81 protein-coding genes (1 of these 81 running past the window's edge) are annotated in these 87,554 nt (G+C 65.8%); 19 read left to right on the top strand and 62 right to left on the bottom strand.

From position 1 onward, the window contains the following. Positions 1 to 195 (top strand): hypothetical protein (locus ACFOHJ_RS24270; RefSeq protein ID WP_378225629.1); only part of this gene is annotated, 195 nt, incomplete at its 5' end. Between the two features lie 255 nt (positions 196 to 450). Here the strand turns inward: ACFOHJ_RS24270 and ACFOHJ_RS24265 are convergent. Beyond that, positions 451 to 891: an Lrp/AsnC family transcriptional regulator gene (locus ACFOHJ_RS24265; RefSeq protein WP_378225627.1), complete on the bottom strand. Its 441-nt coding sequence runs from the start codon at positions 889 to 891 to the stop codon at positions 451 to 453. Between the two features lie 275 nt (positions 892 to 1,166). On the opposite strand from ACFOHJ_RS24265, the gene ACFOHJ_RS24260 reads away from it, so the two are divergent. After that, positions 1,167 to 2,375: an aminotransferase-like domain-containing protein gene (locus tag ACFOHJ_RS24260; RefSeq protein WP_378225625.1), complete on the top strand. Its 1,209-nt coding sequence runs from the start codon at positions 1,167 to 1,169 to the stop codon at positions 2,373 to 2,375. A 131-nt stretch (positions 2,376 to 2,506) separates the two neighbouring features. Here ACFOHJ_RS24260 and ACFOHJ_RS24255 read toward each other — a convergent pair whose 3' ends face one another. The 10 genes from ACFOHJ_RS24255 to ACFOHJ_RS24210 all read right to left on the bottom strand — a co-directional run bounded on the left by ACFOHJ_RS24255 (position 2,507) and on the right by ACFOHJ_RS24210 (position 12,359). Then, positions 2,507 to 3,241, bottom strand: a complete 735-nt coding sequence (locus ACFOHJ_RS24255) for an SDR family oxidoreductase (protein WP_378225624.1) — start codon at positions 3,239 to 3,241, stop codon at positions 2,507 to 2,509. A gap of 44 nt (positions 3,242 to 3,285) precedes the next feature. Next, on the bottom strand, positions 3,286 to 4,056 hold the full coding sequence (locus ACFOHJ_RS24250) for a 2-keto-4-pentenoate hydratase (RefSeq protein ID WP_378225622.1): 771 nt from the start codon (positions 4,054 to 4,056) through the stop codon (positions 3,286 to 3,288). A gap of 74 nt (positions 4,057 to 4,130) precedes the next feature. Next, complete coding sequence (locus ACFOHJ_RS24245) at positions 4,131 to 5,324, bottom strand: aminotransferase-like domain-containing protein (RefSeq protein ID WP_378225620.1); 1,194 nt, start codon at positions 5,322 to 5,324, stop codon at positions 4,131 to 4,133. Positions 5,325 to 5,431: 107 nt separating this feature from the next. After that, a complete protein-coding gene (locus tag ACFOHJ_RS24240) occupies positions 5,432 to 6,625 on the bottom strand; it encodes an ABC transporter substrate-binding protein (protein WP_378225619.1) in 1,194 nt (397 codons plus the stop codon). A 58-nt stretch (positions 6,626 to 6,683) separates the two neighbouring features. Further along, entirely contained in the window at positions 6,684 to 7,685 is a 1,002-nt protein-coding gene (locus tag ACFOHJ_RS24235; RefSeq protein WP_378225617.1) for a branched-chain amino acid ABC transporter permease, read from the bottom strand. Between the two features lie 13 nt (positions 7,686 to 7,698). Beyond that, a complete protein-coding gene (locus ACFOHJ_RS24230) occupies positions 7,699 to 8,571 on the bottom strand; it encodes a branched-chain amino acid ABC transporter permease (RefSeq protein WP_378225615.1) in 873 nt (290 codons plus the stop codon). Between the two features lie 12 nt (positions 8,572 to 8,583). Further along, positions 8,584 to 9,291, bottom strand: a complete 708-nt coding sequence (locus ACFOHJ_RS24225; RefSeq protein WP_378225613.1) for an ABC transporter ATP-binding protein — start codon at positions 9,289 to 9,291, stop codon at positions 8,584 to 8,586. Next, positions 9,288 to 10,034 carry an ABC transporter ATP-binding protein gene (locus tag ACFOHJ_RS24220; protein WP_378225642.1) on the bottom strand — a complete coding sequence of 249 codons (747 nt, stop codon included), beginning with the start codon at positions 10,032 to 10,034 and terminating at the stop codon, positions 9,288 to 9,290. Before ACFOHJ_RS24220 ends, ACFOHJ_RS24225 begins: the two co-directional genes overlap by 4 nt. Positions 10,035 to 10,409: 375 nt before the next feature. After that, on the bottom strand, positions 10,410 to 11,423 hold the full coding sequence (gene dmpG / locus ACFOHJ_RS24215; protein ID WP_378225611.1) for a 4-hydroxy-2-oxovalerate aldolase: 1,014 nt from the start codon (positions 11,421 to 11,423) through the stop codon (positions 10,410 to 10,412). Positions 11,424 to 11,426: 3 nt separating this feature from the next. Then, on the bottom strand, positions 11,427 to 12,359 hold the full coding sequence (locus ACFOHJ_RS24210) for an acetaldehyde dehydrogenase (acetylating) (RefSeq protein WP_378225609.1): 933 nt from the start codon (positions 12,357 to 12,359) through the stop codon (positions 11,427 to 11,429). Positions 12,360 to 12,613: 254 nt separating this feature from the next. On the opposite strand from ACFOHJ_RS24210, the gene ACFOHJ_RS24205 reads away from it, so the two are divergent. Both ACFOHJ_RS24205 and ACFOHJ_RS24200 read left to right on the top strand, forming a co-directional pair. Further along, entirely contained in the window at positions 12,614 to 13,540 is a 927-nt protein-coding gene (locus tag ACFOHJ_RS24205) for an AraC family transcriptional regulator (RefSeq protein WP_378225607.1), read from the top strand. 134 nt (positions 13,541 to 13,674) lie between these two features. Then, the gene (locus ACFOHJ_RS24200) at positions 13,675 to 14,379 is read left to right on the top strand and encodes a GntR family transcriptional regulator (RefSeq protein WP_378225605.1); all 705 of its coding nucleotides are present in this window, start codon (positions 13,675 to 13,677) and stop codon (positions 14,377 to 14,379) included. A gap of 118 nt (positions 14,380 to 14,497) precedes the next feature. On the opposite strand, the gene ACFOHJ_RS24195 is transcribed toward ACFOHJ_RS24200, so the two are convergent. The 5 genes from ACFOHJ_RS24195 to minC form a co-directional block, all read right to left on the bottom strand. Then, positions 14,498 to 15,913: an NAD(P)-dependent oxidoreductase gene (locus ACFOHJ_RS24195; protein ID WP_378225603.1), complete on the bottom strand. Its 1,416-nt coding sequence runs from the start codon at positions 15,911 to 15,913 to the stop codon at positions 14,498 to 14,500. Positions 15,914 to 16,082: 169 nt separating this feature from the next. Beyond that, positions 16,083 to 16,259: a hypothetical protein gene (locus ACFOHJ_RS24190; protein ID WP_378225601.1), complete on the bottom strand. Its 177-nt coding sequence runs from the start codon at positions 16,257 to 16,259 to the stop codon at positions 16,083 to 16,085. 92 nt (positions 16,260 to 16,351) lie between these two features. Beyond that, positions 16,352 to 16,630: a cell division topological specificity factor MinE gene (minE, locus tag ACFOHJ_RS24185; RefSeq protein ID WP_378225599.1), complete on the bottom strand. Its 279-nt coding sequence runs from the start codon at positions 16,628 to 16,630 to the stop codon at positions 16,352 to 16,354. Next, positions 16,627 to 17,442 carry a septum site-determining protein MinD gene (gene minD, locus ACFOHJ_RS24180; protein WP_378225597.1) on the bottom strand — a complete coding sequence of 272 codons (816 nt, stop codon included), beginning with the start codon at positions 17,440 to 17,442 and terminating at the stop codon, positions 16,627 to 16,629. The genes minE and minD overlap by 4 nt, the downstream gene beginning before the upstream one ends. 31 nt (positions 17,443 to 17,473) lie before the next feature. Then, positions 17,474 to 18,208 carry a septum site-determining protein MinC gene (gene minC / locus ACFOHJ_RS24175; RefSeq protein WP_378225640.1) on the bottom strand — a complete coding sequence of 245 codons (735 nt, stop codon included), beginning with the start codon at positions 18,206 to 18,208 and terminating at the stop codon, positions 17,474 to 17,476. Between the two features lie 495 nt (positions 18,209 to 18,703). Between minC and ACFOHJ_RS24170 the strand changes: the two genes are divergently transcribed. The 4 genes from ACFOHJ_RS24170 to ACFOHJ_RS24155 are packed head-to-tail and all read left to right on the top strand — an operon-like array spanning position 18,704 to position 22,405. Then, positions 18,704 to 19,402, top strand: a complete 699-nt coding sequence (locus ACFOHJ_RS24170; protein WP_378225595.1) for a CerR family C-terminal domain-containing protein — start codon at positions 18,704 to 18,706, stop codon at positions 19,400 to 19,402. After that, positions 19,399 to 20,349 carry an HlyD family secretion protein gene (locus ACFOHJ_RS24165; RefSeq protein ID WP_378225593.1) on the top strand — a complete coding sequence of 317 codons (951 nt, stop codon included), beginning with the start codon at positions 19,399 to 19,401 and terminating at the stop codon, positions 20,347 to 20,349. The genes ACFOHJ_RS24170 and ACFOHJ_RS24165 overlap by 4 nt, the downstream gene beginning before the upstream one ends. Then, positions 20,346 to 21,266, top strand: coding sequence for an ABC transporter ATP-binding protein (locus ACFOHJ_RS24160; RefSeq protein WP_378225592.1), 921 nt, complete (start codon positions 20,346 to 20,348; stop codon positions 21,264 to 21,266). Before ACFOHJ_RS24165 ends, ACFOHJ_RS24160 begins: the two co-directional genes overlap by 4 nt. Continuing rightward, positions 21,263 to 22,405 carry an ABC transporter permease gene (locus tag ACFOHJ_RS24155; protein ID WP_378225591.1) on the top strand — a complete coding sequence of 381 codons (1,143 nt, stop codon included), beginning with the start codon at positions 21,263 to 21,265 and terminating at the stop codon, positions 22,403 to 22,405. Before ACFOHJ_RS24160 ends, ACFOHJ_RS24155 begins: the two co-directional genes overlap by 4 nt. A gap of 21 nt (positions 22,406 to 22,426) precedes the next feature. On the opposite strand, the gene ACFOHJ_RS24150 is transcribed toward ACFOHJ_RS24155, so the two are convergent. Next, positions 22,427 to 23,323 (bottom strand): LysR family transcriptional regulator, encoded by an 897-nt coding sequence (locus tag ACFOHJ_RS24150; RefSeq protein WP_378225589.1) that lies wholly within the window; start codon positions 23,321 to 23,323, stop codon positions 22,427 to 22,429. A gap of 105 nt (positions 23,324 to 23,428) precedes the next feature. Here ACFOHJ_RS24150 and ACFOHJ_RS24145 point away from each other — a divergent pair, with 105 nt between their 5' ends. From ACFOHJ_RS24145 to ACFOHJ_RS24135, 3 genes are all read left to right on the top strand, one after another. Further along, positions 23,429 to 24,043 carry a nitroreductase family protein gene (locus tag ACFOHJ_RS24145; protein WP_378225588.1) on the top strand — a complete coding sequence of 205 codons (615 nt, stop codon included), beginning with the start codon at positions 23,429 to 23,431 and terminating at the stop codon, positions 24,041 to 24,043. Continuing rightward, positions 24,040 to 24,927, top strand: a complete 888-nt coding sequence (locus tag ACFOHJ_RS24140; RefSeq protein WP_378225586.1) for a DMT family transporter — start codon at positions 24,040 to 24,042, stop codon at positions 24,925 to 24,927. Before ACFOHJ_RS24145 ends, ACFOHJ_RS24140 begins: the two co-directional genes overlap by 4 nt. 68 nt (positions 24,928 to 24,995) lie before the next feature. Then, on the top strand, positions 24,996 to 25,676 hold the full coding sequence (locus tag ACFOHJ_RS24135) for a glutathione S-transferase family protein (protein WP_378225584.1): 681 nt from the start codon (positions 24,996 to 24,998) through the stop codon (positions 25,674 to 25,676). Between the two features lie 49 nt (positions 25,677 to 25,725). Here ACFOHJ_RS24135 and ACFOHJ_RS24130 read toward each other — a convergent pair whose 3' ends face one another. The 8 genes from ACFOHJ_RS24130 to ACFOHJ_RS24095 all read right to left on the bottom strand — a co-directional run bounded on the left by ACFOHJ_RS24130 (position 25,726) and on the right by ACFOHJ_RS24095 (position 33,726). Continuing rightward, on the bottom strand, positions 25,726 to 26,532 hold the full coding sequence (locus ACFOHJ_RS24130) for an SDR family NAD(P)-dependent oxidoreductase (RefSeq protein ID WP_378225582.1): 807 nt from the start codon (positions 26,530 to 26,532) through the stop codon (positions 25,726 to 25,728). Positions 26,533 to 26,551: 19 nt separating this feature from the next. Then, positions 26,552 to 26,971 carry a diol dehydratase small subunit gene (locus tag ACFOHJ_RS24125; RefSeq protein ID WP_378225580.1) on the bottom strand — a complete coding sequence of 140 codons (420 nt, stop codon included), beginning with the start codon at positions 26,969 to 26,971 and terminating at the stop codon, positions 26,552 to 26,554. Next, positions 26,968 to 29,235: a propanediol/glycerol family dehydratase large subunit gene (locus tag ACFOHJ_RS24120; RefSeq protein ID WP_378225578.1), complete on the bottom strand. Its 2,268-nt coding sequence runs from the start codon at positions 29,233 to 29,235 to the stop codon at positions 26,968 to 26,970. Before ACFOHJ_RS24120 ends, ACFOHJ_RS24125 begins: the two co-directional genes overlap by 4 nt. A 57-nt stretch (positions 29,236 to 29,292) precedes the next feature. Beyond that, a complete protein-coding gene (locus ACFOHJ_RS24115; RefSeq protein WP_378225576.1) occupies positions 29,293 to 29,454 on the bottom strand; it encodes a hypothetical protein in 162 nt (53 codons plus the stop codon). Continuing rightward, a complete protein-coding gene (locus ACFOHJ_RS24110) occupies positions 29,451 to 30,503 on the bottom strand; it encodes an ABC transporter ATP-binding protein (RefSeq protein ID WP_378225574.1) in 1,053 nt (350 codons plus the stop codon). Before ACFOHJ_RS24110 ends, ACFOHJ_RS24115 begins: the two co-directional genes overlap by 4 nt. Before the next feature lie 26 nt (positions 30,504 to 30,529). Beyond that, positions 30,530 to 31,348 (bottom strand): carbohydrate ABC transporter permease, encoded by an 819-nt coding sequence (locus tag ACFOHJ_RS24105; RefSeq protein WP_378225572.1) that lies wholly within the window; start codon positions 31,346 to 31,348, stop codon positions 30,530 to 30,532. 9 nt (positions 31,349 to 31,357) lie between these two features. Next, positions 31,358 to 32,281: a carbohydrate ABC transporter permease gene (locus tag ACFOHJ_RS24100; protein ID WP_036992197.1), complete on the bottom strand. Its 924-nt coding sequence runs from the start codon at positions 32,279 to 32,281 to the stop codon at positions 31,358 to 31,360. 62 nt (positions 32,282 to 32,343) lie between these two features. After that, positions 32,344 to 33,726 (bottom strand): ABC transporter substrate-binding protein, encoded by a 1,383-nt coding sequence (locus ACFOHJ_RS24095; RefSeq protein WP_378225571.1) that lies wholly within the window; start codon positions 33,724 to 33,726, stop codon positions 32,344 to 32,346. Positions 33,727 to 34,234: 508 nt separating this feature from the next. Here ACFOHJ_RS24095 and ACFOHJ_RS24090 point away from each other — a divergent pair. Further along, complete coding sequence (locus ACFOHJ_RS24090) at positions 34,235 to 35,095, top strand: helix-turn-helix transcriptional regulator (protein ID WP_378225569.1); 861 nt, start codon at positions 34,235 to 34,237, stop codon at positions 35,093 to 35,095. A gap of 77 nt (positions 35,096 to 35,172) precedes the next feature. Here the strand turns inward: ACFOHJ_RS24090 and catB are convergent, their stop codons facing one another. The 3 genes from catB to ACFOHJ_RS24075 form a co-directional block, all read right to left on the bottom strand. Further along, positions 35,173 to 35,820: a type B chloramphenicol O-acetyltransferase gene (gene catB / locus ACFOHJ_RS24085; RefSeq protein ID WP_378225568.1), complete on the bottom strand. Its 648-nt coding sequence runs from the start codon at positions 35,818 to 35,820 to the stop codon at positions 35,173 to 35,175. 218 nt (positions 35,821 to 36,038) lie between these two features. Then, a complete protein-coding gene (locus ACFOHJ_RS24080; protein WP_378225566.1) occupies positions 36,039 to 36,371 on the bottom strand; it encodes a DHCW motif cupin fold protein in 333 nt (110 codons plus the stop codon). 38 nt (positions 36,372 to 36,409) lie between these two features. Further along, complete coding sequence (locus tag ACFOHJ_RS24075) at positions 36,410 to 36,976, bottom strand: winged helix DNA-binding protein (protein ID WP_378225564.1); 567 nt, start codon at positions 36,974 to 36,976, stop codon at positions 36,410 to 36,412. Between the two features lie 94 nt (positions 36,977 to 37,070). Between ACFOHJ_RS24075 and ACFOHJ_RS24070 the strand changes: the two genes are divergently transcribed. Next, positions 37,071 to 40,688 carry a hydantoinase B/oxoprolinase family protein gene (locus tag ACFOHJ_RS24070; protein WP_378225562.1) on the top strand — a complete coding sequence of 1,206 codons (3,618 nt, stop codon included), beginning with the start codon at positions 37,071 to 37,073 and terminating at the stop codon, positions 40,686 to 40,688. An 82-nt stretch (positions 40,689 to 40,770) separates the two neighbouring features. On the opposite strand, the gene ACFOHJ_RS24065 is transcribed toward ACFOHJ_RS24070, so the two are convergent. The 9 genes from ACFOHJ_RS24065 to ACFOHJ_RS24025 all read right to left on the bottom strand — a co-directional run bounded on the left by ACFOHJ_RS24065 (position 40,771) and on the right by ACFOHJ_RS24025 (position 51,025). Next, on the bottom strand, positions 40,771 to 41,742 hold the full coding sequence (locus ACFOHJ_RS24065) for a quinone oxidoreductase family protein (protein ID WP_378225560.1): 972 nt from the start codon (positions 41,740 to 41,742) through the stop codon (positions 40,771 to 40,773). Positions 41,743 to 41,753: 11 nt separating this feature from the next. Then, positions 41,754 to 42,164, bottom strand: a complete 411-nt coding sequence (locus ACFOHJ_RS24060) for a carboxymuconolactone decarboxylase family protein (RefSeq protein WP_378225558.1) — start codon at positions 42,162 to 42,164, stop codon at positions 41,754 to 41,756. Between the two features lie 16 nt (positions 42,165 to 42,180). Beyond that, positions 42,181 to 43,035, bottom strand: coding sequence for a branched-chain amino acid aminotransferase (locus tag ACFOHJ_RS24055; RefSeq protein WP_378225556.1), 855 nt, complete (start codon positions 43,033 to 43,035; stop codon positions 42,181 to 42,183). A 41-nt stretch (positions 43,036 to 43,076) separates the two neighbouring features. Beyond that, a complete protein-coding gene (locus tag ACFOHJ_RS24050; RefSeq protein WP_378225554.1) occupies positions 43,077 to 44,588 on the bottom strand; it encodes a sugar ABC transporter ATP-binding protein in 1,512 nt (503 codons plus the stop codon). Next, on the bottom strand, positions 44,589 to 45,647 hold the full coding sequence (locus ACFOHJ_RS24045; RefSeq protein WP_378225552.1) for a hypothetical protein: 1,059 nt from the start codon (positions 45,645 to 45,647) through the stop codon (positions 44,589 to 44,591). It lies immediately after the preceding gene. Next, positions 45,644 to 47,767: an ABC transporter permease gene (locus ACFOHJ_RS24040; RefSeq protein ID WP_378225550.1), complete on the bottom strand. Its 2,124-nt coding sequence runs from the start codon at positions 47,765 to 47,767 to the stop codon at positions 45,644 to 45,646. Before ACFOHJ_RS24040 ends, ACFOHJ_RS24045 begins: the two co-directional genes overlap by 4 nt. 78 nt (positions 47,768 to 47,845) lie before the next feature. Continuing rightward, positions 47,846 to 48,883, bottom strand: a complete 1,038-nt coding sequence (locus tag ACFOHJ_RS24035; protein WP_378225548.1) for a sugar ABC transporter substrate-binding protein — start codon at positions 48,881 to 48,883, stop codon at positions 47,846 to 47,848. Positions 48,884 to 48,927: 44 nt separating this feature from the next. Then, on the bottom strand, positions 48,928 to 49,905 hold the full coding sequence (locus ACFOHJ_RS24030; RefSeq protein WP_378225546.1) for an ABC transporter permease: 978 nt from the start codon (positions 49,903 to 49,905) through the stop codon (positions 48,928 to 48,930). Positions 49,906 to 50,080: 175 nt separating this feature from the next. Then, positions 50,081 to 51,025, bottom strand: coding sequence for a LysR family transcriptional regulator (locus ACFOHJ_RS24025; RefSeq protein WP_378225544.1), 945 nt, complete (start codon positions 51,023 to 51,025; stop codon positions 50,081 to 50,083). A gap of 152 nt (positions 51,026 to 51,177) precedes the next feature. Between ACFOHJ_RS24025 and ACFOHJ_RS24020 the strand changes: the two genes are divergently transcribed. The 4 genes from ACFOHJ_RS24020 (at position 51,178) to ACFOHJ_RS24005 (ending at position 54,827) form a co-directional block, all read left to right on the top strand. Then, positions 51,178 to 52,326, top strand: coding sequence for an amidohydrolase (locus ACFOHJ_RS24020; protein WP_378225542.1), 1,149 nt, complete (start codon positions 51,178 to 51,180; stop codon positions 52,324 to 52,326). 202 nt (positions 52,327 to 52,528) lie between these two features. Continuing rightward, the gene (locus ACFOHJ_RS24015; protein ID WP_378225540.1) at positions 52,529 to 53,341 is read left to right on the top strand and encodes a transporter substrate-binding domain-containing protein; all 813 of its coding nucleotides are present in this window, start codon (positions 52,529 to 52,531) and stop codon (positions 53,339 to 53,341) included. A gap of 108 nt (positions 53,342 to 53,449) precedes the next feature. Next, on the top strand, positions 53,450 to 54,118 hold the full coding sequence (locus ACFOHJ_RS24010) for an amino acid ABC transporter permease (protein WP_378225538.1): 669 nt from the start codon (positions 53,450 to 53,452) through the stop codon (positions 54,116 to 54,118). After that, on the top strand, positions 54,105 to 54,827 hold the full coding sequence (locus ACFOHJ_RS24005; RefSeq protein ID WP_378225537.1) for an amino acid ABC transporter ATP-binding protein: 723 nt from the start codon (positions 54,105 to 54,107) through the stop codon (positions 54,825 to 54,827). The genes ACFOHJ_RS24010 and ACFOHJ_RS24005 overlap by 14 nt, the downstream gene beginning before the upstream one ends. 37 nt (positions 54,828 to 54,864) lie before the next feature. Here the strand turns inward: ACFOHJ_RS24005 and ACFOHJ_RS24000 are convergent, their stop codons facing one another. Both ACFOHJ_RS24000 and rocF read right to left on the bottom strand, forming a co-directional pair. Further along, positions 54,865 to 55,911 (bottom strand): ornithine cyclodeaminase, encoded by a 1,047-nt coding sequence (locus ACFOHJ_RS24000; RefSeq protein ID WP_378225535.1) that lies wholly within the window; start codon positions 55,909 to 55,911, stop codon positions 54,865 to 54,867. A gap of 2 nt (positions 55,912 to 55,913) precedes the next feature. Continuing rightward, the gene (rocF, locus tag ACFOHJ_RS23995) at positions 55,914 to 56,834 is read right to left on the bottom strand and encodes an arginase (RefSeq protein WP_378225534.1); all 921 of its coding nucleotides are present in this window, start codon (positions 56,832 to 56,834) and stop codon (positions 55,914 to 55,916) included. A gap of 123 nt (positions 56,835 to 56,957) precedes the next feature. On the opposite strand from rocF, the gene ACFOHJ_RS23990 reads away from it, so the two are divergent. Then, positions 56,958 to 57,395 carry an Lrp/AsnC family transcriptional regulator gene (locus ACFOHJ_RS23990; RefSeq protein ID WP_378225638.1) on the top strand — a complete coding sequence of 146 codons (438 nt, stop codon included), beginning with the start codon at positions 56,958 to 56,960 and terminating at the stop codon, positions 57,393 to 57,395. 12 nt (positions 57,396 to 57,407) lie between these two features. On the opposite strand, the gene ACFOHJ_RS23985 is transcribed toward ACFOHJ_RS23990, so the two are convergent. The 20 genes from ACFOHJ_RS23985 to ACFOHJ_RS23890 all read right to left on the bottom strand — a co-directional run bounded on the left by ACFOHJ_RS23985 (position 57,408) and on the right by ACFOHJ_RS23890 (position 81,095). Continuing rightward, the gene (locus tag ACFOHJ_RS23985) at positions 57,408 to 59,189 is read right to left on the bottom strand and encodes a DEAD/DEAH box helicase (RefSeq protein WP_378225532.1); all 1,782 of its coding nucleotides are present in this window, start codon (positions 59,187 to 59,189) and stop codon (positions 57,408 to 57,410) included. 72 nt (positions 59,190 to 59,261) lie between these two features. Continuing rightward, entirely contained in the window at positions 59,262 to 60,320 is a 1,059-nt protein-coding gene (locus ACFOHJ_RS23980) for a class II aldolase/adducin family protein (protein ID WP_378225636.1), read from the bottom strand. Further along, complete coding sequence (locus ACFOHJ_RS23975) at positions 60,320 to 61,855, bottom strand: glycerol-3-phosphate dehydrogenase (RefSeq protein ID WP_378225530.1); 1,536 nt, start codon at positions 61,853 to 61,855, stop codon at positions 60,320 to 60,322. The genes ACFOHJ_RS23980 and ACFOHJ_RS23975 overlap by 1 nt, the downstream gene beginning before the upstream one ends. A 26-nt stretch (positions 61,856 to 61,881) precedes the next feature. Further along, a complete protein-coding gene (locus ACFOHJ_RS23970) occupies positions 61,882 to 62,541 on the bottom strand; it encodes a class II aldolase/adducin family protein (RefSeq protein ID WP_378225529.1) in 660 nt (219 codons plus the stop codon). A gap of 23 nt (positions 62,542 to 62,564) precedes the next feature. Next, positions 62,565 to 63,608: a 2-hydroxyacid dehydrogenase gene (locus tag ACFOHJ_RS23965; RefSeq protein WP_378225527.1), complete on the bottom strand. Its 1,044-nt coding sequence runs from the start codon at positions 63,606 to 63,608 to the stop codon at positions 62,565 to 62,567. Further along, entirely contained in the window at positions 63,605 to 65,164 is a 1,560-nt protein-coding gene (locus ACFOHJ_RS23960; protein WP_378225525.1) for an FGGY-family carbohydrate kinase, read from the bottom strand. Before ACFOHJ_RS23960 ends, ACFOHJ_RS23965 begins: the two co-directional genes overlap by 4 nt. 1 nt (position 65,165) lies before the next feature. Further along, entirely contained in the window at positions 65,166 to 66,290 is a 1,125-nt protein-coding gene (locus ACFOHJ_RS23955; RefSeq protein ID WP_378225523.1) for an ABC transporter ATP-binding protein, read from the bottom strand. After that, positions 66,287 to 67,408 carry an ABC transporter ATP-binding protein gene (locus tag ACFOHJ_RS23950; RefSeq protein WP_378225521.1) on the bottom strand — a complete coding sequence of 374 codons (1,122 nt, stop codon included), beginning with the start codon at positions 67,406 to 67,408 and terminating at the stop codon, positions 66,287 to 66,289. Before ACFOHJ_RS23950 ends, ACFOHJ_RS23955 begins: the two co-directional genes overlap by 4 nt. Positions 67,409 to 67,412: 4 nt before the next feature. Then, complete coding sequence (locus ACFOHJ_RS23945) at positions 67,413 to 68,270, bottom strand: carbohydrate ABC transporter permease (protein ID WP_378225520.1); 858 nt, start codon at positions 68,268 to 68,270, stop codon at positions 67,413 to 67,415. A 10-nt stretch (positions 68,271 to 68,280) separates the two neighbouring features. Continuing rightward, positions 68,281 to 69,204 carry a carbohydrate ABC transporter permease gene (locus tag ACFOHJ_RS23940; protein ID WP_378225518.1) on the bottom strand — a complete coding sequence of 308 codons (924 nt, stop codon included), beginning with the start codon at positions 69,202 to 69,204 and terminating at the stop codon, positions 68,281 to 68,283. A 133-nt stretch (positions 69,205 to 69,337) separates the two neighbouring features. Continuing rightward, the gene (locus ACFOHJ_RS23935; protein WP_378225516.1) at positions 69,338 to 70,780 is read right to left on the bottom strand and encodes an ABC transporter substrate-binding protein; all 1,443 of its coding nucleotides are present in this window, start codon (positions 70,778 to 70,780) and stop codon (positions 69,338 to 69,340) included. Positions 70,781 to 70,814: 34 nt separating this feature from the next. Continuing rightward, positions 70,815 to 71,819, bottom strand: coding sequence for a sugar-binding transcriptional regulator (locus ACFOHJ_RS23930; protein WP_378225635.1), 1,005 nt, complete (start codon positions 71,817 to 71,819; stop codon positions 70,815 to 70,817). Positions 71,820 to 72,149: 330 nt separating this feature from the next. Next, positions 72,150 to 72,839, bottom strand: coding sequence for a class II aldolase/adducin family protein (locus ACFOHJ_RS23925; protein ID WP_378225514.1), 690 nt, complete (start codon positions 72,837 to 72,839; stop codon positions 72,150 to 72,152). A 25-nt stretch (positions 72,840 to 72,864) separates the two neighbouring features. Then, a complete protein-coding gene (gene rhaI, locus ACFOHJ_RS23920) occupies positions 72,865 to 74,154 on the bottom strand; it encodes an L-rhamnose catabolism isomerase (RefSeq protein ID WP_378225512.1) in 1,290 nt (429 codons plus the stop codon). A gap of 67 nt (positions 74,155 to 74,221) precedes the next feature. Next, positions 74,222 to 75,328, bottom strand: a complete 1,107-nt coding sequence (locus ACFOHJ_RS23915) for an autoinducer 2 ABC transporter substrate-binding protein (protein WP_378225511.1) — start codon at positions 75,326 to 75,328, stop codon at positions 74,222 to 74,224. A gap of 60 nt (positions 75,329 to 75,388) precedes the next feature. Further along, entirely contained in the window at positions 75,389 to 76,333 is a 945-nt protein-coding gene (locus ACFOHJ_RS23910; RefSeq protein ID WP_378225509.1) for an ABC transporter permease, read from the bottom strand. Between the two features lie 10 nt (positions 76,334 to 76,343). After that, entirely contained in the window at positions 76,344 to 77,342 is a 999-nt protein-coding gene (locus ACFOHJ_RS23905) for an ABC transporter permease (RefSeq protein ID WP_378225508.1), read from the bottom strand. Then, complete coding sequence (locus ACFOHJ_RS23900; RefSeq protein WP_378225506.1) at positions 77,342 to 78,868, bottom strand: sugar ABC transporter ATP-binding protein; 1,527 nt, start codon at positions 78,866 to 78,868, stop codon at positions 77,342 to 77,344. The genes ACFOHJ_RS23905 and ACFOHJ_RS23900 overlap by 1 nt, the downstream gene beginning before the upstream one ends. Next, the gene (locus ACFOHJ_RS23895) at positions 78,865 to 80,289 is read right to left on the bottom strand and encodes an FGGY-family carbohydrate kinase (protein WP_378225504.1); all 1,425 of its coding nucleotides are present in this window, start codon (positions 80,287 to 80,289) and stop codon (positions 78,865 to 78,867) included. Before ACFOHJ_RS23895 ends, ACFOHJ_RS23900 begins: the two co-directional genes overlap by 4 nt. Beyond that, positions 80,286 to 81,095: a DeoR/GlpR family DNA-binding transcription regulator gene (locus ACFOHJ_RS23890; RefSeq protein ID WP_378225503.1), complete on the bottom strand. Its 810-nt coding sequence runs from the start codon at positions 81,093 to 81,095 to the stop codon at positions 80,286 to 80,288. Before ACFOHJ_RS23890 ends, ACFOHJ_RS23895 begins: the two co-directional genes overlap by 4 nt. Positions 81,096 to 81,322: 227 nt before the next feature. On the opposite strand from ACFOHJ_RS23890, the gene ACFOHJ_RS23885 reads away from it, so the two are divergent. Continuing rightward, complete coding sequence (locus tag ACFOHJ_RS23885; protein WP_378225501.1) at positions 81,323 to 83,425, top strand: bifunctional rhamnulose-1-phosphate aldolase/short-chain dehydrogenase; 2,103 nt, start codon at positions 81,323 to 81,325, stop codon at positions 83,423 to 83,425. Positions 83,426 to 83,479: 54 nt separating this feature from the next. Here ACFOHJ_RS23885 and ACFOHJ_RS23880 read toward each other — a convergent pair whose 3' ends face one another. The 3 genes in view from ACFOHJ_RS23880 to ACFOHJ_RS23870 are tightly spaced (each overlapping or abutting the next) and all read right to left on the bottom strand, a layout consistent with a single transcriptional unit that may run on beyond the window. Beyond that, the gene (locus tag ACFOHJ_RS23880) at positions 83,480 to 84,394 is read right to left on the bottom strand and encodes a phosphotransferase (RefSeq protein ID WP_378225500.1); all 915 of its coding nucleotides are present in this window, start codon (positions 84,392 to 84,394) and stop codon (positions 83,480 to 83,482) included. After that, positions 84,391 to 86,802, bottom strand: coding sequence for a GcvT family protein (locus ACFOHJ_RS23875; RefSeq protein WP_378225499.1), 2,412 nt, complete (start codon positions 86,800 to 86,802; stop codon positions 84,391 to 84,393). Before ACFOHJ_RS23875 ends, ACFOHJ_RS23880 begins: the two co-directional genes overlap by 4 nt. Beyond that, on the bottom strand, positions 86,799 to 87,554 hold the 3' end of the coding sequence (locus ACFOHJ_RS23870) for a GcvT family protein (protein ID WP_378225497.1). It continues 1,698 nt past the right edge of the window; only the last 756 of its 2,454 coding nucleotides appear in the window; its start codon lies off the right edge, out of view; it ends in the stop codon at positions 86,799 to 86,801. Before ACFOHJ_RS23870 ends, ACFOHJ_RS23875 begins: the two co-directional genes overlap by 4 nt.

Below are 87,554 nucleotides of genomic sequence, written 5' to 3'. Positions count from 1 at the left end.
TGGCTTTATCTGGTCACGCTTCGAATTGACGAGAACATTCACACCTGGATGCTTTCGCATCCGGTAGACTATTCTCACCAGAAACGTGTCCGCCAAAGTCTCGTTCGAACCAAACCATCCCTAAGAATGGCCGGCTCAGCAGGACTCTGCCGCCCACGTTTCTCTTTCTTCACTATTCAATTGTCAAAGAACTGACGTCCATAAAACGTCGCCGATCCATCCGCATCCGCGCTCTAGACCGTGTGAGTGTCACTTGCGTGGCTCTCGTGATTTCGTCCAACCAAGCAACCCTTAGAGCGAACTCCGTGGCCGCCAGCAGCGTCGCCGCCGTCGTTGGTGTGGCGTATATAGTCGCCGCTCCCTCGGACTGTCAACAGCGAAAAAAACTTTTATTCACATTCCCGTCGAAAGCCGGAAAATCCACCGCCGGCCGCAGATCGGCCGTCCCCGTCAGGGCGCATTCCCGAGCGGGTTGTCCTGCTTCAGGATCACCATGGTCGTGGTCTCCGCCACCGCCGGGATCGACTGCAACACGTCCCGGATGAAGGTGCCGAGCGCATCGAGATCGCGCGCCCAGATACGCAGCACATAGTCGACGTCGCCCGCCACCAGCAGGCACTCCGTGATTTCCGGCCGCTTGGCGATCGCCGACAGGAACTGCTCCGTCCCTTCGGTGCCATGATGGCGCAATCTCACCGAGCAGAGCACGCTGACGGTCAGGCCGAGCGCCGCCGGATCGATCCGCGCGGCATAGCCCTTGATGATTCCGGCATCTTCCATGCGCTTGACGCGCCGGCCGCACGGCGTCGGCGAAAGGCCCACGCGCTCCGCCAGATCCAGCATGGAAATCCGACCGTCCCGACGCAGGACGTCAAGAATCCGCTGATCCATCGAATCCAGAACGGACATGAGTGAAAAACTCTCGGGATTTAGTTTGACATAGCGATATCATGCACATTCACCGGGGTGAATGCCGCAAATGGCCGGGTTTCGCCAGCGCGTTCAGGATAGCATCCGCCGATCCTGGAACCGGAGGTTCGATCGTGCCCGCCTATTTCGCCTGCGCCGTGATCCTGCAGACGTCGCGCCGCCGGTCGGGTATCCGGAACCACTGGTCAGGCGGCCGCCGCAATGGCAGGCTTTCGAATTCAATCTGAGGAGTAACCATGGCGCATTCCGTGCAGCGTCCTAAACTGGCCCGTTGGCTGGCCGAAACCAATGACGTGACCCAGACCTTCCTGTCGGCGGGGCTGATTCCCGGCCTGATCAACATGGCCGGCGGCCTGCCCGAACCCACGACATGGCCGGCTTCCGACCTGTCGACGCTGGCCGCCAAGGCCGTTAGCGAACATCCCGGCGATACGCTGGCCTACGGACCGCTCGAGGGACTGCCGATCCTGCGCGACCTGATCGCGGCACGGTTCAGCGCTCCGGGCCTGTCGCTTACCCGCGAGAACGTCCTCATCACCACCGGCGGGATGCAGGCTCTTGACCTGATCGGCAAGGTGCTTCTCGACCAGGGCGGGTTGATCGCGGCGCAAAGCCCCGCCTATCTCGGCGCCCTGGACGCCTGGAAGCCACGTCACCCGACCTATCGCCCGATGTATCTGGAAAGGGAGGGCTTCGATCCGGTCGCGGCGCTTCGCGGGGCGCAATTCGCCTATACGGTACCGAATTTTTCGAACCCGACCGGGCGGCTGGTCGGGCTGGAGGATCGGCACCAGCTCGTCGCGGCGGCCGAAGCCACCGGCACCTGGCTGGTCGAGGACGATCCCTATGGCACGCTCTATTACGACGGCGCGCCCCTGCCCCGCATGCTGACGCTGTCGGGCAAGGGCGATTCGACCTATGAGGGTCCGGTCGTCTATCTCGGCACGTTGTCGAAGGAACTGGCGCCCGGTTTCCGTATCGGCTGGGCCATCGCCGCGCCGGAAGTCATCCGGGCGCTGGTCACGGCCAAGCAGGGCTCGGACATGTGCACCTCGGGCCTGTGCCAGCGCATCGCCCACGACGCTTTCGCCGCCGGGCTGACCGAGCGCATCCTGCCGAACGTGCTCGCGCTCTACCGGTTGCGCCGCGACGCGCTATGCGCCGCGATGGCCGACCATCTGCACGGACTTTTCGACTGGGAAGTTCCTTCGGGCGGCATGTTCGTCTGGGCGACGGCGCGCGACCCGGAACTGAACACCGATGTCCTGCTGCGCGAAGCGCTTGCGCACGGGGTCTGCATCACGCCGTCGAGCGTCTTCGACCCGGAAGGACGCAACCGCCGGTCGATCCGCATCAACTTCACCCTCAACGATCCCGACAAACTCGCCGAAGGGGTGCGCCGGCTGGCCAAGGCCACGCTCGCGGCCTCCGCCAAGGCGGCCTGATTCGAGAAACAGGCACGCGATCCCGGCACCGTTTCCATCGGCAGGCTCTGCCGGTGGAGGCGCAAGGGCAGTACGAATCGCTGCGCCGCTGTCCTTGCTGCCGGCTGCGAATCAGCACCGGCCGGCTGGAATCAGATCGACCACAAGGCGCCGCCGTCGCAGGCAACCGCCTGCCCGGTGATGTAGCCGGCCCGGTTGGAGGCGAGGAACGTCGCCAGTGCGGCGAATTCTTCCGGCTGGCCGATGCGGCCCATCGGGATCATTCCGGCGACCTTCTGCAGGTCGAGCTTCGCCTCGGCCAGCCGCTCCGTCATCGTATAGCCGGGCATCAGCGCATTGACGGTGATGCCGCTGGCGGCGAACTCGCGGCTCAGCGTCTTCGTCAGGCCGTGGAGGCCTGCCCGAAGCGCATTCGAGATGGTGAAATTGTTGATCGGCTCCTTCGCGGCGATGGACGTCACGAGAAGGATGCGCCCCCAGCCGCGCTCGCGCATGCCGGGTATCGCCGCGCCGATGGCATCGGTCGCGCTCATGAACAAGCCGTCGAAGGCATTGCGCCAGTCGTCGGAGGAGATGCTCTCGAACGGCATGGTCGGCGGGCCGCCGGTGTTGACGACGAGGATGTCGACCCCGCCGAGGGCATCGGCCGCCTGCTCGACCAGCCGGCGCCCTTCCTTGGGCTGTCGCAAATCGCCGACCAGCGCCGTCGCGCCGAGCGATTCGGCGGCCTTGCGGAGGCGGTCTTCGTCGCGCGCGCAGATGGCGATTTTCGCGCCTTCGGCGGCGAGTTCCTTCGCCACGGCGAAACCGAGGCCCTTCGATGCGCCCATGACGAGGGCGGACTTGCCGCGCAATCCGAAGTCCATGGCATAGTCTCCTTCTTCACTTCACCGCATGGCGGCAGGCGGGATCAGGCCCCGCTGACCTCGACGCTGCCGATGCCGGACACATCGAAGCGATAGCTGAACGCCTTGGTCGGGAACCGCGTGGTGACGATGCTGCCGGTCATGACGACATCGCCCTTGCGCAGCATCTGCCCGGAGGCGGCGAGATGGTTGGCCAGCCAGGCGAGCGGTACGAACGGATGGCCGAGCGCATCGGCGCCCTTGCCGCGCGCCAGTTCCACGCCGTCCTCATAGGCGATGCCTTCCACCTGATCCAGATTGGCCGGCGGCGGCACGAAGGTTCCGACGATGATGCCTGCGTTCCAGGAATTGTCGGCGACCAGCGTTTCGCAATGTAGCACGCTGTAGTCGGCGTTGCGGTCTTCAACCAGCTCGATGGCGGGGGCAACCGCATCCACCGCCTCGCCGGCGCTTTCCGGCGTGAACGGAACCCCGGTCGGCGCCAGGTCACGGCCGAGCCGAACGCAGATCTCGAACTCCAGGCCGAGACGGTGATAATCCGCCAGCGACAGCCGTGCGCCGGAACCCTTGACGAGACCGGTGAAGATCGTTCCCCGGATCGGCTGGTCGATCCCGCACATTTCCTGCATGCGCTTCGACGTCAGGCCGATCTTGTAGCCGGCCGTGCCGTTGTCGCCGATGATCGAATCGACATAGACGGCCTGCACCTTGTAGGCGGTGTCCAGATCCTCCACGCCGTCCAGCCTGTGGAACCTGGTGCCGTTGCGGTGCTCGGCAACCAGCGTCCGGGCGATGTCTTCGATGACCTCGGTCAAATCCTTGCTCCCTTCATTCCGGCATTCAGCCGATCCGCCAGGCTCGCGATCGCAGCCTGGCCGATGTGTTCCTATCAGGCCGAGCGCCGGGCGGTCAGCAGCCGGCCAAGGGCTGTGATGCCCTTGACGATAGCCTCGTCCGTCTGTGTCGAATAGCTGAGGCGCGCGTGGTTGGCTTCCTGCTGAAGCGGGAAGAACGTTGCGCCAGGAACATAGGCGACCCTGGCTTCAGGCAGCGCATGTTCGGCCATGAAGCGGGTGGTGTCAAAACCCTCCGGGAAGGTCAGCCAGGTGAACAGGCCGCCGCTGGGCTCGGTGAACGCGACATCCTGCGGGAAGGCGCGCCGGATCGTGTCCAGCATCAGGTCCTTCTTGCGGCGATAGGTCTGGCGAAGCGCCGCGATGTGCTCGTCGATATCGTAGGTGTCGAGGAACAGCGAAACCGCCGCCATGTTCAGCGTGCTGCACTGCGTGTCGGCGGCAAGCTTGAGCAGGCCGAGCTGCTGGATGATCTCCTCGGAAGCGACGGCCCAGCCCAACCGCAGGCTAGGCGCAAGAATCTTGGAGAAGCTGCCGAGATAGATGACGCGACCCTGGGTATCGAAGCTCTTGATGGGCGGAAGCGGCTCGCCCTGATAGCGGATTTCGCGATACGGCGTGTCTTCCAGGATGACGAAGTCGAACTTGTTGGCCAGTTCGACCAGCCGCTTGCGGCGCTCCAGGCTGAGCGTCACGCCGGTCGGATTCTGGAAATCGGGCACGGTGTAGAGAAGCTTTGCCCCCGGATTGCGCGCAAGCGTCCGCTCGAGATCGTCCATGTCCATGCCGTCCTCGTCCATGCGGACGGTGGCATAGCGCGGCTCGCAGGGGTTGAAGGCAATCAGCGCGCCGAGGAAGGTCGGGTTTTCGGTGATGATGACATCGCCCTTGTCGACCAGCATCTTGGCGACCAGATCGAGCCCCTGCTGGGCGCCCTGCAGGATCAGCACGTTCTCGGCGTCGCAATCGACACCGCCGCGCGTCATCCTCGCCGCAACCTGCTCGCGCAATTTCGGGCTGCCGCTGGAGACGGTATATTGCAGCGTGTCGCTGCCGTTCTCGGCGATCGCGGTGCGGAAGACCGATTCCAGGCGATCGAGCGGAAACAGCGACGCGTCCGGATAGCCGCCGCCGAAGGAAATGATGCTGGGGTCCGCGCCGAGCATCAAAAGCTCGCGAATCGCGGACGGCTTCACTTGGGACATGCGCTCGGCGAGCCGGATGTTCATCTGCACTCTCGTTTCATGAATAGGCACGGCACCGGCGCTGTCGGACGCCCGCGCCGCGGGTGGAAAAGTGCGGCGCGGCGAGCCTGGGCCCGCCGCGCCGGCATGGCTTATTTCATTTGGGTCTCGACCGCCCAGTCGTCGCCCTCGACCCGGAACAGGGCATAGCTGCCGGGAACGTCGCCGTTGGCGTCGAAGTTGAGCTCGCCGGAAGCGCCCTTGTAGTCGATCGCCTTGCCGGCATCGATCAGTTCCTTGGCCTTCTTCCACTCGCCGGGGAAGATCGGCTCGCCCTCCCCGTTCGAGACGGCGCGCAGCGATTCCGACAGCTTGGCCTTGTCGCCGCCGGCCTTCTCGATGGCGAGCGCCATCAGGAACACGGCGTCGTAGGAAGGACCGACATAGCTGGAATTGATGTCGCCGCCGGCTTCGGTGAAGGCCTTGTTGAAGATGTCGAGCGCTTCCGACTTCGAGCTGACCGGCGCGGACGCCATGAAGGTCTTGAGGTTGTCGGCACCGATCGCCTTGATCGGGGCGGAGGTCTTCATGCCCTCGGCACCGACGAAGTTCTCGAAGAAGCCGTTTTCGATCGATTCACGCAGGACGGTGAGGCCGGACGTATCGCCGTAATCGAGCAGCACCAGCGTGTCGGCGCCCCCCTGGGCCAGCCCCGCGAGGTCGGCGCGGTAGGACGACTTGTTTTCTTCATGCGCCTCGTAGCCGGCGATCTCGCCGCCCTTGGCTTCGAATTCCTTCTTGAACGCTTCGGCGATGCCCTTGCCGTAGTCGTTGTTGATGTAGGAGACGGCCACCTTCTTGGTGCCGCGATCCAGCAGCGTGCGCGCCAGCGCCTGGCCCTGGTACTCGTCCGACGGAATGGTGCGGAACACCAGGTCGTTGTCCTTGAGCGAGGTGATCTCGGGCGAGGTCGCCGCAGGCGAGATCAGGAGGACGCCGGCGGGGATGGTCGCCGAATTGGTGGCCGCCATCAGCGCGCCCGAGCACAGCGGGCCGACGACGCCGATCACCTGCGTGACGTTGACGAGCTTGGTGGCCGCGTCGGCCGCGACCTGCGGGCTGCAACCGGCGTCGGCGAGGGTGCCGACCAGTTTCTCACCCTTGAGCAGGCCGCCCTGATCGTTGATCTGCGACACCGCGAACTGGTACGACTTGGTGATTTCCGGCGCCATGGCGGCAGCGCCGCCGGTGATGCCGTTGAGAAGGCCGATGTTGACGTCGGCAAGCGTCGGCGTGGCCAGGGCGCTGGCGCCCAGCAACAGCGAAGCCGCCAAGATACGCTTCATTTTCATTCCATCCTCCGTTGTTGTCGGGTCGGCGATCCATTCGCCTTGCCGGGTAAACTCAATTGACGCCCTTGCCTGTAGCCGATGAGGCCGCGCCTTGCTTCTCCGCCGGCCGGTCCTGGTCGCGCGGGTCCTTCCGCAGCCGTTCGGGCAACAGCCCCTCCGGCCGGAAGCGCAGCACGAGCTGCAGCAAAAGCCCGATCAGGAACATGCGGCCATACTTGGCCTTCAGCGCGTATTCCGACGGCAGCTGGTCGGTCACGATCTCCGACATGGACCAGATGATCCAGACGATGATCGCCCCGAGAAGAACGCCCCGGTTGTTTCCCGATCCGCCCAGAATGACCATGATCCAGACCAGGAAGGTGACCAGCATCGGATCGATGGCGTCCGGCGTGATGGTGCGGGCGAGATGCACATACAGCGCACCCGCCAGGCCCATCAGCGCCGAGCCCAGGATGAAGGCTTCGAGGCGGCGATAGGGCACGTCCTTGCCCATGGCCCGGGCGGCGCTTTCATTGTCGCGGATGGCGCGCATCATGCGTCCCCAGGGCGAGACGGCCTGGCGTTCGACCAGCCCATAGGCGACGAGCAGGATCAGCGCCGTGATGCCCAGGTAGATCAGCTGCGCCCGCCCGTAAGGCAGGTCGCCGAAGGGCCGCGGGATGCCGCTGATGCCGCGGGCGGAGTTGGTCAGCCATTCCTCGGAGCGCGCGACGAGGCGGATGCCTTCCGCCACGCCGATGGTGACGATCGCCAGATAGTCGGACTGGAAGCGCAGGCATATCTTGCCGATCGGCCAGGCGAGCAGGCCGGCCAGCAGCATCGCCCCGACGAGACCGACGGCAAACGGCATATCGAAGCCGCCAAGGCGGCCTTCGGCCCAGGGCGAGGTGAGGATCGCCGACGTATAGGCGCCGATCGCGAAGAAGCCGGCGACGCCGGCGTTGAAAAGGCCGGCATAGCCCCACTGGATGTTGAGCCCGATGGCGAGGCAGCCATAGATGCAGATGAAGATCGCCAGGTAGATCGGATAGTTGAGGACGGTGATCCATTCCATGACGCGCCCTCCCCTACAGAACCTTGCCGCGGAACAGGCCGGTCGGGCGGAACAGCAGCACGAGGAGCAGAATCCCGAAGGCGCTCATCACCTTGTATTCGCCCGGAATGACCAGGACGGACAATTCTTCCGCGATCCCGACCAGCAGCCCGCCGACGATCGCGCCTTCGATGCGCCCTACGCCACCTAGGATGGCGGCGGCAAAGGTCGGCAAAAGGATGTTCCAGCCCATCACCGACTTGAGCTCGGTGTTGAGGCCGAGGAAAAAGCCGGACGCCGCGCACAGGCCCCCGGCGATGATCCAGGTCAGCGAGATGACCTTGGCGTTGTCGACGCCCGAAAACAGCGCCAGTTCCGGGTTGTCGGACATGGCGCGCATGGCCTTGCCCCATTTGTTCCGGGTCAGGAACAGGTGCAGCGCGACGACCAGCGCGATGGCGACCAGCAGCGTCACGATCTCATGGCTCTTGATGCGGATACCGAACCAGTTTTCCGGCCGGGTGATGCCGCGCGTATAGCTGGCCGTGTTCACGCCCCACACGACCTGCACGAAGGAGCGCAGCATCAGCGCCACGCCGAAGGAAGCGATCGTGGTGATGATCTTGGGCAGGGCGCGCAGATGCGCGTAGAACACCCGGTCGATGACGATGGCGAAGACACCGGTCGCCACCACCGCGAGCGGCAGCGCCGCATAGGGCGACAGGCCAAGCGTGGCGGTGAAGGCCAGCGCGATGAAGGCGCCGAAGGTGGCGAGGTCGCCATGGGCGAAGTGGCCGTAGCGCATGATGGCGAACACCAGCGTGATGCCGATCGCGCCCAGTGCGTAGATCGAGCCCTGCACGATGCCGGGCAGCAGGAAGAAATTGACGAAGCTGTGGATGTCCATCGCGATTGCCGCCTATCCGCCCAGGAACATTTCAGCGATATGCCGATCGGCCAAGAGCTCGGCGGCCGGGCCTTCGTGCCGGTTGCGGCCGGCGGCAAGCACGTAGCCGCGATCGGCAAAGGCCAGCGCCTGCTTGGCGTGCTGCTCGACCAGGAGGATCGCCACGCCGCTGTCGCGCACGTCGCGGCTGATCTGGAAGATCTGCTCCATGTATTTCGGCGAGAGGCCGGCGGTCGGCTCGTCCAGCAGCAGCACCTGCGGGTCCAGCATCAGCGCGCGCCCCATGGCGACCATCTGGCGCTGCCCGCCCGACAGGCTGCCGGCCGTCGTCTTGCGCTTCGCCTTGAGATCGGGGAAGAGGCGATAGACGCGGTCGAGCGCGGCGCTGTAGTCGCCCTTGCGCAGGAACGCCCCCATCTCGAAATTCTCGTGCACCGTCATCTCGCTGAAGATGTTCTTGACCTGCGGCACGTAGCAGATGCCAGCCTTGACGATGCGGTTCGGCGCCCAGCCGGTAATGTCGGTGTCGCCGATGGCGATCGAGCCGCCGCGGATATCGAGCAGGCCGAAGATCGACTTCATGGCCGTGGACTTGCCTGCGCCGTTCGGCCCGACGATGGCGACGATCTCGCCCCGCGCAACCTCCATGGAAAGATCGAACAGGATATCTGCGTCGCCATAGCCGGCGCGGAGGTTCTTCATGGTCAGCAGGGCCGTCATGTCGCGGCCCCCTGCCTCTCGCCGAGATACGCCTCGAGCACGCGCGGGTCGGAGCGCACGGTGTGGAAATCGCCCTCGATGAGCACCTTGCCCTCGGCCATGCAGATGACCGGGTCGCACAGCCGCTCGATCATTTCCATGTCGTGCTCGATCAGGATGAAGGTGTAGCCGCGCTCGCGGTTGAGATATTCGATCTTCTCTTCCAGCTTTCTCAGCAGCGTGCGGTTGACGCCGGCGGCCGGCTCGTCGAGCAGGACCAGTTCGGCATCCGTCATGATGGTGCGGCCCAGTTCCAGGAGCTTCTTCTGGCCGCCCGATATCTGGCCCGCCCGCTGGTGGGCGACATGCGTCAGTTCGAGAAATTCCAGCGCGTCCCAGGCCCGCCGCGAGGTCTGCGCCTCCGCTCCCCGCACCTTCGCCGGGCGGATCCAGTTGCTCAGCAGCGATTCCCCCGGCTGGCCCCGAACCACCATCATCAGGTTCTCGAGCACGGACAGGTGATGGAATTCATGCGGAATCTGGAAGGTGCGCACGACGCCCTTGTGGAACCGCCGGTCAGGCGCGAGCGCGGTTATGTCCTCGCCGCGATAGACGATGCGGCCGCCGCTCGGCCGCAAGGCGCCGGCGATCATGTTGAAAACCGTGGTCTTGCCCGCCCCGTTGGGGCCGACGAGGCCGGTGATGGAGCCTTTCGCGACCGAAAACGAACAACCGTCGACGGCCCGGAAGGAGCCGAAGTCCATGATCAGGTTCTCGCAGGAAAGGATCGGGGAGCTGGCCGTCACGATACCTCGCCGGCTCCGCCAGATCGGGCTAGCCCGGCAACTGCACGACACAGAGCAGCGAACGGAATGCCGCCCGCGCGTTCAGGCCGGCTCGACGGCGAACCGCCGCCGGCAAGGCGCCTTGCCCTTTCCGCATGCCGCGTCGTCATGGTTCTGCGCTTCCCCCCTCGCCTGTCATCCCTGGCGTTCAGTGCGGACGGCTTGCCCTTTGCCGCTTATTCGCAAAGACACCATATCTTTCCATCCGGAGCTTTTCTCCAGACGGTCAGAAATATCATACGCAGGCCATCGCATGAAAGCGTCGCCGCCTTCAACCCCTTCCTGGCAATGGCTTCAGCTATCGGCCTTCCGGGCCATATCGAGCGCGACGTCGACGATCATGTCCTCCTGTCCGCCGATCAGGCGCCGGCGGCCGATCTCGACCAGGATCGCGCGCGGATCGAGGCCGTATTCCTCGGCCGCCCTCTCCGCATGGCGCAGGAAACTGGAATAGACATTGCCGTAGCCGAGGGTGAGCGTCTCGCGATCCACCCGAACCGGGCGGTCCTGGATCGGGCGCACGAGGTCGTCGGCCGCGTCCTGCAGCTTGAACAAATCGCAGCCATGCTCCCAGCCATAGAGATTGGCCACGGCGACGAAAGCCTCGATCGGGCAGTTGCCGGCGCCCGCACCCATGCCGGCCAGCGAGGCGTCGACCCTGGTCGCGCCGTTCTCCACGGCGGTGACCGAATTCGCCACCGACAGGGAGAGGTTTTCGTGGGCATGGATGGCGCGCTGCGTGCCGGCCTTGAGCACGGCATCGAAGGCCTGGAAGCGCTCGGCTATGGTTCGCATGGTCAGGCCACCCGCCGAGTCGGCGATATAGACGCAGTCCGCGCCATAGCTTTCCATCAGCCGCGCCTGCCCGGCCAGCCGCTTGGGAGAATTGGCCGAGGACATCATCAGGAAGCCCGAAACGTCGAGCCCCATCTCCTTGGCGGCCGCGATGTGCTGGGCGGAGACGTCCGCCTCCGTGCTGTGCGTGGCGATGCGGACGGATTGTATGCCGATATCGCGCGCCCGCTTCAGATCCTCGATCGTGCCGATGCCGGGAAGCAGGACGGTGGTCAGCCTGGCGCGCTTGCAGACCTTCGCGGCCTCCTCGATATAGGCGAGATCGGTATGGCGGCTGAACCCGTAGGCGATGCTAGAGCCGTCGAGCCCATCGCCGTGGCCGACCTCGATGCCGTCGACGCCGGCCTCGTCGAGCGCGCTGGCGATTTCACGGACATGGCCGAGATCGTACTGATGGCGGATCGCATGCATGCCGTCGCGCAGCGTCACGTCGAGGATATACAGTCTTGGCATCGGTCAGTTCCACTTCCGAAGTTCGACCAGGCGCTCGGCGGTCCGCAGCGCCGCCGACGTCATGATATCGAGATTGCCGGCATAGGCCGGCAGGTAGTGCGCGGCCCCTTCCACTTCGAGGAAAACGGAGACTTTGAGACCGGTGAACGGCGCATTGCTTTGCGGCATGCGCAGCGGCGCATCCGCCCCCACGCGCTGGACCTGCACGTCCTGCTTCAGCCGGTAGCCCGGCACATATTCCTGCACGGAACGGACCATGCGTTCGACGGACGCCCTTATCGCCCCCTCGTCGGCCGCATCGCAGAGGCAAAACACCGTATCGCGCATGATCAGCGGCGGCTCGGCCGGGTTCAGCACGATGATCGCCTTGCCACGCACCGCGCCGCCGACGCTTTCCAGCGCGCGCGAGGTCGTCTCGGTGAATTCGTCGACATTGGCGCGCGTGCCGGGGCCGGCCGACTTGGAGGCGATCGACGCCACGATCTCGGCATAATGCACCTTCGCGACCTGGCTGACCGCCGCCACGATGGGAATCGTCGCCTGCCCGCCGCAGGTGACCATGTTGATGTTTTGGGTATCGAGATGGCTGTCGAGGTTCACCGGCGGCACCACATAGGGGCCGATGGCGGCCGGCGTGAGGTCGATGACCTGCTTGCCATGCTGGCGCAACGCCGCGTCGTGCCTGGCGTGCGCGGCGGCCGAAGTCGCGTCGAAGACGATGCGGATATCCTGGAACTCGGGCATGCGCAGCAGGCCCTCGATCCCTTCATGGCTCGTCGCCACGCCAAGCCGCGCCGCGCGCGCCAGACCGTCCGAGGACGGATCGACGCCGATGAGCGCGGCGACCTCCAGGCTGGCGGAGTTGCGCATGATCTTGATCATCAGGTCGGTGCCGATGTTGCCCGAACCGATTATCGCTGACTTTACCTTTGGCATCCCGCTTCTTCCCTAGCGCGCCGACGTCGGCTGCCCTTGGCACGGCAGGCGCCCGATGTCCGGCAATTTTCCCAAACTAGCCGTATGGGCGCGCCCGCGCTTCCTTGAACGAGCCATTTTTGACAGGAAATCGCCACTCGACGCGCCGGCTGCGGCAAGGCGCGCTTATTGCCTAGTACCGGCGTTACGCTTATCAACACGGCTGGCGCGGGAAGGCGCGCGGCTCATCTCGGTGGCAGGGAAGCCCGATGCAAATGAACAGTCCGTCAGGGCCTTCGGTGCCGACCAGCGCATGGAGCGACTATTCGCATTATTACCAGGGGTCGGGCTACGCGAAATTCCCCCAGGAACATCGCCGCCCCAAGGGGCGGCTGGCGTTTCGCATGATCCTGGTCGAACAGGGGCCGCACGACTTCTTCGACCCCTCCTTTACCGAGACCATTCTTGCCCTTCCCCTCGAGGTGGAAAGGGACTGTAACTGGGGCTGGAGGATCGGCGACTATCGCCATCGCCAGAAGCTTCACGCCGGCCAGATGCTCGTCGTCCCGTCCGAGACCGAAAGCAAATGGGACGTGGACGGCAACCGCAAGATCCTCGTCCTGGCCGTGCCCAACGAGACGGTCCGCAGCATTCTCGGGCCCGCGTGCCCGCGCCACATCAGCGGGGCCTTCTGGAAGCTGTGCGAGCATACATGGGCCGACCCGTTCATCGAAGTGCTGATGAACCGGTTGTGGGAGAGCACCGCCGGCGACGAGATCGCGCACGACTACCTGGCGGACGGGCTGCTGACGTCGATCCTTTCGCAACTGCTGATCCTGGCCGGCACGGAGCTTCAGCCCAACACGGCAATCGCGCTGCCGCAGTGGCGGCTCAAACGCGTCAAGGAATTCGTCGACAGCAACCTCGGCAGCGAGATCAGCCTGGAGCACCTGGCCGCCGCCGCCGGCCTCAGTCGCAGGCATTTCGCGCGCAGCTTCTACCAGGAACTGGGCAAGACCCCGCATCGCTGGCTGATGCAGGAGCGCCTGGAAAAGGCCAAGAAACTTCTCGCCGGCAGCAACGCCTCCATCTGCGAGATCGCCGAGAACTGCGGCTTTTCCAGCCAGAGCCACTTCACCACGACGCTGAAACAGGCCACCGGCATGACGCCGCATCGCTGGCGCCAGCATTTCCGCCCATGACGTAACGGCGGCCTCCCGGCGAGCCTGCCTGGCCTATCCTTTGCGGACAAGGAACCGCCGAGCCGAGTGGCTGGACATTCGCTCCTATTGTATGCAGTTTGGACCGCTGATCTTGGACACCCGGAGGAGCGCGCATGGAAAGAAAGGCCGCCAATGGCCGTCGTTCGCAGGCCGTTCACCGCGCGCTGAAAAGGGCCATCCTGGACCAGGCACTGGCGCCCGGCTCCAAACTGCCGGAAGACTCGATCGGCGAACGCATGGGCGTAAGCCGCACCCTCGTCCGGGAGGCGCTCGTGCGCCTGAGCGAGGAGGGGCTGGTGGACCTGCGCCCCAACAAGGGCGCGACCGTCGCGCAGCCGACCCTCGAGGAAGGGCGCGACCTGTTCCTGACGCGGACGGCGCTGGAGCGCCTGGTCGTGGAAACGCTTTCGGGCAAGCTGACCAAAGAACAGATCGACGAGCTTTCCGCGCATATCGACGCCGAGGAGGCGGCCCGGGCCGAGCGGACGATTTCGATCCGCCTGTCCGGCGAGTTCCACACCCTGCTCGCGCAGATGACCAACAACGCCAGCTTGATCCGCTATGTCAACGATCTCGTCGCGCGCAGTTCGCTGATCCTGACGATGTACGGCCGGCCGCACTCGTCCGAATGCGCGGTGTCCGAGCATCGAGAGCTTCTCGAAAAGCTGGTTTCCGGCGATACCGCGGCGGCCGAGGCGCTGATGATCCATCACCTCGATTCCATCACGACGCGCGCGCTGCTTCCCAAGGAAGGCCGCAACATCCGGGACGTGCTTTCCGCCTATGCCGCGGCCGAGGGCCTGAACCAAGGCAGTTGACCGCAGGCCATCGGGTTGCGCCTGGGGCACGCCTGATTGTCCGCATTGCCGAGGACCTTACGTATGCACAATCCGTCTGCCGAAGCAGATTGTGCGAGCCTGCAAGATCGCACACGCGTCAGTTCAACGGCCCGTGCAGGCCCAATTCGTCGAGCAGGGCGGCGAGGCGGTTGGCGTCGGCCATGAAACGCCGAGCGGCAGCCGGGTCGACGGGGAGACCGTTGCCCGCTTGCTGGCGCTCCTGGAGAAACGTTGCCATGCCGTCGGCGGCGGACAGGAGCCGGGAAAGGTTTTCTCCCGCCAGGCGGTTTGACAGGTCATCGGCCGTCACTGCGCCGATCCCGTTGATCGCACGATCCCGCCCCAGCGAGAAGCCCGCCGGCAGGTCGCCCTTGAGGTTCGAGACCTTGCGCTCCCGGATAACGTCGAGAATCTGGTCGACGGCCTGCTTGGCTCCCGCCACCCGCGAGGGGTGATCGGTGTCGGCAGCGGCATGCGGCAGCAACAGCACGCGGCCGGGATAGCGTTCGGCAACGGGCAGGTACGGCGCCAGCGGGCCGCTGGCCCCCTTCCCTTCGGCAAGAAAGATGTCCGCGTCGATGGCTGCAAAGGCGACCTTGCCGCTCGCCATCGCCCGTTCGAGCGCCGCGATCTCGACCACTTCGCCGCGGTCGAAATTGACGAGAACGGCGCCGTCGGCCGCGGCCGTCAAGATGGCTTCGTCGACGAAGCCGGCATTCGCATACGCCCCCTTGCCCATGTCCAACGGTCCAAGCCCGATATGCACGGAAAGGGCATCGGCGCCGGCCGCCGCTTCCTGCGGGGTCTCGCAGAACTCGAAGCCCTCGGCCTCGATCCATTCGCGATGGCGCGGCCGGGCGAAGATGCGGACCTCCATGAGGAAGGCCTTGGCCAACCGCGCGACCTCCCGGCCGATATTGCCGTAGCCGATCACGGCCAGGCGCTTGCCTTCCAGCTTCTCGGTCGGGAACCGCCAAAGATCCTTGCCGGTGTCGAAGGCGCCGTCCATGACGAGCTTGTGCAGGGCATCCAGCGGCAGGTCGGGCCGGACCTTCAGAAGCGTGCGCATCACCATCTGCGCCGTGGCGCGGCTGTTGATGCCGGGCGTGTTCATGAGGACGGCATTGCCGCCCCGGCCGTCGCCGCCACCCCAGGAAGCGGATTGCATGTTTCCGGTTCCCGCGCCGATTCTCACGCCCGCAAGCCTGAACGGGCTCTGCTTCGGAATGACCGTCGCCGCCGCGATGACGCCGTCATAGCGCTGGCCGGCGGTTTCCTCCAGCAGCTCCAATTCCGTACTGAGGTGCGGAAGATAGAAGAAATGAACGCGATCAGGATCGAGTTCGCCGGCATCGGCCGCGCTGCCCGTATGGAAAACCCCGCCCTTGTCCTCGATATGCTTGCGGACCTCGCGGCAATCCGGCACGCCGTTTTCGTCCAGCTTCAGCCCGACGAAATCGCAGATCAGCACCCGACAGGGGCCCTGCGCGCCCGCCGTATTTTCTTCAGCCATGGATATTCTCTTGTCAGTCGACGGGTTATCAGGTTGTGGCCGATCCAATCACAGATCGGCCCGCGGTTCCATGGAAATAGCGGCGGCGATCGCAACCGATCACCGCCGCCGTCTTGATGCCATTCGGATCAGGCCCGGTTATTCCGGCCCCGGAGAGTTCGCGCGGCGGCTACGCCGCCCGGCCTTCCGGGCGCGGCGCGAGGCCGGCCGCCTGCTCGCACACCTCGATGTGCTTGGCCAGCGCCTGGTTCGACAGCACCGCGCTGATGGTGGTGATGTCGCGCCCCTGGTAGCGCGGCATTTTCTGGATTTCCTTGAGCCGTTCCAGAAGTGAGATGCGGGTCATGGCTTTGCTCCTTTGCTGATCATGGCGCGCCGGCCGGCTGGCCGGCGCTCGTTGTCCCCCATGTGCTAAAAAGCAGATCGGAAAGCGGCCGGTCAGGCCGCCTTCTTTCGTGCGGCCGTCTTGGCGGCGTTGAACGGAATCTCGACGTCGACCGCCAGTGTCGATACCTGCTCGCCGCGCTCCATCTTCACGCTCACCTTGTCCTGGTCGATGTGCATGTGCTTGGAGATGACGCGCATGATCTCGTCGCGCAGCTTGGCCACGAGATCCGAATCGCCGACGCTGGCGCGCTCATGGGCGAGCAGGACCTGCAGGCGCTCGCGCGCGGCCGGCGCCGACTGGGGCTTGGAAAAGAGTCCAAACAGCTTCATGCCGCTTTCCTCCCGAAGAACTTGCCGAAGAAGCCCCGCCTCTCGCCATGCACGGTGACCGGCAGGGCCTCGCCCTTGAGGCGGCGCACCGCGTCGAAATAGGCCCTGGCCGGGGCGCTCGCTTCGTCGGCCAGCGTGACCGGCGAGCCGAGGTTGGAGGCGCGCAGCACGTCCATGCTTTCCGGGATGATGCCGAGCAGCGGGATCGACAGGATCTCCAGCACGTCCTCGACCTTCAGCATGTCGCCGCGCTCGGCGCGGGTGGGGTCGTAACGGGTGAGCAGCAGGTGCTTTTCGATGCGCTCGCCGTTCTCCGCCTTGAAGGTCTTGGAATCGAGCAGGCCGATGATGCGGTCCGAATCGCGCACCGAGGAGACTTCCGGGTTGGTCACGACGATGGCCACGTCCGCGTGGCGCATGGCCAGCGTGGCGCCCCGCTCGATGCCGGCCGGGCTGTCGCAGATCACCCAGTCGAAGGCCTTCTTCAGCGCCGCGATGACCTTTTCCACGCCCTCGGGCGTGAGGTTGTCCTTGTCGCGCGTCTGCGAGGCCGGCAGCAGGTAGAGCGTCTCGATGCGCTTGTCACGGATCAGCGCCTGGGGAAGTTTCGCTTCGCCCTGGATGACGTTGACGATGTCGTAGACGACGCGGCGCTCCGCCCCCATGACGAGGTCGAGATTGCGCAGGCCGACGTCGAAATCGACGACCACGACCTTCTCGCCGTTCTGCGCCAGGGCGGCGCCCAGTGCGGCGGCGGAAGTGGTCTTGCCCACGCCGCCCTTGCCCGATGTCACCACGATAACCTTGCCCATTGACCTCTCCTGTAAGGGACCTTCGCTCGGGTCAGCCTAGAATTGCCGTCTTCAACGCCTGGTTTTCCAGCCAGGCCTGCACCGGCCGTCCGCGCAGGTCCGGTTCCATGTCCTCCGCCGTCAGGTAGAAACCGTCGATCGCCATCAGTTCGGCCTCCAGCTTGCGGCAGAAGATGCGCGCGGCGCCGTTGCCGGTGGTGCCGGCCAGCGCACGCCCCCTCAGCGTGCCGTAGACGTGGATCGACCCGCCGGCGACGACTTCCGCGCCCGAGGCGACCGAACCGACGATGGTGACGTCGCCCTCCGGGAAGAACAGCGACTGGCCCGAGCGCACCGGCTCGGTGACGACCAGCGAGGCGGTGACCTGCACGGGAACCGGGCGGGCGGCCGTGATCGTTTCCGCGGCCGGCGCGGGCTGCGCCTCGTCTTCTGCCGGCGGCTCGAAATCCGAGGCCGGGCGGCCGTCGTTCATGGCCGGCGGCATGTCGGGCCCCAGCAGCGAGGGCCGCGCGCCTTCGATGCCCATGATGCGGACGTTGCGCCGGCCGAGTTCGTCGACGAGCTTGCGCAGCTCCGTCTTGTCGATGTCGAGGCCGTCGATATCGAGCACTACCGGCCGCCGCAGGAAGAAGCCGGCGGAGCGGGCGGCGAGGTCGTCAAGGCTCGTCAGCCAGTCCTCGAAGGGCAACTCCGGGGCGAGCGACAGGGCAAGGAAGGACCGCCCCTTGAGGCGGATGGGCCGGGGTTTCGTTAACACGGTGGTGATCTTGGTTAATTTTCGGTTCTCAGGATGTACCGATGAAATGGTTAACGAAAAGTTAACGCGGCACTTCCGGGCCGGGATCGACAGGTTTGATCGAGGGGCCGAGCAGGCATCGGATTGACAGGCCGAATGGCTCCGCCGGGCCGATTTGGACCGCCCTCGCCCAGCCTCGGAACAGCCATTTCAGGGCGTTAAAAAATTTCTTTCCGGCCGCGAAAATCCGCGTCCGGATGCAAGAAAGCGCGGAAAGACCCTCGATCGGAGCGAGGCGACGCAGCCCTGATTCGGATCGGTGCGAACAGCGGGTCGGCGATTCCGTGGCCGTAGCACTGGCGATCAGCGATAGCGGAGTCGATGGACGGAGCGCGATCCAAGGGCACGACTAGCTCCGGAGTGGCAAGGCTGACGCCGACCGTCCTCAAAGCGCGCAAGCCCTCCCCAGAGACCGCCTCCCAGCTCGCCATTGATTTTGATCGATCGATTGATTAAAATAGCTGGATGTCGAAAGCGCACGATCCCGTCTCCAGCCGCAAGGCCGCCTCCCAGGCCGCCGGCGAGACGCGCGCGGCCCTGATCCAGGCGGCGCTCAGGCTGTTCGGCCAGAAAGGCTTCGACGGCACCTCGACGCGCGAGATCGCTACGGCGGCCGGCGCCAATATCGGCTCGATCGCCTATCACTTCGGCGGCAAGGAGGGGCTGCACACGGCCACGGCCGACCACATCGTCGAAACCATCCAGGTCGTCGCCGCGCAGGCGATCGGGCAGGCCAACGCCCCTGCGATCGATTCCACCGACGAACAGGCGGCGCGAGGCCAGTTGTTCACGCTGCTGGAACACATGATGGGCTTCTTCGTCATGCGGCCGGAAGCCGGCGACATCGCCCGCTTCGTCCTGCGTGAGATGTCGCAACCGTCCACGGCGCTCGACCGCATCTACGAGGGTGTGTTCGAACCCTTGCACAAGCGGCTCTGCCTCGCCTGGGAACGGGTAACCGGACAGCCGGCGGAAAGCGAGACGACCAAGCTGCTCGTATTCACGATGATCGGCCAGGTGGTCTATTTCCGCATCGCTCGCGAAGTGGTGATGCAGCGCATGGGCTGGAACGACATGGGCGACCAGGAGGCGGCCAAGTTGCTCGGCATTGTCCGCGACAATCTCGACGCCATTCTTACCTCACGAAAGGACGGGAAACCATGAGCCTGCTCTGCTCACTCCCGCTGGCCGCATCGCTGTTCTCCGCCTGCGCCGCACCGGCGCCGCTGGCGGTCGGCTATGTCGAGGGCGACTATGTGCTGCTGGCCCCGGTCGAGACGGCACAGGTGACGAGGGTGCTGGTGCGGCGCGGCGACCGCGTCGAGCCGGGCGAACCGGTCGTGGCGCTGGAAAGCTCCGACAGCGAGATCGCCGTCGCCCAGGCGACAGCGGCCCTGGCGCAGGCCGAGGCGCAACTGGCGGACCTGAAGATCGGCAAGCGGCCGGAAGAGATCGCCGTGCTGGAGGCCGCCGTCCGTTCCGCCCATGCCCAGGCCAACGAGGCGCGGCGCACGGCGGAACGCACGGCCAACCTGTCCCGGCAGGGCATCGCCACGCAGGCGCAGCTCGACGAGGCCAACACCGCCGTCGATGTCGCGGATGCGCAGATCGGCCAGAGCGAAGCCAACCTCGCCGTCGCCCACCTGCCCGCGCGGCCGGAAGAGATCAAGGCCGCCAGCGGCCAGGTGGAACAGGCAAAGGCGGCGCTGAACCAGGCGAAGTGGCGGCTGGCGAAGCGCTCGCTGGCGGCCCCCTCGCCCGGCCGCGTCAGCGACGTGATCCGCAATCCCGGCGACATGGCCGGGCCGGCCGCGCCGGTGGTTTCGATCCTGCCGGACGGCGGGATGAAGCTCGTGGTCTATATCCCGCAGCGCGCCTTCTCCTCGATCCGGGTCGGCACGCAACTTGCCGTCCATTGCGACGGCTGCGCGGAGGGACTCAAAGCGCGGGTAAGCTACGTCTCCCCCGATCCGGAATTCACCCCGCCGGTGATCTACTCGCTCGATAGCCGGCAGAAGCTCGTCTACCTCGTCGAGGCGCGGCCGGAAGGCGATGCAACCGCGCTGCAACCGGGCCAGATCGTCGATGTCAGGCTGGCGGCGGACCAATGAACGCCATCGACGTCCGTGGGCTGGTGAAGCGCTTCGGCGACAAGACGGTGGTCGACCACGTCACCATGGCGGTGGCCGAGGGCGAGATCGTCGGCTTCCTCGGTCCCAACGGCTCGGGCAAGACCACCACCATCCGCATCATGTGCGGCCTGCTCACCCCCGACGAGGGCGAGGGCACGGTGCTTGGCTACGACCTGCGCAAGGACGGCCTGAAGATCAAGCGCGAAGTCGGCTACATGACGCAGAGATTCTCCTTCTACGAGGACCTGACGATTGCCGAAAATCTCGAATTCGTGGCGCGGCTCTACCAGTTGCGGCCGGTGAAGACCTATGTCGACGACACGCTGGCCGATCTCGGCCTGACCTCGCGCCGCAAGCAGCTTGCCGGCACGCTGTCTGGCGGGTGGAAGCAGCGGCTGGCGCTCGCCGCCTGCATCATGCACAAGCCGAAGCTTCTCCTGCTCGACGAGCCGACGGCCGGCGTGGACCCGAAGGCGCGGCGTGAGTTCTGGGACGAGATCCACCTTTTGGCCAGCGGCGGCCTGACGGTGCTGGTTTCCACCCACTACATGGACGAAGCCGAGCGCTGCCACCGCATCAGCTATATTTCCTACGGCAAGATGCTGGCGACCGGCACGGTCGACGAGGTGGTGAAGAACGCCGGCCTGACCACCTTCATCGTCCAGGGCCGGGGGCTGGACAAGGTGGCCGCGTCGCTTGCCGGCAAGCCGGGCGTCGAGCAGGTGGCGCCCTTCGGCGCCACGCTGCATGTCGTCGGTTCCGACAAGGCCGCGTTGCAGGCCACGCTGGCCGCCGCCGAAAAGGCCCATCCCGGCGTGAGGGTATCGCCCGGCGAGACCAGCCTCGAAGACGTCTTCATCCAGTTCATGGCCGGCGCAAAGGACAACATGGGATGAAGATCGCCGGCATCTTCTCGCTCGCGCGGCTGAATGCGCTGCTGGCGAAGGAATTCATCCAGATGCGGCGCGACCGCGTCACCTTCGCCATGATGCTCGGCGTGCCGCTGATGCTCCTGGTGCTGTTCGGCTTCGCCATCAACAACGATCCGAAGCGGTTGCCATCGGCGCTGATGGCCGCGGGCAACGACGTCTATGCGCGCGCGGTGGTGAGCGCACTGGAGAACACCAACTACTACCGCTTCGACTACATCGCCGCTACCGAGGCGGAAGCGGACGCGCTGATGGCCAGCGGCAAGGTGACGTTCGTCGTCACCATTCCGGCCGACTTCGGCAAGCGGGTGGAACGCGGCGACCGGCCGCAAATCCTGATCGAGGCGGATGCCACCGACCCGGCCGTGGCGACCGGCGCCTTGTCGACGCTCGCCACCACGGCCAGCCAGGCGCTGCTGCGGGCGCAGGGGCAGCAGGCGGCGGCCAAGCAGCAGATGCAAAGCCAGCTCGATATCGTGGTGCACCGGCGCTACAACCCCGAGGGCATTTCCCAGTACAACATCGTGCCCGGCCTCCTCGGCGTCATCCTGCAAATGACCATGGTGATGATGACCTCGATCGCGCTGACGCGCGAGATAGAGCGCGGCACGATGGAGAACCTGCTCGCCATGCCGTCCTCCCCGCTGGAGATCATGCTGGGCAAGGTGCTGCCCTATGCCGGCGTCGGCGCGGTCCAGGTCGTGGTCGTGCTGATCGTGGCAAAGCTTTTGTTCTTCATCCCCTTCGTCGGCAGCATGACGCTGCTGCTCGCCTCCATTTTCGTGTTCGTGCTCGGGCTGGTGCTGCTCGGCTATTCCATCTCGACGGTCGCGCGGACGCAGATGCAGGCAATGCAGCTGACGGTCTTTTTCTTCCTGCCGTCGATCCTGTTGTCCGGCTTCATGTTCCCCTTCAGCGGCATGCCGGTATGGGCGCAATGGCTGGGCGAGATCTTTCCCCTCACCCACTTCCTGCGCATCGTGCGCGCGGTGATGCTGAAGGGCGCGGGGCTGCCGGCCATCGCCACCGAGGTGAACTGGCTGCTCGGCTTCGTGCTGCTGGTTTCGGCGCTGGCGCTGATGCGCTTCCGGCGAACGCTCGACTGAGCGTCGGCGCGAAATCCTCGGCTACCCTGCCGCCCGATCGAACACGCCGACCAGGAAATCCAGGAAGGCGCGAAGTTTCGGGGCGACGTGCTGCCGCGAAGGATAGACCGCATAGAGCGTCGTTTCGACCGTGCTCCAGTCCTCCAGGGCCGATTGCAGCCGCCCGTCCCGCAGATCGTCCTCGACATAGGGGCGCGGCATCAGGCTGATGCCGAAGCCGGCGCGCAATGCATCGCGCACCGCAAGGCTCGACGAGACGGAGTAGCGCGCGGCGACCGCAATCCGCTCCGTGCGGCCTTCCCTTGTAAAATCCCAAGTGTCCGCGTGGCCGGACAGGCTGAAGCGGATGTGGTCGAGGCCTTTCAGGTCGGCGGGCGTTCCGGGCTTGCCATGCTTCTGGAAATAGGACGGCGCGGCGCACAGCGCATGCGGCATGACCGCCAGCTTGCGGGCGATCAGGCTGGAATCCTCGAGGTTGTCGCTGCCGCGAATGGCGAGGTCGAAACCTTCCCGCACGATATCGACCCGGCGGTCGTCGAGATGGAGATCGAGCTTCAACTCGGGATGGTGTGCCAGAAACCCGGGAATGGCCTGCGACAGCCGCGTCAGGGTAACGGTCATCGGCGCGCTGACGCGCAACGTGCCGCTCGGAGCGGTCTTGATCGGGCACAGGACCTGGTCGGCTTCGGCGAGCGCATCCAGCCCGCGCGTGACATGTTCCAGGTAAAGCCGGCCCTCTTCCGTCAGGGCCATGCGCCGCGTCGTCCGGTTGATGAGCCGTGCGCCCACATGCGCTTCGAGTTCCGCGATGTTCTTGCTGATGGCGGCGGGCGAAAGCCCGAGCCTGCGCCCGGCCTCGGCAAAGCTGCCCAGTTCCGCCACATGCCGGAAGACCTTCAAGGCCGTCAGCCGATCCATTCGATCATTCCCTATCAGTGAATAGTATCTTCTAATTGTCGCATATTATCTCCATCAGGTGAATGTCCTATCTGGTTCCGAAATCATTCAATTCGGAACGACAACATGACCCACCCAGCCATCTCCCTCATCGAGCAGCGCATGTCCGCCAATCGGTTCGACGCCTCCCATGCGCTGACCAACGCCGAGATCGAGGAACTGGTGCGCCTGGCGACCCGCGCGCCCACCGCCTACAACCTGCAGAACTGGCGGTTCATCGCGGTTCGCACGGCCGAGGCGAAAGGCCGCTTGCGGGCGCTGGCCTGGGGCCAGCCAAAGGTCGAGGATGCCGCCGTCACCTTCATCGTCTGCGGCGTGCTGCCCGACGCGCAGTCCCTTCCCGACCGGCTGCAGCCATCGGTCGCCGCCGGCTATATGCCGGCCGACATGCCCTCGGCGTGGCGGACCGCGGCCATCGCCCAATATGCCGACCCACGGACCGCCCGCGACGAGGCGGTGCGCTCGGCAACGCTGGGCGCGGCGACGCTGATCCATGCCGCCGCGGCGCTCGGCCTCGCCTCCGGCCCGATGGCCGGCTTCGATGCAGAGGGCGTCGCGCGAGCCTTCGGCCTGCCGGAAAACGAAGTGCCGGTCCTGCTCGTCGCGGTCGGCCGCGCCGCACCCGGCAACTGGCCGCAAAAACCGCGGCGCCCGCTCGCGGAGGTGCTGGAAATCTCATGACCACGCGCACCTCCGACCTGCTTGCCACGGCAATGGCGCCCGTCATCTGGGGCAGCACCTACAGCGTCACCACCGAGTTCCTGCCGGAGTTCTCGCCGATGACCGTGGCGTTGCTGCGGGCCCTGCCCGCCGGCCTGCTGCTGCTTCTCATCGTGCGGCAGCTTCCACGCGGCATCTGGTGGGCGCGCATCCTCCTCCTCGGCGCGCTCAATTTCTCGATCTTCTGGAGCCTGCTGTTCGTCGCTGCCTACCGCCTGCCCGGCGGCGTGGCGGCGACGGTGGGCGCGGTGCAACCGCTGGCCGTCGTCTTCATCGCCGCTGCCCTGCTCGGCAACAAGGTGCGGCTGATGTCGGTCGCCGCCGCAATCGTCGGGCTCGGCGGCGTCGCGTTGCTGGTGCTGTCTCCCGAGGCGACGCTGGACGCCATCGGCGTCGCCGCAGGCCTTGGCGGCGCGGTCTCCATGGCGCTCGGAACCGTGTTGACCCGCAAATGGCAACCGCCCGTTTCGCTGCTCACCTTCACCGCGTGGCAACTGACGGCCGGCGGCTTCCTGCTGGTCCCCCTCGCCCTGCTGTTCGAACCGGCGATGCCGGTGCCCTCGACGGCCAACCTGTTCGGCCTGGCTTGGCTCGGGCTGGTCGGCGCGGCACTGACCTATGTCCTCTGGTTCCGGGGTGTCGCCCGCATCGAGCCGGCGGCGGTCTCCCTGCTGGGGTTCTTCAGCCCGGCGACGGCCGTGCTGCTCGGCTGGCTGTTCCTCGGCCAGTCGCTGGCCCCGCTCCAGGTCATCGGCGTACTGTTGGTGGCCGGCAGCATCTGGATCGGCCAGCGCGCGGGTGCAGGCCACAGCGCCGGTCGCACTTCCGATCTTGCAAACGCCTGAAATCGGGCGATGACTGGCAGCGGCAATCCAGCCTTCGCAATTGACGCGAGATCAACGGACCTTTTCGAATGTACGAGCTTTATATCGCCAACAAGAACTACTCCTCATGGTCGCTGCGCTCATGGATCCTGATGAAGACGGTGGGCATTCCCTTCGTCGAAAAACTCATTCCGTTCGGCAGCAAGGCAACGCCGTTCACCGATTTTTCGCCGACGGGCAAGGTACCCTGCCTGGTCTCCGGCGATACCGTGGTCTGGGATTCGCTTGCCATCGTCGAGTTCCTCGCCGAGCGGCATCCGGGCGTCTGGGCGGCCGACCCGCAGGTGCGCGCCTGGTCGCGGTCGGCCTCGGCGGAAATGCATTCCGGTTTCTTCGCCTTGCGTGACCTGTTCACCATGAATGTCGGGCTGCGCGTCGAGCCGAAGCCGTACAGCGAGGGCCTGAAACGCGACCTCGCCCGCGTCGAGGCGATCTGGGTCGAGGGCCTGGCGAGGTCCGGCGGGCCGTTTCTGACCGGCGAACACTTCACCGCAGTGGACGCCTTCTACTGCCCGGTCGCGTTCCGCTTCAGGACCTATGCGCCAGATCTTGGGCCGGAAGCTCGCGCCTATGCCGAGCGCCTGTGCGAACTTCCCTACATGCAGGAGTGGTATGAGGCCTCGCTGAAGGAAACGTGGCGCGACGAAGGTCACGACGCCGAGGCCCGAGCGGCCGGCAAATGGCTCGCCGACCTGCGCGCCACCGAATAGCGCGACAGGTTTCAAGGGCGTCGGGATCGAGCCTATTGGGCGGGATCGGTCAGGCCGATACCGCGTCCCGCGCCGCGTCACCGGCGTTGGTGCCGCCGGCGAGCGACTCGCCGCCGTCGGCCACCAGCGCGTGGCCGGTCATGTAGGACGAGCGGTCCGAGACCATGAACAGGATGACCTCCGCGATTTCCTCCGCGGTGGCGAAGCGGCCCATCGGCACGACGTTGGAGATCGCGTGCTCCAGCGCGTCGCGGCCGCCCATCTGTTGCGTGTAGGGGTCGTTGAAAGGGGTATCGACCCAACCAGGGCACAGCGCGTTCACCCGGATGGCGAAGGGCGCCACGTCGAGGGCGATCTGCCGGGTCATGGTGATCGAGGCCGCCTTGCTGGTGATGTAGGCCGTCATCTGCCGGTCGAGGAAGACGCCGGAATTGGACGAGGTGTTGAGGATGACGCCGCCGCCCTGCTTCTTCATGATCGGGATCACTGCCTGGCAGGCGACGAACTGGGCGTGGACGTTGACCGCCCATGACTTGTCGAAGCCGGCGGCCTCCACCTGCTCGATGCTGCCGGCGACCTGGACGCCGGCATGGTTGTGCAGGATATCGATGCGGCCCCGCGTTCTCGCGACGTCCTCGACCAGGGAAAGAATCGCCGCGTCGTCGGTAACGTCCAGAGCACGAGCCTCCGCCCGGCCGCCGGCCTGAGTGATCAGGCCGACCGTCTTGCTGGCTGCCTCGAAATCCCGGTCGGTGACGACGACGAAGGCATCTTCGCGCGCCATCGCAATAGAACCGGCGCGGCCGATCCCTGAACCAGCGGCGGTGACGATTGCCGTTCTATCCTGAAGAATCATCGATATTTCCCTCTAAAAATCAGTATCGGCGGCGCAGAAGACCGCGCCGGGCATAGACCGCGACGGCCTCGTCGATCAGCGCGGCGATGGCTGCCGCGCCGTAGTCGCGCCGCAGCATCTCGGCCCGGGCCGTCAACAGCGCCGGGTCGGTCACGCGACCGGGCCGCAGCATCTCGTAGGTTTCGAGGATCACGTCCTGCGGCACCGAAACCAGTTCGGCGCCGCGCTCGAAATTCAGCGCCAGCCGGTCGCGCCCGGCGGAGCGCGCGATATCGGCCTGGAGTCTCAGCGCCTCGGCGGAGATGCGGATGTCGGCGGCGGCGACGCCGCCCGACAGCACTTCGTCGAGGGTCAGCCGCTCCAGCGGCATCCCGGACGCCGATACGGCAAGCTCCGGCGCATTCTCGGAGATGGGATAGAGGTCGAGGGGATCGGTCATGTCGGGATACCCCCTTGGCCGAGCGTCATGGACAATTCGAGCGGCGGCGCATCCGCCACCACCAGCCCGGTTTCGATGGCGTAGAGCATCGCCACGCGCACATGGTAGCGCGCGGCAAGCGATTGACCGTCCACCGGAACGACAATGGGCTCGGGCGCCTCGCCTTTGGCGTAGCGCGCCGCATTGCGCCCCATTGCCCGGTAATGCTCCAGCGTCGTTACCGGCGCATTGGAGAACAGCTCGATGTTCATGTGCGGCAGCCGGTCGGCGCGATGGATCACCGCCGTGCCCTTGGCCTGGATGCCGATGCCGTAGCCCGAGCCCGAAAGCCGCGCGGCCGTCAGGCCGAGAAACGACGTATCCGCCGTATGGCGCATCCGCACCAGCCGCGGTGTCCCGCCGCCTTCCCGAACGCCTTCGGTGAGAGCGAGCACCACGTCGATCAGGTCGTGCCCGGCCGTGGTGCGGGTCAGTTCCACGCCAAAGGCGGGGCTGAGCCCGATGACGATGTCGCGCGGATCGTCGCCCTTCACCGCCTCGCCCTTCGCCACCAGCCAGGGGGTGGCGGTGGGGTCATGACGGCGCTCGCGCTCCAGTACGGTGGCGCGGGTCTGCAAGCCCCGCACCTCGCGCACGGCGTGCCAGCGCGCGTCGGACATGCGATAGCCGCTTCCCGGCCCCTGATAGTCGTTGGGATCGTTGAGGGCGCTGACGACCTTGCCGTCCCGCAGGATGGCCGAGGTCTGGAGATAGTCGCCGGAAATGCGCTGGCGCAGCATGAACAACAGGTTTTCCGCCTCCTCGCCAAAACCCCTCTTGGAGAGCGCACGAACCACGTCGAGGGCGCTCAGGCCGCGCTTGCGGATCGCCTCGCTGATGCGCGTGACTTCGCCGGGCGTGAAGCTGTCTGTTTCCTGCGAGCCGGACGCAGCCGCCACCGACTGCACCCATTCCTCCGGGACCTTTTTCAGGTCCAGTTCCTCGAACACGGCCGCGATGGCGCGGATGGCGCGCATGCGCAGTTGCTCGACGCTGCTTTCGGTGATCGGGGTCAGGCCGCCGTCAGCCTGGAAGTCGCGCTGCAGCGTCAAATAGTCCTCGATCTCCTCGCCGTTGAACAGGGACGGGTTGAAGGTGTTGTCGTATTTGCGGATCGAGCCGAAGCCCGAGCAGATCAGGTCGGAGCCGGCCATCAGGTAGGGCGTGATCTTGGCGCCGACGCGGATTTCCGACTCGCTGACGCGGGTGTCGTTGCCGGAGGCGCATTCGAGCCCGAGCCAGACCGCGATCAGGTTCTCCGCCATCAGTTCGCGCATGCCCCCCGCCATCGAGGAGGTCAGCGGCGCGCCATCGATGCCGCCGTTCTGGGTGCCCTGCACGCCCATGGCGCGTTGCAGGCACAGGCAGCGCGCTTCCAGGTAAAGCACCGACTGGCGCTCATGGAAGCCCATCAGCAGTTCGGCCGACGCGCCCGAAGTGCAGCGCGCCTTGATGCCCCGCGACGCATAGGCGGCGGTTAGGAAAGCCTTCGACCAGGGCGTGTCGTCGCCGTCGACGAAGGCCGCCTCGGTGCCGTAGACGGAAACCGTCTCGGCGTAGGAGGTGAAGCCGGCCATGCCGATCTGCAACTCTTCCGCCTCTTCGATCGAGCACTGGAAGAGCACGCCGCCGCGTCCTACGGCGGCGCCGACCGCGCAGGCCATGGCGTTGGCCCAGGAGTTCGACGCCACCCGCATCGTAGTCTCGATCTCGTCGAAACCGAGCGCGACGGCGAAGGCGGCGTCGGCCGCAAGCTGCAGCGGGTCGTCCTTGGCGTTGGTGACATGCGCCTGGTTGCCGGGCGTGCGGCGCTGGCGCATCTTGGAGTAAGCGAAGGCGATCTCGAGCGACGACATGGCCGTGACCACCGACACCAGCTTGGCCGGCGTCATGCCGCGCGCCAGGCGCTCGAGCTTTTCGCGCGGGACGTTGATGTCGACCAGCATCCGCGCCACCTCGACCGGGTCCATCGCCATCGCCTCGTCGATCACCTCGGGGTCGAGGTGGTGCGCGGCGATATAGGCATCGAGGATATCGAAGTCCTTTTCGCCCTTGCCATCGATCTCCACCACGCGCCCGTTCTCGACGCGGGCGGAAGGCGCTGGGTCCCACGGGCTGTGGAAGGTGGCGAAGCCCGCCTCCACGTCTTCGGCGGCAAACAGGTCGTGGCGTAGCTGGCGGCTATCCCATTCGTCGAAACGCCGCCAGCGCGGGGTGGAAGTCATCTCGCCTCTCCTTCCCTGTCCGTTCGAGCCAAAGCCGCCTCCCTCATGCCGTCGCGATCAGAACCAGCGCAGCCACAGCAGCTGGATGAGGATCAGGACGATGACGTCCCAGAAGATCACCTCGCCGATGGTGAACCATCCGCGCTTGCGGTTGACGCGCCAGAAGCCGAACCAGACGACCGCCGACAGCAGGATGGGGACGAAGCCGACGAGCGTCACCGCAGCCTCTCCCCGGTGCTGGCATCGAAATAGTGCAAAGCCTCGCGTGGAAAACGCAGGCCGACCGGCTGCCCGACCTCGATATGGTCGCAGTTCTTCTGCGTCCGCACCGTGAACGCGCCCGCCCCGGTCTGGAAAATGAGCAGCGTGTCGGGTTCGATCAGTTCCCTGACATCGACGGCAAGGGTGATCGCACCCTCGCTTCCGGCTTCCACCAGTTCGACCTGTTCCGGCCGGATGCCGAGCGTCACCGGCCCATCGGGGCGCTCGACGGGACAAGCGATGTTGCCCGCACGGAAGATGCCGTCCGTGACGGTACCCTCGATCGTGTTCATGGCCGGCCGGCCCATGAACTCCGCCACGAACCTGTTGGCCGGCTCGCGATAGATCGTGCGCGGCTCGTCGAACTGCACCAGCTTGCCGTCCTTCAGCACCGCGATGCGCGTCGCCAGCGTCATCGCCTCTTCCTGGTCGTGCGTGACGAAGACGAAGGTCTTGCCGAGGCGCCGGTAGAGCCGGTTGAGCTCTGTGCGCATATGCAGGCGCAGCAGCGCGTCGAGGTTGGAGAGCGGCTCGTCCATGACGCAGATGGTCGGCTCCCAGACCAGCGCCCGCGCCACCGCCACGCGCTGCGCCTGCCCGCCCGAAAGCTGGGCCGGCTTGCGATGCAGGTAGTTGCCGATCTGCAGCAGTTCGGCGATGGCGCCAACGCGGCTTTCGATGTCGGCATTGCCGACTTTGCGGATGCGCAGCGGATAGGCGATGTTCTCGAACACGCTCTTGTGGCTGTAGAGGGCGTAGTTCTGGAACACCATGCCGATGCCGCGCATGCGCGGCGGCAGGTGGGTGATGTCCTTGCCGTCGATCTCGATGCGGCCTTCCGAGGACGTTTCGAGCCCGGCCAGCAGCCGGCAGGCCGTCGTCTTGCCCGAGCCCGACGGTCCGAGCAGGACGATGAACTCGCCCTGGTCGAACTCGAGGTTCAGCCTGTCGAGGGCCTTGGTCCCGTCGGAAAATTTCTTGGTGACTTCTCTGAACGAGACACCCATGGGTAACTCCGTGAATTCTTGCGGGCTCAGCCCTTGACCGCGCCGAAGGTGAGGCCGCGGACAAGGTGCTTCTGCACCAGGAACGTGAAGACGAGGATCGGCAGGGTGGCGACGACGGCGACGGCCGCCACCTGCCCCCACAGCGTCCCGTGCGGCGTGATCAGCCCGGGGATGCCGACCGTCAGCGGACGGCCCTCGAACGCCACGAGGATGAAGGCGTAGAGGAACTCGTTCCACGACAGGATGAAACAGAGCACGGCCGTGGCCGCCATGCCGGGGGCGGCCATGGGTACCACGACGCGCACGAAGGCGCCGAGCTTGGAACGCCCGTCCATCATCGCCGCCTCGTCGATTTCCCGCGGGATCTCCGCGAAGAAGCCCCGCATCATCCAAACGACCAGCGAGAGGTTGAAGCTCGTATGCGCGATCACCACGGCGTAGATCGTGTCGGTCAGCCCAAGTGCCGTAAAGAACATGAACAGCGGCACCGCGATGGAGATGGGCGGGGCCATGCGCGTGGTGAGGAAGAAGAAGAACAGGTCTTCCTTGCCGGCGAAATCGGTGCGCGCGAACACATAGGCCGCCGGCACGCCGATGCCGATCGACAGCACCGTCGACGAAATGGAGATGATCAGCGAGTTCAGCACCAGCGGCAGGTAGTCCTTGCCGAGGAAAACCTCCGGATAGTTGCTGAAGGTCGGCGTGAAGAACCAGCGCGGATCGGGCGACAGGATATCCAGGCGTCCTTTGAAGGACGTCAGCAGGATCCACAGATAGGGTGTCAGTGCGATGACCAGCACGCAGGCAAGGATGCCGATGGCCAGTATCTTCCAGGACTTGTTCATGGCCGCCCCCTACGCCTTGCCGACCGGCGACTTCCAGTACACGGCCTTGTAGAAGATCGAGCACAGGATCAGCACGACGAGGTAGACCATGAAGGCCACCGTCGCGCCGTAGCCGAGGTTCCAGTTCTTGAAATTGACGCGGTAGGCGTAGATCGACAGCAGTTCGGAAACGGTGCCGGGGCCCCCGCCGGTCAGGATGAACACCTTGTCGAATTCCTTGAAGGCATCGATGCCGCGCAGGAGCAGGACAAGGGCGATGATCGGCCTGAGCAGGGGCAGCATGATGTCGACGAACTGCCGCCACGGCCCGGCGCCGTCCATGGTCGCAGCCTCGAAGGGCGCCTTCGGCAGGCTCATCAGGCCGGCCAGGATGATCAGCGTGACGAACGGCGTCCATTGCCACACATCGATGGCGATGATCGTCGGCATCACGAGATAGGGCGTGGAAAAGACCGCGCTCTGCTGGGACAACAGCCCCACCGCCCGCAGGTAGTAGCTGACCATGCCGAAGTCGCCCTGCAGCAGAAGCCGCCAGATCAGGCCAACGGCGACGGGCGCCAGCATCATGGGAACCAGAAGCAGCGTGGTCAGCAGCCGCTGGCGTTCGATGAAGCGCCAGATCAGCCAGGCCAGCGCGAAGCCGAGCGCGAATTCGATCGTCACGCTCGCCACGACGAAGCGGATGGTCAGCCAGAACGAATCCCAGAAGACGGGATCGTTGCGCACCAGCTGCCGGAAATTGTCCAGCCCGATGAAGGCGCCGTTCTGGTCCGGATTGGCGTAGCTGAGGTCGGTCATGGCCGTGTAGGCCATGTAGCCGAACGGCCCCACCAGGAAGACCAGCACGAGCAACGTCGCCGGCAGCAACAAGGGCAGCGACGCTCCCCTGTCCAGCAGGAATCGCCCGCGAGAAAGCTGTTTTACTGTATTCATGACCACCGCTCATGCTTCCCCGTGAGCGGTCTCACGGGGAAGGGTTTGCCTTGACGAAGGGATTACTCGACCGGGTACTTCATCGGGGCGCAGGAGCCGAGCAGGGTGGAAATGTCCTGCGCCGACCTGTCGAGCGCTTCCTTCGCCGTCTTTTCGTCGGCGAGATAGGAAGAAAGCTCGCGCACAAGGATGTCGGTCATCTCGCCCGACAGCGGCACGGTCGGCTTGGGCTTGGCCACGGCGTTGGAGTCCATGGACGCCTTGGAATAAGGCAGCTTCTGCACCTCCTCGGAGGAATAGACGTCCGGGCGCGCCGTCGCACCGCCGTTAAGGTGCTGGTTGAGCTGCTGGTCGTAGTCCATCATCCACTGGATGAAGAGGTAGGCGGCTTCCTTGTTCTTGGACGAGGTCGGCATCAGATAGGACCAGCCCTCGACCTGGGCGACCTTGCCGCCTTCCCCCTGCGGCACGATGTCGAAGCCCATCTTGCCGACCACCGTCGAAGCCGATTCATCGACGGCGACCGCGTAGGTCGAATCGTTCCACATGATGAGCTGGGCGACTTCTCCCTGCTGCATCAGGGCCATCACGTCGTCCCAGAAATAGTTGAGCGTATCGGGCGGCGAGAACGCCTTGAGGCTCTTGTAGTATTCCGTCGCGGCAATGGCCTGCGGGCTGTTGACGATGACCGGGCCGCATTCCGAGCCCGACTTCGTATCGAGCATGTCGCCGCCGAAGGAATAGTGGAAGTTCAGCCACTCGTACCACAGCGCCTCGTGGCGCTTGCCCTGCAAGGCGGTGCCGTAGAGCCGCTGGTCAGGGCGCGTGAACCATTCGGCGATATCGCGATACTGCTTCCAGTCCTGCGCCGGGGCGAGGTCGTAGCCGTACTTGGCCTTGAAGCCTTCCTTCTCCTTCTCGTCCGAGAGGAGATCGGAGCGGTACCACATGTACATGCTGAGCGCGGTGAACGGGAAGCCGTAGACCTTGCCGTCGTACCAGGAGATTTCCTTCCACAGGCGCGGATAAAGCTGTTCCTCGGGCTTGAACTCCGGGTCGCGCAACTCGGCGCTGTCGAGATATTTCTCCAGCGGCTCCAGATGGCCGTTGGTCACGAACTTGCCGAGTTCGCGGTGGGGCTGGATGATGAAGTCGTAGCGGCCGCGCTTGGAATTGAGATCGAGCATGACCTTGTTGACGGCCTCCGAGTGCTCGTACATCTCGATCTCGACCTTGATGCCGGTGCGCTTCTCGAATTCCGGCGCGAGCTTCTTCATGGCTTCGAGCGGCGGCAGGGCCTCGCCGATCGTGCGGATGGTGGCGCCCTTGTAAGGGGCGGCCGCTTCCTCCAGCGACCAGGCGGCGGCGGTGGAAACCTGGCTCATCACGGTGGTCGTGCCCAGCGCGACAGCGATCATCGCTGCGCCCAGGGTTCGTCTGGTCAATCTATTCGCAAGCATCTCAACTCCCCTTTTTGTTTGTTTGCGGTACTTGGACATCCATCGGGCCGGGCCTGGCTCATGCGCCGACGCGCCATCTGTCCTGTGGATGCGCGCAACGCCGTCGTGACTTGTTCGGAAAATGGCCTCGTTCGAGCGGTCCGAAATTCTCGCCCGCGCAAGTGCGACGGCTTAATTTCGACAGGACCGTTCGACTGGCAAAGTGCAGGCACGGAATGGGCCTGCCAAAAATTCTCCTCCCTTGTTGCCGGAAAGGCCCCAGGCTTTCCGGCGTCTCCCTCGCCGAGGCGCATTTGACGCTGAATTTGGCAGCCGGCGGTTTCCGGCTCCAATCCTCGTATTCAGCGATATATGCCTCGGACTACCCTTTCAGTCATACGGTGCGACGTCCAGAGCATATCCCACGATCAGGAAAAATCTTATACATACGTTGCGTTTATGGGATATTCCCCATTTAGCATAAGCTGGAGAGCATATTACTTTTGGGATAGGGATGGCTGTGAGGGAAAAGAATTCGCAGGTCGTCGTGGGCAGGAAACTTCTCTCGCAACCGCAATGGTATATCGCATTGAGCGATCTGCTGTCACTCGTGGGCGACCCGGGTTTTCCGGACGCGTTGGCGGCGACGATCCGCAGTCTGGTACAGTTCGACTATACGGTCACCTTTGCCTATAACGGCCCGGACGTCCCCATCTGCCTGCATCATACGTTCCAGCCGAAGCAGTACGAGATCCACGTCGACGAATATCGTATCGGGCCCTACCTGCTCGACCCGTTCTACAAGGCCGCCGCCACGGGAACGCGATCCGGCCTCTATCGCCTCGCCGAGGTGGCGCCGGACCAGTTCTACAAGAGCGAGTACTATCGCTCCTACTATGTGCAGACCGGCCCGGTGGACGAGATCGCGCTGTTCGTTCCCGGCAACGGAGACTGGACCGTCGTCATCTCGCTGATGCGCGCGCCGACCCAGCCCGCCTTTTCCGCGCATGATTTGCGGACGCTGCGCTGCATCGAACCCTTGTTGAGGGGCATCGCGCAGATGCACTGGAAGGCCGACGAACGCCTCGTGGGCGTCGAACCTACAGAGGACGAGAAGGAAGTGCTGCGGCGGACCGTCCAGGAGGCGCTGAGCACGCGCGGCATGCCGGCGCTGACACCGCGCGAACTGGAAGTGGTCGGCTCGGTGCTCGAGGGGCATTCGTCGGAATCGATCTCCAATCTCCTCGGCATTTCGGCAGGAACCGTCCGCATCCACCGCAAGAACATCTATGCCAAGATGCGGATCTCTTCCCAGAGGGAACTGTTCGCCATTTTCATGAAGTCGCCGGTCACGGGCGCCAAGCCGCAGCCTTAGGCCGGCCCGATGCCCCCGCGCGATCCCTTCGAAGGGAAGAGACCGCGCGGAAGGCCCTTAACCGGCAGCAGCAGGCGTCAGCGACGGTCGGCCTCCGCCTTGACGCTTTCTTCCCAATAGGCGTGAAGGGCCGCTATGTCGCCACTGGTAAGGATCGGCATTGCCTCCCGGAGCCGGTCTTCCGGCCAGTCCCACCATTTCAGTTCGAGCAGCCTGGCGATATCGGCTTCGCCGAAGCGCTTGCGGATGACCTTGGCGGGGTTGCCTCCGACGATGGCGTAAGGCTCCACGTCACGAGTCACCAGCGCGCGCGTGCCGATCACCGCGCCGTCGCCGATCTTTACGCCGGGCATGACGATCGCTTCCGAGCCGATCCAGACGTCGTTGCCGATGACGGTATCGCCTGCCGGCCGATATCCGTTCTCGGCGCCCGCGAAGGCCGGCACTTCCGACATGAAGAAGAACGGGAAAGTGCTGATCCAGTCGTTCCTATGACCCTGGTTGCCGGCCATGATGAAGGCCGCGCCCGACCCGATCGAGCAGAAGCTGCCGATGATGAGTTTATCCGCGCCGGCGTCCGGAAGCAGGAAACGGGCGCAGTCGTCGAAGCCGTGGCCGTGATAGTAGCCTGAATAGTAGCTGTAGCGCCCGACGACGATGTTGGGATTGGTGACCTGACGGTCGAGGGTGATGCCCTTGAACGGGCTGTCGAAATAATTGCTCATGAAAGTACCCACTGAATGATGGCCGCGTTCGCGGCGACGGCTTGCCTGTAAAGGATGCGCAAGCACCTACGACCGGCCGATTGAATCGGCCGGCGCTACGGCTTCTCGCGCCAAGGCGCGGAAGCGGATTCAGGTGGTACAGTCTGCGGACTTCATGGCCGGCACCATGCGCCGGATGCCCGCCGGAACGCAAGAGGACGTTGTCGGCGCATAGTCCCTCAGTCGACGATGAATAGCCTGGCGCCGTCCCTGGTGGAGGACCGGTGGGCCGCGTCGCCATGGTCGGAAACCTGATAGCTCATGCCCGCCTTGAGCGTGAAGCGCCTTCCGTCCCTGAGTTCCGTTTCGAGTTCACCTTCCAGCACATAGAGAATATGGCCGCGGTCGCACCAGTGATCGGCGAGATAGCCCGGGCTGTACTCCACAACGCGAACGCGGATATCGCCGATCGTCAGCGTCCGCCAATAGGCCACGCCGGTGTCGCCCGCATGCTCGGTTACGGGCAGCGTCGACCAGTCGGTCGTGGTGAAAGCGAGTTCGGGAATTTTCATGGTCGTCTCCAGGACGGCGGCAAGGCCGCCAGTTTCTGCTACGCCAGCGCGGCGGCCGACCGGGCAGCCTGATCGTAGTATCCCGACAACGCGCGGAGCACCGCGGCGATCTCGGAGAGATTTTGTTCCTCGTATCCCGCCGAGGTGGTCCCGGTTACCAGAAGCTGCTCGCGCAGTTCCGCGTAGCGGGCGCACACCTCCACCCCGGCCCTGGTCGCGCTGACCAGCTTTTCCTTGCCCTGCCGGCCGACCTCGACAAGGCCCGCCCGCTCCAGCTTGCGCACGGCATAGGTGACGACGTGCATGTCCTCCATGCCGAGAACCAGGCAGATGTCGGCGAAGCGCTTGGGCCGGTCGCGATGGCGCACGGTGTGCAGGATCATCACCTCCGTCGGCTGCATGCCGGAAACGCCGGCCGCCGCCATGCCCCGGCTCATCCAGCGCGAAAACGCATGGTGGGCGACGATCAACCCATATTCGATTTCGGACAGGGCCGGCGAGCCTCCGGCGGCGAGATGTTCCGACGACACGACCGGGCGCGAGCGCCGGGCCGGAGCGTCGGCCTGCGCCGCCTTGCTTCCTTCTGCATCGCCGCCAAATTTCATCGAGGGCCTTTCAATCCCGTTGCGATATGTTACCGATGATTTATCGACGATTTATGTATAAAATACAAGTTACGGCTTTCTGAGCGAGGCATCCGTGGGTACGTGGGATTTCTGGATCGACCGGGGCGGCACCTTCACCGACGTGGTGGCCCGCACGCCCGAGGGAACGTTTGCGGCGCGCAAGCTGCTGTCGGATAACCCGCTCGCCTATTCGGATGCCGCCGTCCAGGGCATTCGCGACCATCTCGGACTAGCCCGGAACGAGCCGATCCCGGCCGGCATCATCGGCGACGTCCGCATGGGCACCACGGTCGCGACCAACGCCCTGCTCGAACGGAAGGGCGAGCGCACGCTTCTGGTCACGACCCGCGGTTTTCGCGATGCCCTGCGCATCGGCTACCAGGCGCGCCCCGACATCTTCGCCAAGGCGATCGCCAAGCCGGAGGAACTGTACGGCAAGGTGATCGAGGTCGCCGAGCGGGTTCTCGCCGACGGCACGGTCGAACTGCCGCTAGACAAGGCCGCCCTGAGCGCGGACCTCGCGAAGGCCCGCGCCGAAGGCTTCGAGGCGGTCGCGATCGTCTTCATGCACGCTTTCCGCTATCCCGACCACGAGCGGCAGGCGGCGGAGATCGCCCGCGAAGCCGGCTTCCCGCAGGTGTCGGTCTCCCATGAGGTCAGCCCCCTCATCAAGCTCGTCGGCCGGGGCGACACGACCGTCGTCGACGCCTATCTGTCCCCGATCCTCAAGCGCTACGTCGGGCGGGTCGAGCGGGAACTGGAACCGGCGCGCACCGGCGCACGGCTGATGTTCATGACCTCGGCCGGCGGATTGACGGCGGCGGAGCTTTTCCGCGGCAAGGACGCCATCCTTTCCGGCCCTGCCGGCGGCGTCGTCGGCATGGCGGAAACCGCCCTCCAGGCCGGCTTCGACCACGTCATCGGCTTCGACATGGGCGGCACCTCCACCGACGTGACCCACTTCGCCGGCGCCTTCGAGCGCGAGTTCGAAACGGAGGTCGCCGGCGTGCGGATGCGCGCGCCGATGATGCTCATCCACACCGTCGCCGCCGGCGGCGGTTCCATCCTGCATTTCGACGGTGCCCGCTTTCGGGCCGGCCCGGATTCGGCCGGCGCCAATCCCGGCCCGAAATGTTACCGGCAGGACGGGCCGCTGGCCGTCACCGACGCCAATGTGATGGTGGGCAAGCTGATGCCGGAATTCTTCCCGAGCATCTTCGGCCCGCAGCAGGACCAGCCCATCGATGTGGACGCCGTCCGCGACGCCTTCGCGGAAATCGCGCGCGAGATCGACGACGGCCGCAGCGCGGAGGAGGTGGCCGACGGCTTCCTGCAGGTGGCGGTGGCCAACATGGCCAACGCCATCAAGAAAATATCCGTGCAGCGCGGCTATGACGTCAGGCGATATGTGCTCAACTGCTTCGGCGGCGCGGGCGGGCAGCACGCCTGCCTGGTCGCCGACGCGCTCGGCATGACGCGCGTGCTGATCCATCCCTTCTCGGGCCTGTTGTCCGCCTACGGCATGGGATTGGCCGACATCCGCGCCGGTCGCCAGAGCGCGCTAGACCTGCCGCTGGAAGCCTCGCGCGAAGCGATCATGGAGGCCGGCCTTCATCTCGGCCGGCAATGCCACGACGAGGTGGCCAGGCAGGGCGTGGCTGAAAGCGCCATCGAGATCCACGTCCATGCCCATATCCGCTACCAGGGCACGGATACCACGCTGGACATTCCAGCCTATGTCGCTGAGGCAGGGAAAGAACCGGCATTCGACCTTGCCGTCCTGAAGCCGGCCTTCGAGAAGGCCCACCGCCGGCGCTTCGGCTTCATTGACCAGAGCAAGGAGATCGTCGTCGAGGCGGTTTCGGTCGAAGCGATCGGCAGGGCCGCGCGCACGGTTTCGACCGCCGCGCTGGACGAGGCGGCCGGCGCGCCCGAAGCCGCCTGCTCGACGCGCATGTTCTCCGGCGGCGCCTGGCACGACACGCAGGTCTACCGTCGCGAAGCGATCGAGCCGGGGCAGAGCCTGGCCGGCCCGGCCATCATCATCGAGCCCAACCAGACCATCGTGGTGGAGGACGGCTGGAAGGCCACGCTGACGCCGAAGGACCATCTCCTGCTGGAGCGGTTCGTGCCGCTACCGTCGCGGGTGGCGATCGGCACCCAGGTCGACCCGATCATGCTGGAGATCTTCAACAACCTGTTCATGTCGATCGCCGAGCAGATGGGCACGACGCTGCAGAACACCGCCTATTCGGTCAACATCAAGGAGCGCCTCGATTTCTCCTGCGCCGTGTTCGACCGTCATGGCCGGCTGGTCGCCAACGCGCCGCACGTGCCCGTGCATCTGGGCTCGATGGACCGTTCCGTCGAGACCGTCATCCAGCAGAACGAGACCATCCGCCCGGGCGACGTATTCGTGCTGAACGCACCTTATAACGGCGGCACCCACCTTCCCGACATCACCGTGTGCAGCCCCGTCTTCGACGAGGCGGGTGAAAACATCCTGTTCTGGGTGGCGAGCCGCGGCCACCATGCCGATGTCGGCGGCGTCGCGCCGGGCTCGATGTCGCCGCGCGCCACGCGCATCGAGGAGGAAGGCGTCTATATCGACAATTTCAAGCTGGTCGACCAGGGGCGCTTCTGCGAACCGGAACTGATGGCCGTGCTGACCGGCGGCCCGTACCCGGTGCGCAACGTCGTGCAGAACGTGAACGACCTCAAGGCGCAGATCGCGGCCAACGCGATGGGCATCTCGGCCCTGCTCGACATGATCTCGCAGTTCGGGCTGGAGGTGGTGCAGGCCTATATGGGCCATGTGCAGGACAACGCCGCCGAGAGCGTGCGCCGGGTTCTCGACCGCCTCGACGACTGCGCCTTCGACTACGAGATGGACCAGGGCTGCCGCATCAGGGTGAAGATTTCCGTCGACCGGGAAAACCGCAAGGTCACGGTCGATTTCACCGGAACCTCCGAACAACGCCCGGACAATTTCAATGCGCCGGAACCGGTTACGCGCGCGGCGGTGCTCTACGTGTTCAGGGTCATGGTGGACGACACCATCCCGATGAACGCCGGATGCCTCGAGCCCGTCGAGATCATCGTTCCGGACGGATCGATGCTGAAGCCGCGCTATCCCGCCGCCGTCGTTGCCGGCAATGTCGAGGTCAGCCAGGCCGTCACCAACTGCCTGTTCGGCGCGCTCGGCGCGCTTGGGTCGTCGCAGGGGACCATGAACAACCTGACCTTCGGAAACGATGTTTATCAATACTACGAGACGATCTGCTCAGGTTCTCCCGCAGGTCCGGGATTCGACGGTACCCCCGCGGTGCAGGTGCACATGACCAATTCGCGTCTCACCGATCCCGAGATACTGGAAACCCGCTTCCCCGTCGTGCTGGAGGATTTTCGCATCCGCGCCGGCTCCGGCGGAAAGGGCCGGTGGAGCGCCGGCGACGGCACCAGCCGCACCATCCGCTTCAGGCAGGCCATGGAATGCACCATCCTGTCGTCCCATCGTCGCGTGCCGCCGTTCGGCGTCGACGGCGGCGAGCCCGGCGAGGTGGGGCGCACGCTGGTGCGCCGAAACGACGGCACGACGCAGACCCTTGGCGGTTGCGACCAGGTGTTCTTGGAAGCCGGAGAGGCGGTAACCGTCATCACGCCAACGGGCGGCGGTTTCGGCCACCGCTGACGGAGGTAGAGGAAGGGGCTGACTAGGCCCCTGCCCCAAACCGCGACGCCTGCCAGCGCCGCGGCAGATTGCAGGCCTATCCCTACGGGATGAGGACCGTCGCGCCGACCGTGCGGCGTGCCTCCAGGTCGGCATGTACCGCCGCCGCTTCCTGGAGCGGCCGCCGTGCGACCGTATCGGCGCGCACCTCGCCGCTGGTCAGCCGCGCGAACAGGTCGGCCGAGCGTCGCTCAAGTTCGGCGCGCGTCGCGATATAGTCGAACAGCGTCGGCCGGCAGGCCGAGAGCGAGCCGGCGGCGAGATCGGAGAGCGCGAAGTCGCGGATCAGGCCGGACGACTGGCCGAAATTGGCGAACATGCCGAAGCGCTTCAGGCATTTCAGCGAGCCGCGCCAGGTATCGTGGCCGACGCTGTCGTAGACGACCTCGCAGCCGCTCCCGCCGGTAATCTCCTTGACCCGCGCCACGAAATCCTCGGTGCGGTAGTTGATGACGTGGCTGTAGCCGTGCTTGCGGGCCAGTTCGACCTTTTCGGCGGAACCGGCGGTGCCGATGGCGGTCGCGCCGATCGCCTTCAGCCATTGGCCGAGAAGCAGCCCTACCCCGCCGGCCGCGGCATGCACCAGCACCGTATCGCCGGCCTTGACCGGATAGGTCGAGGTCACGAGATACTGGGCCGTCAGCCCCTTCAGCATGATGCTTGCCGCCGTCGCGTCATCGATCGCATCGGGCAGCTTGACCAGATGGGCGGCATCCAGCGTGCGCCGCTCGCGATAGGCGCCGGTCCTCAGCACATAGGCGACGCGGTCGCCGACGGCGAGGCCGCTCACCCCTGCCCCGATCGCCTCGACGACGCCGGCCGCCTCACCGCCCGGAATCATCGTCGCTTCCGGCCACGGATAGACCCCCTTGCGGAAATAGACGTCGAGAAAATTGACGCCGACGGCGGTGTGCCGAAGCGTCACCTCGCCCGCGCCGGGCGCCGGCGTCTCGACATCCGTCCAAACCAGAACCTCCGGGCCACCCGGCTTGGAGGCTACCAATCCCTTGCTCATCGTATCGTTCCTCAGCTCTTGACCTCGAAGGCCTCGTCGATCGGAATCTGCAGCGCGGTCGCCAGATGGTTGGTCTGCGCGGCGAGCCCGACGATGGCCACCAGTTCGGCATGCTGCGCGTCGCTCATGCCCTTGGCGCGCGCCGCCGCTGTATGCGAATGGACGCAATAGGAGCAGTTGTTGGCCGTCGAGACGGCGATGTAGATCATCTCGCGCACCAGCGGGTCTAGCGCGCCCGGCCCGCCCATGATCTCCTTCAATTGCCCCCATACGCGGGCAAGATGCGCCGGATCGTTGGCCATGCCGCGCCAGAAATTATTCACGAAGTCGGATTTGCGCGTCGCGCGGATGTCGTCGAACACCGCCTTGACCGCGGGGTTGGCCTCGACCTCGGCATCGGTCCACAGTTTTACGGTTGCCATGGTTGATCCTTCCTGCTCAGGCGTGTGCCCATTCCCAGTAGAGCGCGCGCGCCTTCTTCGCGAGCGGCCCGAATTCCAGCTTCTTGTCGTCGAAGGCGGTGATCGGCACGACCTTGCTCATGTTGCCGGAGGAGAAGATCTCGTCGGCCTCGCGGAAGTCCTGTATCGACAGCGTCGTCTCGTGGACGGTGACGCCCGCCTGCCGCAGCAGCGAAATGACCCGCTGGCGGGTGATGCCGTTGAGGAAGGTGCCGTTGGGAACCGGCGTGAAGACCTCGCCGCCGCGCGCCATGAACACGTTGGAGGTGGCGGTTTCGGCGACGTTGCCGAGCATGTCGGTGACCAGCGCGTTATGGAAGCCCTTGGCCTTGGCCTCGCGCATCATGCGCGCATTGTTGGGGTAGAGGCAGGCCGCCTTGGCGTTGACCGGCATCACTTCGAGCGTCGGGCGGCGAAACGAGGTCGTGGTCACGGTAAAGCCGGTCGGGGCCGCCATCGGAATGGCCTCGAGGCAGAGCGCGAAAGCCGTCGAGGAGGCCAGCGGCGGCACGGTGCCGGCATCGCTCTCCTCGGCCCAGTACATCGGCCGGATATAGACGTCGGTGCCGGGGCTGAACTTCTCCAGCCCCTCGCGGGTCAGCGCCTCGATGTCGCCGGCCGACAGCGTCGGCTCCAGGCCGAGCGCGCGCGCCGAATCGTTGATGCGCGCCGCATGCAGGTCGAGGTCGGGCGCGACGCCTTCGAACAGCCGTGCGCCGTCGAAGACCAGCGAGCCGAGCCAGGTGGCGTGGGAGGCCGCCCCCAGGATACGCACGTCGCCTTCCTGCCAGCGTCCGTCATAATAGGTCCAGGTCGCGCTTTTGGCGTTCATTCTTCTTTCCTTTCGTTTCAGGTCTCGGGACGCGCCGGGGGTCAGTGCACCGCGGCGTACATGATCTTTTCTTCGGTCGCCTCGGCGGGCGAGAATTCCTCCACGATGCGGCCCTGCCGGCACACGAGGATTCGGTCGGAGAGGTTCATGATCTCCGGCAGATAGGAGGAAATGACGACGACAGCGAGGCCGTCGTCGGCAAGCTGGCGGATCAGCTGGTGGATTTCGGCGATGGCGCCGACATCGACGCCGCGCGTCGGCTCGTCGAAGATGACGAGGCGCGGCTGCTGCACCAGTCCCTTGCCGATCACCACCTTCTGCTGGTTGCCGCCCGACAGCTCTACCACGCGCGCATTGTCGTTGATGGCGCGCACGCCGAGATGTTTCGTCCATTCGGCCGACAGCGCCTGCATCTCCTTCATGCTGACGATGCGCGACTTTTCACGCCCGCTGGCGAGAAGGCCGCCGAACAGGTTCTCGGCAATGCCCATGGTTTCGAAGAAGCCTTCGCTCTTGCGGTCCTCGGTGATGTAGACGATGCCGTCCTTCACCGCCTCGCGCGGCACCAGGTAGCGGACCGGCTCGCCGTCGAGTTCGATGGTGCCGCCGCGCAGGAAGTCGCGCTTGTAGATGCCGGAGACGATCTTGAACGTCTCGGTGCGGCCGGAGCCGATCAGCCCGAACACGCCGGTGATCTGGCCGTCGAAGATCGAGAACGAATTGTTCCGCACGATCTTGCTCATCGACACGTCCTGCACCGACAGGATCTTCTTGCCCGGCTTGCGCAGTGCCGTCTCGTCGCGCTTCTGGTAAAGCTCGCCCGAAAGCGTACGCCCCACCATCGCGGCGATGATCGAGGCGCGGTCGAAATCGGCCGCCGGGCCGCTCGCCACCAGTTCGCCGTCGCGCAGCACGGTGATGCGGTCGGAAATCAGCAGCGCCTCCTCCAGCGCGTGGCTGATGAAGACGATGGAAACGCCGTCCGCCTTCAGCCGCCGCACCAGCGCGAAGAAATGCCGCTTCTCCTCGGGCGTCAGCGTCGCGGTCGGCTCGTCGAAGATGATGACTTCCGCGTTGTGGTGGACGGCGCGCGCGATCTCCACCATCTGCCGCTTGGCCGCTCCCAGCGTCTCGACCATGGCGGCCGGATCGACGGGAAAATTCAGCGACTGCAGGAACTGCTGGGCCGAAATATAGATGCCGCGCAACCGGTTGAGGAATTTTTCCGAACCGAGATAGAGGTTCTGCGCCACCGTCATCGACGGCACCAGGCTGGTCTCCTGGAACACCATGGCGATGCCGGCGTTAAGCGCCTCGTTGGGCGAGGCGAAGCGCACCTCGTTGCCATGGTGGACGATGCGGCCCGAGGTCGGCTCGACCGCGCCCGCCATCATTTTCGTAAGCGTTGACTTACCGGCGCCGTTCTCGCCCAGAAGCGCGTGGACTTCGCCGCGCCTCAGGTCGAAGTCGACATTGCGCACCGCAGGCGCGCCACGATAGGCCTTGGTGACGCCTTCGAGCCGGATGATGACATCGGAAACGGAGGGTTCCATTCAGCGCGCCTCCCTTGCGAGATCGGCGAGGTCGATGTCGAGAACGCAATCGCCGCCGCGCGAAGCAACCCACAGCCTGCCCGCTTCCTCGACAACGCTGCATACGCCGTGGCGCGTGCCATTGGCGCGGCTGTGCAGGCTGAACAGCGGCCGCATCTTTTCGTCCAGCCGCACCGCCAGGCCATAGGACCGGCTCGGCGACCACGGCTTGTGCACGCCCATCGTCCTGATGCCGCCGCACTGGAGCGGCTCCAGAAAGCTGCGCCCGGACGAGAACGCCGGCGCGATCCAGTAGGACGGCGGCACCGTCGCCAGCATGTCGAGCCGGTAGTGCTCCTCCTGCAGGACGAATTCGATCAGCCGGTTGCGCGGCGCAAACAGGCAGAGCCATGCGCCACCGCCAGGGGCCGGCGACAGGCGCGCCGGATAGCCGGGCAGCTTGGCGAGCAGCTCGGCCGGCGCGCCCGTGCCGATGCGAAGCAGCCGGTGGCGCCAGCTTTCCGAAACGACGACGCCGCCATCGACCGGCAGCAGCCCATAGGGAAAGGCCAGTCCGTCGGCGACGCGCTCGAAGGCCGTGGCGCCCGCCGGCCGTTTCCACACCGACCCGGACGAGCCGTGCAGCATGAGGTCCTGCGACCATTGCGAACGGGCGTGAGCGGCCGAGCCGTTGGCCAGCCACAGCGCTCCGTCGGGGCCATAGGCCAGCGCCGTGACGCAGCCGATCCCGGCATGGGGCTTTTCTTCCCTGTCGCCGACATGGAGCGCGCCGGTTTCGGTCGCGACCGCCAGTTCCCCCGACGGCGAGACGTCGACGGCCGCCACCGGTGCGCCGAAACTTCTGAACGGGACTGGCTCCTTGCCGGCCTCGATCCGGTAGAGCGCATTGCCGCTGCTGGCGACGAGACCGTCCGGCAGGCGCGCGAGGTTGTCGGCCTCGGCAAGGGTTGCGGCGGCATCGGCGTCGTCGAGCCGCGTGTTGGGCCGGAACGCGCCGTCGAACGGCGGGATGGTGACGGCCTTGCCGCGGAACAGGTCGAGGACGGGATCGAGGATCATTTCGCGCCTCCCCAATAGGAGGCCGGGCTGGTCCAGTTCTCGTCGGCGCCGGCGATGCGGAAGCGGCCTATGCGGTTGTTGAGGATGCCGCCCACAAACAGGTAGCCTCTGTGCTCGCGCATCGAGGTGACCATCGGATGCGCCTCGCCGGAAAGGTCGCCCAGCGTGTCGAGAATGCGCCCACTCTCGTCGAACTTGACGACGCCGCCGGTGTTGATGTTGGGAAACAGCCAGTCGTCCTGCGGCAGGCGGCGCGTCATGCGCTTGCGCATGCCGGGGTGGCGCAGCGACAGGTCGAAGCTCGGCGTGCGCATGCCGAGCCAGGCCATCCAGTAGCCGCCGTCCGAGGCGCGGTTGATGTTGTCCGGGTAGCCGGGCATGTCCTTGATGACGCATTCGGCGGTGCCCGCCTTCGGCCCTTCCAGCCAGTAGCGGTGGACGCGGCAGGCCCAGCTTTCAGCGAAGAACAGCGACTTGCCGTCATGCGCCATGCATACGCCGTTGGTGTAGCGGTAGCCGTCGAGCAGCGTTTTCGTCGAGCCGTCCTTCGGATCGTAGACCAGAAGGCGGCCGGTCGGCCGGTTCTCGATGGAATCCAGCGCCCAGTCATGCGCGTCGTAGCGCTTGGTCGAGTCGGTGAAGTAGATGCGGCCGTCCGGCGCGATGTCGCAGTCGTTGGGGTCGCGCAGGCGGGCGTCGTCCACCACCGAGGTCAGCGAGCGCGCCGTCTCGGCCGAGAGTTTCGTCACCTTGCGCTCCGGCGAAATCGAATAGAGCCCCATGGCGCCGACGCAGGAGATGAGGTTGCCGTCACGGTCGAAGGCGAGACCCAGCGGGAAGCCGCCGACATGGGCGAACACTTCGGAGCGCTTGTAGTCGGGGGCGAAGAAACGCACGATCTCGCCGTGGCGCGTGCCGCAGTACAGATGGTCGTCGCGGTCGAGGATGACGTCTTCCGGCCCCTCCAGTTCGCCGAGCCCGATATGCCGGGCCGCCGACAGCCGGTTGTCGAGTTGGTAGGGCGTGCCGGAGTCCGGCTCGGCCGATTGCGCCTCGCCCATCTTCAGGTAGACCGGCGCGACATAGACCTCGTTCAGCACCTTGTGGCGGTTCTTCAGCCAGCGGATGTCGATGGTGACGGCGGCGGCCAGCATCAGGCCGAGCACCATTTGCGTGGTGCCGGTGCCGTAGCCGAGGCGGATCAGGCCGTTGGTCATCACCAGAACGATGATGGCGCCCATGATGCCCTTGACGATCGACCCGCGCCCGCCGCCGAGGCTGACGCCGCCGACGACCGCCGCCGTCAGCGCCATGATCTCGAGGTTCTGGCCGGTGCCCGGCCCGGCCCCGGAAAGCCGGCAGGCGACGAGAAAGCCGCCGAGGGCGGAGCACAGGCCGGAAAACACATAGGTAAAGAAGACGGTGCTGCCGACGCGGATGCCGGCATTATGCGCCGAGCGGCGCGAGCCGCCGACCGCCAGCACATGCCAGCCCGGCCGCGAGCGGGTCAGCGCGATATGGGTCACGACGGCGAAGACGATGGCGAGCCAGACTGAGACCGCCAGCCCGAAGAAGGTGCCGTCGCCGATATAGTCGAGGATCGGCGATTCCGCGTCCGACAGTTGCACTTGCGCGGCATAGGCGGTGACCAGGATGTCGAACAGCGCGCGACCGAAGATCAGCGTCACCAGCGTGGTGAGGAAGGCCCTGAGCTTCAGGTAGCCGACCAGATAGCCGTTGACGGCGCCGAAAACGAGGCCGGTGGCGATGGAAGCGGCCAGCGCCAGCCAGATCGACTGCTCCATGATGAAGAAGACGAAGACGGCCGAGAAGCAGGCGAGGCCGAAGATCGCGCCCACCGAAAGGTCGATGCCGCCGCCCAGCATCACCACCGTCACGCCGGTGACGACCAGGGAGAACTCGCCGAGCTGGCGGCTCGAGGCCTGCAGCGCCGACGGCTTGAAGAAGCCGGAAATGGACGTGCCGAAGATCGCCAGCGTCACCACCAGCGCCAGGAAGGGGATGGCGTTGTCGGTCCAGCGCTTGGTCAGGATCTCGCCGATCAGGTGGCTGGGGATGCGGTTGTAGCGCCAGGCCTGCCAGCGTTCGCGAAAAGACATCGGGTGCTGCTTTTAACGGTTCCGGAATGGAAGGTGGCCGGCAAGCCGGCCACCCGATGTGTAGCATTCGGCCGACGCTTACTTCGCGGCGGCGGCTTCCGCCTGCAACGCCTTGAGATCCCAGCAGGAGTCCGGCTTCAGGTCGGCCTTGGTGGTCGCCTGCAGCAGCGTGTAGATGTAAGTGTGCGAGGTGCCGGCCGGCTGGCCGCTCTGCAGCAGGAACTTGATGATGGCGTTGATGTCGGCCGTCTCGCGGGCGAGGTCGGTCATCACCACGGCGCCATAGGTGCCGTCTTCCAGCTTGTCGCAGTCGGCTGCCTTCTCGCCGCCGCCCGTGGTCACCAGGAACACCTTGCCGTCGAGCTTGGCGTCGCGGATCGCGGCCGAAGCGCCGGTGGCGTCACCGTCCCAGAAGTCGATGATGGCGCAGATGTCGGGATGCTGCTGCAGCATCGTCGTGGTGACGTTGCGCGAGGTGGTGGCGTCCCAGTTGGAGTCCGGCTTGGCGACGATCTGGAAGTCGGGGTTCTTCTCCATCACCTTCATGATGCCGGCATACTGGTAGAGGCTCGACGAGTTGGCCTGATCGCCCTGCACCAGCCCGATCTTCTTCGAGGAATTCGCGCCGCAGCCCTTGATGGCGGCTTCGGCTTCGAGCTGGCCGAGGCGGTCCCAGTCGGAGCCGACGAAGGCGTCGGCCGGGAAGTTCGCCGGGTTGTCGACCAGGATGATGTAGGTGCCGGCCTTCTGCGCCTTCTTCATCAGCTTGGAATAGGAGTTGAGGTCCGGCGAATGGATGATGAGGACGTCGGGCCGGGTGTCGGAGGAGATGGCGTCGGTGATCGCCTGTGCGCCGGCGTCGAGATTCCAGTTCGGGTCACGCGTCTCGAAGGTGCCGCCCCAGGCTTCCACCTCCTTCTTGAGGTAGTGCGACCAGCCCTGCGCCAGGTCGAAGCCCATGGCCAGCGGCACCAGCATGACGCGCTTGCCGTTCATGGCCTTGGCGTAAGCGGCCGGACCCGGGTCCTCCGCGACGCCTTCGGCGAAGCTGTTCGCGGTAAAGGCGCAGATGCCGAGCGCGGCCGCCGCCGTCATGAATGTCTTCAGGATTTTCATTGTCATTTCCCCTGTGTTTGATGCCTGTGCCCGTTTGAGATTTCTCAGATGTCGCCCTGCTGCGCGGTCTGCTCGTCGCGGGGGTTGAGAATGCCGTCGATGATGATGGCGCCGAGCAGGATCGCCGCCTTGATCAGGTTCTGGTAGAGCGTCGGGATATCGACGATGGTCATGGCGTTGAGCAGGATGCCGATCAGGGCAGCGCCCACCAGCACGTTGCGCACGCCGCCGCGCCCGCCCGACAGGCCGATGCCGCCGATGACGGCAACCAGCACGATGTCGTAGAGCAGGTTGGAATTGACGATGCGCGTGTTGATCGAATGCAGGCTGGCGGCCGTCAGCAGGCCAGCGATGAAGGAAATCAGCGCCGCCAGCACATAGCGCAGCACCTGCATGGGGCGCACCGGTATGCCGATGTTGCGCGCCGCCATCGGGTTGTCGCCCTCGTAATAGACGAAGCGCCCCCATTTCGTGAAGCGCAGGAACAGGAAGGTCAGCACCGCGAGCCCGGCAAAGATGAAGACCTCGACCGGAATGTCGAAATAGCGCACCCCGCCGAACATCTCGATCCAGTGGCCCTGCGGAACGGCGACGGCATCCTGCGTGATGAGCTGCGAGCGCACATAGCCGAAGACGAAGGAGCCGCTGGCCAGCGTGACGAAGATCGCCGGCACGTCGGCATAGGCGACAAGCACGCCGTTGAGCACGCCGATGCCGATGACGGCGGCCAGCACCAGCAGGAAGGCCAGCCCGTCGCTCATGCCGCCGTTGAGCAGTTGCAGGTACCAGGCGACCGACATCGCCATGATGGCGACCATCGACAGGTCGATGCCGCGGCCGATGATGACGATGGCCATGCCGAAGGCGAGGATGCCGAGCACCGAGACCGAGCGCACGATGGCGATCAGGTTGTCGGGCGCGAGAAAGCCCGGCAGGCCGATGGCGGCCACCGCGAATAGCAGGACGGCCAGGACGAGGACGATCCGTTCCTGATTGAGGCTGCTCCAGCCGATACCGCGCATAAGTTCTGTTGTCCTGTCGTGCCCTGGATCGCGGCGGCGGATGAACGACTGACCGTGCAGCCCCGATGCGCGTCATCTTCGCCGGTTACGGCGGAAAGGCGAAGGTAGCCGTCACAAAACCAATCGGTCCAATGAATAATAATTCTTCATACCGATGCGCATTTGGAATGGGTTGTCAGGCAACCCGGCGGCGCGCGGGGACGATCTGCGGCGGCATGCGCTCCCTTTCATTCTCCGCCTGGATGGAGGCGCGCAGCGCCTCCACGAAGCGCTGGCCGTAGACGGGAAGCGGCGCGGTGTTGCTCCACATGGCGCAGATGTCAAACTCGATCCGCTGGCCGCGCAGCGTCACGGGCTTGCGCACCAGCCCGTCCGGGAAGGAACGGGCCGAGGACGGCACGATGGCGACGCCGTTGCCGGCGGCGGCCATGGAAAACAGCGTATGCGGCGAATAGCTTTCGAGCTTGATCAGCGGCAGCGCGCCGGCCAGCTTGCAGGCCGCGTCGAAGACCTCGCGCGAGGCGTGGCGCCTGTTCAGCGTCAGGATGGGGTAACGCAGCAGTTCGGCGATTTCGACCGGCTCGCCGGAATTTGAAAGGAACTCCCCGGTGGCCAGCGCCACGAACCCCAGCTTGTCCAGAAGCAGGGTCTCGAACAGGTCGATGGGCGTCGACGGGCGGGCGCTGACGGTCAGGTGCACCGTACCGGCGCGCAGCTTGTCGGCGAGTTCGGGCCCGCCACCGTCCTCGATGCGGATGTCGATGCCGGGATGCCGCTCGCTCCAGGATTTGAGGAAACCGGGAAGGTAGCGCTCGATAAGCTGCGAGCAGGCGCCGATCTTCAGGACACCGGTTTCGCCGCGCCCGAGGTCTTCCGCGCTCATGCGCAGGCTGCGATCCGCCTGCAGCACGTCGTTGACCTTGGCGAACAGGGCCTGGCCGGCAGCCGTCAGCCGGACGTTGCGCCCAGCCTTTTCGAACAGCTCGACCCCGAGATAGGCTTCGAGCGTCCGGATCTGCCGCGACAGGGCGGACTGCGTGATGTTCAGCCGCCGCGCCGCCAGCGTGAAGTTCATCAGCTCGGCCGCGGTCACGAACCCGGTGAAATTGCGGATATCCATCGTTCTACTCTCTCCAGCCTCCTGCGGCCGGCATCCAGGCTTCCAGCCGAAAGCCTAGCCTGTTTCGCAGGGCGAGGGAATTGCCGCTTCGATCATGTGCCATGCCGGCCGGCCATGCTATGGAAGGCAGCGTCAAGCGGAGGCGAGCAGCGTTGACCCTTACCAATCGCGACCTGGTGGAACTGACGGCATGGCGGCGCAAGCTGCATCGGCAGCCTGAGCTTTCCAACGAGGAGGCGAAGACGGCCGGCGAAGTCGTTGATTTCCTTTCCGGCACGAACCCGGACCGGGTGCTGGCCAGGCTCGGCGGGCATGGCGTGGCGATGGTCTACGACAGCGAGGTGGCCGGCCCGACGGTGTTGTTCCGCTCGGAACTCGACGCGCTACCCATCCAGGAACTCACGGAGGTCGCGCATGCCTCTCTGGTGCCCGGCAAATCGCATATGTGCGGCCATGACGGGCACACGGCGATCCTGGCGGCGCTGGGCCGCCAGTTGGGGCGGCAGAGGCCGGCGCGCGGCCGCGTCGTGCTGATGTTCCAGCCGGCGGAAGAAACCGGCAATGGCGCGGCCGGCGTCGTCGCCGATCCCCGCTTCAAGGAGATCGCGCCCGATTTCGCCTTTTCGCTGCATAACCTGCCCGGCGTCCCGTTCGGCGAGGTCCGGCTCAGAGCCGGCGTGGTCAATTGCGCCTCGCGCGGCATCCGCATCATGCTGGAGGGCAAGACGGCTCATTCCTCGATGCCGGAAACCGGCGTCTCGCCGATGCCGGCCGTCAGCCGGATCATGCCGGCGCTGCCGGCGCTCGGCCGCGGAACCTTCGCCGACGACGCGTTCGCCATGGTGACCGTTACCCATGCCGCGATGGGCGAGGCCGTGTTCGGCATCGCGCCGGGCTACGCCGAGGTCTGGGCGACGCTGCGCACCCGCCGCGACGAACACATGGCGGAACTGTGCGCCGCCGTCGAAGCGCTGGCCGCCGACATCGGCAGCCGGCATGGCCTTTCCGTCCGCCACGACTATCACGAGATCTTCGTCGCCAGCGTCAACGCGCCGGAAGCGGTCGGGCACCTGCGGCAAGCTCTCGACGACGAAGGAATCGCGCACGGCGAAGACGGCCTGCCGATGCGGGCTTCGGAGGATTTCGGCATTTTCGGCCATGGCGCGCCGTCGGCGATGTTCTTTCTCGGCGCCGGGGAAGGACACCCCGCCCTGCATAATCCGGACTATGACTTTCCCGACGACCTGATCCCGATCGGCTCGAGGATCTTCATGCGCACCTTGCGAAACCTCCTCGGCTGACACGCATCTTCCACGCATAGTTCGACGGCCCTGCCCTGCGCGTCCGGGATCCTTGCCGATTTCGTGAGGCCTTTCGCGTGAACTTGACGCTGGAACCGGCCGCTCCAGATATTTCCGCACGGGCCAGGGGTGGGTTGAACGACACGCCACGCTGCTTCCTATCGTGATCCAACCGATGAATGCCCGCCGAAAGGAGTTAATCGTGAAGAACAAATCGCTTATCGCGCTGGGCGCATCCCTTGCCTGCGGGCTCATGCTTTCCTTCGCAGCACCGCTCCCGGCGATGGCGGCGGGCGGCACCAATCTCGTCGTCGGCGCCGACACCACCTTCCCGCCCTTCGAGTCCGAGACGAACGGTGAGGTCACCGGCTTCGATATCGACATGATCCAGGCGATCGCCAAGGCTGAGGACATGACCGTCAGCCTGAAAACGCTGCCGTTCAACGGCATCATCCCCAGCCTGCAGGCCGGTTCGATCGACGCGGCGGTGGCCGGCATCACGATCAAGACCAGCCGGCTGCAGAACGTCGACTTCAGCGATGCCTACTACAAGTCCGGCCTTTCGATCCTGGTCAAGGAGGACTCCGACATCAAGGGCTTCGACGACCTGAAAGGCCATGTGGTCGCGACCAAGAAGGCCACCTCCTCGGTCGATTACCTCACCGAGCACCAGTTCTCGGCCGATTATATCAAGCAGTTCCAGAACATCGACGCCGCCTACCAGGCGCTGATGACCGGCGGTGCCGACGCCGTCATCTTCGACAATCCGGTCAATATCGACTTCAAGACCAAGCACAAGGGCGTGAAGACGGTCGGGCCGCTGCTGACGGGCGAGTATTACGGCGTCGCCATCAGCAAGAAGAAGCCCGAGCTGGCCGCCAAGATCAACGACGGCCTCGCCAAGATCAAGGAGAACGGCGAGTACAAGAAGCTGTTCGAGAAATATTTCGGCGGCGATCTGAGCGGCGCCGTCGAGGGCGTGGTCAAGCCGACGGACGTCGCCGTCAAGGACTGAGCGCGTGGCCGGCTGCTGATCGGCCCTGGAAAGGCGTGCTGCCTGAAAGCGGTCTGGCGCGCCTTCCCGTCCATCGATGCGAGAGAAGGATAATCGGGGGCAGGCTTCATGGACGTCATCTGGCAAAACCTACCCGTCATCCTGGTCGGGCTTCGCCTGACCATCCAGTATTCGATCGTCGCCATCGTGCTGATGGTGATCATCGGCCTGATCGCGGCGCTGATGCGGCTTTCGCGGTTCGCGCCACTGCGCTGGATCGCCACCGCCTATGTCGAGATCTTCCGCTCGACGCCGCTCCTGGTGCAGCTCTTCTTCATCGTGCTGGGCCTGCCGGCCATCCTGCCGGTCAACCAATGGTTCGGTCAGTTGCTCTACCCGATCCTCGCGGCCGCGCTGACACTCAGCCTCAACGAGGGCGCCTACGTCACCGAGATCATCCGCGCCGGCATCCTGGGCGTCGACCGGGGGCAGAAGGAAGCCGCGCAGAGCATCGGCATGAACGGCCTGCAGACGATGCGCTACATCGTCCTGCCGCAGGCGTTCAAGCGCATGATCCCGCCGCTGGTCAACCAGGCGGCCCAGACGATCAAGGATACCTCGCTGCTCGCCCCCGTCGGCATCGCCGAACTTGTCTACAAGGGCGAGATCGTGATCGCCGAAACCTTCGCGTCTTTCGCGATCTGGGGGCTGATCGCGGTGCTTTATTTCATCCTCATCTTCTCGCTGTCGAAGTTCTCGGCCTATCTGGAGAGGAGACTTCAGGTTGATAAACGTTAAAGACCTGCACAAATCCTTCGGCGCCACCGAAATCCTCAAGGGGATCACCACCCGTGTGGACGAACAGGAGGTCGTCGTCGTCATCGGCCCTTCGGGCAGCGGCAAGAGCACCTTCCTGCGTTGCCTGAACGGGCTGGAGACGGCGACCAGCGGTGAGATCGAGATCGCCGGGATGACACTGACCGACCCGAGGACCAACATCCACCAGCTGCGCCAGCATGTCGGCATGGTGTTCCAGCAGTTCAACCTGTTCAAGCACCTGACCATCCTGGAAAACATCACCATCGGCCCGCGCAAGGTGAAGAAAATCCCGGCCGGGCAGGCCGACGACGTGGCGCGCACGCTCCTCGCCAAGGTCGGCCTCGTCGGCAAGGAAGCGAGCTATCCGGACGAGCTTTCCGGCGGCCAGCAGCAGCGCGTGGCCATCGCCCGCGCGCTCGCCATGGAGCCGGCCGTCATGCTCTTCGACGAGCCGACCTCCGCGCTCGACCCGGAGATGGTCGGCGAGGTGCTTCAGGTCATGAAGGCGCTCGCGGTCGAGGGAATGACGATGGTGGTCGTCACCCACGAGATGGGGTTTGCCCGCGAGGTGGGTCACCGGGTGATCTTCATGGACGATGGCCTCATCCTGGAGGAAGGCCCGCCGAAGGAGCTTTTCTCGAACCCGCAGCACAACCGGACGAAAAGCTTCCTCGCGAAGATTTTGTAATGCAGCCCGTGCTCGACGAGGGCCGACGTGAGCTCCTTCAGGACTTCGCCGCCCTGAGCAGCATGCCGAACAGGTCGCGCGGCTCGTCGGGATCGGCGAGCAGGTCGAGTTCCTCGTAGAGACCGGTCGAGGCCAGCTTGTCGCGAACGTAGCGCAGGGCCGAAAAATCCTCGGTGGCGAAGCCGACGGAATCGAACAGCGTGATCTGCTTGGGCCCTCGCCGGCCCTCGGCCTTGCCGGTCATCACCTGCCACAGCTCCGTCACCGGATGGTCCGGCGCGAGCTGCTGGATCTCGCCCTCGATGCGCGTCTGCGGCGGATACTCCACGAAGATGTCGGAGCGTAGCAGGATATCCCGGTGCAGTTCGGTCTTGCCGGGACAGTCGCCGCCCACCGCGTTGATGTGCACGCCCGCCCCAACCATGTTGTCGGTGAGGATGGTGGCGTACTGCTTGTCCGCCGTCACCGTGGTGATGATCTCGGCGCCCTCCACAGCCTGCTCGGCGGACGCGCAGATGGTCGTTTCCAGCCCGAGGCCGGCGAGGTTGCGCACGACCTTTTCCGAGGCGGAGCGGTCGATGTCGTAGAGCCGGATGCGCTCGATCCCGAGCAGCGCCTTGAAGGCGGTCGCCTGGAACTCCGACTGCGCGCCGTTGCCGATCAGCGCCATGGTGCGCGCGCCCCTCGGCGCCAGGTATTTTGCCGCCACCACGGAGGTCGCCGCCGTGCGCAGCGCGGTCAGGATGGTCATTTCGGTCAGCAGCATCGGATAGCCGGAACCGACATCGGCCAGCATGCCGAAGGCGGTCACCGTCTGCAGCCCCTGCCTCATGTTCTTGGGGTGGCCGTTGACATATTTGAAGCCGTAGAGCGTGCCGTCCGAGGTCGGCATCAGTTCGATGACGCCGTCATGGCTGTGCGAGGCGACGCGCGGCGTCTTGTCGAAGGCTTCCCAGCGCCGGAAATCCTCCTCGACGTAGCCGGCGAGCTCGGTCAGGAATCGCTCGATCCCCACCGCCAGTACCAGTTTCATCATCGAATCGACGCTGACGAAAGGAACGATGTTCAGCTTCGGTGCGGCCATGGTCAGAAACTCCTTGTCGGGCGATCCATGATGCGGCGACCCATCAGGCTCGCCGCCAGGTCAACCAGCAGAATGGCGGTTCGCCCGCGCTCGTCGAGAAAGGGGTTGAGCTCGACGATGTCGAGGCTGGTGACCAGCCCGCTGTCGCTCAGCATCTCCATCGCCAGATGCGCCTCGCGGAAGGTGGCGCCGCCGGGAACGGTGGTGCCGACGGCGGGCGCGATGGAAGGGTCGAGGAAATCGACGTCGAGGCTGACATGCAGCATGCCGTTGGCCTTCGCCACCCGGTCGAGGAAGGCCCTGAGCAGCGTGCCTATGCCGTGCTCGTCGATGGCGCGCATGTCGTGCACGGTGACGCCGGCCTCGCTGAGCGCCCTGCGCTCGGCCGGATCGACGCTGCGCAGACCGAGCGTGCAGACATGCTTGGGATCGACCGTCGCAGCCAATTCCGGGAAATAGCCCTCGAAGCCTGGCAGGCCGGTGGCATAGGCCAGCGGCACGCCATGCAGATTGCCGCTTTCCGTCGTGTCCAGCGTGTGGAAATCGGGATGCGCGTCCAGCCACAGCACGAACAGCGGCCGCTTCAGCTCGGCCGCGCGCTGGACAACGCCGGAGAGCGTACCCGCCGCCATGGAATGGTCGCCGCCGAGAAAGATCGGCATCGCCTCGTCGCTGGCCCTGAAGGCCGCCTCGGAGATCGCCGCCGTCCAGGCCGAGATTTCCGGCAGCGCCTTCACCGCCGCATTCCCATGCGCCTGCGGCCGTGCCGGCCCAGGCACGACGACGCCGAGATCCTCGACGTCGTGCCCCAGTTGCCGCAGCGTCGATACGATGCCGGCGGCCCGCAGGCTGCTCGGCCCCATGTCACAGCCGGGATAGGAGTTTCCCTCCTGCACCGGCGCCCCGATTATCCTGCATCGCATCGTTTCGATCCCCGTCATGCCGGGGATAATCGACCACGGAGCGATGCCGATTTGAACGCATGATTTTGTCTATTCGAACGGCAATTCTTGCAAAATGATAAGCAATCCTGCCATTATGGCAGGATGGACGCCCTGGACCAGAAACTGATCGCGCTGCTTCGCCACAATGCCCGCCGCAGCGTTTCCGACCTTGCGGTCGACCTCGGCGTCTCCCGAGCCACGGTCAAGGCGCGCATGGAGCGGCTGGAGAAATCGGGCGACATCGTCGGCTACACGGTGATCCTGCGCGCCGATGCGGTGGACCAGCGGATACGCGGCGTCATGATGATCGAGATCGAGGGCCACGCCGCCGACCGGGTGGTGCGCGCGCTGGGCGGCTTCTCCGAGGTTTCAACCATCCACACCACCAACGGGCGCTGGGACCTCGTGGTCGAACTCGGCACGGCGGGCCTCACCGAGTTTGACGCGGTGCTGCGCCGCATCCGCCTCATTCCCGGCATCACCGGCAGCGAGACGAGCCTGCTCCTGGCAACGCCGCGCAGCACCAAGGCCTGGATATAAGGCTCGCGCCCTTTATTTCGGGCGCTTCCTTTCCTTGGGCTTGCGGGCGTGATCGCCGGCCGAGCTTTTCCCCCGATGTGCCGGCTTCTTTCCCGGCTTCGCACCCTTGTCGAATTTCGGCTTTGAGCGCCGCGGCGCTCCCCACGCCTCTCCCGCCGGGGCGATGACGATCCCTCGTTCGACGCTGCCCGGCCGGCCGATCTGCTCCGCGAAACCGGCCGCCTTGTCGGCGGCGATCTCGAAGCGCGTTTCCCTGTCGTCGATCCGGATCGAGCCGACGTCGCGCTTCGAGACGCCGCCGGCCTTGCAGATCATCGGCAGCAGCCATTTCGGGTCGGCACGCTGCGCTCGGCCGAGCGACAGCGTGAACCAGACGCCGCCCTCCATGTCCGGCTTACGCGATTCGCGCGCAGCCATCGGGCCATGATCGTTCTCGGCCCACTTGTCGCGCCTGGGCTTCCGCGCCTGCATCTCGGCCACCGGCAACGGCAGCAGGTCCTCCGGCACCGGACGGGCGGCCAGTTGCTGGCGCAGGAAGGCGGCGGCGATGCGCCGCGGCGTTGCCTGCGCCAGCAGTTCGGCCACGAACGTCGCTTCCGCCTCGTCCGGCTCGGCGGTCGAGAGAACGGCATCGAGGATTTGCCCGTGATTGCGTTTCTCGATCTCCGCAATGCCGGGCGCGGCGCGCACGGTCGCCGCCAGTTTGGCCAGCGCCAGCACGCGCTGCGCGGCACCTCGCCTGTTTTCGGGAACGATGAGAACGCAGACGCCCTTGCGCCCCGCGCGGCCCGTTCGGCCGGAACGGTGGAGCAGCGTCGCGGGATTGGACGGCACATCCGCATGGATCACGAGGTCGAGGTGCGGCAGGTCGATGCCGCGCGCCGCGACGTCGGTCGCCACGCAGACATGCGCGCGGCCGTCGCGCATGGATTGCAGCGCGTTCGAGCGTTCCGACTGCGCCATCTCGCCCGACAGCGAAACGACCGAGAATCCACGATTGGCGAGCCGCGCCGTCAGATGCCGCACCGCCTCGCGCGTATGGCAGAACACCAGGGCGCTCGTGCTGTCGGTGTCGAGCAACGCATTGATGACGGCATGTTCGCGCTCGTCGCGCCGCACCAGCATCATCTGGTACTCGATGTCGGCATGCTGCTCTGTGGAAGCGGATACGGCGATGCGCACCGCGTCCTTCTGAAAATCCTTGGCGAGTTCGGCGATGCCGCGCGGCACCGTAGCCGAAAACAGCAGCGTCCGGCGCTGGCGGGGAGCCGCGCCGAGGATGAATTCGAGGTCCTCGCGAAAGCCGAGGTCCAGCATTTCGTCGGCCTCGTCGAGCACCACGGCGCGGATCGCCCCGAGGTCGAGCGCGCCCTTGGTGATGTGGTCGCGCAGGCGCCCCGGCGTGCCGACGACGAGATGGGCGCCGCGTTCCAGCGCCCGGCGCTCCTTGCGCATGTCCATGCCGCCGACACAGGTCGTGGTCTCGATCTTCGCCGCCGCGTAGAGCCAGTCGAGTTCGCGCTGCACCTGGATCGCGAGTTCGCGCGTCGGCGCGATGACCAGCCCGAGCGGCCGCCCGGCCGTCTCGAACTGGTCGGCATCGCCGAGCAGCGTCGAGGCGATCGCGATTCCGAAGGCGACGGTCTTGCCCGACCCGGTCTGCGCCGACACCAGAAGGTCGGCATCGCCGTGATGCCCGCTCGCCATCTCCATCTGGACCGGAGTCAACTGGGCGTATCCCCTCGCCTCGAGGGATGAGGCAAGGGCGGGGTGGATGGCAGGGGTCATGATCACGGTCTCTGTTTCGAGGCCGCATACCACGGCACCCGCCCGGATAGCCAGCGAGCGCCTCGCTTTACCTGGCGCTTACTGCCGCTTTCCGTTCAGGGAGGCGTTCAGCGCCTGCCGGTATTTTTCGGCGTCCCAGCCGAGCAGTTCGGCATTCTCCGGATCGGTGAAGTAGCGTAGCCGTGCCGTTTCCGGGAGGCGGGCGGTCACGTCGGACAGGCAGCGCGCCATGGCCAGTGCGCCTTCGCTTATCGTCGTGGAAACGAGCACGCCCTTGCCGGGGAAAAGGATGGTGGGCGGCAGCGGCAGGCCGGCCGCGCCGAAGCGCCGCTCGACGTCGAGCGCGCTTTCGCCCGGCTGCGCGATCACCGAACCCTCGCCGAGAAAGATGACATGGTCGGGATAGAGGCTGCCGCCGCCGGCATGGCGGCAGGAGACGGCGTCGGTGGCAACGCCATGGACCGCCGGATCGGAGGGCAGACGATAGGCGCTGCCGACGGCGAGCCGTTCCAGCGACCCGAGGTCCGGCGCAACGAAAGCCCGCGCGGCCAGGGCCAGGCGGCGGCGCACTTTGGCCAGCAGGGCCTCGGCGTCGGCCACTGCCTCGCCCGCAACCGTCAGCCCGTGATTGCCGAGAACGAGGATGCGGGTGCCCGCATCGATGCGGCGCATGATCGCCTGCGTCAGGGGCAGGCCGGGGCGCGCATAGGGCACGAAGGCATAAGGCAGGCCGGCAAGGCGCTCGGCGACCAGCGCTTCGCCATCCACCTGCACGGCATGGGCGATGGTGTCGACGCAATGGACATGCACCACCACCTTCGGCGCAAGCAGCGCATGCATCGTGGTTTCGATGGACGGCCGCAGCCCGCTGGGATTCCTGTCGTCCATCACAAAGGCTTGCGGCTTCTCCGTCGACGGATCGCCGCGCCGCAGCGCGTCGAGCAGCGGCTCCAGCGCCACCGGCACCATCAGCTCGCGCGCCAGCGCAGCGCGCAGCCACAGGCCGGAGGCCTTGATCCACAACGTGCCCTCCTCCTTGATGGAAGTGTTGCCGCCCGCGCCCTGCACCAGCGCCGGATCGGCGCCGACGCGGGCCGACAGGGAAAGAAGGGCGTCATATTCGGGGCTGCGCGTCATCATGCCGTCTTTCGTGTCGTCGTTGCCGGGCCTTCGAGCCACTGGGCGAAGGCCGCCTTTTCGGCCTCGCTCATGTAGAGGCCGTGCTTGGTGCGCCGCTCCAGGATATCCTCGGCGGTAAGCGCCCATTCGGTGGCGACAAGGAATTCCGCCTCGCGGGCGTAAAGGCGCGGACCGAAGGCGGAGCCGAGGTCGTCCGTCGAGGCCGCGTCCCCCAAAAGCGCATGGGCGCGTGTGCCGTAGAGCCTCGCATAATGCTTCGCCAGCGCCGCCGGAAGCCAGCGATAGCGCGCATGCAGTTCCCCGAGGAACAGGTCGAAATCCGCCTCCGGCATGTCGCCGCCGGGAAGCGTCGCCTTGCCGGTCCAGCCCGGCCCCATCGCCGGGAAGAACGGCTTGAGCTTTTCCAGCGCATGTTCGGAAAGCTTGCGGAATGTCGTGATCTTGCCGCCGAACACTGAAAGCAGGGGAGCCTGCCCACCCTGCTCCCCGGTGTCGATCTCGAAGATATAGTCGCGCGTCACCGCGCTCGGATTGGCGGAATGGTCGTCATAGAGCGGCCGCACGCCGGAAAAGGCGTGCACGATGTCGCTGGCCGCCAGCTGCCGCTTGAAATAGCGGTTCACCGATTTCAGCAGATAGGCGATCTCGTCGCCGTCGATGGCGACATCCTCCGGCCGGCCGTCATAGGGAATGTCGGTGGTGCCGATGAGGGCGAGGTCGTTCTGGTAGGGATTGATGAAGATGACGCGCTTGTCCGGGTTCTGCACCAGATAGGCCTGCCTGCCCTCCCAGAACTTCGGCACGACGATATGGCTGCCCTTGACGAGGCGCACATGCCGGTTCGAGCGCAGGCCGGCGACGCGGTCGATCACGTCGTTGACCCAAGGCCCGGCCGTGTTGACCAGGCAGCGCGCCTGCACGGTGCGCGTGGTGCCGCTGACGGCGTCGGTGAGTTCGACGCTCCACAGCGCGCCCTCGCGGCGCACGGCGGAACAGGCGGTGCGCACGGCGACCTCCGCGCCTTTCGCCGCCGCGTCCAGCGCATTGAGGACCACGAGGCGGGCGTCATCCACCCAGCAGTCGGAATATTCGAAGGCCTTGCGGTATTGCCGGGCGATCGGCGCGCCTTCCAGCGTGGTGGCGAGGTCGAGCACGCGCGTGCCGGGAAGGCGCTGGCGGCCGCCGAGATGGTCGTAGAGAAACAGGCCGAGCCGGACCAGCCAGGCCGGCCGGTCCGCCGGGTTGTGCGGCAGCACGAACCGCATCGGCCAGATGATGTGCGGCGCGGCCTTCAGCAGCACCTCGCGCTCGATTAGCGCCTCGCGCACCAGCCGGAACTCATAGTGCTCGAGATAGCGCAGCCCGCCATGCACCAGCTTGCCCGAGCGCGAACTGGTGCCTTCGGCGAGATCGCCCTTCTCGCACAGCAGCACCGAAAGCCCCCGGCCGGCGGCATCGCGTGCGATGCCGGCGCCGTTCACACCGCCGCCGATGACGAGCAGGTCGTAGATGGGGGAGGACTGCGCCGTCACTTTGCTTCTCCGTCGCCAGACCTTGCTCAGGCCGCCTTCTCGTCGTCCTGCCGGCCGTAGCTGGCAAAGCCCTTGATGACGCCGGCGATTTCTTCCTGGTCAAGCAGCACCGGGCCGCCGATCAACAGCGAATTGAAGTATTGCCGGGAAATCGTCTCCAGCTCGACCGCCGCCGCCATGGCCTTTTCCAGGGTGGGGCCGGTGGCGATCATGCCGTGATTGGCGAGCAGGCAGGCGCTGCGCCCTTCCATGGCCGCCAGCACGTTGCGCGAAAGTTCCGGCGTGCCGTAGCGGGCGTAATCGGCGACGCGTACGTCGTCGCCGCCGAACATCGCGATCATGTAGTGGCAGGCGGGGATCGGCTTGCGGGCGATGGCGAGCGTAGTCGCATACATGGAGTGGGTATGCACCACCGCGCCGACATCCGGCCGCGACTTCATGATGTCGAGATGGAAGCGCCATTCCACGGACGGCTTCTTCGGTCCCTCATAGGCGCCGTCGCTATCGAGCGACAGCGACGCGATCATGTCGGGCGTCGTCTTGTCATAGGGAATGCCGGACGGCGTGATCAGCATGCGCCCGCCCTGGCGTACGCTGATGTTGCCCGACGTGCCCTGGTTGAGGCCGGAGGCGTTCATGGCGCAGCAGTGATCGATGATCGACTGGCGGATGGCGGTTTCACTCATTTCGTTTCCTCGAAAAACAGGGGTCAGCAGGGATTGACCGGCGGCAGACCGGCGATGTAGCGGCGCACTTCCTCGGCCGCCATTTCGGCGGCATAGGTCACGGTGCGCACCGAGGCGCCCGCGATATGCGGCGTCAGCGTCACGTTGGGCAGTTGCAGCAGCGGCCAGTCGGCCGGCACCGGCTCGATGCCGAAGGTCTCCAGCATCGCCCCGCCGAGCTGGCCTTCGGTCAGCGCCGCATAGAGCGCGTCGTAGTCGCACAGCGGCCCGCGCGCGGTGTTCACGAACAGCGCGCCCGGCTTCATCTTTGCGAAGGTCTCGGCGTTCATCATGTGGCGCGTCTCCTCGCTGACGCGCGGATGCAGCGTGACGATGTCGGCTCGCCCCAGAAGATCGTCCAGCGCGACAAGCTCGACGCCGTCGTTGCGATCCTCGGCCGAAAGCTGGACATAGGGATCGTGGACGAGGACCTTGGCGCCGAAGGCGCGCAGCAGCCGCACCACCCGCGTGCCGATATTGCCGTAGCCGACGACACCCACCGTCATTTCGCGCAGCTCGCGGCCGGTCCTGTCGGCACGGTAGAGATCGCCGCGCCATTCGCCCTTGCGCAGCGATTCATGGCCGGTGCGGATGAGGCGGGTTTCGGCCAGGATCGCGCCGATGGTGAACTCGGCCACCGCCCCGGCATTGCGGCCGGGCGTGTTGACGACGGTGACGCCGGCCTCGCGGGCCGCCGCCATGTCGATATTGACCGGGCCGCCGCGCGACACCGCCACCAGCCGCAGCGCCGGCAGGCGGGCGAACATGGCCCGCGACAGCGGCGCCAGCTGGGTGACGAAAATCTCGGCGTCGCCGATGAAGTCGACGATCTCGTCGGCGGAGCCGAGATATTCCTTCAGCCCGTCCATGCCCTCGACCGCATAGCCGTGCTCCATCGGCACGTCCGGCCAGGGCAGTTCCAGAAGGCGGATGTCGTGCCCGTCGCCGCACGCCGCCGCCAGCTTGTCGGCAAAGACCTGCGGCAGCATGAAACGGTCGCCGGCAATGGCAATCTTCTTCGTCGTCATGGCAGCTTGTCCTGTTGTCCTGTAATCGTTTCCCATAAGGGAGACAGCGCCTCGCGCGAGGCCTTGTAGGCGGGGAAAACGCTATCGAAATGCCGAGAGAGCGTTGCATCGGCCGGCTCCGAAGCGCGCAGGCACGGCGTCACCCATTCCTTCGCGCACTCGTCCATCGAACCATAGAGGCCGAGCGACACGGCAGCGATCATGGCGGCGCCCGCCGCTCCCGCCTCTTCGCGCTCCGTGGTCTGGATATCGGCGCCGAGAGCGCCGGCGAGGATGCGCCGCAGCGAAGTGCTGCGCGCCGCACCGCCGGTGAGCCGCACCTGGCGCGGCAGCGGCCCCATGGCGAGGTAGCAATCGCGCGCGGCGAGCGCGAGCCCGTCGAAGACCGCCCTCACCATGTCGGCGAAACCGTTCGACGTGCTGAGGCCGAGGAAGGAAGCGCGCGCCGTCGCGTCCACGAAGGGGCCGCGCTCGCCGGCCTCTGAAATATAGGGATGGAAGAGCGGCGGCCGCTCCTTCGCCTCCGCCAGCCAGCCCTCGACATGGCCGAGCAGGTCGGCTTTCGAGCGCTCCACGCCGACGCTTTTGAGCAACCCGCCGGCGACAGCCAGGATCCAGTCGACATTGAGCGTCGCCGCCATGTTCGACTGCATCTGCGAATAGATGCCGGGCACAGGCATGCACATCGTGTAGCCGGTGCGGTCCTCGGTAAGGCGCACGTCGTCGGCCCCGCGCGCCAGCCGCATGTGCATGCCCGTGGAGCCGATGACCGAGCAGCCCGTCTCCGTTTCCAGGTCGTAGAGCCCGGCGCCGAGCGCGGTGCAGGCCACGTCGACATAGCCGAGCACCACAGGCGTGCCGGCGGTGAGGCCGGTGAGCGCCGCGGCGCTGTCGCTAAGCGGGTGATACGTCGTCGCCCCGTCGACGATCTCGGGGAAAAGGCCCTTGTGCGGCGCAAGCCCGAGGAAATCGATGACCTCGTCGCTGTAGCGGCGCTCGCTGAAATCGCCGAAGGTGAAACAGGCCTCGGACGGATCGGTCGCGCGCTTGCCGGTCAGCTTGAAATAGAGCCAGTCCTTGCAGTGGAAACCGGTCACCGCGCCGTGCATCATTTCCGGCGCATGCTCCAGCATCCAGCGCAACTGCGGCCCCTGCTGGCAGGCGGCGAGGCCGGAGCCGGTATGGCGGAAGCGCTCGGCGTCGCCGGTCTCGCCTCGCAGCCTCGTCACGATGTCGCCGGCGCGGGCATCGAGCCACAGCCAGCCCTTGCCGACCGGCTCGCCGACCCGGTCGATGAGCCAGGTGCCGTCGCCCTGCGCGGTGACGGCGATGGCCGCCACGCGCGACGCGAGGTTGTCGATCTTGCCGGCAAGGTCGGACAGCGTGCGTGCCGTATCGGCCCAGGTGCGCGCCATATCCTGCACCGCGCCGGTGCGCCCGATCGTCTCGTAGCTGTTGGGTATCGCCGCAGCGGCAAGCTGGCGCCCCTTCAGGTCGAAGGCGACGGATTTGATGACGGAAGTGCCCGCGTCTATGCCGATGAGCAGATCCCGCATTTCAGGCAAGCTCCGGCCCATGGCTGAGCGCCTGGCCGCTCTCGGCGTCGAAGACATGGAGCGCGCCGGCGTCAAGCTTCAGGCCGATCTCCTCGCCGGGGGCGAGGCGCACCCGGTCGTGCTCGACCAGCACCATGGTGCCGCCGGCGAAATCCGTGGCGATCTGCGTCTGGTCCCCGAGCCACTGGTTGACCGCAACCTTCGCGGCGACGCCGCGCTCGGCGCGGCGCACGGCATAGGGGCGGATGCCCAGCATCACCTTGCCGCGCCCGCGCAACTCGCCGAGGACGGCAGGCGAGAACTCGCCGGCCGCATATCTGAGCTGCACGCCCTGATCGAGGCCGAAGACGACGCCGTCACCCTCAAAGTCCACCGTCGCGGCAAAGACGTTCATCGGCGGCTCGCCGACGAAAGCGCCGGTGAACAGGTTCGCCGGACGCTGCTTGATCGTCTGCGGCGTATCGAACTGCAGCAGCACGCCGCCCTCCATCACCGCGATGCGGTCGGCAAGGGCGTTGGCTTCCGTCTGGTCGTGCGTGACGAGGATCGCGGTCAGGCCGCGCTCCTTGATGTAGTGCTTGATGCGCCCGCGCAGCACCGCGCGCAGCCGCGGCTCCAACTGGCCCATCGGCTCGTCGAGCAAGTGCAGAGCCGCGTCGCGCACCAGCGCCCGGCCGAGCGAGGCGCGCTGCTGCTGGCCGCCGGAAATCGAACTGGGATAGCGGTCGAGGATGTCCTCGATCTCCAGCAGCCGCGCGATGTCGCCGACCTTTTCATCGACTTTCGCCTGCGGCAGCTTCGACGCCTTGAGCGCAAAGGCGATGTTTTCGCGCACCGTCAGCGGCGGATAGAGCGAATAGCCCTCGAAGGCCATGGCGACGTTGCGCTTGACCGGCGGCAGCATATGCACCTCGCGCCCGTCGATCGCGATGCGCCCGCGCGAGACCTCCTCGAAGCCGGCGATCATGCGCAGCGTCGAAGTCTTGCCGCAGCCGGACGAGCCGAGCAGCGCGATGATCTCGCCCTTTTCGATATTGATCGACAGGTTCTTGACGGCGTGGACGCCGCGGTCGACGGCGCCGTAGAACTTGTCGACGCCGGTGATCTGAAGTGCCGCGCCGCTCATGCCGCCTCTCCCCGTTCGCCGGCGTCTTCGCCCATGCGTGCGATGCGCCTGCCCGTCTCCTTGTCGAACAGGAGCGCGTTCGTTCCGTCGACGGCAATGTGGGCCGGGCCGGATGCCGGCGCCGGCGTGCCGGCCGGCCGCGACACCAGCACCTCGCGGCCGTCGGTGGTCAGCACCAGCGACACCGTCTTTTCGTTGAGCGGCGTCTCGGCCTCGATGGTGACGGGGATCGCCCCCGCCGTTCCGGCCGCGACGAAGGCAAGCGATTCCGGCCGCAGCCCGATAAGGCAATCGCGGCCGACGGCCTCGGCAGCCGGTATGCCCGGAAGCGGGATTCGCACACCGGAAAGCTCGACCGCCACGCCGCCGGCCGCCGCTGTCGGCGCGACGTCCAGGAGGTTGATGGTTGGGTCGCCGAACAGCCTGGCGATTTCGATGAAGGCGGGCGCGTCGTAGATTTCTTCCGGCGTGCCGACCTGGCGGATGCGGCCGGCCGCCATCACCGCGATGCGGTCGCCAAGCGCCATGGCTTCCTTGTAGTCCTGCGTCACGTAGACGACCGTCGCCCCTTGCGCTGCAAGCAGGCGCGGCAGTTCGAGCCGCATCTCGAAGCGCAGCTTGGCGTCGACATTGCGCAGCGGATCGTCCAGCAGCAGAAGCGGAGGCGAGCCGACCAGCGCGCGGGCGAGCGCCGTGCGCTGCTTCTGGCCGTTGGACAGCGCCTTGGGTCGATGCGTCAGCACATGGTCGATGCGCAGGAGCTTCGCCACGCGGGCCACCCCTTCCTTGATCTTGTCGGCCGAGGAGCGGGAGGCTTCGAGCGGCGTGGCGATGTTCTGGAAGGCGTCCATGTGCGGGAACAGCGCGAAGTTCTGGAAGGCCATGCCGATGCCGCGATGTTCGGGTTCGACATCGCTCATGTCCTCGCCGTCAATCAGGACGTTGCCCTTGTCGGGCTCGATGACGCCGGCGACGAGGCGCAGCAGCACCGACTTGCCGGCACCGGAGGGGCCGAACAGCACCAGCGTCTCGCCGCTCGCCACTTCGAGCGAAAGGTCGTCGAGGACCGTATGGCTCTTGAAGCGCTTGACGATGTTTTGCAGTTGCAGCGTGGTCATGGCGTTACCCCTTCACCGCGCCAAGCGACAGACCTTCGACGAGGTAGCGCTGGGCATAAAGTGCCAGTGCGAGCGTCGGCGTGACGGACAGCACGATCGCCGCCGCGATCTGGCCGTACTGGATGCCCGAGGAGGTGACGAAGGCGAGCGCGCCCACCGTCACCGGCTGCTTGTCGGCCGAGGCCAGCACCAGGGCGAAGATGAAATTGTTCCAGGCAAAGATGAAGGCGAGCAGCCCGGCAGCGGCGATGCCCGGGCCGGCAAGCGGCAGCGCGATCTTGCGGAAGGTCGCGAACCAGGAATGCCCGGCGATGCGATAGGCATATTCGACGTCAGCCGAGATATCCTCGAAATAGCCGCGCACGATCCACAGGATGAGCGGCAGGCAGATGAGCTGGTAGACCCAGATCAGGCCGATATAGGTATTGGCCAGGCCCATCCACTGGAAATACTGGGTCAGCGGCAGCAGCACCAGAAGCGGCGGCGCGAAGCGGAAGGACAAGAGCGTGAAGGCGATGTCCTCGGAGCCGCGGAACTTGTGGCGTGCGAAGGCATAGGCCGCCGGCACGCCCAGCACCAGCGACAGCGCCACCGACGTCACCGACAGGAAGACCGAGTTGGCGAGGTTCTTCATGAAGGCGATGTCGAGCGTGCCGGCCGCCGTGGTCAGCTTGCCGGTGATCAGCGCCGTATAGTTGGACAGCGTCGGCTCGAAGATCACGGTCGGCGGGATGCGCAGGATCGTCTCGTTCGTCTGGAACGACATCAGGAAGATCCAGACGATCGGGAACATGAAGAAAACGACCACCAGCGTCAGCGCCAGCGCCCGAAGGGCCTTTTCCAGGGGGGAGACTGTTTCCATGACTCGGCCCTCACGCCTCGCTGCGTGCGCGTTCGCGCAGCCGCAGCCAGTTCTTGATGAAGATGTTGGACAGGAAGAAGGTGATCGCCCACAGGATGATCAACAGCGCGGCCGAGCGGCCGACATTGGTCGACTGGAAGAAGTTCAGATAGGCCTCGACCTGGAACACCGTCAGCGTATTGCCGGGGCCACCCTGGGTCATGGCGTAGATGATGTCGAACTGCTGGATGGAATCGAGCAGGCGGAACAGCGTCGCCGTCAGGATGTAGGGCGTCAGCATCGGCAGCGTGATGCGGAAGAAGACGAACAGGCGCGGCACGCCGTCGAGCGCCGCCGCCTCGAAGGGCTGGGTCGGCAGCGAGCGCAGGCCGGCCAGCAGCAGGATCATGATGAAGGGCGTGTAGACCCAGATATCCACCAGCACCACGGTCAGCAGCGCGGTCGAGGGCGAGGAGGCCCAGCGGAAGTCCTGCAAGCCGACGAGGCTCGCCAGATAGGAAAGCACGCCGAAGCCGGGGTTCGTCATCAGCTTCCACATCAGCGCCGCCAGCGCGGGCGCGATCATCAGCGGCAACAGCAGCATGATGGAGATGAAGTTGTTGACCGCCGTGCGGCGTTGCAGCAGCAGCGCGATGGCAAGGCCGAGCAGCAGTTCGAGAACCACCGTCAGGCCGGCATAAAGCAGCGATACCTTGAGCGTGTTCCAGAAGGCCTGGTCGGTGACCAGGTTGAGGTAGTTCTCGCCCCAGTTGAACTTGCGCGCCCATGGCTGCGACAGCCGGTAGCGCTGCAGCGAATAGACCAGCGCGGCGAAGAAGGGGATGAGAATGCCGATACAGACCAGCAGCGCCGGCAGGCTCAGCACATAAGGCAGCGCTTTCTTGCTGATCCGGAATCCGGACCGGCCGGTCCTGAGTTTTTCCGCTGACGCCATGACGAGTTCTCGTTCGGGTGTTGCAAACCGCACCGGCTGGCGCGATGGCGCAGGGCCATGCGTCCGGTCCGGCCGGTTCGGTGGTTTGGGACGCAGGGGCCCGGCGCGGCCGGACCCCTGCCCTGGCCTGGCCTCAGCCCAGGCCTGCTTCCTTGAACTGGCGGTCGATGCTCTCGGCCAGCTTGTCGAGGCCTTCGTCCACCGGCACTTCGTTCGCGACCATCTTCTGCAGGGTCGCCGCCCATTCGGTGGTGACGTCGAAGAACAGCGGCTGCGCGGTGAACTTGATCGAGGCGCCGGGAGCGGCGGCATCGAACATGTCCACGAAGCCCTGGTACTTGTTCTTGAGCTTGTCGCGGAAGGCTTCGTCCTTCCACACCGTCTGGCGGACCGGATCGACGAAGTCCATTTCGACGGCGCCGAACAGCGCATGCTCCAGGCCGGAGGCCCACTGCATGAAGTACCAGGTGGCGTCCTTGTCCTTGGAGAAGTTGGACATGGCCAGCGCCCAGATCCAGATGTTCGGCGTTGACTGCTTGGCATCGGGATTGGCGATGAAGTTGGCGAAGCCCAGTTCGCCCGCCATCTTGTTGTCGCCGCCGTTCATGAAGTAGCCGAGGCAGTCGGCATCGTAGATCATGGCCGAGGCGCCGGCGCCGAGGTCGGTGCCGACCTGGTACCAGGTATAGGTCGACCAGTCCTTGGGGCCGCTTTCGCGAACCAGCTTGACGAACTTCTCGTGATAGGCCTTGGAGCCGGCCGTGTTCATCGCCGCCGACAGCTTGCCGTCCGCGGAGACGTTGAGGTCCTTCTCGTTGAAGTTGGCATAGCCCGACAGGAAACCCGGGTGGATCGTCGCCCAGGAACGCGAGCCGCGCAGGCCGATGCCGTAGATGCCGGACACGTCCTTCTGCAGCTTGGCGGCCACCTCGATCATGTCGTCGAAGTTCTTCGGGATCGAGACGCCCGCCTTGTCGAACATCGCCCGGTTATAGGTGATGTTGTTCTGCTCGAACGCCCACGGGATACACCACTGCTTGGCGTCCGCCGAACCGAGCGCGCCGCCCGGCTGGCCGTTCCAGGCGCAGGAGCTGCGCACGCCCGGCAGGAAGTCGTCCCATGCATAGTTCGGGTTGGTCTTGGCCGGATCGTTGATCCATTCGTTGAGGTCGGTGACCCAGCCGGCGGGGCCGTAGGTCCAGGTCATGTAGGCGCCGGTCATGAAGGCGTCGTATTCCGACGAGCTCGACGACAGCGCCGCCGTCACCTTGTCGAAATAGACGTCCTCGGGGAACACGTCGTAGGTGACCTCGATGCCGGTCAGGTCCTTGAACGCCTTGAGGTTGGCGATCATGGCGTCGGCATAGGGGTGCTTGTTGAGCAGCAGCTTCAACGACTTGCCCTGGTGCGCCTTCCAGTCGAAGTCCGCCGCCAGCGCGTTGGTCATCATCATGTTGTAGAGCGTGCCGGCGCTCGCTGCCGTCATGCCCAAGGCGCCGATGCCCTTCAGCAACTCGCGCCGCCCCATCTGCCCGCGCATGAACGCGCCGATCAGGTCCTTTTCTCTATCGTACATTTCTACTCCTCCGTTACGGGTAGTTGGTGCGTTCTCAGTCTCTGTGCCGGCTACCCGAACCGGCGTCACGTCCGTTGGAGCGGGCGCGCACGCGTCCTGCCCCGACGGGGTCTCCATCGTCCTCGCCCGCCGCCAGCGCCAGCGCCGTCGTCTCGTCGGTGATGAGGCCGTTCAACAAGCCGCTCGCAAGCACCGCCCGCATCGCGTCGAGCTTCACCCGGCCGCCTGCCACCGCGACGATGCGGCGGCCGGCGAGCTGTTCGCGGCCGAGCGTGAAGGTGCGTTCCGACATCGGCGTGTCGACCGGGCGGCCTGCCTTGTCGAAGAAATGGCCGAGCACCTCGCCGACGGCGCCGGCCCGCCTGGCCTCCTCGATCTCGCTGCGCTCGATCATGCCGGTGGCGACCAGCGAGGCTTCCATCTGGGCGGTGCCGATGCCGACGATGAGCAGGTCCGCGCCGGCGGCCAGGTCGAACACCTCGCGAACGCCGCGCTGGCTGAACAGGATGTTGCGATCCTCGACCGAGTTGGCGAAGAAGGGGACCGGCATGAAATAGGCTTCCGCGCCGGTGCGCTCGGCCAGCCGGTGGATCACGTCGTGCGGATTGGCGGAGAACTTGCGCGTCAGGCCGCCAAGCAGCGAGACGAAGCGCACGCCGCTGGTGGTGGTGCGCGGCAGGTATTCGACGCAGGCGGCGAGCGTGCGCCCATGGCCGACGCCGATCAGCATCTCGTCGCCGCGTTCGATCTCGCGTTTCAGGAACTGCGCGCCGCCGATGCCGAGCGCCTTGAGGGGAAGTTCGTCCGGATCGAAGTCCGGCACGACCTGGCAATAATCAAGGCCGTAGCGAGAATGCAGGTCCTGCTCCAGCTTCACGCATTCCGACACTTCGCCGTCGATATAGACCTTCACCAACCCGTCGTGGTTGGCCTTCATGATGAGACGGTGGGCCTTGAGCGAGGTGAGACCGAGCCGCTTGGCGACCTCAGCCTGCGTCAGCCCGGCGGCATAGTGCAACCAGGCGGCGCGCGTCGCCATGCCTGTGCCGTCATCCCTGTGGAAGCCGTTGCCGCCTGCCACGTCCCCTCCATCCGCGCCAGCATTGCGGGCCTGTCGCCCACCCTGCGATCCATGCCTTACTGTGAAAAGTTTTTCATGTGCTGCAAAAAATGTCAAGTGCATCGGGTCGCACGGTCGGGAAGCCTGTGTGGAATCCATTGGCGCCGCGCCACCAGGATGGCACGCGATTTCCGGAGAGTCCGGGAACCGGCAGGCTTCAAATTCGCCGCGCCCCTCATGCGTCGAGCGCCAAGGGTTCAATCCGGCCAACGGGAGGCGAGATAAAGAAAGCGGCAGGTCGGTCGGCGGCTACCGCGCGGTGCGCGGACGGGGCACGTCGTTGGAGCCTTCCGCCTCGGGGCCGAGGCCGTAGCTCATGCGCCGCATCTGCTCCAGCACGCGGGCCATCTCCTCGTCCGACAGCACCGGCGGCTCGCCCAGCGTCAGCGCCTGCACATACATGCGCGACAGCGATTCCACCTCGATGGCGAGCCACAGCGCGGTCTCCATCGTCTTGCCAAGCGAAATCTGGCCGTGCTGGCCGAGCAGGCACGCCTTGCGGTCCTTCAGCGCCACCAGCGCATTGTCGGACAGCGCCTGCGTTCCGAAGGTGGCGTATTGCGCGCAGCGGATGTCGGTGCCGCCGGCAACGCCCGTCATGTAGTGGAAGCTCGGGATCGACCTGTGATGGCAGGCGAGCGTCGTGGCATAGATCGAATGGCAATGCAGGACGACGTCCACGTCGTCGCGCGCTTTCAGGATGTCGCGATGGAAGCGCCATTCCGACGACGGCCGACGCCCGACATAGGTACCGTCGAAATCCATCTCCACGATGTCCTGCGGCGTCATCGTATCGCAGGGAAGCCCCGACGGCGTGATCAGGAAGCCCTTGGCCAGCCGCACCGACAAATTGCCCGCCGTGCCCTGGTTGATGCCGCTCGAATTCATGCGCCGGCAGATGTTCACCATCTCCGCGCGCAGGGCCTGCTGGTCGCTCATGGCTTTTCCTGCCTCCAAACCGTGTTCAAACGATGCCGCCGCCGCTCGCCGCCACGGCGGGGCGCTCGCCCGCCACCTTCCTGCGGTAGCCGCTGGCGCGATAGGCGGCGACCGGGTCGATGGCGCCGCCATCGGCCAGGCGCGCCATGGCCAGGATCGGCTCGACATCGGTGCGAAACGCGACCTTCAGTGTCTGCGTGGCCATCAGCGCGTCGTTGTCTTCCTGGAAGCCTTCCAGCGCCTTGCGGTCCACCAGCAGCGCCTGCGCATAGGCGCGCTGCACTTCCGCCGCCGACAGCATCAGGCTCTCGATCGGGTCCGTCACATTGTGATTCTGGTCGAGCATATGGGCGGGGTTGAAGTCCTTCGCGCCGGACAGTTCGGCGTCTACGAGTTCGTTGAAGATCAGGAACAGGCGGTAGGGGTCGATCGCGCCGGCATCGAGATCGTCGTCGCCATACTTGCTGTCGTTGAAATGGAAGCCGCCCAGCTTGCCGAACTGGATGAGCCGCGACACGATCATCTCGATGTTCACGTTGGGCGCATGGTGGCCGAGGTCGACCAGGCAATAGGCCCGGTCGCCGAGTTCCTTCGCGGCGAGGTAGCTGGTGCCCCAGTCCTGTATCACCGTCGAATAAAAGGCCGGCTCGTACATCTTGTGTTCGGTGAACAGCCGCCAGTCGGGCGGCAGCGCCTCATAAATCTCCCGCGCCGACTCCAGATAGCGCTCGAAGGCGCGGGCGAAATTCACCTGGCCGGGAAAGTTGGAGCCGTCGCCGACCCACACCGTCAAGGCCTTGGAGCCCAACTCCTTGCCGATCTCGATGCATTCCACATTATGCTCGACGGCCTGCCGGCGCGTGGCGGCGTCGGCGTGGGAAAGCGAGCCGAACTTGTAGGAATTCTTCTGGCCCTCCGCGTCCGAAAACGTGTTGGAGTTCATCGCATCGAAGCCGAGGCCGAAACGGGACGCCGCCTGTTTCAGGCGCTGCGGATCGGCCTTGTCCCAAGGGATGTGCAGCGAGACGCTGGGGGTTGCCTGCGTCAGTTGCTGGATGACGGCGCAATCCTCGATCTTGTCGAAAATGTCGCGTGGCTCGCCGGGGCCGGGAAAGCGGGCAAAGCGCGTGCCGCCGGTCCCCACGCCCCAGGACGGAATGGCGACGCGGAACGCCCGGACCTTGTCCAGCGTCGCGCCGATATCGACGTTGCGCCGGGCCAGTTGCTCGCCGAGCGTGGCGTAGTCGGCGCGCAGGGCGGCCTCGCGCGCCTCGTTACTGGCCGCTACGACGTCCTCGTCGATCATGCATTCCATTGGGCTTCTCCCTGTCGTCAAAGGAGCGGGAAGGCGCAACGGTGCGCCTTCCCGCTGTCGGCGTCGATCAGAAATCGAAGTCGTTGATGTTGTCCTTGGTGAACACGGTCGGCGCGCCGAGCAGGATTTCCGAACCGTTGATGACCTGCAGCTCGCCGAGCTTGCCCGCCTTGACCGAGGTGTCGCCCGGCTTCAGGTCGCCGTCGGCGGTGGCGCGCAGCACATAGGCCGCCGCATAGCCGAGATCGACCGGGTTCCACAGCACCACCGACTTCACGCAGCCGGCATCGACATAGGGCTTCATGGCGTTCGGGGTGGCGAGGCCGACGACGGCGATGCTGCCGCATTTCTTGGCCTGCGTCACCGCCTCGGCCGCGGCCGGCGTCGCCACCGACGTCATGCCGAAGATGCCCTTGAGGTCGTCGCCATACTTGTTGATGAGCGTGTTGGACTGGTTGAAGGACAGGATGTTGTCTTCCTGCGCCTCGACCGTCTCCAGCCACTTCATGTCGGGATGGCACTTTTCCTGGTAGGCCTGCATCTCCGAGATCCAGCGCGCCTGGTTGGGCGTGGTGAAGGTCGAGGTGACGATGGCGAAGGAGCCGTCCTTGCCGATCTCGGCGGCCATGGAATCCATCATCGCCTTGGCGATGCCGTTGAATTCGGCCTGGTTGACGAACCACTGCCGCGCATCGGGCTGGGAGTTCGCATCGTAGCCGACGACGTTGATGCCTGCGGCCAGCGCCTTCTTCAGCACCGGCGAGATCGCCACCGGATCGTTGGCGGCGAACAGGATGCCGTCCACGCCGCTGGTGATGTAGTTGTCGATCAGCGTGATCTGGTCATCGATATTGGCCTTGCTCGGACCGTCGGTCTTGGCGTCCATGTTGCCCATCTCCTTGGCGGCATCGGCGATGCCCTTGGAGGTGGCGTTGAAATAGCCGATGCCGACCAGCTTCGGCACGTCGACCACTTTCAAGGTCTTGCCGTTGCGGTCGGGCGCGTTGGTCGGCTCGCCGCCATCATAGGGCTTGGCCGTGGCGGTCGCCGGCGTGGCGTCGCAGGCCAGCGGATTGGTCGGCAAGTCGTCGCCGCCCGTCCAGGGCGAAGCGGCAAAGCTCAGGCTGGTCGTGAACGACAACGCCATGAGCGTCGAGAGAACTATCCTACCCATTTCTTCCTCCACTATCGTGCGGTCACTTCAGAGCGGCAGTGAACGACGACATGCTCCTGATTATCGAGTGCCGCTCCTCTCGAAGAGATTGCTGGCGAGGATCGCCAGGATCAGTACCGCGCCGATCAGCATGATGGTGCCGTCGCCGGTGATACCGGCCAGGGACAGGCCGTTCTTGAGCGCCTGGATCAGGCAAAGCCCGATCACGGTGCCGAGGATGGTGCCGCGCCCGCCGAAGATGGAGGCGCCGCCCAGCACCACGGCGGTGATGGCGTCGAGCTCGATGCCCGTGCCCATGTCGGAGCGGGTAGTCGAGACGCGCGAGACGAAGATCACCGCCGCAAGGGCCGAGGTGAAGCCGGAGGCAGTGTAGAGCAGAAGCTTGGTCTTCTCGACCGAAAGGCCGGAAAAGCGCGCCGCGACCTCGTTGGAGCCGATGGCGTAGACGGTACGGCCCCAGCGCGTATAGGCCAGGATGATGGAGGCGACGACGGCGACGACCAGCAGCACCCACAGCTGCGTCGGCACGCCCAGCACCTCGCCCTGCCCCAGCACGTAGAACCAGTCGGGATATCCACGCACCGAGCGCGCCTGGCTGATGCCTTCCGCCAGCCCGCGATAGAGCGCCAGCGTCGCCAGCGTGGCGATCAGCGGCGGCACCCGGAAGCGGGTGATGATCAGCCCGTTGCCGAGGCCGGCCAGCGTGCCGACGGCGATGGCAGCCAGCGCCGCGACCGGCAGCGGCAGGCCGAGATTGTGCCAGAACACGCCGGTCATGATGGCCGCGAGGCCGAGGATGGAGCCGACCGAAAGGTCGATGCCGCCGGTCGCGATGATGAAGGTCATGGCGATGGCGATCAGCCCGGTCTCGGTCATCAGCCGGCCTTGGTTCAACAGGTTGGCGACGGTGAAGAAGCGATCCGACTGGAAGGAAAGCACGACCAGCGCCAGCACCAGCAGCAGCGCCAGCAGCGTTTCGTGGCGGATGAGGGAGCGAAGCGTCATCGGCCGGCCCTCACGCGCGCCCGCGGCGCAGCATGTCGGCCAGCACCGTCGCCAGGATGAGCAGGCCGATGACGGCGCGCAGCCAGTAGGCCGAGACGTTGACGAAGATCAGCGCCGAGCCGATCGTGGCGAACAGGATCGCCGCCAGCGTCGAGCCGATCACCGTGCCGCTGCCGCCCATGATCGACACGCCGCCGATGACGGAGGCGGTGATGATGGTGAGTTCGAGATTGGGCGGCACGGTGGACTGGATCACCTGCAGCTGGGTGGCGAACAGGATGGTCGCGAGCCCGGCGAAGAAGCCGTGGATGACGAAGACCGCCACCACCCGCCGCTCGGCCGGGATGCCGCTGGCCACCGCCGCCTCCGGATTGCCGCCCAGCGCATAGAGCGAGCGACCGTAGGGGAAATAGCGCATCCATAATGCGGCCAGAAGCGTCAGCACCACCATGGTGATGAGCGGAAAGGGGATGTCGAAAAACCGCTTCTGCGCGATCAGGAATTCCGGCGGCAGGTTGGAGATCCAGGTGCCGCCGGTGACGCTGATGAGCCCGCCGCGCAGGATGGAAAGCGCGCCCAGCGTCACCACGATCGACGGGATGCGGCCATAGGCGACGAGGATGCCGATCAGCCCGTTGATCGCCATGCCGACCAGCACGGGCACGAACCAGGCCACCCAGACCGGGTAGCCGGCGACCGCCAGCGTGCCCGAAATGGTCGCCAGCACGCCGATCAGCGCCCCGACCGAAACGTCGATATTGCCGGTGACGATGACCATCGACATGCCGATGGCCGCCACCGCGATATAGGCGTTGCCGGAAAAGATCGAGGTCAGGTTATTGGCGCTGATGAAGCGCGGATTGACCATGGTGACGACGACAAACAGCGCGACGATGGCGGCGAACACCACGATCTCCTGCCCGTAGTCGGCCATCAGCCGCCGCAGCGCGCTTGGCCGGGCGCTTGTGCGCGGCCGCACCGGCGGCAGTTCCACACCCGTCAACGCCATCACCGGCCTCCCGCGACAGAGGGCGTGTCGACATAGGCGGTCATCGCCGCGCCGAGCCGCTCGGGTGTGGCGTCGGCCCGGTCAAGCACCTCGGTGACGCTGCCGCCACTCATCACCAGCACCCGGTCGCTCATGCCCACCACCTCCGGCAGTTCGCTGGAAATCATCAATATGGCCACGCCCTGCGCGACCAGTTCGCCCATGATGGCGTGGATCTCGGACTTGGCCCCGACATCGACGCCGCGCGTCGGCTCATCCAGGATCAGCACGCGCGGCGCGGTTTCCAGCCATTTGGCGATCACCACCTTCTGCTGGTTGCCGCCCGAAAGCTCGCCCACCGGCTGGTCGATGTGGCGGCACCGGATGGCGAGCCGCCTGACCGCGGCCAGCGCGCGCGAGGCTTCCGCCCGCGCCTTGATGAAGATGCCGCTCGACACCTCCTCCAGCGTCGCCATGGTCACGTTCTTGCGGATCGCCATCGGCTTCACCAGCCCCTGGAGTCCGCGATCCTCCGGCACATAGGCGATGCCGAGATCGCGCGCCTGCAGCGGCGAGCGGATCGAGGCCGGCTTGCCGTCGATGCGGATTTCACCGGAGGTCGCCGGCGTCATGCCGAACAGCGCCAGCGCCAGTTCGGTGCGGCCGGAGCCGACCAGTCCGGCGACGCCCAGGATTTCGCCCTTGCGCAGGGCGAAGGAAATGTCGCGCACCTGGCGGCCGCGATTGAGGTTCCTCACCTCCAGCACCGTCTCGCCGATCGGCACCTCGGCCTTGGGGAACAGGCTCTCGATGGGGCGGCCGACCATCAGCGAGACGAGCCGTGCCTCGTCGACCGCGCCGATGTCCTCCGTCGCCACGAAGGCGCCGTCGCGCAGCACCGTCACCCGATCGGCCAGCGCGAAGATTTCGGACATGCGGTGGCTGACATAGACGATGCCGACACCCCGGTCGCGCAGTTGGCGGATCACCGTCATCAGTTGTTGGACGTCGGAATCGACCAGCGAGGCGGTCGGCTCGTCCATGATCAGCACGCGCGCATTCTTCGACAGCGCCTTGGCGATCTCGACGCGCTGGCGCTGGGCGACCGACAGCGACAGTACCTTGGTGTCGACATCGAGATCGTAGGTCTCGAGCGAATCGAGCAGGTCGCGCGTGCGCCGGCGTACCTCGGCCCAGTCGATGATGCCGGAGGCGGTGCGCGGGTAATTGCCCAGGAACACGTTCTCGGCCACCGACAGCTCGGGAAACAGCAGAAGTTCCTGGTAGACGGTGGCGATGCCGGCGGCCGTCGCATCGCGGGTGGAGGCGAACTTCATCTCCTTGCCGTCGATGACGATGGTGCCGGCATCGGGCGTGTAGAGGCCCGACAGGATCTTGATGAGCGTGGATTTGCCGGCGCCGTTTTCGCCGAGCAGCGCGTGGATTTCGCCAGCGCGCACGTCGAAGCTGACGTCCTTCAGCACCTTCACGCTCGAAAAGGCTTTCGAGATGCCGGACAAGGCGACGAAGGGGATTGTCTCGCTCATGTGCCCTGCCCCCGCCCGGTGGCTTGCCGGGCCTTGCTGCGGGCGGCGTTGGCCAGTTCGCGCCATTTGTCCCGATAGGTTTCGAGCCCGGCGATGCTCTCGGCCGCCACCGCTACGGTCTCGTCCCTGAACGGCGACAGGCCGAGCGACTCGAAGGCAAGCGCCGCCGCGCCGGTCGCCGACCCCTCGCTCATCGAGCTGCGCAGCACGGGTTGCGCCGGGCGAAGCTGCGCCAGCATCGCCGTGTAGAGGCCGATGCGGGCAAGCCCGCCGTCGACCACGATCTTGTTCTCGGAGCGGATCAGGTCGAGCGACAGGTCGGTCATCATCACCACGTAGAGAGCTGCCGCCGCCGCCCGCTCCTCGCCTTCTACCTCGCCGCCGACGATCTCGCCGACGATCTCCGGAAACGGACCGTCGGGCGCCCAGGACGGCAGCACGAAGACGCCGCGCGCGATGACCGCCTCGACCGCCGAGCGGGAGATGGGCTCGCTCCAGTTTTCGCTGATACGGTCGTATTCGCGCCCACCCATGAAACGCAGCGAAGGCGCCGGCTCGCCCTTGACGGTGACGTTGGAGAGCATGTCGCGCTCCCGGTCGAGCGCCTCCAGCGGGCAGGACAGGTTGATGATGATGACCCAGGTGCCGGTCGAGACGATGGTGAAATCGTCCAGCCCGGTCATGCGGTAATAGGCCAGCGCGGCGTTGGAATCGTGCACGCCGTTGTGCACGGCGACGCTCCGTTCCTCGCCATTGGCCAAACGAACGGGCTTTTGGCCGATCACGACGCCGGCGGGCACGATTTCGGGAAGCTTGCCGCGCCAGCCCAACCGGCCGACCAACGAGCTGTAGTCGCCTGCGAGCGGCGCCCACATCTGCGTGTGCGCGCCGATATAGGAATATTCGCCGACCTGCCGGCCGGTGAACCGCCAGCCCCAATATTGCGGATAGCACAGGATGGCGTCGGCTTCGGCAAACGCCTCGGGCTCGTCCCGCTGCAGCCAGTAGACGTGGCGCGCCATGCAGAAGCCGAGGGTCAGATACGGCACGTAGGTTTCCGAAAACTCGGGCAGGATGGGGTCGATCTCGGCGGCGAGCCGGTCGGGGATCTCCTGCTCGTAGTCGAGGACCGGATGCAGCAGTTGCCCGGTGCCGCGCACCAGCGCGAAGGTGCAGCCATGCGCGGAGACGATCAGGCCCGTCACGCCGTGTTTCGCCACCACGTCCGCCAGTTCGCGGCCCATCCAGTCGAACAGAAGCTCGTCGTCCAGCACCGAGCGGCCCTTATGCGGACGCCACACCGGCTTCGTGCGCCGCTCGTCGAGCATCGCGCCCTCGGTCGAAAAGACGAACAGCTTCGAATTCGTCTTGCCGAGGTCGAAGACGGCGAGCGGTCCGGTCGGTGCCTGCGACCCGCTCATGGAACCGCCTCCCTGCCCGCCGGCCGGCACTGCCCGGCCTCCGGCGCCGATGCGATGCGCAGGCTGACGCCGGCATTCTCCAGCATGCGCGCGGCGGCATCGCTCAGCTTTTCATCCGTCACCAGCGTATCGATGCGCGTCAGCGGCAGCGAGATGTTGCGGGCGCGGATGGAGAATTTCCGGCTGTCGGCCAGGACGATGATCTGGTCGGCATTCTGGCTCATCTCCATGATAGAGCGCGACATGAGGGGATGGGATTCCTGCAACCCCTCCGGCCCGATGCCCTGGGCGCCGACGAAGAACTTCGAGGCATAGAACTGCGATTTTTGCGGCGAATAGAGTACGCGCGGCTCGCGATGCAGTTCGCCGCCCGCCACCGACAGGCTGCAACTGCCGTGCTCTCCCAGATAGGAGGCCAGCGGCATGGAATTGGTGAACAGGCGGATGCTGCGGTCGGCAAGCTTCACGCCGAGATGGAAACAGGTCGAGCCGCCATTGACGATGATGGCGTCGCCATCCTCCACCAGCGTGGCCGCCAGGTCGGCGATGCGCAGCTTGGCTTCCACGGCAAGGTCGCGGTTCTCGTCATAGGGCCGGGCGAGCGCCGCGCCGACCTGATGCGCGCCGTCCAGTGCCGAAATGCCGCCATAGACTTTCCGCGCCGTGCCCAGTTCATCGATCTTGCCGATGTCGCGCCGTATCGTGGCCGCCGAAACGCCGAGACGTTCCTGCAATTCGCGCACCGACGCGAACGGGCGGTCGCGCAGAAGCTCGATGATCTGTCGCTGGCGGGCCAAATCGCTCAATGCAGGCTTCCTCCCAAGCTATGCACAGCGCCGTGGTGATCCAAGTTACTCAAGAAAATCGCACAGGCAAGCGCAAACTGATGCAACCCGCTCATATTGCGGTGCATCTAAATCATATTGTGCTGCAACATGACGGAAATCGATCCTTTTTTGATTGACATTGCTCGCCGCGCTGGCATGAATCCCTATATCAGCGACATCTCAAGTCCCGCTACGGAGTAAGTTTCATGGCCGATGACCGCGCTGCGACGCGCCTTTCCAACCTGTGGGACGATGCGAAAGCCGGGGGCATGAGCGAGGCCGAGCGCCTGGTCTATCGCTCCAACATCCTGGGCTCCGACAAGCGCGTAACCAATTACGGCGGCGGCAACACCTCCTCCAAGATAAGGCAGAAGGACCCGCTGACCGGCGAAGAAGTCGAGGTGCTGTGGGTGAAGGGCTCGGGCGGCGACATCGCCACCATGAAGCTCGACGGCTTCGCCACGCTCTACATGGACAAGCTCAACGGGTTGAAGAAGCTCTATCGCGGCCTCGAGCATGAGGACGAGATGGTCGGCTTCCTGCCGCACTGCACCTTCAACCTCAATCCCCGCGCGGCCTCCATCGACACGCCGCTGCACGCCTTCGTGCCGCGGCGCTATGTCGACCATATGCATCCGGATGCCATCATCGCCATCGCGGCTTCTAGGGACTCCAAGGCGCTGACGCAGAAGATCTTCGGCGACGAGATCGGCTGGCTGCCCTGGAAGCGGCCCGGATTCGAACTCGGCCTGTGGCTGGAAAAATTCTGCGCCGAGCATCCAGAGGCAAAGGGCGTGGTGCTGGAAAGCCACGGCCTGTTCACCTGGGGCGACACGCCGAAGGCGTGCTACGAGACCACGATCGCCACGATCAACAAGGCGATGGCCTGGTTCGAGGAGCAGACCAGGGGCAAGCCGGCCTTCGGCGGCGCGGCCGTGAAATCGCTGGAGCCCGCCCAGCGCCGCACGCTCGCCGCGCAACTGATGCCGGTGATCCGTGGCCTGATCTCGCAGGACAGCCACAAGGTCGGCCATTTCGACGATTCCCAGGCGGTGCTCGACTTCGTCAATTCGAACGAACTGCGCCCGCTGGCGGCGCTGGGCACCTCGTGCCCGGACCATTTCCTGCGCACCAAGATCCGCCCGCTGGTCGTCGAGTTCGACCCGGCGAAACCGGATGTCGAGGCGCTCCTAGCCGGCCTGCCGGCCGCGATCGAGGCCTATCGCGACGGTTACAAGGCCTATTACGAGCGCTGCAAACGCGACAACTCGCCGGCGATGCGCGACCCCAACGCCGTCGTCTACCTGGTGCCCGGCGTCGGCATGCTCACCTTCGCCGCAGACAAGGCGACCGCGCGCATCTCAGGCGAGTTCTACGTCAACGCCATCAACGTGATGCGCGGCGCGTCCGCCGTCTCGACCTATGTCGGGCTGGCGGAGCAGGAAGCGTTCGACATCGAATACTGGCTGCTCGAGGAAGCCAAGCTGAAGCGCATGCCAGCGCCGAAGCCGCTGGCGGGCCGCGTCGCCTTCGTCACCGGCGGCGCCGGCGGCATCGGCAAGGCCACCGCCGTACGGCTGCTGCGCGAGGGCGCCTGCGTGGTGCTGGCAGACATCGACGAGGCCAGTCTCGCCAAGGCCGAGGAAGAACTGGGCTCCGCCTTCGGCGCGGATTTCGTGCGCCCGGTCAGGCTCGACGTGACCGACGAAGCCGGGGTGGCGAGCGCCTTCGCGGAAAGCGCGGTCGCCTATGGCGGCATCGACATCCTCGTTTCCAACGCCGGCATTTCCTCGTCGGCGCCCATCGAGGACACCGAGCTTTCGATGTGGAACCGCAATCTCGACATTCTGGCGAAGGGCTACTTCCTCGTCTCGCGCGAGGCGTTCCGCACCTTCAAGAAGCAGAAGATCGGCGGCAACATCGTCTTTATCGCTTCCAAGAACGGGCTGGCGGCTTCGCCCAACGCGGCCGCCTACTGCACCGCCAAGGCCGCCGAAATCCACCTCGCCCGCTGCCTCGCGCTGGAAGGCGCGGAGCACCAGATCCGCGTCAACACCGTCAACCCGGACGCGGTGCTGCGCGGCTCGAAAATCTGGACGGGCGAATGGCGCGCCCAGCGCGCGGCCGCCTACTCCATGCAGCCGGACGAACTGGAGGAGCACTACCGCAAGCGCTCGATGCTCAAGCGCGGGGTCTACCCGGAGGACGTCGCCGAGGCGGTCTACTTCCTGGCCTCGGAAATGTCGGCCAAATCGACCGGCAACATCATCAACGTGGACGCGGGCAACGCCCAAAGCTTCACGCGCTGATGGTTATGGGTTTCAGCGCCGCCCCGGCGTGACGCCGGGCGCGGCCGGAGACCCTTATCCTTTCGCGACGGCGGCGACGTGCCGCCCGAACTCGACGGTTTCCATCAGCGCCTTGCAGCGGCCGAAGCGGGTGTCGGCATAGGTACGGAAATCGTCGACCGGGTTGTCGTTGGCCAACTGGATCAGCCCCCACAGGGTCCACAACAGGTCGCACATCGCCTTGTAGATGACGATCCGGCCACGCTCGGCCGGTGTCGGCTCGCCGCCGAAATAGGCCTGGATCATCTCCTCGTCCTGCGCGGCATCGAACTGCCCTTCCACGCTGAGGTCGCCCAGGTCCCACATCGGGTCGTTCATGCCCGAATATTCCCAGTCGACGACCCACATGCGCTCGCCGGTGTCGAGGAAGTTCTCGCACAACGGGTCGCAGTGGCAGGTGGTGATCGGCAGCGGATGGGCGGCGAGCGCGGCCCGCACCACCTCGGCCTCGCGCACGACGTCGTGATAGCCGGCAGGCAGCGCAACGTCCTTGGTCGACAGGATTTTCAGGTAGTCGTCGATCATCGAGAACAACTCGAAGCGGAACGGGAATTTCGCGCCGCTGTCGTGCAGCTTGCGGAAGGCCTTTGCCGCACGGGCCGGGCTGCCCGACCGCCGCCTGAAGTTCTGCGGCGACATGGTTTCGGCGCCGGCGATGAAACGGGTCAGCATGACGCCGCTGCGGTCGTCGAAGTGCAGCACTTCGGGGCTGACGCCGGCCCGCGCCGCCTCGCGCGCCGCGACCGCCTCGTTGCTGCGGTCGATATATTCCTCCGTGCCCTTGCCCGGAATGCGCAGGCAATATTCGCCGAGCGCGAAGACGAGATTGGTGAGCCCGCCTAGGCGCACGATCTCGCCGCGATAGTCCTTCAGCAGCGGGATGTCGCGCAACGCCTCGCGGGCAAGAGCGAGGGAATCCGCATCGCTCATGCCTTCAGCCTTTCCATCTTCGCGTCGTAGAGGGTTCGCGGGCCGCGCGTCGCCTGGTAGGGCGTGCCGAAGGCCTCGATCTCGAACCCGGTCTCACCCGCCAGTTCGACCGGCAGGTAGCCGAAGGCGATCATCTTGCCGAGCGTGTAGCCATAGCCGGTGGACGAGGTGGAGCCCACCACCTTGCCGTCGTGCAGGATGGCCTCTCCGCCATGCAGCGGCGCGAACCCGTCTATGGTGAAGGAACAGAGCTTGCGCTTGACCCCTTCCGCCTTGATTTTCGCCAAGGCTGCGCGGCCGATGAACTCGCCCTTTTCCAGCGCGACGGCAAAGCCGAGCCCGGCTTCATACGGGTTGTAGTCGGGGCTGATGTCGCCCGACCAGTAGAGATAGCCCTTCTCCATGCGGCAGGCATCGACGGCGCGGTAGCCGGCATCGGCGATGCCATATGGCTCACCGGCCTGCCGTAGCGTCTCGTAGACATGGGCGGCAAATTCCTGCGGGATATAGAGCTCGTAGCCCAGTTCGCCGACATAGCCGACGCGCACGGCAAGCGCCGTCGCGTTGCCGATCTCGGTCCGGCGCGCGGCAAGGAACGGGAAGGCCGCGTTGGAAAGATCGTCGTCGCTCACCGATTGCAGGATGTCGCGCGCCCTGGGGCCGCACAGGTTGAGCGTCGCATACTGGTTGGTCACCTCGCGCATCGCGACGCCCGCCGGCAGGTGCCGAGAAATCCAATGGCTGTCATGGATGCCGAAGCCCGAGCCGGTGATGAGCAGGAAGCGGTCCTTGTCGACATGGACGATGGTGACGTCCGCCTCGATACCGCCCTTCTCGTTGCAAAGCTGGGTGTAGACGGCCTTGCCGGGCGGGCCCGACAGGTCGTTGGCGGCAACCGCCTGCAGCGCCTCGAAAGCCCCCTCGCCCGCGATCTCGAATTTCGAGAACGAGGTCTGGTCGATCAGCACCGCCCGCTCGCGGATGGCGCGGACTTCCTCGCCGACGGCATCGAACCAGCCGGGCTTTCCCTCGAAGCTGCTGCGTTCCTCCGAACCTTCGCGGGCAAACCAGTTCGGCCGCTCCCAGCCCGACTTGGAGCCGAACACCGCCCCGTTGTCGCGCAGGATCGCATGCAGCGGCGAGCGCCGAAGCCCGCGCCCGGCATGGGTTTCCTCCGCCGGCCAATGGATCTTGTAGTAGGCGCCGTAGGCCTCGATGGCGCGCTCCTCCAGATAGCGCCCCTGTGCCTGTGCGGGCGCGAAGCGGCGCACGTCGAAAGGCCACAGGTCCATGCCGGCATCGCCGTGCAGGATCATGTTGGACAGCGCCAGCCCGCCGCCGCCGGAGCCGGCGATGCCGGCGGTGAAGCCGCAGGCGACATAGAAATTGTCGAGTTCGGGCGCCAGCCCGAGGATAGGCTCGCCGTCGTAGGAAACCGGAATCGGGCCGTTGATGACGGTCTGGATGCCGACCTCGTTCAGCACCGGCAGGCGCTCGGCCGCCGGCAGCGCGAACAGTTCCAGCCGCTCCATGTTGGGAGCGAACAACTCACGGCCGAAATCGAGCGGCGGCTGCCCGCGCCAGCAGCCGTTGGAGCCGTCTTCCCAACCGCCGATGGCAAAGCTGCCGGTATCGGGCTTGAGGTAGAAATTGTTGTCCGGATCGCGCAGCGTGGTCAGGTCGGCGTCGAATTTCAGCGTCTTTTCGGTCAGGAAATACTGGTGCTCGACCACGCCGGTCGCCAGCGGCACGCCGGCCATGTTGCCGACGCGCTTGGCCCACAGGCCGGCGCAATTGACGAGGATGTCGCAGGAAATGTTGCCGCTATTGGTGACGACGCCGACGGCACGCCGGTTCTCGACCACGATCTCCTCGACGCAGACGCCCTCCTCGATGCGCACGCCGTTCTGGCGCGCGCCCTTGGCGTAGGCCATGGTCAGCGAATAGGGATCGATATAGCCGTCGCCCGGAATGAAGGCCGCGCCCTCAATGCCGTCCTTGACGATGAAGGGGAAGCGCTTCGCCGCTTCATCCGCCGACAGCGAATAGCACTCGACGCCGAAGCTTTTCGCCTGCCCCATCGAGCGGCGGATTTCGCTCCAGCGGTCGCGGCTGCCGGCGAGCCGGAGCGAGCCGACCTTCTTCCAGGAAATGGCCTGCCCCGTTTCCTCTTCCAGCCGGTCGAACACCGCGACCGAGTTCTGCATCAGCCGCGTCAGGTTGCGTTTTCCCCGCAATTGCCCGACGAGGCCCGCCGCATGCCAGGTGCAGCCATGGGTGAGCTGGGCCTTTTCGACCAGAAGCACGTCCTTGGCGCCGTCGCGGCCGAGGTGATAGGCGACGGACGTGCCGATGGCGCCGCCGCCGATGATGAGGATATGGACGTGGCGATCCGCGCGAAAACTCATGACTTTATCTTCTCCCCGGACGGGTCATAGAGAGGCTGAAGGTGAAGGTTGGCCGGCGTCGTCTTCATGGCGACGACCAGTTCGTAATTGCCCGAGGCAAGGAACTCGTCCGACACGCCGTCCGGCTCGCGCACATAGCCGTAGCCGATATTCCTGGCCATAGTGTAGCCGTAGCCGCCGCTGGTCAGGTAGCCGACCGGCCGGCCGTCGCGCAGGATGGTTTCACGGCCGAGCAGCACGATTTCCGGGTCGTCGACAGTGAAACCCACGAAGCGCTTGGCCGGCGTCGCCCCGTTCGCCTTTTCGAGCGCGCGGCGGCCGAGGAAATCCGTGTTCTTGCGCAGCTTGACCGCCCAGCCGAGGCCGGCTTCCTGCGGCGTATCGTTGGGGGTGATGTCGGAACCCCAGGCGCGGTAGCCCTTTTCCAGCCGCAGCGATTCCAGCGCCCGGTAGCCGATGGGGCGGATATCGTGCGGCTTGCCCGCTTCCATCAGCGCATCGAAGATCTCGCCGGTGGCCTCGATCGGCATATGCAACTCCCAGCCGAGTTCGCCGACATAGGTGACGCGCAGCGCCCTTACCCGGTGTCCCGAGATTTCGATCTCGCGTGCGTGGCCGAACGGGAAGCCGGCATTGGAGACATCGGCCGTAGTGACCGCCGCCAGAACGTCGCGCGCCTGCGGTCCCATCAGCGACAGCGTGCCGAACTTTTCCGTCACGTCCGTCAGGGTGACGTCGAGCCCCTCGCCGAT

The sequence above is a fragment of the Aquamicrobium soli genome, assembly GCF_042646345.1.
Lineage (GTDB): Bacteria > Pseudomonadota > Alphaproteobacteria > Rhizobiales > Rhizobiaceae > Mesorhizobium > Mesorhizobium soli_A.
Note: the sequence above shows the minus strand (reverse complement) of the source record. Positions and strands in the feature narration are given on the sequence as shown.

Coding starts and splice junctions, on each gene's coding strand:
- ACFOHJ_RS24265 (WP_378225627.1), bottom strand. CDS start 891: ATGGATCAGCGGATTCTTGACGTCCTGCGTCGGGACGGTCGGATTTCC.
- ACFOHJ_RS24260 (WP_378225625.1), top strand. CDS start 1,167: ATGGCGCATTCCGTGCAGCGTCCTAAACTGGCCCGTTGGCTGGCCGAA.
- ACFOHJ_RS24255 (WP_378225624.1), bottom strand. CDS start 3,241: ATGGACTTCGGATTGCGCGGCAAGTCCGCCCTCGTCATGGGCGCATCG.
- ACFOHJ_RS24245 (WP_378225620.1), bottom strand. CDS start 5,324: ATGAACATCCGGCTCGCCGAGCGCATGTCCCAAGTGAAGCCGTCCGCG.
- ACFOHJ_RS24240 (WP_378225619.1), bottom strand. CDS start 6,625: ATGAAGCGTATCTTGGCGGCTTCGCTGTTGCTGGGCGCCAGCGCCCTG.
- ACFOHJ_RS24235 (WP_378225617.1), bottom strand. CDS start 7,685: ATGGAATGGATCACCGTCCTCAACTATCCGATCTACCTGGCGATCTTC.
- ACFOHJ_RS24230 (WP_378225615.1), bottom strand. CDS start 8,571: ATGGACATCCACAGCTTCGTCAATTTCTTCCTGCTGCCCGGCATCGTG.
- ACFOHJ_RS24225 (WP_378225613.1), bottom strand. CDS start 9,291: ATGACGGCCCTGCTGACCATGAAGAACCTCCGCGCCGGCTATGGCGAC.
- ACFOHJ_RS24220 (WP_378225642.1), bottom strand. CDS start 10,034: ATGGACTTCGGCTCCTTCCGGGCCGTCGACGGTTGTTCGTTTTCGGTC.
- dmpG (WP_378225611.1), bottom strand. CDS start 11,423: ATGCCAAGACTGTATATCCTCGACGTGACGCTGCGCGACGGCATGCAT.
- ACFOHJ_RS24210 (WP_378225609.1), bottom strand. CDS start 12,359: ATGCCAAAGGTAAAGTCAGCGATAATCGGTTCGGGCAACATCGGCACC.
- ACFOHJ_RS24205 (WP_378225607.1), top strand. CDS start 12,614: ATGAACAGTCCGTCAGGGCCTTCGGTGCCGACCAGCGCATGGAGCGAC.
- ACFOHJ_RS24200 (WP_378225605.1), top strand. CDS start 13,675: ATGGAAAGAAAGGCCGCCAATGGCCGTCGTTCGCAGGCCGTTCACCGC.
- ACFOHJ_RS24195 (WP_378225603.1), bottom strand. CDS start 15,913: ATGGCTGAAGAAAATACGGCGGGCGCGCAGGGCCCCTGTCGGGTGCTG.
- ACFOHJ_RS24190 (WP_378225601.1), bottom strand. CDS start 16,259: ATGACCCGCATCTCACTTCTGGAACGGCTCAAGGAAATCCAGAAAATG.
- minE (WP_378225599.1), bottom strand. CDS start 16,630: ATGAAGCTGTTTGGACTCTTTTCCAAGCCCCAGTCGGCGCCGGCCGCG.
- minD (WP_378225597.1), bottom strand. CDS start 17,442: ATGGGCAAGGTTATCGTGGTGACATCGGGCAAGGGCGGCGTGGGCAAG.
- ACFOHJ_RS24170 (WP_378225595.1), top strand. CDS start 18,704: ATGTCGAAAGCGCACGATCCCGTCTCCAGCCGCAAGGCCGCCTCCCAG.
- ACFOHJ_RS24165 (WP_378225593.1), top strand. CDS start 19,399: ATGAGCCTGCTCTGCTCACTCCCGCTGGCCGCATCGCTGTTCTCCGCC.
- ACFOHJ_RS24160 (WP_378225592.1), top strand. CDS start 20,346: ATGAACGCCATCGACGTCCGTGGGCTGGTGAAGCGCTTCGGCGACAAG.
- ACFOHJ_RS24155 (WP_378225591.1), top strand. CDS start 21,263: ATGAAGATCGCCGGCATCTTCTCGCTCGCGCGGCTGAATGCGCTGCTG.
- ACFOHJ_RS24150 (WP_378225589.1), bottom strand. CDS start 23,323: ATGGATCGGCTGACGGCCTTGAAGGTCTTCCGGCATGTGGCGGAACTG.
- ACFOHJ_RS24145 (WP_378225588.1), top strand. CDS start 23,429: ATGACCCACCCAGCCATCTCCCTCATCGAGCAGCGCATGTCCGCCAAT.
- ACFOHJ_RS24140 (WP_378225586.1), top strand. CDS start 24,040: ATGACCACGCGCACCTCCGACCTGCTTGCCACGGCAATGGCGCCCGTC.
- ACFOHJ_RS24135 (WP_378225584.1), top strand. CDS start 24,996: ATGTACGAGCTTTATATCGCCAACAAGAACTACTCCTCATGGTCGCTG.
- ACFOHJ_RS24130 (WP_378225582.1), bottom strand. CDS start 26,532: ATGATTCTTCAGGATAGAACGGCAATCGTCACCGCCGCTGGTTCAGGG.
- ACFOHJ_RS24125 (WP_378225580.1), bottom strand. CDS start 26,971: ATGACCGATCCCCTCGACCTCTATCCCATCTCCGAGAATGCGCCGGAG.
- ACFOHJ_RS24120 (WP_378225578.1), bottom strand. CDS start 29,235: ATGACTTCCACCCCGCGCTGGCGGCGTTTCGACGAATGGGATAGCCGC.
- ACFOHJ_RS24110 (WP_378225574.1), bottom strand. CDS start 30,503: ATGGGTGTCTCGTTCAGAGAAGTCACCAAGAAATTTTCCGACGGGACC.
- ACFOHJ_RS24105 (WP_378225572.1), bottom strand. CDS start 31,348: ATGAACAAGTCCTGGAAGATACTGGCCATCGGCATCCTTGCCTGCGTG.
- ACFOHJ_RS24100 (WP_036992197.1), bottom strand. CDS start 32,281: ATGAATACAGTAAAACAGCTTTCTCGCGGGCGATTCCTGCTGGACAGG.
- ACFOHJ_RS24090 (WP_378225569.1), top strand. CDS start 34,235: ATGGCTGTGAGGGAAAAGAATTCGCAGGTCGTCGTGGGCAGGAAACTT.
- catB (WP_378225568.1), bottom strand. CDS start 35,820: ATGAGCAATTATTTCGACAGCCCGTTCAAGGGCATCACCCTCGACCGT.
- ACFOHJ_RS24080 (WP_378225566.1), bottom strand. CDS start 36,371: ATGAAAATTCCCGAACTCGCTTTCACCACGACCGACTGGTCGACGCTG.
- ACFOHJ_RS24075 (WP_378225564.1), bottom strand. CDS start 36,976: ATGAAATTTGGCGGCGATGCAGAAGGAAGCAAGGCGGCGCAGGCCGAC.
- ACFOHJ_RS24065 (WP_378225560.1), bottom strand. CDS start 41,742: ATGAGCAAGGGATTGGTAGCCTCCAAGCCGGGTGGCCCGGAGGTTCTG.
- ACFOHJ_RS24060 (WP_378225558.1), bottom strand. CDS start 42,164: ATGGCAACCGTAAAACTGTGGACCGATGCCGAGGTCGAGGCCAACCCC.
- ACFOHJ_RS24055 (WP_378225556.1), bottom strand. CDS start 43,035: ATGAACGCCAAAAGCGCGACCTGGACCTATTATGACGGACGCTGGCAG.
- ACFOHJ_RS24050 (WP_378225554.1), bottom strand. CDS start 44,588: ATGGAACCCTCCGTTTCCGATGTCATCATCCGGCTCGAAGGCGTCACC.
- ACFOHJ_RS24045 (WP_378225552.1), bottom strand. CDS start 45,647: ATGATCCTCGATCCCGTCCTCGACCTGTTCCGCGGCAAGGCCGTCACC.
- ACFOHJ_RS24040 (WP_378225550.1), bottom strand. CDS start 47,767: ATGTCTTTTCGCGAACGCTGGCAGGCCTGGCGCTACAACCGCATCCCC.
- ACFOHJ_RS24035 (WP_378225548.1), bottom strand. CDS start 48,883: ATGAAAATCCTGAAGACATTCATGACGGCGGCGGCCGCGCTCGGCATC.
- ACFOHJ_RS24030 (WP_378225546.1), bottom strand. CDS start 49,905: ATGCGCGGTATCGGCTGGAGCAGCCTCAATCAGGAACGGATCGTCCTC.
- ACFOHJ_RS24025 (WP_378225544.1), bottom strand. CDS start 51,025: ATGGATATCCGCAATTTCACCGGGTTCGTGACCGCGGCCGAGCTGATG.
- ACFOHJ_RS24010 (WP_378225538.1), top strand. CDS start 53,450: ATGGACGTCATCTGGCAAAACCTACCCGTCATCCTGGTCGGGCTTCGC.
- ACFOHJ_RS24000 (WP_378225535.1), bottom strand. CDS start 55,911: ATGGCCGCACCGAAGCTGAACATCGTTCCTTTCGTCAGCGTCGATTCG.
- rocF (WP_378225534.1), bottom strand. CDS start 56,834: ATGCGATGCAGGATAATCGGGGCGCCGGTGCAGGAGGGAAACTCCTAT.
- ACFOHJ_RS23990 (WP_378225638.1), top strand. CDS start 56,958: ATGGACGCCCTGGACCAGAAACTGATCGCGCTGCTTCGCCACAATGCC.
- ACFOHJ_RS23980 (WP_378225636.1), bottom strand. CDS start 60,320: ATGACGCGCAGCCCCGAATATGACGCCCTTCTTTCCCTGTCGGCCCGC.
- ACFOHJ_RS23970 (WP_378225529.1), bottom strand. CDS start 62,541: ATGAGTGAAACCGCCATCCGCCAGTCGATCATCGATCACTGCTGCGCC.
- ACFOHJ_RS23965 (WP_378225527.1), bottom strand. CDS start 63,608: ATGACGACGAAGAAGATTGCCATTGCCGGCGACCGTTTCATGCTGCCG.
- ACFOHJ_RS23960 (WP_378225525.1), bottom strand. CDS start 65,164: ATGCGGGATCTGCTCATCGGCATAGACGCGGGCACTTCCGTCATCAAA.
- ACFOHJ_RS23955 (WP_378225523.1), bottom strand. CDS start 66,290: ATGAGCGGCGCGGCACTTCAGATCACCGGCGTCGACAAGTTCTACGGC.
- ACFOHJ_RS23950 (WP_378225521.1), bottom strand. CDS start 67,408: ATGACCACGCTGCAACTGCAAAACATCGTCAAGCGCTTCAAGAGCCAT.
- ACFOHJ_RS23945 (WP_378225520.1), bottom strand. CDS start 68,270: ATGGAAACAGTCTCCCCCCTGGAAAAGGCCCTTCGGGCGCTGGCGCTG.
- ACFOHJ_RS23940 (WP_378225518.1), bottom strand. CDS start 69,204: ATGGCGTCAGCGGAAAAACTCAGGACCGGCCGGTCCGGATTCCGGATC.
- ACFOHJ_RS23935 (WP_378225516.1), bottom strand. CDS start 70,780: ATGTACGATAGAGAAAAGGACCTGATCGGCGCGTTCATGCGCGGGCAG.
- ACFOHJ_RS23930 (WP_378225635.1), bottom strand. CDS start 71,819: ATGGCGACGCGCGCCGCCTGGTTGCACTATGCCGCCGGGCTGACGCAG.
- ACFOHJ_RS23925 (WP_378225514.1), bottom strand. CDS start 72,839: ATGAGCGACCAGCAGGCCCTGCGCGCGGAGATGGTGAACATCTGCCGG.
- rhaI (WP_378225512.1), bottom strand. CDS start 74,154: ATGGAATGCATGATCGACGAGGACGTCGTAGCGGCCAGTAACGAGGCG.
- ACFOHJ_RS23915 (WP_378225511.1), bottom strand. CDS start 75,328: ATGGGTAGGATAGTTCTCTCGACGCTCATGGCGTTGTCGTTCACGACC.
- ACFOHJ_RS23910 (WP_378225509.1), bottom strand. CDS start 76,333: ATGACGCTTCGCTCCCTCATCCGCCACGAAACGCTGCTGGCGCTGCTG.
- ACFOHJ_RS23905 (WP_378225508.1), bottom strand. CDS start 77,342: ATGGCGTTGACGGGTGTGGAACTGCCGCCGGTGCGGCCGCGCACAAGC.
- ACFOHJ_RS23900 (WP_378225506.1), bottom strand. CDS start 78,868: ATGAGCGAGACAATCCCCTTCGTCGCCTTGTCCGGCATCTCGAAAGCC.
- ACFOHJ_RS23895 (WP_378225504.1), bottom strand. CDS start 80,289: ATGAGCGGGTCGCAGGCACCGACCGGACCGCTCGCCGTCTTCGACCTC.
- ACFOHJ_RS23885 (WP_378225501.1), top strand. CDS start 81,323: ATGGCCGATGACCGCGCTGCGACGCGCCTTTCCAACCTGTGGGACGAT.
- ACFOHJ_RS23880 (WP_378225500.1), bottom strand. CDS start 84,394: ATGAGCGATGCGGATTCCCTCGCTCTTGCCCGCGAGGCGTTGCGCGAC.
- ACFOHJ_RS23875 (WP_378225499.1), bottom strand. CDS start 86,802: ATGAGTTTTCGCGCGGATCGCCACGTCCATATCCTCATCATCGGCGGC.